At 60.5% G+C, this 115343-nt stretch carries 103 protein-coding genes and 2 tRNA genes (2 of these 105 only partly in view); 70 read left to right on the top strand and 35 right to left on the bottom strand.

Going from position 1 to position 115343, the window contains the following annotated elements; genetic code table 11:
• From JOE65_RS05745 to purU, 4 genes are all read right to left on the bottom strand, one after another.
• Nucleotides 1-682, bottom strand: the 5' portion of a protein-coding gene (locus JOE65_RS05745) for an ABC transporter substrate-binding protein (RefSeq protein WP_205162323.1). The gene continues 611 nt to the left of window position 1, outside the view; only the first 682 of its 1293 coding nucleotides appear in the window; the start codon lies at nucleotides 680-682; the stop codon falls past the left edge of the window.
• A gap of 137 nt (nucleotides 683-819) precedes the next feature.
• On the bottom strand, nucleotides 820-2016 hold the full coding sequence (locus JOE65_RS05750; RefSeq protein ID WP_205162324.1) for an ROK family transcriptional regulator: 1197 nt from the start codon (nucleotides 2014-2016) through the stop codon (nucleotides 820-822).
• Between the two features lie 118 nt (nucleotides 2017-2134).
• Complete coding sequence (locus JOE65_RS05755; protein ID WP_205162325.1) at nucleotides 2135-2653, bottom strand: gamma carbonic anhydrase family protein; 519 nt, start codon at nucleotides 2651-2653, stop codon at nucleotides 2135-2137.
• Between the two features lie 26 nt (nucleotides 2654-2679).
• The gene (gene purU, locus JOE65_RS05760) at nucleotides 2680-3528 is read right to left on the bottom strand and encodes a formyltetrahydrofolate deformylase (RefSeq protein ID WP_205162326.1); all 849 of its coding nucleotides are present in this window, start codon (nucleotides 3526-3528) and stop codon (nucleotides 2680-2682) included.
• 44 nt (nucleotides 3529-3572) lie between these two features.
• Between purU and JOE65_RS05765 the strand changes: the two genes are divergently transcribed.
• From JOE65_RS05765 to JOE65_RS05790, 6 genes are all read left to right on the top strand, one after another.
• A complete protein-coding gene (locus JOE65_RS05765; RefSeq protein WP_205162327.1) occupies nucleotides 3573-4112 on the top strand; it encodes a GNAT family N-acetyltransferase in 540 nt (179 codons plus the stop codon).
• A gap of 95 nt (nucleotides 4113-4207) precedes the next feature.
• On the top strand, nucleotides 4208-5491 hold the full coding sequence (gene glyA / locus JOE65_RS05770) for a serine hydroxymethyltransferase (protein ID WP_338021554.1): 1284 nt from the start codon (nucleotides 4208-4210) through the stop codon (nucleotides 5489-5491).
• 3 nt (nucleotides 5492-5494) lie between these two features.
• Nucleotides 5495-6475, top strand: a complete 981-nt coding sequence (locus tag JOE65_RS05775) for a bifunctional methylenetetrahydrofolate dehydrogenase/methenyltetrahydrofolate cyclohydrolase (RefSeq protein ID WP_338021555.1) — start codon at nucleotides 5495-5497, stop codon at nucleotides 6473-6475.
• A gap of 44 nt (nucleotides 6476-6519) precedes the next feature.
• Nucleotides 6520-7461, top strand: coding sequence for an ATP-binding cassette domain-containing protein (locus JOE65_RS05780; protein WP_205162328.1), 942 nt, complete (start codon nucleotides 6520-6522; stop codon nucleotides 7459-7461).
• The gene (locus tag JOE65_RS05785) at nucleotides 7454-8350 is read left to right on the top strand and encodes an ABC transporter permease (RefSeq protein WP_205162329.1); all 897 of its coding nucleotides are present in this window, start codon (nucleotides 7454-7456) and stop codon (nucleotides 8348-8350) included. Before JOE65_RS05780 ends, JOE65_RS05785 begins: the two co-directional genes overlap by 8 nt.
• A complete protein-coding gene (locus JOE65_RS05790) occupies nucleotides 8347-9177 on the top strand; it encodes an ABC transporter permease (protein WP_205162330.1) in 831 nt (276 codons plus the stop codon). Before JOE65_RS05785 ends, JOE65_RS05790 begins: the two co-directional genes overlap by 4 nt.
• A gap of 8 nt (nucleotides 9178-9185) precedes the next feature.
• Here the strand turns inward: JOE65_RS05790 and JOE65_RS05795 are convergent, their stop codons facing one another.
• Together JOE65_RS05795 and JOE65_RS05800 are read right to left on the bottom strand one after the other, a co-directional pair.
• The gene (locus JOE65_RS05795; RefSeq protein WP_205162331.1) at nucleotides 9186-9881 is read right to left on the bottom strand and encodes a class F sortase; all 696 of its coding nucleotides are present in this window, start codon (nucleotides 9879-9881) and stop codon (nucleotides 9186-9188) included.
• Between the two features lie 15 nt (nucleotides 9882-9896).
• Complete coding sequence (locus JOE65_RS05800; protein ID WP_205162332.1) at nucleotides 9897-10676, bottom strand: hypothetical protein; 780 nt, start codon at nucleotides 10674-10676, stop codon at nucleotides 9897-9899.
• Nucleotides 10677-10798: 122 nt separating this feature from the next.
• Between JOE65_RS05800 and JOE65_RS05805 the strand changes: the two genes are divergently transcribed.
• The 5 genes from JOE65_RS05805 (at nucleotide 10799) to JOE65_RS05825 (ending at nucleotide 14874) form a co-directional block, all read left to right on the top strand.
• Nucleotides 10799-11311 carry a hypothetical protein gene (locus tag JOE65_RS05805; RefSeq protein ID WP_205162333.1) on the top strand — a complete coding sequence of 171 codons (513 nt, stop codon included), beginning with the start codon at nucleotides 10799-10801 and terminating at the stop codon, nucleotides 11309-11311.
• Nucleotides 11312-11321: 10 nt separating this feature from the next.
• Complete coding sequence (locus JOE65_RS05810; RefSeq protein WP_205162334.1) at nucleotides 11322-12173, top strand: exodeoxyribonuclease III; 852 nt, start codon at nucleotides 11322-11324, stop codon at nucleotides 12171-12173.
• Between the two features lie 20 nt (nucleotides 12174-12193).
• Entirely contained in the window at nucleotides 12194-13231 is a 1038-nt protein-coding gene (gene trpS, locus JOE65_RS05815) for a tryptophan--tRNA ligase (RefSeq protein ID WP_205162335.1), read from the top strand.
• A gap of 58 nt (nucleotides 13232-13289) precedes the next feature.
• The gene (locus JOE65_RS05820; protein ID WP_239536628.1) at nucleotides 13290-13805 is read left to right on the top strand and encodes a 2'-5' RNA ligase family protein; all 516 of its coding nucleotides are present in this window, start codon (nucleotides 13290-13292) and stop codon (nucleotides 13803-13805) included.
• Nucleotides 13806-13881: 76 nt separating this feature from the next.
• On the top strand, nucleotides 13882-14874 hold the full coding sequence (locus tag JOE65_RS05825; RefSeq protein WP_205162337.1) for a YihY/virulence factor BrkB family protein: 993 nt from the start codon (nucleotides 13882-13884) through the stop codon (nucleotides 14872-14874).
• A gap of 21 nt (nucleotides 14875-14895) precedes the next feature.
• On the opposite strand, the gene JOE65_RS05830 is transcribed toward JOE65_RS05825, so the two are convergent.
• Genes JOE65_RS05830 through sdhC form a run of 5 tightly spaced genes read right to left on the bottom strand, consistent with a single transcriptional unit; the run spans nucleotide 14896 to nucleotide 19160 of the window.
• Complete coding sequence (locus JOE65_RS05830) at nucleotides 14896-15666, bottom strand: alpha/beta fold hydrolase (protein ID WP_205162338.1); 771 nt, start codon at nucleotides 15664-15666, stop codon at nucleotides 14896-14898.
• 21 nt (nucleotides 15667-15687) lie between these two features.
• Complete coding sequence (locus tag JOE65_RS05835; RefSeq protein ID WP_205162339.1) at nucleotides 15688-16479, bottom strand: succinate dehydrogenase iron-sulfur subunit; 792 nt, start codon at nucleotides 16477-16479, stop codon at nucleotides 15688-15690.
• A complete protein-coding gene (gene sdhA, locus JOE65_RS05840) occupies nucleotides 16479-18257 on the bottom strand; it encodes a succinate dehydrogenase flavoprotein subunit (protein WP_205162340.1) in 1779 nt (592 codons plus the stop codon). The genes JOE65_RS05835 and sdhA overlap by 1 nt, the downstream gene beginning before the upstream one ends.
• 54 nt (nucleotides 18258-18311) lie before the next feature.
• Complete coding sequence (locus tag JOE65_RS05845) at nucleotides 18312-18776, bottom strand: succinate dehydrogenase hydrophobic membrane anchor subunit (protein ID WP_205162341.1); 465 nt, start codon at nucleotides 18774-18776, stop codon at nucleotides 18312-18314.
• Nucleotides 18777-18779: 3 nt separating this feature from the next.
• Nucleotides 18780-19160, bottom strand: coding sequence for a succinate dehydrogenase, cytochrome b556 subunit (gene sdhC / locus JOE65_RS05850; RefSeq protein WP_205162342.1), 381 nt, complete (start codon nucleotides 19158-19160; stop codon nucleotides 18780-18782).
• A 211-nt stretch (nucleotides 19161-19371) separates the two neighbouring features.
• Here sdhC and JOE65_RS05855 point away from each other — a divergent pair, with 211 nt between their 5' ends.
• The 22 genes from JOE65_RS05855 to JOE65_RS05960 all read left to right on the top strand — a co-directional run bounded on the left by JOE65_RS05855 (nucleotide 19372) and on the right by JOE65_RS05960 (nucleotide 43059).
• Entirely contained in the window at nucleotides 19372-20508 is a 1137-nt protein-coding gene (locus JOE65_RS05855; RefSeq protein ID WP_205162343.1) for a mannose-1-phosphate guanylyltransferase, read from the top strand.
• Between the two features lie 45 nt (nucleotides 20509-20553).
• A complete protein-coding gene (locus JOE65_RS05860; RefSeq protein WP_205162344.1) occupies nucleotides 20554-21762 on the top strand; it encodes an amidohydrolase in 1209 nt (402 codons plus the stop codon).
• A 224-nt stretch (nucleotides 21763-21986) separates the two neighbouring features.
• Nucleotides 21987-23090 carry a BMP family lipoprotein gene (locus JOE65_RS05865; protein WP_239536629.1) on the top strand — a complete coding sequence of 368 codons (1104 nt, stop codon included), beginning with the start codon at nucleotides 21987-21989 and terminating at the stop codon, nucleotides 23088-23090.
• Nucleotides 23091-23244: 154 nt separating this feature from the next.
• Nucleotides 23245-24801, top strand: a complete 1557-nt coding sequence (locus tag JOE65_RS05870; protein WP_205162345.1) for an ATP-binding cassette domain-containing protein — start codon at nucleotides 23245-23247, stop codon at nucleotides 24799-24801.
• A complete protein-coding gene (locus tag JOE65_RS05875) occupies nucleotides 24798-26114 on the top strand; it encodes an ABC transporter permease (protein WP_205162346.1) in 1317 nt (438 codons plus the stop codon). Before JOE65_RS05870 ends, JOE65_RS05875 begins: the two co-directional genes overlap by 4 nt.
• Nucleotides 26111-27400, top strand: a complete 1290-nt coding sequence (locus tag JOE65_RS05880; RefSeq protein WP_205162347.1) for an ABC transporter permease — start codon at nucleotides 26111-26113, stop codon at nucleotides 27398-27400. The genes JOE65_RS05875 and JOE65_RS05880 overlap by 4 nt, the downstream gene beginning before the upstream one ends.
• Nucleotides 27401-27411: 11 nt before the next feature.
• On the top strand, nucleotides 27412-27807 hold the full coding sequence (locus tag JOE65_RS05885) for a cytidine deaminase (protein WP_205164042.1): 396 nt from the start codon (nucleotides 27412-27414) through the stop codon (nucleotides 27805-27807).
• A gap of 21 nt (nucleotides 27808-27828) precedes the next feature.
• The gene (locus tag JOE65_RS05890) at nucleotides 27829-29127 is read left to right on the top strand and encodes a thymidine phosphorylase (protein ID WP_205162348.1); all 1299 of its coding nucleotides are present in this window, start codon (nucleotides 27829-27831) and stop codon (nucleotides 29125-29127) included.
• Nucleotides 29128-29346: 219 nt separating this feature from the next.
• On the top strand, nucleotides 29347-30036 hold the full coding sequence (locus JOE65_RS05895; protein WP_205162349.1) for a VTT domain-containing protein: 690 nt from the start codon (nucleotides 29347-29349) through the stop codon (nucleotides 30034-30036).
• 17 nt (nucleotides 30037-30053) lie between these two features.
• On the top strand, nucleotides 30054-31202 hold the full coding sequence (locus JOE65_RS05900) for an adenosine deaminase (RefSeq protein WP_239536907.1): 1149 nt from the start codon (nucleotides 30054-30056) through the stop codon (nucleotides 31200-31202).
• Entirely contained in the window at nucleotides 31174-31830 is a 657-nt protein-coding gene (locus tag JOE65_RS05905; protein ID WP_239536630.1) for a MazG nucleotide pyrophosphohydrolase domain-containing protein, read from the top strand. Before JOE65_RS05900 ends, JOE65_RS05905 begins: the two co-directional genes overlap by 29 nt.
• A 94-nt stretch (nucleotides 31831-31924) precedes the next feature.
• Nucleotides 31925-33205, top strand: a complete 1281-nt coding sequence (gene eno / locus JOE65_RS05910) for a phosphopyruvate hydratase (RefSeq protein WP_205162351.1) — start codon at nucleotides 31925-31927, stop codon at nucleotides 33203-33205.
• A 79-nt stretch (nucleotides 33206-33284) separates the two neighbouring features.
• The gene (locus JOE65_RS05915; protein ID WP_205162352.1) at nucleotides 33285-34085 is read left to right on the top strand and encodes an FtsB family cell division protein; all 801 of its coding nucleotides are present in this window, start codon (nucleotides 33285-33287) and stop codon (nucleotides 34083-34085) included.
• 55 nt (nucleotides 34086-34140) lie between these two features.
• Nucleotides 34141-34794, top strand: coding sequence for a DUF501 domain-containing protein (locus JOE65_RS05920; RefSeq protein WP_205162353.1), 654 nt, complete (start codon nucleotides 34141-34143; stop codon nucleotides 34792-34794).
• Nucleotides 34791-35741, top strand: coding sequence for a Ppx/GppA phosphatase family protein (locus JOE65_RS05925; protein WP_205162354.1), 951 nt, complete (start codon nucleotides 34791-34793; stop codon nucleotides 35739-35741). Before JOE65_RS05920 ends, JOE65_RS05925 begins: the two co-directional genes overlap by 4 nt.
• Nucleotides 35742-35763: 22 nt before the next feature.
• Nucleotides 35764-37116 carry a S8 family peptidase gene (locus tag JOE65_RS05930; protein ID WP_205164044.1) on the top strand — a complete coding sequence of 451 codons (1353 nt, stop codon included), beginning with the start codon at nucleotides 35764-35766 and terminating at the stop codon, nucleotides 37114-37116.
• Nucleotides 37117-37156: 40 nt separating this feature from the next.
• Entirely contained in the window at nucleotides 37157-38602 is a 1446-nt protein-coding gene (locus tag JOE65_RS05935; RefSeq protein ID WP_205162355.1) for an NAD(P)/FAD-dependent oxidoreductase, read from the top strand.
• 93 nt (nucleotides 38603-38695) lie between these two features.
• Nucleotides 38696-38768 (top strand) — tRNA-Leu (locus JOE65_RS05940).
• Between the two features lie 213 nt (nucleotides 38769-38981).
• Nucleotides 38982-39833, top strand: coding sequence for a Bax inhibitor-1/YccA family protein (locus JOE65_RS05945; protein WP_205162356.1), 852 nt, complete (start codon nucleotides 38982-38984; stop codon nucleotides 39831-39833).
• 224 nt (nucleotides 39834-40057) lie between these two features.
• Nucleotides 40058-41200, top strand: a complete 1143-nt coding sequence (locus JOE65_RS05950) for an AI-2E family transporter (protein WP_239536908.1) — start codon at nucleotides 40058-40060, stop codon at nucleotides 41198-41200.
• The gene (gene ilvA, locus JOE65_RS05955) at nucleotides 41197-42444 is read left to right on the top strand and encodes a threonine ammonia-lyase (RefSeq protein ID WP_205162358.1); all 1248 of its coding nucleotides are present in this window, start codon (nucleotides 41197-41199) and stop codon (nucleotides 42442-42444) included. The genes JOE65_RS05950 and ilvA overlap by 4 nt, the downstream gene beginning before the upstream one ends.
• Before the next feature lie 3 nt (nucleotides 42445-42447).
• Nucleotides 42448-43059 (top strand): rhomboid family intramembrane serine protease, encoded by a 612-nt coding sequence (locus tag JOE65_RS05960; RefSeq protein ID WP_205162359.1) that lies wholly within the window; start codon nucleotides 42448-42450, stop codon nucleotides 43057-43059.
• Between the two features lie 7 nt (nucleotides 43060-43066).
• On the opposite strand, the gene greA is transcribed toward JOE65_RS05960, so the two are convergent.
• Both greA and JOE65_RS05970 read right to left on the bottom strand, forming a co-directional pair.
• A complete protein-coding gene (gene greA / locus JOE65_RS05965; protein WP_205162360.1) occupies nucleotides 43067-43558 on the bottom strand; it encodes a transcription elongation factor GreA in 492 nt (163 codons plus the stop codon).
• Between the two features lie 226 nt (nucleotides 43559-43784).
• Complete coding sequence (locus tag JOE65_RS05970) at nucleotides 43785-44273, bottom strand: DUF4307 domain-containing protein (protein ID WP_205162361.1); 489 nt, start codon at nucleotides 44271-44273, stop codon at nucleotides 43785-43787.
• A 49-nt stretch (nucleotides 44274-44322) separates the two neighbouring features.
• On the opposite strand from JOE65_RS05970, the gene mca reads away from it, so the two are divergent.
• Genes mca through JOE65_RS05985 form a run of 3 tightly spaced genes read left to right on the top strand, consistent with a single transcriptional unit; the run spans nucleotide 44323 to nucleotide 47716 of the window.
• Nucleotides 44323-45237, top strand: coding sequence for a mycothiol conjugate amidase Mca (mca, locus tag JOE65_RS05975; RefSeq protein ID WP_205162362.1), 915 nt, complete (start codon nucleotides 44323-44325; stop codon nucleotides 45235-45237).
• Between the two features lie 60 nt (nucleotides 45238-45297).
• Nucleotides 45298-45639, top strand: coding sequence for a hypothetical protein (locus JOE65_RS05980; protein WP_205162363.1), 342 nt, complete (start codon nucleotides 45298-45300; stop codon nucleotides 45637-45639).
• 4 nt (nucleotides 45640-45643) lie between these two features.
• Nucleotides 45644-47716, top strand: coding sequence for a thioredoxin domain-containing protein (locus JOE65_RS05985; RefSeq protein ID WP_205162364.1), 2073 nt, complete (start codon nucleotides 45644-45646; stop codon nucleotides 47714-47716).
• Between the two features lie 4 nt (nucleotides 47717-47720).
• Here the strand turns inward: JOE65_RS05985 and trhA are convergent, their stop codons facing one another.
• Nucleotides 47721-48371, bottom strand: coding sequence for a PAQR family membrane homeostasis protein TrhA (trhA, locus tag JOE65_RS05990; protein WP_205164045.1), 651 nt, complete (start codon nucleotides 48369-48371; stop codon nucleotides 47721-47723).
• A gap of 215 nt (nucleotides 48372-48586) precedes the next feature.
• On the opposite strand from trhA, the gene JOE65_RS05995 reads away from it, so the two are divergent.
• Nucleotides 48587-49348: an isoprenyl transferase gene (locus tag JOE65_RS05995; protein ID WP_205162365.1), complete on the top strand. Its 762-nt coding sequence runs from the start codon at nucleotides 48587-48589 to the stop codon at nucleotides 49346-49348.
• Nucleotides 49349-49523: 175 nt separating this feature from the next.
• Nucleotides 49524-50834 (top strand): PhoH family protein, encoded by a 1311-nt coding sequence (locus JOE65_RS06000; RefSeq protein ID WP_338021556.1) that lies wholly within the window; start codon nucleotides 49524-49526, stop codon nucleotides 50832-50834.
• Between the two features lie 89 nt (nucleotides 50835-50923).
• Here the strand turns inward: JOE65_RS06000 and JOE65_RS06005 are convergent, their stop codons facing one another.
• Nucleotides 50924-51634, bottom strand: a complete 711-nt coding sequence (locus tag JOE65_RS06005) for a GNAT family N-acetyltransferase (protein WP_205162366.1) — start codon at nucleotides 51632-51634, stop codon at nucleotides 50924-50926.
• Nucleotides 51635-51695: 61 nt separating this feature from the next.
• Between JOE65_RS06005 and JOE65_RS06010 the strand changes: the two genes are divergently transcribed.
• Together JOE65_RS06010 and JOE65_RS06015 are read left to right on the top strand one after the other, a co-directional pair.
• On the top strand, nucleotides 51696-52211 hold the full coding sequence (locus JOE65_RS06010) for a prepilin peptidase (protein WP_205162367.1): 516 nt from the start codon (nucleotides 51696-51698) through the stop codon (nucleotides 52209-52211).
• 4 nt (nucleotides 52212-52215) lie between these two features.
• Nucleotides 52216-52716, top strand: a complete 501-nt coding sequence (locus JOE65_RS06015; protein WP_205162368.1) for an NUDIX hydrolase — start codon at nucleotides 52216-52218, stop codon at nucleotides 52714-52716.
• Here the strand turns inward: JOE65_RS06015 and JOE65_RS06020 are convergent.
• The 5 genes from JOE65_RS06020 to JOE65_RS06040 form a co-directional block, all read right to left on the bottom strand.
• Complete coding sequence (locus JOE65_RS06020) at nucleotides 52685-54124, bottom strand: class II fumarate hydratase (protein WP_205162369.1); 1440 nt, start codon at nucleotides 54122-54124, stop codon at nucleotides 52685-52687. The two genes, JOE65_RS06015 and JOE65_RS06020, sit on opposite strands and share 32 nt — an antisense overlap.
• A 57-nt stretch (nucleotides 54125-54181) precedes the next feature.
• Nucleotides 54182-54724, bottom strand: a complete 543-nt coding sequence (locus JOE65_RS06025; RefSeq protein ID WP_205162370.1) for a GNAT family N-acetyltransferase — start codon at nucleotides 54722-54724, stop codon at nucleotides 54182-54184.
• Between the two features lie 129 nt (nucleotides 54725-54853).
• Nucleotides 54854-55315: an SRPBCC family protein gene (locus tag JOE65_RS06030; protein WP_205162371.1), complete on the bottom strand. Its 462-nt coding sequence runs from the start codon at nucleotides 55313-55315 to the stop codon at nucleotides 54854-54856.
• A 25-nt stretch (nucleotides 55316-55340) separates the two neighbouring features.
• A complete protein-coding gene (locus tag JOE65_RS06035) occupies nucleotides 55341-55964 on the bottom strand; it encodes a carbonic anhydrase (protein ID WP_205162372.1) in 624 nt (207 codons plus the stop codon).
• Nucleotides 55965-56006: 42 nt separating this feature from the next.
• Complete coding sequence (locus tag JOE65_RS06040; protein ID WP_338021557.1) at nucleotides 56007-56585, bottom strand: DUF4245 domain-containing protein; 579 nt, start codon at nucleotides 56583-56585, stop codon at nucleotides 56007-56009.
• 128 nt (nucleotides 56586-56713) lie between these two features.
• Here JOE65_RS06040 and glpX point away from each other — a divergent pair, with 128 nt between their 5' ends.
• Nucleotides 56714-57775 (top strand): class II fructose-bisphosphatase, encoded by a 1062-nt coding sequence (gene glpX / locus JOE65_RS06045; RefSeq protein WP_205162374.1) that lies wholly within the window; start codon nucleotides 56714-56716, stop codon nucleotides 57773-57775.
• A 3-nt stretch (nucleotides 57776-57778) separates the two neighbouring features.
• On the opposite strand, the gene JOE65_RS06050 is transcribed toward glpX, so the two are convergent.
• Genes JOE65_RS06050 through JOE65_RS06070 form a run of 5 tightly spaced genes read right to left on the bottom strand, consistent with a single transcriptional unit; the run spans nucleotide 57779 to nucleotide 63341 of the window.
• On the bottom strand, nucleotides 57779-58774 hold the full coding sequence (locus JOE65_RS06050; RefSeq protein WP_338021558.1) for a lipid II:glycine glycyltransferase FemX: 996 nt from the start codon (nucleotides 58772-58774) through the stop codon (nucleotides 57779-57781).
• Nucleotides 58771-60015 (bottom strand): mannose-6-phosphate isomerase, class I, encoded by a 1245-nt coding sequence (manA, locus tag JOE65_RS06055; RefSeq protein ID WP_205162375.1) that lies wholly within the window; start codon nucleotides 60013-60015, stop codon nucleotides 58771-58773. Before manA ends, JOE65_RS06050 begins: the two co-directional genes overlap by 4 nt.
• A gap of 54 nt (nucleotides 60016-60069) precedes the next feature.
• Entirely contained in the window at nucleotides 60070-61602 is a 1533-nt protein-coding gene (locus tag JOE65_RS06060; protein ID WP_205164048.1) for an LCP family protein, read from the bottom strand.
• Nucleotides 61603-61635: 33 nt separating this feature from the next.
• Nucleotides 61636-62136 carry a 5-(carboxyamino)imidazole ribonucleotide mutase gene (gene purE, locus JOE65_RS06065; RefSeq protein WP_205164049.1) on the bottom strand — a complete coding sequence of 167 codons (501 nt, stop codon included), beginning with the start codon at nucleotides 62134-62136 and terminating at the stop codon, nucleotides 61636-61638.
• A gap of 35 nt (nucleotides 62137-62171) precedes the next feature.
• A complete protein-coding gene (locus tag JOE65_RS06070) occupies nucleotides 62172-63341 on the bottom strand; it encodes a 5-(carboxyamino)imidazole ribonucleotide synthase (protein WP_205162376.1) in 1170 nt (389 codons plus the stop codon).
• Between the two features lie 149 nt (nucleotides 63342-63490).
• On the opposite strand from JOE65_RS06070, the gene JOE65_RS06075 reads away from it, so the two are divergent.
• The gene (locus JOE65_RS06075) at nucleotides 63491-64069 is read left to right on the top strand and encodes a GtrA family protein (protein ID WP_239536632.1); all 579 of its coding nucleotides are present in this window, start codon (nucleotides 63491-63493) and stop codon (nucleotides 64067-64069) included.
• On the opposite strand, the gene JOE65_RS06080 is transcribed toward JOE65_RS06075, so the two are convergent.
• A complete protein-coding gene (locus JOE65_RS06080; protein WP_205162377.1) occupies nucleotides 64044-64775 on the bottom strand; it encodes a TIGR03089 family protein in 732 nt (243 codons plus the stop codon). The genes JOE65_RS06075 and JOE65_RS06080 overlap by 26 nt on opposite strands.
• Nucleotides 64776-65038: 263 nt before the next feature.
• Between JOE65_RS06080 and JOE65_RS06085 the strand changes: the two genes are divergently transcribed.
• The 3 genes from JOE65_RS06085 to JOE65_RS06095 are packed head-to-tail and all read left to right on the top strand — an operon-like array spanning nucleotide 65039 to nucleotide 70708.
• Nucleotides 65039-65584: a WhiB family transcriptional regulator gene (locus JOE65_RS06085; RefSeq protein ID WP_205162378.1), complete on the top strand. Its 546-nt coding sequence runs from the start codon at nucleotides 65039-65041 to the stop codon at nucleotides 65582-65584.
• A gap of 5 nt (nucleotides 65585-65589) precedes the next feature.
• Nucleotides 65590-69051, top strand: a complete 3462-nt coding sequence (locus JOE65_RS06090) for a glycosyltransferase family 2 protein (RefSeq protein WP_205164051.1) — start codon at nucleotides 65590-65592, stop codon at nucleotides 69049-69051.
• Nucleotides 69032-70708 (top strand): DUF5719 family protein, encoded by a 1677-nt coding sequence (locus tag JOE65_RS06095; RefSeq protein ID WP_205162379.1) that lies wholly within the window; start codon nucleotides 69032-69034, stop codon nucleotides 70706-70708. Before JOE65_RS06090 ends, JOE65_RS06095 begins: the two co-directional genes overlap by 20 nt.
• Before the next feature lie 18 nt (nucleotides 70709-70726).
• Here the strand turns inward: JOE65_RS06095 and JOE65_RS06100 are convergent, their stop codons facing one another.
• Complete coding sequence (locus JOE65_RS06100) at nucleotides 70727-71245, bottom strand: metallopeptidase family protein (RefSeq protein WP_205162380.1); 519 nt, start codon at nucleotides 71243-71245, stop codon at nucleotides 70727-70729.
• A 49-nt stretch (nucleotides 71246-71294) separates the two neighbouring features.
• Here JOE65_RS06100 and JOE65_RS06105 point away from each other — a divergent pair, with 49 nt between their 5' ends.
• From JOE65_RS06105 to JOE65_RS06120, 4 genes are read left to right on the top strand one after another with little or no spacing between them, the layout of a single operon-like run.
• The gene (locus JOE65_RS06105) at nucleotides 71295-71687 is read left to right on the top strand and encodes a DUF3499 family protein (RefSeq protein ID WP_338021559.1); all 393 of its coding nucleotides are present in this window, start codon (nucleotides 71295-71297) and stop codon (nucleotides 71685-71687) included.
• 43 nt (nucleotides 71688-71730) lie between these two features.
• Entirely contained in the window at nucleotides 71731-71901 is a 171-nt protein-coding gene (locus JOE65_RS06110) for a Trm112 family protein (protein WP_205162382.1), read from the top strand.
• Nucleotides 71902-71912: 11 nt separating this feature from the next.
• Nucleotides 71913-73415, top strand: coding sequence for an adenosylhomocysteinase (gene ahcY / locus JOE65_RS06115; RefSeq protein WP_205162383.1), 1503 nt, complete (start codon nucleotides 71913-71915; stop codon nucleotides 73413-73415).
• Nucleotides 73416-73443: 28 nt separating this feature from the next.
• Nucleotides 73444-74694, top strand: coding sequence for a L,D-transpeptidase (locus JOE65_RS06120; protein WP_205162384.1), 1251 nt, complete (start codon nucleotides 73444-73446; stop codon nucleotides 74692-74694).
• Here the strand turns inward: JOE65_RS06120 and JOE65_RS06125 are convergent.
• Nucleotides 74684-75487, bottom strand: a complete 804-nt coding sequence (locus tag JOE65_RS06125) for an RDD family protein (protein WP_205162385.1) — start codon at nucleotides 75485-75487, stop codon at nucleotides 74684-74686. The genes JOE65_RS06120 and JOE65_RS06125 overlap by 11 nt on opposite strands.
• A gap of 73 nt (nucleotides 75488-75560) precedes the next feature.
• Here JOE65_RS06125 and JOE65_RS06130 point away from each other — a divergent pair, with 73 nt between their 5' ends.
• Nucleotides 75561-76553, top strand: coding sequence for a stage II sporulation protein M (locus JOE65_RS06130; RefSeq protein ID WP_205162386.1), 993 nt, complete (start codon nucleotides 75561-75563; stop codon nucleotides 76551-76553).
• Nucleotides 76554-76675: 122 nt separating this feature from the next.
• Nucleotides 76676-77572: a TIGR01906 family membrane protein gene (locus tag JOE65_RS06135; protein WP_338021560.1), complete on the top strand. Its 897-nt coding sequence runs from the start codon at nucleotides 76676-76678 to the stop codon at nucleotides 77570-77572.
• Here JOE65_RS06135 and JOE65_RS06140 read toward each other — a convergent pair.
• Nucleotides 77569-79140, bottom strand: coding sequence for a dolichyl-phosphate-mannose--protein mannosyltransferase (locus JOE65_RS06140; protein WP_420827518.1), 1572 nt, complete (start codon nucleotides 79138-79140; stop codon nucleotides 77569-77571). The genes JOE65_RS06135 and JOE65_RS06140 overlap by 4 nt on opposite strands.
• A gap of 90 nt (nucleotides 79141-79230) precedes the next feature.
• Here JOE65_RS06140 and rsmI point away from each other — a divergent pair, with 90 nt between their 5' ends.
• Nucleotides 79231-80085 carry a 16S rRNA (cytidine(1402)-2'-O)-methyltransferase gene (rsmI, locus tag JOE65_RS06145; protein WP_205162387.1) on the top strand — a complete coding sequence of 285 codons (855 nt, stop codon included), beginning with the start codon at nucleotides 79231-79233 and terminating at the stop codon, nucleotides 80083-80085.
• A 180-nt stretch (nucleotides 80086-80265) separates the two neighbouring features.
• On the top strand, nucleotides 80266-81747 hold the full coding sequence (locus JOE65_RS06150) for an NAD-dependent succinate-semialdehyde dehydrogenase (RefSeq protein ID WP_205162388.1): 1482 nt from the start codon (nucleotides 80266-80268) through the stop codon (nucleotides 81745-81747).
• 7 nt (nucleotides 81748-81754) lie between these two features.
• Here the strand turns inward: JOE65_RS06150 and JOE65_RS06155 are convergent, their stop codons facing one another.
• Genes JOE65_RS06155 through JOE65_RS06165 form a run of 3 tightly spaced genes read right to left on the bottom strand, consistent with a single transcriptional unit; the run spans nucleotide 81755 to nucleotide 86529 of the window.
• On the bottom strand, nucleotides 81755-84085 hold the full coding sequence (locus tag JOE65_RS06155) for a transglutaminase TgpA family protein (protein WP_205162389.1): 2331 nt from the start codon (nucleotides 84083-84085) through the stop codon (nucleotides 81755-81757).
• Entirely contained in the window at nucleotides 84082-85503 is a 1422-nt protein-coding gene (locus tag JOE65_RS06160; protein WP_205162390.1) for a DUF58 domain-containing protein, read from the bottom strand. The genes JOE65_RS06155 and JOE65_RS06160 overlap by 4 nt, the downstream gene beginning before the upstream one ends.
• Nucleotides 85504-85518: 15 nt before the next feature.
• On the bottom strand, nucleotides 85519-86529 hold the full coding sequence (locus JOE65_RS06165) for an AAA family ATPase (protein WP_205162391.1): 1011 nt from the start codon (nucleotides 86527-86529) through the stop codon (nucleotides 85519-85521).
• A 127-nt stretch (nucleotides 86530-86656) separates the two neighbouring features.
• Here JOE65_RS06165 and JOE65_RS06170 point away from each other — a divergent pair, with 127 nt between their 5' ends.
• From JOE65_RS06170 to JOE65_RS06185, 4 genes are all read left to right on the top strand, one after another.
• Complete coding sequence (locus JOE65_RS06170; protein WP_205162392.1) at nucleotides 86657-87631, top strand: TatD family hydrolase; 975 nt, start codon at nucleotides 86657-86659, stop codon at nucleotides 87629-87631.
• A 244-nt stretch (nucleotides 87632-87875) separates the two neighbouring features.
• Nucleotides 87876-89021: a resuscitation-promoting factor gene (locus JOE65_RS15305; RefSeq protein WP_275587539.1), complete on the top strand. Its 1146-nt coding sequence runs from the start codon at nucleotides 87876-87878 to the stop codon at nucleotides 89019-89021.
• Between the two features lie 31 nt (nucleotides 89022-89052).
• Nucleotides 89053-89940 carry a 16S rRNA (adenine(1518)-N(6)/adenine(1519)-N(6))-dimethyltransferase RsmA gene (rsmA, locus tag JOE65_RS06180; RefSeq protein ID WP_205162393.1) on the top strand — a complete coding sequence of 296 codons (888 nt, stop codon included), beginning with the start codon at nucleotides 89053-89055 and terminating at the stop codon, nucleotides 89938-89940.
• Between the two features lie 62 nt (nucleotides 89941-90002).
• Entirely contained in the window at nucleotides 90003-91826 is a 1824-nt protein-coding gene (locus tag JOE65_RS06185) for an ABC-F family ATP-binding cassette domain-containing protein (RefSeq protein ID WP_205162394.1), read from the top strand.
• Between the two features lie 115 nt (nucleotides 91827-91941).
• On the opposite strand, the gene JOE65_RS06190 is transcribed toward JOE65_RS06185, so the two are convergent.
• Genes JOE65_RS06190 through JOE65_RS06200 form a run of 3 tightly spaced genes read right to left on the bottom strand, consistent with a single transcriptional unit; the run spans nucleotide 91942 to nucleotide 95000 of the window.
• Nucleotides 91942-93456: a tripartite tricarboxylate transporter permease gene (locus JOE65_RS06190; RefSeq protein ID WP_205162395.1), complete on the bottom strand. Its 1515-nt coding sequence runs from the start codon at nucleotides 93454-93456 to the stop codon at nucleotides 91942-91944.
• A gap of 6 nt (nucleotides 93457-93462) precedes the next feature.
• Complete coding sequence (locus JOE65_RS06195) at nucleotides 93463-93975, bottom strand: tripartite tricarboxylate transporter TctB family protein (RefSeq protein ID WP_205162396.1); 513 nt, start codon at nucleotides 93973-93975, stop codon at nucleotides 93463-93465.
• Nucleotides 93972-95000 (bottom strand): Bug family tripartite tricarboxylate transporter substrate binding protein, encoded by a 1029-nt coding sequence (locus JOE65_RS06200; RefSeq protein ID WP_205162397.1) that lies wholly within the window; start codon nucleotides 94998-95000, stop codon nucleotides 93972-93974. The genes JOE65_RS06195 and JOE65_RS06200 overlap by 4 nt, the downstream gene beginning before the upstream one ends.
• A 186-nt stretch (nucleotides 95001-95186) precedes the next feature.
• On the opposite strand from JOE65_RS06200, the gene JOE65_RS06205 reads away from it, so the two are divergent.
• The 13 genes from JOE65_RS06205 to JOE65_RS06265 form a co-directional block, all read left to right on the top strand.
• A complete protein-coding gene (locus JOE65_RS06205) occupies nucleotides 95187-97007 on the top strand; it encodes a sensor histidine kinase (protein WP_205162398.1) in 1821 nt (606 codons plus the stop codon).
• Nucleotides 97004-97672: a response regulator gene (locus JOE65_RS06210; RefSeq protein ID WP_205162399.1), complete on the top strand. Its 669-nt coding sequence runs from the start codon at nucleotides 97004-97006 to the stop codon at nucleotides 97670-97672. Before JOE65_RS06205 ends, JOE65_RS06210 begins: the two co-directional genes overlap by 4 nt.
• Before the next feature lie 292 nt (nucleotides 97673-97964).
• Nucleotides 97965-98036, top strand: a tRNA-Gln gene (locus JOE65_RS06215).
• Nucleotides 98037-98146: 110 nt separating this feature from the next.
• Nucleotides 98147-99664: a bifunctional UDP-N-acetylglucosamine diphosphorylase/glucosamine-1-phosphate N-acetyltransferase GlmU gene (glmU, locus tag JOE65_RS06220; protein WP_420827489.1), complete on the top strand. Its 1518-nt coding sequence runs from the start codon at nucleotides 98147-98149 to the stop codon at nucleotides 99662-99664.
• Nucleotides 99661-100647 (top strand): ribose-phosphate diphosphokinase, encoded by a 987-nt coding sequence (locus JOE65_RS06225; RefSeq protein WP_205162401.1) that lies wholly within the window; start codon nucleotides 99661-99663, stop codon nucleotides 100645-100647. The genes glmU and JOE65_RS06225 overlap by 4 nt, the downstream gene beginning before the upstream one ends.
• Nucleotides 100648-100847: 200 nt before the next feature.
• The gene (locus JOE65_RS06230) at nucleotides 100848-101468 is read left to right on the top strand and encodes a 50S ribosomal protein L25/general stress protein Ctc (protein ID WP_205162402.1); all 621 of its coding nucleotides are present in this window, start codon (nucleotides 100848-100850) and stop codon (nucleotides 101466-101468) included.
• 13 nt (nucleotides 101469-101481) lie between these two features.
• The gene (gene pth / locus JOE65_RS06235) at nucleotides 101482-102066 is read left to right on the top strand and encodes an aminoacyl-tRNA hydrolase (RefSeq protein ID WP_205162403.1); all 585 of its coding nucleotides are present in this window, start codon (nucleotides 101482-101484) and stop codon (nucleotides 102064-102066) included.
• A gap of 297 nt (nucleotides 102067-102363) precedes the next feature.
• Entirely contained in the window at nucleotides 102364-104994 is a 2631-nt protein-coding gene (locus tag JOE65_RS06240) for a helix-turn-helix transcriptional regulator (RefSeq protein WP_275587540.1), read from the top strand.
• Between the two features lie 3 nt (nucleotides 104995-104997).
• On the top strand, nucleotides 104998-107673 hold the full coding sequence (locus JOE65_RS06245; RefSeq protein WP_338021561.1) for a helix-turn-helix transcriptional regulator: 2676 nt from the start codon (nucleotides 104998-105000) through the stop codon (nucleotides 107671-107673).
• Between the two features lie 478 nt (nucleotides 107674-108151).
• Nucleotides 108152-109705 (top strand): sugar transferase, encoded by a 1554-nt coding sequence (locus JOE65_RS06250; protein ID WP_239536634.1) that lies wholly within the window; start codon nucleotides 108152-108154, stop codon nucleotides 109703-109705.
• Nucleotides 109706-109797: 92 nt separating this feature from the next.
• Nucleotides 109798-110403 (top strand): DUF4352 domain-containing protein, encoded by a 606-nt coding sequence (locus JOE65_RS06255; protein WP_205162406.1) that lies wholly within the window; start codon nucleotides 109798-109800, stop codon nucleotides 110401-110403.
• Nucleotides 110400-111674, top strand: a complete 1275-nt coding sequence (locus tag JOE65_RS06260; RefSeq protein ID WP_205162407.1) for a hypothetical protein — start codon at nucleotides 110400-110402, stop codon at nucleotides 111672-111674. The genes JOE65_RS06255 and JOE65_RS06260 overlap by 4 nt, the downstream gene beginning before the upstream one ends.
• Nucleotides 111667-115343, top strand: the 5' portion of a protein-coding gene (locus JOE65_RS06265) for a PKD domain-containing protein (RefSeq protein ID WP_205162408.1). Its footprint extends 1780 nt past the window's final position; only the first 3677 of its 5457 coding nucleotides appear in the window; it begins with the start codon at nucleotides 111667-111669; its stop codon lies beyond the right edge, outside the window. Before JOE65_RS06260 ends, JOE65_RS06265 begins: the two co-directional genes overlap by 8 nt.

Consider the following 115343-nt stretch of genomic DNA (forward strand, 5'->3'; position numbering starts at 1 on the left):
TGTATCCATCGGCTCCAAGCGTGGCAAGCATGATGTTCTCGAATAGCTGGACCTGCGTCCACGATCCGGCGACAGACAGGGGAGTCACGCCAGCGGCCTTGATCTTGTCCATGTCCGCGAACCAGGCGTCGAGGTCTTCGGGCGGGCTCTTTGGATCCAGCCCGGCCGCTTCGAGGACTTCAACGTTTGCCCAGACAACGTTGGCACGGTGGATATTGGATGGAACCGAGTAGATCTTGCCATCAACCGTTAGCCGCTCCATCAGGTCCGCAGGGAACGCGGACGCGAGGTCCTTTTCCTCGTAGAAGCTGCTGAGGTCTTCAAGCTGGTCCGCAACGATGTAATCCTGTAGCTCCGCACCGGCATGTGCCTGGAAAGAATCCGGGGGATTCCCTGCCTGCAGCTGCGCTGCGAGTACGGCCTTCGCCTGACTGCCAGCCCCACCAGCTACGGCAAGGTTATTGAACGTGAGGTCCGGGTACTGCTCATTGAAAATGCTGACGAGGGCGTCGAGGCCCGCTTTTTCGGAACCGTCAGCCCACCAGGTGAACACACCGACTTCTCCCGTTGCTTCGCTGGCGTTGGCCTCATCGGCGGAAGGAGTAGTGCTGTCACCTCCGCAGGCAGTAAGAGCCAGTGCCACTGCTGCGGCACCGGCAAGCATTGATAGGCTGCGTCGCATTTCGCCTCCAGATTTAAGTGATGTGCGGTGGGATCAGCGAACTGAGTCGCGTGATGAGATGAGTTAACCTCGTCACACCCCTGCCGTCAAGTGTTAAACACAACCATGGGTACTTGCCGCCGAGATGTAACACTTTACTAGGTCGTCACTTTTCGTCGCTGTCCCGCACTCTGGATGACAAGGGTGGCCGCTCCGAGGGCCTCGGCTCTATCCCCCAGCGACGTCGGCGCCACTGTAGTGGACTCTCCAACGACGGGGATGGCGTACCGAATCAGCCCGCGGCGCACTGGCGCTACCAGCACTTCACCCAGCGCGCTCAACGGTCCGCCGACGACGATGACTTCTGGGTTGATCAAGTTTGCAAGTGTTCCTAGTGCCCGGCCTACGGCCTGCCCCGTGTCGTCTATGACTCGGAGGGTGGCGGCGTCCCCTTTCAAGGCGAGACGCACGATGTCTTGCGTTGTCAGCACGGCAGGAGAATGTCCGCGGAGGAGATCCAGCATGATTTTTGTTGAAGCCACCGTCTCAAGGCATCCGCGGTTGCCGCATCGGCAGACACTGCCTTGGTCATCGAGGGTGGTGTGGCCTATTTCGCCAGTGACACCGATCTTGCCTCTGAATGGCTGACCGTTGATGACCAGCCCGGACCCGATGCCCGTCCCGATTTTGACGAAAGCGAGGTTTTCGGTTGTTCGGTAATCACCCCAGGTGACCTCAGCCAACGCTCCAAGATTGCAGTCATTGTCTACGTATACGGGCACGCCAAAGAGCGCTTCCATGTCTTCCCTCACCGCCACCCCTACCCATTCAGGATGAATGGTTCCTCCGACGGCGCGTCCAGTTCTGCTGTCGAGTGGGCCGGGTATTCCAACTCCGACGCCGGTCAGATCATCGAGCGTTCGCCCGGCCTGTTCAAGAAGGTCCCGGACCATTGAGTAAGCCGCCGTCATTCCGGTCTCAGCCGAATAGGCTTCGGCGGGAGGGGCTGTGCTTTCCGCGAGCACTTCGTAGGAGAGATTCGCAACGACCACCCGCAGGTGCCGGCGGCCAAAATCGATGCCGACAGCAGCTTCACCGGTGTCTACCAGGTGAACTGCGAATGCACGCCTGCCGGAGCTGGTGATGGGCGTCAACCGGATCAGTCCCGAGGTGGACATACGTTTGATGATGTTGGAAACCGTGGCAGTGGACAAGCCGGTCAATCGGGAGAGCTCGGCCTGCGTCAAAGCCCCGTTTCGTGTCAGGGCTTCGAGGAGACGCTGCTGGTTCTGTGCCCTGAGGGCGGATTGGGATCCGGGGCGTGGTGGAGCGGAGTTGAATGGGGCGACTGGCATAAGGGTAAGAGTGCTACATGAAGTAATTGTCGTCAAGAAGTAAATTCAAGATTGGACTAGCGAGCATTACGTGGCGGGTCCCGCACCATCCGTAGAAAGCGATGTCCACATAGCGTCCCTAGGCCAGGGCTTCGCGGTGTTTCTGCGCCAGTTCGCGGTAGTGCGAGGCATTGTCCCGAATCGATTGGAACTCTTCGTCGGTCAGTTCTCTGCGGACCTTGGCGGGGACGCCAGCCACGAGGGACCGCGGTGGGACCTCGGTGCCTTCAAGCACCACGGCGCCGGCTGCGACCAGCGAACCCGTGCCGATGACCGCCCCATTCATCACGGTGGCGCTCATGCCAATCAAGCAGTCATCAGCGATGGTGCAGCCGTGGACTACCGCAGAGTGCCCAACGCTGACGCGGTTGCCCACTGTGGTCGGGAAGCCGGGGTCTGCGTGGAGCACCACGTTGTCCTGAAGATTGGTGCCCTCGCCTACCGTGATCGCCGCAGTGTCACCGCGGACGGACACACCATAGAAGGCGCTCGAATCGGCCCCCAGTGAGGCGTCCCCAATGATTGATGCCGTCGGCGCAACGAACGCGCCGGGGTGAATGAATGGAGATTTGCCGTCGAAATCGATGATGTAGGCCATGGCTCCACCCTACGTGGCAGCGGTGATCAGTTGAAGACGATGGTTCGTTTTCCATCCAAGAGCACTCGGTGCTCGGCATGCCACTGTACGGCCTGCGCTAAGGCACGGCCCTCCACATCACGGCCCAGGGTGGCCAGCGATTCAGGGGACCGGGCGTGATCGACCCGGATCACCTCTTGTTCGATGATCGGTCCCTCATCGAGATCGGCTGTGACGTAGTGCGCCGTTGCGCCAATCAGTTTGACCCCGCGGGTGTGCGCCTGATGGTAAGGACGCGCGCCCTTGAACGATGGCAGGAATGAGTGGTGGATGTTGATGGCCTGGCCAGACAGGTCTCGGCAGAGATCGTCGGAGAGAACTTGCATGTAGCGCGCCAGTACCACCAGTTCAATGTTGGCCCCGGCAATGATGTTTCTCAACGCGGCCTCGGCTTTGTCTTTCGAATCGGGGGTGACGGGCACGTGATGAAAAGCGATGCCGTAGAAGTCCGCCAGTGGTTCTAGATCCCGATGATTAGAAACGATCGCCGGGATCTCGATGGCAAGGGTGCCCGAGCGTTGTAGGAACAGCAGATCGTTCAGACAGTGCCCCGCCTTGGACGCCATGACCAACGTTCTCATCCGCGCTCCGTCCCGGTTCAGACTCCACTGCATTCCGAACTCCCCAGCTACCGGTGCCAGCCCGGCCTCCAGCACATCAGCAGCCGACGTCGTTGTCATAGCCACTCGCATGAAAAATGTACCCGTATCCGGTGACCCATACTGCTGTGATTCTGTGATGTTGCAGCCGGCTTCGGCCAGCGCGCCGGAGACGGCGTGCACAATGCCGGGTCTGTCGGGGCAGAAGAGGGAGAGAGAGTATGAAAGATCAGTCACGAACCAAGGTTACCCGCGCGTCTATCCACGGGTAGCCTGTGTGCATGGACGTTACCTTCTCCCCGCTGACAGATCAGGACGATGACGAACTGATCAGGTTCCTGACCACGAACGCCTTCCCGTTCCACGTCAGCAGCGCGCCTAGTGAGGAACAGGTGCGCGACAGGATGGCAGCCGGAGAGTTTCGCAGCGACGAGACCCGAACGTACTGGATCTACGGGGACAACCAGCGACTGGGCTTACTGAAGTTGGAAGACCTCAAGGACGACAACCCCGTCTTCGACCTGCGGTTGGCCGAGCGATTCCGCGGTGAAGGCCACGGGGTGCCCGTGCTGAACGCCCTGACCGGCATGGTTTTTAAGGAATTTCCGCACTTTCGGCGGTTCGAGGGCCAGACTCGCGAGGACAACATCGCCATGCGGAAAACGCTCCTGCGCTGCGGGTTTGTCAAGGAAGCGCACTACCGGCAGAGCTGGCCATCCGAGGGCGGCACCTATCTCGCTTCCGTTGCTTACACCATCCTCAAATCTGATTGGGAGGACGGGACAACGACGCCGGTGGTCTGGGAGGACTTCGAGGAGTAGACATTCGCCGAATCAAGTCGGCAGAAAATACGCCGAGATCATCTTCAGCCGGTAGCCTGTGAGTAGAAGTCCGTACCCTCACCCAGGAGTCTAGAGTGACCGCAACAAGCCAGTCTGTGTCCAACGCGCCCCTTTCGGAGATTGATCCGGAAATCGCCGACGTACTCAACAAGGAGCTCGGTAGACAGCGGGACACGCTGGAAATGATCGCATCGGAAAACTTTGCGCCCCGGGCGGTACTCGAGGCTCAGGGGTCGGTCTTGACCAACAAGTACGCTGAAGGGTATCCGGGACGCCGCTACTATGGCGGCTGCGAACACGTCGATGTAGCGGAAAACCTCGCCATCGAGCGCGTGAAAGCGCTCTTCGGCGCCGAATTCGCCAATGTACAGCCGCACTCAGGTGCTCAGGCCAACGCAGCCGCGCTCGCCGCCATGGCCAAGCCCGGCGACAAAATCATGGGACTCTCGCTAGCGCACGGTGGGCACCTGACCCACGGAATGAAGCTGAACTTCTCCGGGAAACTGTATGAGGTCGCTGCCTACGGTGTCGAGGAAGACACCAACCGTATTGATATGGACCGGGTTCGCGAGCAAGCCATCGCAGAAAAGCCCAGGGTCATCATTGCTGGCTGGTCCGCTTACCCGCGCCAGCTCGATTTTGCGGCCTTCCGCTCCATTGCGGACGAGGTGGGAGCCGTGTTCTGGACGGATATGGCACACTTCGCCGGTCTTGTTGCCGCCGGGCTTCATCCCAATCCGGTGCCGCACGCCGACGTCGTCACCTCCACTGTTCACAAGACTCTGGCTGGTCCGCGGTCGGGCCTGATTCTGGCCAAGCAGGAGTGGGCAAAGAAGCTCAACTCAAATGTTTTCCCGGGTCAGCAGGGCGGACCGTTGATGCATGTCATCGCAGCGAAGGCCACAGCGTTCAAGATTGCGGGCTCGGATGAGTTCAAGGAACGTCAGCAGCGGGTACTTGAGGGCGCGTCGATCATAGCGGACCGGCTGACGTCCGCCGACGTCGCCGAGCACGGCGTTTCAGTGCTGACCGGCGGTACGGATGTTCACCTCGTCCTGGTGGACCTGCGCAATTCGGCGCTCGACGGTCAGCAGGCAGAGGATTTGCTGGACTCTGTAGGTATCACGGTCAACCGCAACGCCATACCCAATGACCCCCGCCCACCCATGGTCACGTCCGGGCTGCGCATTGGTACGCCGGCTCTGGCCACGCGTGGATTTGGCGCCACTGAGTTCACCGAAGTCGCAGAGATCATTGCCAGCGCCCTCAAGCCCGGCGCGGACATCGAAGCGCTCCGAGCCAGAGTTGCAAAGCTGACAGCTGAGTTCCCGCTATACCCCGAACACGAGGAGTGGTAAGCCGTGGAGCAGGGCAGCAACATGGTGGGGGCTGCGGAGCCGGCCGATGAGTCTGGGGTTCCGGCGGGCAACGCGGAGCGCACACCCTTGGGCACTAAAAAAGCGGCCCGGGTACTGGATGGAAAGGCAACGGCCCGCGCTATCAAAGCCGAGCTTGCGGAGAGAGTCCACACGCTGAAGTCTGTCCATGGCATCACCCCCGGGCTGGGTACGGTCCTCGTTGGCGATGATCCGGCAAGTCATTCTTATGTGGGCGGCAAGCACCGCGACTGCGTGGAAGTGGGCATCCAGTCCATTCGCCGGGATCTGCCCGCGGACATCACGCAGGCGGAGCTCTTGGATGTGGTGGATGAGCTGAACGCAAATCCGGAGTGCACGGGCTACATCGTGCAGCTGCCACTTCCTGCGCATCTGGATGCCAACGCGATCCTGGAGCGAATGGATCCAGCTAAGGATGCGGACGGACTACATCCCATCAACCTCGGACGGCTTGTGCTCAATGTGAGTGATCCCATGGCGTCGCCGCTACCCTGCACTCCGCAGGGCATTGTTGAGCTGCTGATCCGCCACGAGGTGTATCTCACGGGTAAGAACGTGTTGGTGATCGGCAGGGGAATCACGGTGGGGCGTCCGTTGGGCCTACTGTTGACGCGCCGGCCCATCAACGCGACGGTGACGCTCGCCCACACGGGAACCAGAGATCTGTTGGAGCACCTGAGAACGGCCGACGTCGTCATTGCCGCCGCCGGGTTCCCAGGGATGGTCAAGGCCGAAGATCTCAAACCGGGTGCGGTGGTGCTCGATGTTGGTGTGACGCGGGTTGAGGATCCGGAAACCGGGAAAGTCACCCTGATGGGCGACGTCGAGAAGGCTGCTGCAGAGGTTGCGTCCTGGCTCTCGCCCAACCCCGGTGGAGTGGGGCCGATGACTCGCGCGATGCTGCTCTCCAACGTCGTCGAGGCCGCGGAGCGCTCTGCGTCCTAACTGATTGGTTGGTGACAACCAGTCCGGTCAACTACTGTTAGCGAGTGCCCAACTCGACACCGCCTGAATTCGTCATTTCCGCCCACAATCTCACCAAAAAATATGGTGATTTCGTTGCTGTGGACGGTATCTCTTTCGACGTACCCCCAGGGGAGGCTTTCGGCCTTCTTGGTCCCAACGGAGCGGGTAAGTCCACCACCATGAAGATGATCGGCGGGGTGTCTCAACGGACTGACGGCGACCTCACGATCATGGGGCTCGACCCCGAGCACCATGGACCAGAGGTGCGGGCGCATCTGGGCGTAGTTCCGCAACAGGACAACCTGGACGAGGAACTCAAGGTCCGCGATAATCTCCTGGTGTACGGGCGGTACTTTGGTCTGCCGATGAGTTATCTGCAGCCGAAGGCGGACGAGTTGCTGGAGTTTGCACAGCTCAAGGACAAGGCAAAATCCAGAGTGGATGCCTTGTCCGGTGGAATGAAACGCCGTCTGACCATTGCGCGGTCTTTGATCAACGACCCCAAAATTCTGCTCCTTGATGAGCCAACTACGGGCCTGGATCCGCAGGCTCGCCATATCCTCTGGGACCGGCTCTTCCGCCTGAAGGAAGCAGGGGTCACCCTGATCCTGACCACGCACTACATGGATGAGGCAGAGCAGCTCTGCGATCGCCTCATCGTGGTGGACAAGGGGCGCATTATGGCCGAGGGCTCGCCCGCGGCGCTCATCCGAGAGCACTCCACCAGGGAGGTCCTGGAGCTGCGATTCGGCTCGGACCGCAATACGACGGTCAGCGCGGAACTCGTTGGCATCGGCGATCGATTGGAGACGCTTCCGGATCGTGTGTTGATTTATGCGCACGACGGCGAGTCCGCGCTCGAACAGGTCACCGCGCGGGGGCTTCATCCCATCACGTCGCTCGTGCGGCGCTCCTCACTGGAGGATGTCTTCCTGCGCCTGACCGGGAGGAGCCTCGTTGACTGAGCAACAGAACCGGCCAGGAGCAAGGGTTGTGGAGCGTCACCCGGTGCTTGGTCTTCGTTCGCCGTTGACCCCGGCCGAGACTGCAACGAAAGCTCGGCGGTTCGGGTCCTTTTACTATGCCGAGCACTGGCTGAGGACGCTGCGGGGCTATGGCTGGACCGTCGTGGTGACATCCATTGGTACACCACTGGTGTACTTGTTTGCGATGGGTGTTGGGCTGGCTTCACTCGTGGATGCGAACAGCAACGCTTCGCTCGACGGCGGCAGCTCGGGGCCGGTCTCGTACCTGGTGTTTGTGGCTCCCGCTCTGCTGGCAACGGCGGCAATCATGGTGGCTAGCGAAGAGAATACCTATACGGTGATGGGCGGTTTCAAATGGCATCGCACCTATTACGGCCCCAACGCGTCGCCGTTGGCCAGTGATCAGCTCGTCAACGGCCATGTCATGGGGGTTTCGGTCAGGCTTTTGGCAACCACCGCCATCTACTACGTGTTCCTGCTGCTCTTTGGCGCCGTTCAGCAGGATACCGGCTGGATCATGATCTTCTCCGCTGCCCTTGCTGGATTGTCCTTCGGCATCCCGCTGATGGCCTATTCGGCGTCGGTCATTGAGGACAAGGGTCAGTTCGCGATGGTGCAGCGCTTTATTGTGATGCCGTTGTTCCTGTTTTCCGGGACGTTTTTCCCGCTGGATGCCATGCCGTTGGTGGTCCGTTGGATTGGTTGGATTTCTCCTTTGTGGCACTCAACCGAGCTCGGACGCGTCCTTTCCTACGGTTACAGCGAGCCTGCGGTCCTGACGGCGGTCCACGTGGCCTACCTGGTGCTTCTGTGCTTCGTGGGACTCTATTTCGCCCGTCGTAACTATGAGCGGAGGTTGGGAAAATGACGCAGGTCCTTGCCTCTGACGTGTTGTTTGTACCGTCACGGCGTTTCCTGGGTTCTCTGTATTCCGGGAATATTCGTGCCGTCTTCTCCCGTGGGGTAAAGGCCACGTGGGGCACCAATTGGGCCATCATGATCAGTGGTTTCGTTGAGCCGGTCCTGTACCTGATCGCCATGGGCATCGGTTTGGGTTCCTTGGTGGGGGACATCGAGGGACCCGGTGGCCAGTCGATCGGCTACGCGAGCTATATCGCTCCAGCGCTGCTTGCTGTATCTGCTATGAATGGGGCAGTGTACGACTCGACGTGGAACGTGTTCTTCAAGCTCAACTTTGCCAAGCTCTACGAAGGGATGCTGTACACGTCCCTAGGGCCGCTGGATGTCGCTCTGGGGGAGATACTGCTGGCGCTCCTTCGCGGCGCCATGTACGCCACCGGGTTCACAGCAGTGATGGGAGCTATGGGCTTGATCAGCTCACCGTGGGCGTTATTGATGGTGCCGGCCGCCGTCCTCATAGCCTTTGGCTTTGCATCCTTTGGAATGGCCATCACCAGCTATATGAAGACGTTCCAGCAGATGGACTGGATCAACTTTGTGATGCTGCCAATGTTTCTGTTCTCGGCAACGTTCTATCCGTTGAGTGTTTACCCGGAGCCGATTCAGTGGTTCATTCAGGCACTGCCACTGTGGCACGGCGTCGAGCTGCTGCGACAGCTCAACGTCGGCATGTTCGGTCCTGAAACGCTGCTACACGTTCTGTATTTCCTGGTCATGATCCTCTGTGGACTGGTGCTCACAACCTTCAGGCTGCGGAAACTCTTCCTGAAGTAGCAGCGGAACTACACCTTCAGCTTCGCGTAGACCACGTAGTTGTAGTCCCACAGACCTGTGGACTCCTGGTACCCGTCGCAGGTGATGAGGCGTAACTCCGATCCAGGAGTGTTGCCGTACACCTCGAGCGTGGGGAAGTCGTCCTTCTCATATTGGACGCCCTTGTCGACGACGAAGACCGCAGTGGATCCGTCATCACGCGGGACCTTAATCTCATCGCCTGATTTGAGCTCGCGAAGTTTTGCGAAGACGCCGGGGCCCCCGCCGGTAGCGTTGACGTGGCCGAGCATGACTGCGGGACCGCGTTCTCCGGGGGTTGGTGACTGGGTGTACCAGCTGGCAGGGGACCCCGGCCCTTCGGTGGGTACTTCCAGCGTGCCGTCCGACCGCTGGCCGAGGTGTACGAGTTCGGACTGAACACCGATGGTCGGGATGACGAGCGATGCCGGTTTCGAGGCTTCCATGACCGAAAGCTCGGGTGTCTTTGTGGGTGCCGGCGCTGCCTGCGTGGCGGTGGGGCTAGCGCTGGGGGATGCCGACGTCGCCGTCGGGCTTGGCGTGCTGGTTGAGGATGGGCCGTTGGACGGCGGGGCAGTGGTCGCGGCGTCACCGCAGCCCTGGAGACCCAGGGCTGCGGTGACGACGAGGGCAACCGCCGCGGATGTCCGAAGACCTCCGCGGCGACTGCGATCATGATTCGTCATGAATACGAACCTGGACTACGCGTTGTCGCTGTTACGACGACGGACCACGTAGGTGCCGCCTGCGGCTGCGGCCAGAACGAGACCGCCACCAAGGGCGATGATGCCCAGAGCGTTGGAGTCGCTGGCGCTTTCCATGGCAACACCGGTGTCGGCGCCACCTTCAGGCATGGCGCCCATCTGCGATGCGGTCAGTACACCACATGCAGCCGGTGCCGTAGCTGCCAGGGGCAGCTCCGGAACCAGGCTGGACTTGGCCTCAGCAGCTTCCTTGCTCAGCGTGGCCGGGTCCAGACCGTGAACCACAACAACGCCGGTGCCAGCCTTGAGAGATTCCATGGTTTCTGGGTTCATCTCGAACGTGCGCTCGTAGGTGTAAGCGCCGCCCATCCCAGCCAACTTAAGATCGGTGGCCGTGCTGGTGTCCGTTGCCCCGCTCGTGGAGAGCGTGGTTCCGATCTCACCGTAGGAAGGCTGGCCTTCAGGGGTGTCAATAACACCGTCGCCATTGGTGTCCGCTTCCGGAGTGGGGCAGACACCGTTGCCGGCGATGTGGATGTGCTGAACGTGCGGGTAAGCAGCGTCATTGAACGTTTCCGCGAGACCGGAGACGTTCAATTTGACGGTTGCCTCGTTGCCGTTCAGGTCAACCGTGACCTGGCCCGTTGCACTGCTACCGTTGAGGGCGTTCAATTCGCCCTGGAACGAGCTGTCAGCGGCCATTGCAGGCGAACCTGCCATGGCGATGGCCCCGAGGGCCAGCGTGGGTACTGCAAGGTAGCGAAGTGACTTCTTCATCGTGAGTTCCTCCTCATAAATAACATTCTGCGGTGATCCGGTAGGGACCACTTACATAACTATATTCGGAGTGGTCCTCATCACGGATGGGTGGGATGGGGAATATTTGAGAGAATCTTTTTATGCGATCTCTCGGTATCCCGGAAAACACTGCAAATAAGCCCACCCGCGGCGTCAGCCTGAAAGCCGGAACCATTGGCATGACCATCATGCTGGTGGTCTTCCTCGTAGCTCTGGTCTTTGCTGCCAATGAGAACGACGTTGTCGGTTGGTTGGTCGTGATCGTGTCCCTTGGCTGGCTGCTGGTTTTCAGCTTCGTCGTGTTCAGCCTCCGTTCGGCGGCGAAAAAGGCTTCCGCGAAATTCGATGAGGCGCAGAATTCCTTCAATCGCGCTGCCGGGAGAGGCCCGCTGAACCCGGCGTCGGGGTCCACTGCCATGCGGGACCAGAAGCTGGATCACAGTTTCAAGATCATCCAGGTGCAAGCAAAAGTTGTCCGTGACTATCAGGACAGGGACCAGGCCATGGTAGACAGGGCGCTCGAGACCATAGAGATCACAGCTCACAATGCCCGCGGAATGATGAAGACTCCGAACGATGACGGGCCGGTCCAGGGCACAGTAGTAAACGAGTAAGGTGGATTGTGTGAGCCCGGTATCAGAATCAGTTGTTGCGGAAGCAGCGAACTCCTCAGCTGGCGGGCACCTGCGTGTCGCCAGCGTCAATGTCAACGGCATTCGCGCTGCCTATAAGAGAGGCATGGCCCAGTGGCTTGCCGCCCGAGACATCGAAGTCCTGTGTCTTCAGGAAGTCCGCGCCCCTGACGCCATCGTGCGGGAACTTCTGGGCGACTCCTGGCATATTGTCCACGCCGAAGCGCAGGCCAAGGGCCGCGCCGGCGTCGCCATCGCGTCGCGGATGAAACCGACGGCTACGCGTGAGCACATCGGTGACGACTATTTCCAGACCTCAGGACGGTGGGTTGAGGCCGACTTCCTGGTCAACGGCAAAACATTCACGATTGCAAGCGCCTACGTGCACTCCGGTGAGGTAGATACCCCTAAACAGGCGGACAAGTACAGGTTCCTGGACGTCATGTGCACGCGGCTTCCAGCCCTGCGTGAGGCTAGTGACTACGCCTTGATCGTCGGCGATCTCAATGTTGGGCACACCACGCTGGACATCAAGAACTGGAAGGGCAACGTCAAACGGTCAGGGTTCCTGCCGGACGAACGAGCCTACTTTGACCGTTTTTTCGGTGCGGAAATTGGCTGGGTAGATGTCCAACGAAATCTTGCTGGCGAAGTCGACGGCCCCTACACTTGGTGGTCCTGGCGTGGGCAGGCCTTCGACAACGACACCGGGTGGCGCATCGATTACCACATGGCCACACCGGAACTGGCCGCACTCGCAGGCAATGCCGTCGTTGACCGGGCGGCGTCCTACGACGCCCGTTTCTCCGATCATGCACCGCTGGTAGTGGACTACCGGCTCTAGCACCTGAGGAAGTACTTTCCATGACCATCACAGAATCCCAGCAACCGGCTGACCGCCAGCGCATCCTTTCCGGAGCCAAGCCCACCGCTGACTCGCTACATCTGGGCAATTATATTGGCGCGGTCCGTAACTGGGCAGAGATGCAGAGCAGCTATGACGCAGTGATCTTCATCCCTGATCTGCACGCCGTCACCGTGGACTTTGACCCGACGACGCTCGCCCGACGTACCCGGACCGTCGCTGCCCAATACATCGCGGCCGGCATTGATCCGGAGGAATCGACGTTCTTTGTGCAGTCGCATGTTCCTGAGCATGCACAACTGGCATGGGCGCTGAATTGCATCACCGGCTTTGGAGAAGCGTCCCGGATGACCCAGTTCAAGGACAAATCTGCCAAGCAGGGAACCGACTCCACGACGCTGGGCTTGTTTGCCTATCCCACCCTCATGGCCGCTGACATCCTGTTGTATCAAGCGGACCTGGTACCCGTGGGAGAAGACCAGCGGCAGCACCTGGAATTGACCCGAAACCTTGCTCAACGCTTCAACACGCGGTTTGGCGAAACGTTCACGGTCCCGGAAGCGACCATTCTTCGGGATACCGCCAAAATTTATGACCTGCAGAACCCGACGGCAAAGATGTCCAAGACGGGGGAGTCCGTTAACGGGACAATTCAGCTGCTGGATGACCCAGGAGTCACGGCCAAGAGGATCAAGTCCGCTGTAACGGACGACGACACCGAGATCCGGTTCGACGAACAAAATAAACCGGGCATATCCAACCTGCTCACTATCTACTCGGTGATCAGTGGTAAGACAATCGCTGAACTGGAAGCCGACTATGCTGGCCGCATGTACGGGCACCTCAAAGTGGACCTCGCTGACGTACTGGTGGAATTCGTGACGCCATTGCGGAACCGCACCAATGAGTTGCTTGCAGACCCTGCCGAGTTGGACAGGCTGTTGGCGCAGGGGGCAGCCAAAGCTCGAGGCATAGCTGCCACAACACTGGGGACCGTTTATGACCGGATGGGATTCCTCCCCAGGAAGCAGGCATAGCACAGCCATGTGTGATCGCAACGTTGGATCAGGAACCGGAGGCACAGACTACAGCTCTATGCCTCCGGCGCGGTGCATCGGGATTGTGATTCCCATACCCGATCCATTGGCTGGTCGGCTGGAAGAATGGCGAGCCTCTTTCGGAGACCCGATGGCTGCCGTCGTGCCGCCGCACATCACACTCATCACCACAACGCCCGCGTGGGACTGGACGGCGGTCATGGACCACGTCCGCGAGGCCGCCAGTCACCAGGAGGAATTCAAGGTGACGCTTCGGGGGACCGGCACTTTCCGTCCGATGTCTCCTGTGGTGTATATCAACGTAACCGACGGATTCGATGCCTGTGTGGGTATGCACCAGAGACTTCAGACCGGCCCATTGGCGCGGGAGCTCGATTTTCCCTACCATCCACACGTCACGGTCGCCCACGATGTCAGCGAGGCGAGCATGGACACCGCCCTGCAGCGGCTCGTAGACTTCGAAGAATCGTTTCCAGTGCGGTCAATGGGGCTGTTTGAACATGAGGCAGGCGGGCTCTGGACGCCACGGGAGGAGCTAACGTTTGGACGTTAGGACACCAGTCCCCACTAGGCCTCATCCCATCGACCGGACGCAGTTGAGGGTGCGGGTCGGCGAGACCAAAAGAAATTTGTCCCGAGCCGTTCGGGAAGAAGCGGCGCTCCCGGTGAAGGCAAAGGCACTCTTTGCCTACCTGGTAGCCAAGCTCAGCATCTGGCGGCCCGCACGCACTCTACAGCTATACAGCCGACGTCGTGGTCCGTTGATGGCAGCCGGAGTGTCCTACCGAATGTTCTTTTCAGTCGTGGCACTCCTTGCGGTCGGCTTCTCCATTTTTGGTCTCATAGCGACGGGTAACACGGGACTTCAGTCACTGATCATTTCGGCCGTTGACGAGAGCACCCCGGGCCTCATCGACACCGGCAATGGCGGGCTGGCCAAGCCCGAAGAGCTTTTTGCCTCCAACACCAGGTTTGGCTGGGCGTTGGTCATTTCCACGGCAACCATGCTCATCACATCCCTGCGGTGGATCGCTGGCCTGCGGGACGGAATGCGTGGTGTGTTCGACCTCCCACCCGTCGTCAAGAACCCGTTGATCAAAAAACTGAATGACCTCGGCGCCTTGCTGTTGCTAGGTGTAGCCCTGGTAGTAACGTCGATTGTGGCCGCTGTGACAAATACGGCAGTCAAGTTCGTCACGGATCTTCTCAACTTCACCGGCGCACTCGCCGTCCCCCTGACGTCCCTCGCCGGAATCATGGTGATGTTGCTCCTGGATATGGCAGTCGCCGTCGTACTGTTCCGATTGGTCTCCGGCATCACCATGCCACGGATAGTGATGCTCCAGTCGGCACTGATCGCTGGGCTCGGGAGCACCCTCTTGCGGACATCCAGCTCACTACTACTGCAATCGGTGGATAAGAACCCGTTGCTGGCCACCATTGCCGTCATTCCGGGCCTCTTCGTGTGGTTTTTTCTACTTAGTCAGGTGTACCTACTAGCGACAGCGTGGGGAGCGGTCGGAACGGCAGATCACGAGGCAGTCAGAAATAGGGAACGGCGCGGTGTGCGCAGGCTTTCGCTCCGGCAGCGGGCGCGGATCGGACAACACCAAGATCCGTGATGATGCCCTTGCTGCAGCTATCTACTCGTCGATCTCCAAATACTGTTCCGCCCATGCGGCAATGATAGTTGCGGCCCGTTTTGACTGCGTCTTTCCGGTCAGCAGATGGTCGCTCTTCTCCAATGAGAAAAACGACTTGGGGTGCTTCGCTGTCCGAAATATATTGCCCGCGTTCTCAATTCCAACCACGTTGTCCATAGGGGAGTGAATGACGAGCAGCGGCACCCCGAGAGTGCGAATGCAGTCCTTGATGTCTGTGCGCTCCAAATCGAGAAGCAGTTCATGACGAATTTCAAGGTGACGTCCGCCGAGCTGCACGGTAGCGCGTCCTGTGCTCTCTATCTCTTCCTGGACCGCTTCGAAAAGATGAACAACATGACTGGGCTCGTACGGCGCGCCAATGGTGGCGACGGCATCCACTTCCGGAATGTCTTTGACGGCCGCTAGAACTGCTGCGCCGCCGAGGGAATGGCCAATAGCAATGGAGATGGTTTTGCCGACTGATTGCATGTACGCCGCTGCGCTCCGGACGTCCGCTACCTTGCTGCTGAACGTGCCATCTTCCCAGTTACCCGTGGAGTCGCCCAGACCAGCTGCATCATAGCGCAGCACACCTATGCCTAGACTCGCCAGTTCTCGGCAGACCCTCGCTGCTGCAAGACTATTTTTTCCTAGAGTGAAGCCGTGACAAAAAAGTGCCCAGGCCTCCACCTCTCCCTCCGGCACATCGATAACACCGGAGAGAGTGGTCCCTCCGACACCCGGAAATGTAACTGGCGTTGAGGAAGTCACGGAAAGTTCTGGCCCTGTCAGTTAAACGTTTCGCGCTAGAATTGCCTGCTTCACTTCGGCGATTGCCTTCGTGACCTGAATGCCTCGGGGGCACGCTTCGGTGCAGTTGAACGTGGTGCGGCAACGCCACACTCCCTCTTTGTCATTGAGGATTTCTAGACGCATGTCTCCGGCGTCGTCGCGTGAATCAAAGATGAACCGGTGTGCGTTGATAATGGCGGCTGGACCGAAGTACTGGCCGTCAGTCCAGAACACCGGACACGATGAGGTGCACGCAGCGCAGAGGATGCATTTGGTGGTGTCGTCGAACCGCTCACGCTCTTCAGCGGACTGAAGACGTTCACGGCTTGGATCATGTCCCTTGTTGATGAGGAACGGCATGATTTCGCGGTACGACTGGAAGAAGGGCTCCATGTCCACGATCAGGTCCTTCTCCACGGGGAGTCCCTTGATGGGCTCCACAAGGATTGGCTTGGACGTGTCCAGATCCTTCAGAAGAGTCTTGCAAGCAAGTCTGTTCCGACCGTTGATGCGCATGGCATCGGAGCCACATACTCCATGAGCGCAGGACCGACGGAACGACACTGAGCCGTCCTGTTCCCATTTGGCCTTGTGCAGCGCATCGAGGACGCGGTCCGTGCCGTACATGGTCATTGAAAAATCGTCCCAGTGCGCTTCATCGGAGATCTCCGGGTTGTAACGGCGCACGCGCAAAGTGATGTCAAACGTCGGGATTTCCCCGCCGCCGCCAACTCCGGCCGGTAGCTCCACCTTTGAGGCGGGCTCAGCTGTTTCCGCTGTTTCGGTGCTCATTAGTACTTTCGCTCCATCGGCTTGTATCGGGTGAAGATAACCGGCTTGGTTCCTAGACGGATCCCAAGTGTCTCGGTGGCTGTCGGATCCAGGTACGACATGGAATGGACCATGAAGTTCTCGTCGTCGCGGTCCGGGAAATCCTCACGAAAGTGTCCGCCGCGGGATTCCTGGCGGTGGAGGGCAGCTGCTGTCATGACCTTGGCCATGTCCAGAAGGAATCCGAGCTCCACAGCCTCGAGGAGGTCCAGATTGAATCTCTTACCCTTGTCCTGCACATTGATCCGCGTGTACCGCTCCTCGAGGGAGCCAATGACGGACAGGGCCTCCCCCAGAGATTCTTCGGTGCGGAAAACCTGAACATTGGCGTCCATAATGTCCTGGAGCTCCTTGCGAATCTTGGCAACTCGCTCAGTACCCTCAGAGTTACCCACCGTTGCCAGCAGCTTCTCGGTCAATGCTGTTGGCTCTTCCGGAAGGTCAACGAAATCCGCAGTCAGCGCGTATTCGGCTGCCGCGATACCCGCACGCTTGCCGAAAACGTTGATGTCCAGCAGTGAGTTCGTGCCCAGGCGGTTAGATCCGTGTACGGATACGCAGGCTACTTCACCTGCCGCATACATACCGGGTATCACGGTGTCGTTGTCTTGAAGGACCTCCGCCTTGATATTGGTGGGAATGCCACCCATGGCATAGTGCGCCGTGGGGAAGACCGGCACCGGTTCGGTGTACGGTTCTACGCCCAGATAGGTCCGCGCGAACTCAGTGATGTCCGGAAGCTTCGCATCGATATGCGCTGGTTCAAGGTGCGTCAAATCCAGCAGCACGTAGTCCTTGTCCGGACCACAACCGCGGCCCTCACGAACCTCGTTGGCCATGGCGCGAGCCACGATGTCGCGTGGTGCCAAGTCTTTGATCGTTGGGGCATAACGCTCCATGAAGCGCTCACCCTCTGAGTTACGGAGGATGGCACCCTCACCGCGGGCTGCTTCGGAGAGCAGAATGCCAAGGCCGGCAAGGCCTGTCGGGTGGAACTGGAAGAACTCCATGTCCTCCAGTGGGATTCCCTTGCGGAAGGAGATGCCCATACCGTCGCCGGTGAGAGTGTGCGCGTTGGACGTGGTCTTGTATACCTTGCCCACACCGCCGGTCGCGAAGATGATGGACTTTGCCTGAAACACGTGAAGTTCCCCGGAGGCGAGGTCATAGGAAACCACGCCAGCAACGCGCTTCTGGATGCGGGTCTCGCCGTCAACGACTACTTCTTCATCAACGGTCAGTAAGTCCAGGACGTAGAACTCGTTGTAGAACTCAACGTTGTGCTTGACGCAGTTCTGATAGAGCGTTTGAAGGATCATGTGCCCGGTGCGGTCTGCGGCGTAGCACGAACGGCGAACCGGAGCCTTACCATGGTCTCTTGTATGACCGCCGAAGCGACGCTGATCGATCCGGCCTTCCGGGGTGCGGTTGAAAGGAAGGCCCATCTTCTCCAGGTCCAGGACAGCTTCAATTGCTTCTCTGGCCATCACCTCGGCAGCATCCTGGTCCACCAGGTAGTCGCCGCCTTTAACGGTGTCGAAAGTGTGCCACTCCCAATTGTCTTCTTCCACGTTCGCTAGCGCCGCGCACATGCCGCCCTGTGCGGCGCCGGTGTGGGACCGGGTGGGGTAGAGCTTGGTCAGAACCGCAGTACGCGCGCGCTGGCCAGATTCGATGGCGGCTCGCATACCGGCGCCGCCGGCACCGACAATAACGACGTCGTACTTGTGGACCTGCATGCCTGTTGCTCTTTCTGTCGGAAGCTTGGTTTTACTGATGTACTGCGAAAGGCCTTAAGGAGCCGGGCAGTAGTCCGCAACTGTGGCGACGCCGTCGACAACGGGGCAAGGATCGAAGGTGAAGATCACCAGAGTTCCGAGAACGATGATGACGATCGTCGCGGAGTAGAGCACTCCCTTGAGCCAACGTCGTGTGGTGGTTTTCTCGGCATAGTCATTGATGATGGTCCGGACACCGTTGGTGCCATGGAGCATGGCGAGCCACAACATGGTGAGATCCCAGAATTGCCAGACGGGGTTAGCCCATTTGCCGGCTACAAAGCCAAAATCAATGCCCTTGATCCCGTCGCCCATAATGAGGTTGACGTATAGGTGGACGAAGATGAGGACCACCAGAATGACGCCGGAAAGACGCATGAAGAGCCAAGCCAGCATTTCAAAGTTGCCAGCAGACTTTCCGGAACGCAGGTACTTGGGTGAAACCCGACCGCTGCGCGGAGCTTCAATTTCGGTGCTCATGGTTTAGTGGCTCCCAAAGACAATCGGCAGGTGACGGAACGAGAAGGCGATCATGGTTACTAGCCAGAGGGCCACGACAATCCATAGGAGCTGCCGGTGGTATTTGGTGCCCTTTTTCCAGAAGTCCACGGCGATGACCCTGAGCCCATTGAACGCGTGGAACACGATCGCGGCCACTAGCCCCAGTTCGCCGAGTCCCATGATGACGTTCTTGTAGGAACCGATCACGGCGTTGTAGGCCTCTGGCGATACCCGAACCAGGGACGTATCAAGAACGTGGACCAAAAGGAAGAAGAAGATCGCGACGCCGGTAATGCGGTGCGCTACCCAAGACCACATGCCCTCACGGCCGCGGTAGAGAGTTCTTGCTGGTGTCTTCGACACTGTATTAACCTCCCTGCCTCACCGAACGCTGGCGTGTTGTCCCACGCAAGAGATGACGTCCAGGCAAAAGCATTCCAAACTTGATTCTAACCTAGGCTTCCCTGACTGGTGAGTTCAATGTAGGTATCCCTTTGTTAGCTCTGCCACCTTCCAGAAAATCAGCCCGCGGGATGAGTACCCAGCTCGACGGCGTGGTCTAACGTTGACATCGATGAATACTGACCAGCCCAGCCCAGGTAACCTCGCGGATCTTGACCGTTTTTACGGCGTCATTCCGGCTGGAGGTGTAGGTACGCGTCTGTGGCCGCTCTCAAGAGCGGCGGCTCCCAAGTTCCTCCACGACCTCACGGGGTCCGGGAGCACGTTGATTCGGGCAACCTATGACCGGTTAGCACCTCTGAGCGGTGACAAGATCATGGTGGTTACCGGCACTGTGCACCGAAAGGCTGTTCTCAAACAGCTGCCTGAATTGCAGAAGTCCAACCTCGTCCTCGAGAGTGAACCCAAGGATTCGGCTGCAGCCATTGGGCTTGCAGCGGCCATCCTGCACCGCAGAGACCCGGCCATCATCATGGGTTCCTTTGCCGCAGACCAGGTCATCACGCCCGTTGGAATCTTCCAGGACGCCGTTCGGCAGGCGGTGCATACAGCGGCGCAGGGCTACATAGTGACCATCGGAATTCAGCCAACTCATCCCTCTACCGGTTTTGGTTACATCCATGCTGGTAAGCCTCTAGGCATTGTCGGCGCCCCGGATGCCCACACAGTGGATGAGTTCGTGGAGAAGCCTTCCGCCACTGTCGCTGCTGGGTACCTCGCCGAGGGTGGCTATAGCTGGAACGCGGGAATGTTTGTGGCGCCGGTCGATCTGATGCTGAAGCATCTGCAGGCCAACGAGCCGGAGCTCTTCGCCGGACTCACGGAGATCGCTGAGGCGTGGGATACCCCGCGGAGAGTTGAAGTTGCCAGACGGGTCTGGCCAACGTTGCCCAAGATCGCCATTGACTATGCCGTTGCCGAACCAGCTGCCGCCGCCGGAGACGTGGCTATGATCCCGGGTACCTTCGGCTGGGACGATGTAGGGGACTTCGCCGCCATTGGTCGACTGAATCCAGCATCGGAAGACAGCAAAGTCACTGTCATGGGTGAGGGGGCTCGGGTGTACTCGGAGAACGCCTCGGGAGTCGTGGTCTCAGATACCAAGCGCGTGATCGCGTTAATCGGAATTGACGATGTGGTGGTGGTAGATACCCCTGACGCGCTGCTGGTGACTACTAAGGAACACGCTCAGGAAGTGAAGAAGGCTGTGGAGCATCTTAGGGCAAGCGGAGACACCGACGTCCTGTAGCGACACACTCCCCCATACTGAATGCGTTGTAGCTAGGGTGGAAGAGTGCAGACTTCAACAGCTGAAGAGAATCCACTAGCCACCGTAGGCCCGTTGGTTGCGCCCCTACTTGAGTCTCTTGTTGAGTTCAGACGTGACATTCACGCCAATCCGGAACTTTCCCACAAAGAATTCCGCACAACGGACCGCATCTATGCTGCACTTCTGAAGGCGGGACTGGCACCACGGCGTCTGGAGAAGACCGGAGTCATGGTAGACATCGGGACCGGGCCGATTGCGATTGCGCTGCGCGCTGATATCGATGCGCTGCCGATTCTTGAGGAGACTGGTCTTCCGTATGAGTCCCGCAATGAGGGCATCACGCACGCCTGCGGACATGACATTCACACAACGGTCATGCTTGGTGTGGCCCGCGTGCTGGCGCAGCTCGATGCCGAGGCCCCGTTGTCTGCACGGATTCGCGTTATTTTCCAGCCGGCCGAGGAGACAATGCCCGGCGGGGCCCTCGACGTTATCAGCCAGGGCGTCCTGACCGATGTTCCCCGTATTCTGGCGTTGCACTGTGATCCCCGAATCGACGTGGGAAAAGTCGGTACTCGCATCGGCGCCATCACCTCGGCCTCGGACACCATTCGTATTGAGCTAACGGGCCGAGGAGGTCATACTTCCCGGCCGTACTTGACCGAGGACATGGTTTTCGCACTTGCCCAGATCGCCGTGAACGTCCCTGCGGTGCTGTCCCGACGGGTGGATGTCCGAAGTGGCGTTTCGGTGGTGTGGGGGCAGATCAGTGCCGGTTCGGCACCCAACGCAATTCCGGCGCACGGATTTATGTCCGGCACCATGCGGTGTCTGGACAATGAAGCGTGGTTCGCAGCTGGTGAGTTGCTGGACTCTGTGGTCAAACAGGTCGCCGCTCCTTATGGCGTCGCAGTGGATCTGCAACACACCCGGGGGGTGCCTCCCGTGATCAATTCGGAGACGGAAACGCGCCTGATTGAGGTGGCCGCACGTGCGGAACTGGGTGAGGAGTCTGTGGTCTTGACGCCTCAGTCAATGGGTGGTGAGGACTTCGCCTGGATGACACAGAAAGTACAGGGAGCCATGATGCGCCTCGGCACCAGGACACCCGGCGGTGAAACCTATGATCTGCACCGAGGGGACTATTCCCCGGATGAGCAGGCAATAGGTTGCGGGGTCCGCGTCATGGCCGGAGCCGCAGTGCGGGCTGTCTTTCCTACCGGAGTCGCATAGTTCTCAGATGTGGACAGCTACTCGTTGGTAACGAAAGTTCAACGATGCACCCTTGACGGAGCGGAACGGTGGTATGTATGCGCTGCTTTCCATTACTCTATGTTCATACTGCAGTCCACATCACGCGTGGACATGGCACCACGGGCAAGTCAGTGAAAACAGAACTTGATAGCGGACACTCATTGAAATAGCGGCCTGGGGTTAATTTCGTCATCGGAGGAATCTTGAAGAAATCACCTCGCACTATTAAGCGCGGCACGGGTACGGCTACTGCCCTGTTCGCGGCGTCCGCACTCTTGTTGTCCGCCTGCGGCGCCCCGCCTGCGGAGGACGCTGCGCAGGACAAGAGCGCCAACAGCGACTACACCGGTTGTATCGTCTCGGACTCCGGTGGATTTGACGACCGCTCGTTCAACCAGTCCAGCTATGAGGGCATTCAAAAAGCCAAGGATGACCTCGGTATCAAGGTACTCGAAGCCGAATCATCGGCCGAGACCGACTTTGGCCCGAACGTTAATTCAATGGTGACCAGCGGTTGCGATTTGATCGTGACGGTGGGTTACCTGCTCTCTAGCACCACCAAAGAAGCCGCGACGGCTAACCCTGACACCAACTTCGCCATCGTGGATGACAACCAGATTGACCTTCCGAACGTCAAGCCGATTATTTATGACACGGCCCAGGCCGCGTTCATGGCTGGTTACCTGGCCGCCGGAACCACAGAAACGGGCAAAGTAGCGACCTACGGTGGCATCCAGATCCCTACCGTCACTATTTTCATGGACGGTTTTGCTGAAGGCGTGAATTACTACAATGAGCAGAAGGACGAGGACGTTCAGCTCCTGGGCTGGAACAAGGAAGCCCAGACCGGAACCTTCATCGGGGACTTCGAGAACACCACCAAGGGCAAGACGAACACCAAGAACTTCGCCAACGAGGGCGCCGACATCATTATGCCGGTGGCCGGACCTGTTGGACTTGGAACCCTCGATGCAGTCACCGAGCTGCAGGCGGCCGGGAAGGACATGAAAGTTATCTGGGTAGACTCCGACGGGTACCTGACGGTTCCCAATGGTAAAGAGTTCATCCTGACTTCCGTTATGAAGCTCATGGGCGAGGCCGTTGAGGAAGTTATCAAGACAGACGTCGAGGGTAACTTCAGCAACGAACCCTACGTAGGAACCCTGGATAACGGTGGAGTTGCCCTCGCGCCGTTCCATGATATGGAAGATGCGGTTGCGGACGACATGAAGTCCGAACTCGACAAGATCAAGGCCGACATCATTTCTGGTGAGATCTCGGTAGAGTCCGAGGCCAGCCCCAAGTAACCTTATCGCTGGTGCGCCGCCGTTCCTGTGGGAGATATTCCGCCACAGGAACGGCGGTGCGTTCTGCGTTGTGGCTTGAGCGCCGTCATCTAGCATCACCGTTTGCGAGCCATGCGACAAACGGATTCCAACAAAGAACGGATTGGTTGGAGTTGTGAAACTCGAACTTCAGGGAATTACCAAAAAATTCGGATCCATGGTGGCCAATGACCACATTGACCTTGTGGTTGAACCCGGGACAGTTCACTGCCTTCTGGGGGAAAATGGCGCCGGGAAATCGACCCTCATGAACGTCCTCTACGGACTCTACGAACCGACCGAGGGGTCCATCCTCGTAGATGGCAGACCTGTGACCTTCAAGGGTCCCGGCGATGCCATGGCCGCGGGCATTGGGATGGTCCACCAACACTTCATGTTGATCCCGGTCTTCACAGTGGCGGAGAATGTTGCTCTGGGCGACGAAGCGACCAGGCTGGGCGGCGTTCTGGATCTGAAGGAGACGCGCAAGAAAATCCGCGAAATCTCGGATCAGTATCAGTTCGACGTCGATCCGGATGCGCTGGTGGAAGATCTGCCGGTTGGCGTTCAGCAGCGGGTAGAGATCATCAAGGCGCTGGTCCGCAATGCGAAAGTGCTCATCCTCGATGAACCGACGGCGGTTCTTACGCCCAAGGAATCCGACAAGCTGATGGGCATTATCGGCCAGCTGAAAGCAGGCGGCACCTCGATCGTCTTCATCTCGCACAAGCTGCGTGAGGTCAAAGCCGTTTCGGATGTCATCACTGTTATTCGCCGCGGAAAAGTTGTCGCTACTGCTGAGCCCTCCACATCGACAACGGAACTCGCGTCGATGATGGTTGGCCGAGAGGTCAACCTCAGCCTCAACAAGGCTCCAGCGCAGCCCGGGAAGCCCACCTTCGACGTCAAGCGCCTTACCGTGCTGTCCTCCACGGGCTATAAAATGGTCGACGACGTCTCTTTCACCATTTTCGAGGGTGAGATCCTCGCCGTCGCCGGTGTTCAGGGCAACGGCCAGACTGAGCTGACCGAGGCGATTCTTGGGCTTCAGGACCACGTACGCGGGTCGATCAAGCTCAATGGTATTGAACTTCTAGGAAAATCTGTCCGGGATGTCATCCGTCAGGGCGTGGGTTTCGTCCCTGAAGACCGGCAGGAAGACGGCCTCGTCGGTGCGTTCACCATTGCGGAGAACTTGATCCTGAACTGGTATGACGAGTCCCCCTTCGCGAAGGGACTCACCATGAAACCTGTTGTTGTCCGCGAAAACGCGGAGAAGAAGATCCTGGAGTACGACGTTCGCACGGAGTCGGCATTAGCTGACGCCAGCACCCTCTCGGGCGGAAATCAGCAGAAAGTCGTTCTCGCGCGCGAGCTGTCGCGTCCGCTGAAACTCTTCATCGCGTCACAGCCCACGCGCGGAGTCGACGTCGGATCCATCGAATTCCTGCACAAGCGTATTGTGGCGGAGCGCGATGGCGGCACTCCCGTTCTGATCGTCTCCACCGAACTCGATGAAGTCAGCGAACTCGCAGACCGAATCGCCGTCATGTTCCATGGCCAGCTCATGGGGATTGTGCCAGGTAACACCACCCGCGACGTTCTTGGCCTGATGATGGCGGGGATGACCGGAGATGAGGCTCTGGCACAGACTTCCAGTAGCACCGCAGTAGACCCGGGAGGGCAGCAATGAGCGGCGACAACACACCTCAGGAGCAGGACCTGGAAAAGGAAACTGCAGCAGAGACCGACGGCGGCACGCACGCACGCTCGCCTGCTGCCGCGGGAACCAACCCCAGCGAGTCACAGGGCAAGGCGAGCTCTGTTCTTCAGCAGATCATGGGTGGCAGCGGAATCGTTTCCGTGTTGGCTGTTGTCCTGTCCATGATCTTGGGTGGGCTGCTGATCGCTGTCACCAACGAGCGGGTGACAGCAACGGCGTTGTATTTCTTCACCCGCCCCATGGACATGCTGGCAGCGGCGTGGAACGCGGCGAGCAGCGCCTATGTGGCCCTGTTCAAGGGAGCTATCTTCAACAGCGACGCCGACACGGTCTCTGCGATGTTCCGGCCTTTCACCGAAACCCTGACCGTCGCAACGCCGCTGGTGCTCGCCGGACTTGGTGTGGCTCTGGCGTTTCGCGCCGGACTGTTCAACATCGGCGCCCAGGGCCAGATCGTCTTGGGTGCAACGTTCGCCGGCTGGGTAGGGTTCACCCTGGATCTGCCGGTCGGTGTGCACCTGGTGGTCGCTATCATCGCGGGCTTCGTCGGCGGTGCGCTCTGGGGCGGTATTGCCGGTGTGCTGAAGGCACGAACCGGGGCACACGAGGTCATTGTGACCATCATGCTCAACTACATTGCCATCAACCTGGTGGCCTTCCTGTTGTTTACCCCCGCTTTCCAGAATCCGGGGTCCTCAAACCCCATCAGTCCGCCGATCAAGGAAACGGCGCTCTTCCCGCTGCTACTGGGTAGCGGATTCCGTCTTCACCTGGGCTTCCTCGTGGCACTTGCTGCAACGTACGGGATCTGGTGGCTACTCAATCGGTCGACCATCGGATTTGAGCTCCGCGCGGTCGGAGCGAATCCTCATGCAGCCCGGACCGCTGGAATCAGTGTGGCCAAGGGTTACATCGTCGTCATGCTGATCGCCGGAGGGCTCGCTGGTTTAGCTGGGGTTGCCCAGATATCTGGTACTGAGCGGGTCCTCACGGGAGGAATTGCGGCGAGTTTTGGTTTTGACGCGATCACCGTGGCATTGCTGGGTCGCTCCCACCCCTGGGGTGTGTTCTTTGCAGGGATTCTCTTCGGAGCGTTCCGTGCCGGTGGCGTACAGATGCAGACGCAGACCGGAACCCCCATAGACATCGTTCTGGTGGTGCAGTCACTGATCGTCCTGTTCATCGCAGCGCCTCCGTTGGTCAAAGCGATTTTCCGCATTGACGTGAAGAAAAAGAAGAAGCGCCAGCCGCGCGTGGCGGCAACGGTTGGAGGTGCGGCATGAGTACGGCTACTGCTGAATCACACGCGGAAACCACGACACCTCACGCGGTAGTGAGGAACTGGAAGGCGCCCGTTGGCTTTGGCATCGGTGCACTGGTGTCACTGCTCGTGTTCGCGATCGGAAGCCCGGCCAAGACGGCCATCTTCCGCATTTCGGCCGACGACGATCGTTTCCGACTTCAGGACGTTCATTTACCCGCGACGACGGTGGGATGGGTTGTCACGATCGCCCTGACCGCCCTAGCGGTTTACGCGTTCCTGCAGGTCCGGAAGGGCGTCCATATTTCACGCTGGGCGGCAGCGGCGTACGCTCTTTTCTTTGTCACAGGCTTCCTCACCTGGGTGGTGGGCAGTGCCAACACCCCGAGCATCTCGCTCGGCGGCTTGGTCGCGGGTTCTGTCACGCTCGCCGTGCCGTTGATTTTCGGCTCCATGTCAGGTGTTCTGTGCGAGCGTTCCGGGGTGGTGAACATCGCCATCGAGGGGCAGCTTCTCTCTGGTGCATTCGCTGCCGCCGTTGCCGGTTCAATCTCCGGCAGTGCGTTCGTCGGGCTCATCGCAGCGGCGCTTGCCGGGATGCTGGTGTCGGTGGTGCTCGCGATGTTCAGCATCAAGTATTTCGTGAATCAGATCATCGTTGGCGTGGTTCTCAACGTTCTTGTGTCCGGAGTGACGGGCTTTCTGGCGTCTACATTGCTCAGCCGTGATCCCCAGGTGTGGAACAACCCGCCGCGGTTGCCGGACATCAGCATTCCGCTGCTCTCAGATATCCCCATCATCGGGCCCATCCTGTTCAAACAGAGCATTGTCGGTTACCTGATGTACATCATTGTTATCGTCATCTACCTTGGCCTCTACTACACAAAGTGGGGCCTTCGGCTCCGAGCTGTGGGCGAGCATCCGCAGGCCGCGGACACCGTGGGCATCAACGTGAATCGCTGGAGATTCTGGAACGTGGTTCTTGGCGGCGGAGTTGCGGGTCTGGGAGGCGCTTTTTACACCCTTGTTGCCGTTAGTAGCTTCACACCGGATATGACGGCTGGACAGGGCTATATTGCCCTGGCGGCGCTCATCTTTGGACGGTGGAATCCCATCGGCGCATTCTTCGCCTCACTGCTCTTCGGGTTCGCAACGAACCTGCAATACGTGCTGTCCATCGTGGGGACGTCGGTGCCGAGCCAGTTTCTGGCCATGCTGCCGTACATCGTCACGATTCTGGCCGTCGCCGGGTTGGTCGGGAAGTCCCGCGCTCCGGCAGCAAGCGGCATCCCCTACGTCAAGGAGTAACTGTGTCCAGTATCCCCAACGCGGTGGACTGGGAGGCCCTCACCAAGGCTGCCCGGCAAGCGATGGAACAAGCTTATGTGCCGTACTCAAGATATCCAGTGGGGGCGGCTGCGCTGACCGAGGACGGCCGGGTGGTCTCCGGCTGCAATGTCGAGAATGCATCCTATGGCCTGACGTTGTGTGCAGAGTGTTCGCTGGTCAGTCAGCTGCAAATGACCGGCGGCGGTCGTTTGGTTGCGTTCAGCTGCGTGGACGGAGAGGGCAACGTCCTTATGCCGTGTGGACGGTGCCGGCAGCTCCTGTATGAATTCCGGGCACCGCACATGCAGTTATTGACGGTGAGCGGCGTAAAGACCATGGATGAGGTGCTTCCGGACGCATTTGGTCCGGAGAACCTCTCCCAATAGACAGACAGCCAGGGAGGGCTCATGAGCCAGAGGCGAGCAGAAAATTTCGATGCAGTAGACATCATCAGGACCAAACGGGACAAGGGAACCCTCACCCGCCAGCAGATCGACTGGACCATTGATGCCTACACCCGCGGGATCATCGCGGATGAGCAGATGTCTGCGCTCAACATGGCGATCCTCCTCAACGGGATGGACCACGAGGAAATTTCGGCCTGGACCGCGGCCATGATTGCCAGCGGAGAACGGATGGACTTCTCTGCACTGGGCAAGCCGACATCGGATAAACACTCGACGGGCGGTGTTGGCGACAAGATCACGTTGCCTCTTGCGCCTCTCGTCGCAGTCTTCGGTGTGGCTGTGCCGCAACTATCCGGCAGGGGCCTTGGCCATACGGGCGGGACCCTGGACAAACTCGAGTCCATCCCGGGCTGGCGGGCCAACCTCTCCAACGAGGAGATGATGCGACAGCTCCATGATGTCGGCGCTGTCATCTGCGCGGCGGGAGCGGGTCTGGCCCCAGCGGATAAGAAGCTCTATTCCCTGCGCGATGTTACCGGCACAGTAGAAGCGATTCCCCTCATTGCCTCGTCGATCATGAGTAAGAAAATCGCCGAGGGCACCGGTTCACTGGTTCTGGATGTGAAGGTCGGTTCGGGCGCGTTCATGAAGGACGAGCGCAGAGGGCGGGAGCTGGCCGAAACCATGGTTGCCCTGGGGAAGGACGCCGGCGTCAATACTGTGGCTTTGCTGACCAATATGGAGACGCCCCTGGGCCTCACGGCGGGTAACGCCATCGAGGTCGAGGAATCTGTCGAGGTTCTCGCCGGAGGAGGCCCGGAGGACGTCGTCGAACTCACCGTGCGTCTTGCTGAAGAAATGCTTGCCTGCGCCGGCGTCCATGATGCTGATCCGGCAGCCGCCCTCCGGGACGGCCGAGCCATGGATCTCTGGCGTCGGATGATCGCGGCTCAGAACGGAGATCCTGACGCCGCGCTACCGGTAGCCCGGGAATCAGAGACTGTGTTGGCCCCGGCCGACGGCGTGCTGGTGGGACTTGACGCCATGGCCGTTGGCCTAGCAGCTTGGCGGCTAGGAGCGGGCCGTGCCCGCAAAGAAGACGCAGTCCAGGCAGGGGCCGGGATACGGCTCCACGCGAAGCCCGGCGCCGTGGTTCGGGCCGGAGAGCCGCTGATGACACTGTTGACAGACACCCCGGAAAAATTCGATCGTGCCAGAGAAGCACTGACAGATGCGGTAACGATCGCACCGGAAGGGGCACGAGCGGGGCAGCAGCTCATCATCGACCGGATCTCCTGACCGGTTTCCGCCGGGCCTCTCATCCCTGGGGATGAGAAAAGCGCTATCCCAAGATCAGCTATACGGCTGATGCCCTCGCAGAGCGGCGTCGCCTAGGTTGGATACCGGGGCTGAATCAGGGGAATACCCCATGGTGGCTTTCACCGCAGCACTGGCAGTGTTGAATCAACGCAATGTCGATTCAAGGCAGCCAGCACGGTCATCAGAAGGAGCACCACGGTGGAATCGACGATCGAATTTGTCAACGGTCTGAATGCGTTCATTGTCGGTGCGGCCGAACAGCCTTGGGTCTACGTCCTGGTCTTTGCATGCTGCACCCTGGACGGGTTCTTCCCTCCGGTCCCGTCGGAATCGGTGGTGGTGGGACTCGGCTCGGTGGTGGCTAGCGCTGGATCCCCCAACGTCTGGCTTCTCATTCTGGTAGCGGGCCTTGGTGCTTTCGTCGGAGACAACATCGCGTATCTGATTGGGCGCGCCATTGGTACAACCCGGTTTGCTTGGATGCGCCGCCCCAGAATGCAGCGGTCCTTTGCGTGGGCGCGCTATGAACTCGACAAACGGGCTGCCTCGCTGATCATGATCGCCCGGTTCATTCCCATTGGGCGGGTGGCCGTAAATCTGGCTGCCGGAGCCACGAGGTATTCCCGCCGTCGATTCCTGTTTCTCACCACTATCTCAGCGGTCGCCTGGTCGTCATACTCTGTGGGCATCGGCATGTTCTTTGGGCAGTGGTTTGCCCACAACCACTCGCTCGGCGCTACTCTGGCTATCGCGTGCGCTGTCATCATCGGTTTTACCGTGGACAGGGTCATCGCGGCGGTGCGGGGAGAGCCCGGGCGGGGCACGTATGCCGGGGAAAGTACAGCAGCCCGAACGGATGACCGGGCGGAGCGGGCTCGCGTACAGTAATCCGTGTGACTGAATCTATGACTGACCCTGCAACAGACCTCGACTTCGACATCCTTAGCCTGCCCAAGGTATCCCTGCATGACCACCTTGACGGTGGATTGCGCCCATCAACGATCATTGAACTTGCCGCTGCCGTTGGTCACGCACTGCCGTCAACCGATCCGGTAGCCCTTCGCGCCTGGTTCCTTGAGTCGGCGAGTTCAGGCTCGCTGGAGCGCTACCTTGAGACGTTCGATCACACGATCGCCGTCATGCAAACGGCGGAGGCCCTGACGCGCGTTGCTCACGAATTTGTGGAAGACCTCGTGGACGACGGCGTCGTGTACGGCGAAGTCCGATGGGCTCCCGAGCAGCACCTCACCGTGGGCCTGAGCCTTGACGACGCCGTGACAGCGGTTCAGGAAGGGCTTAACGCCGGCGTGGCGGCAGCAGAGGAACGCGGCCACCTCATCCAGGTTGGCCAGCTGATCACAGCCATGCGGCACGCGGACAGAAGCCAGGAGATTGCCGAGCTTGCCGTCCGGCACCGGGATGCAGGAGCCGTCGGCTTTGATATCGCCGGAGCGGAAGATGGTTTTCCGGCGTCGCGTTTCGCGGAAGCTTTCACGTATTTGGCTGCACACCAGTTCCCCGTCACGGTTCATGCTGGCGAGGCAGCAGGTTTGGAGAGCATCGTCAGTGCCCTGGTTGATGGACGCGCGCTTCGCCTGGGCCATGGTGTTCGGATTGCCGAGGACATCGACGTCGAATTCAACGAAGAAGATCAACAGGACGCTTCCGGAGCTGAAGGAGACGAAGCCGTGGGCTTGGTCTCGCTCGGCAAGGTGGCGTCGTGGGTCCGAGATCGCCAGATCACTCTGGAAGTATGTCCTTCATCAAATCTTCAGACGGGTGCTGCTGAACAGTTCGGCGGGGACCTCGATAGCCACCCCATCGACTTGCTGTACCAGACCGGCTTCAACGTGACAATCAACCCAGACAATCGACTGATGAGCGGCATCACGCTGACCGGAGAGTTTGAACTCCTGGCAGAAACGTTCAGCTACGATCTTGAGGATATCCGCACGTTCACGCTGAATGCAGCGGAGGCAGCGTTTTTGCCGCTGGAAGAACGCGAGGCTCTGATCGATTACATCAATGATGGCTTCGACAACGCCGTGGACTGAGACGAACGCCATCCCGCGGCTGGTTGAGGTCATCGCCCAGCTGCGGGAGCGTTGTCCTTGGGTTGCGGATCAAACACCGGGATCCCTCGTGGGCTACCTCATCGAGGAAAGCTACGAGCTCGTTGAGGCGCTGGAAACCGGGCAGGGTGATCAGGCCGGGCTTGATGAGCTTCGCGGTGAACTCGGCGACGTTCTGTTACAGGTGGTCCTGCACGCCCGCATCCAGCAGGAGCGCGGCAACTTCGATCTCGACGCCGTGGCCCGGACCCTGACCGAGAAGATGATCCGCCGCAACCCGCACGTTTTCACTCCCGACGGCAGCCTGGTCGAGGGCGCAGCGGAAATCGGCGTCGATGATATTGAGAAGACCTGGCAGAACGTGAAGCGTCAGGAGAAACCGGCACGCAGCAGTCCATTGGATGGCATCCCAGCCCACTTGCCAGCGTTGATAATGGCTGCGAAGGTCTCAGCGCGGGTCCACGGACACGGAAGCGTTGACCGTGAGGGGCACGCGAGGGAACATGAGCTCGGTGACATGCTCCTGAACCTCGTCGAAGAGACAACACGAGGAGGACTCGACGCCGAGCGCGCACTCCGGGCTGCCATCCGGCGCCGATACGGAACGTAACGTTCTGCGGCGCCGTTGAAACTCTATTAGTGTTGAACCTGGCACCAGCCCTCTCCAACACCCAGATTCACATCCGCAGAACAGGAGCCCACCCATGGCTATCATCGAAGCTATCCATGCCCGCGAGATCCTAGATTCACGGGGTAACCCGACCATTGAAGTCGAGGTTCTCCTGGATGACGACAGCTTTGGCCGTGCAGCCGTTCCCTCCGGTGCATCCACCGGCGCGTTTGAAGCCAATGAGCGACGCGACGGAGACAAAGAACGCTACTCAGGTAAGGGTGTTCAGCAGGCGGTTGATGCCGTCATCGATCAGATCCAGCCGGCACTGCTCGGCTTCGACGCTGCCGAGCAGCGCGCCATCGATCAGGTCATGATCGACCTCGACGGCACGGACAACAAATCCAGTCTGGGCGCCAATGCCATGCTGGGAGTCTCGCTCGCCGTTGCGCGTGCCGCTTCAGAATCTGCCAAGCTGCCGCTTTACCGCTACTTGGGCGGACCGAACGCGCACGAGTTGCCGGTCCCGCTGATGAACATCCTCAACGGCGGATCCCATGCCGATTCCGACGTCGACATTCAGGAGTTCATGATCGTCCCGCTGGGTGCCTCTTCCTTCTCCGAGGGCCTGCGCTGGGGTGTAGAGGTCTACCACGAGCTGAAGTCCGTTCTCAAAGGCAGGGGCTTATCCACTGGCCTGGGCGATGAAGGTGGTTTTGCCCCTAATCTGCCCTCGAACCGTGAAGCACTCGATCTCATCCTTGAAGCCATCAACAACGCCGGCTACACGCCCGGAACGGACATCGCCCTTGCGCTGGACGTAGCCTCATCAGAGTTCTTCCAGGATGGAAAGTACGCTTTCGAGGGCAAGTCTCTGGACGCAGACGCCATGAGCGCGTACTACCAAGAGCTGGTTCGGGACTACCCGCTCGTATCGATCGAAGACCCGCTGGATGAAGACGACTGGCAGGGCTGGAAGACACTCACCGACGCTATTGGTGATCGTGTCCAGCTGGTCGGCGACGACCTCTTTGTCACCAATCCCAGTCGGTTGGAAAAGGGCATCAACAGCGGCACGGCAAATTCGCTGCTGGTCAAGGTCAACCAGATCGGCACCCTGACCGAAACGCTCGACGCGATCTCCATGGCTCAGCGTGCGGGATACACCACGATCACCTCACACCGCTCCGGCGAGACCGAAGACACCACGATCGCAGACCTCTGCGTTGCAACGAACGCGGGCCAGATCAAGACGGGCGCTCCCGCGCGCTCCGAACGTGTGGCCAAATACAACCAGTTGCTGCGTATCGAGGAAGAGCTTGACGACGCCGCACGTTATGCAGGTCGCAGGGCTTTCCCGCGTTTCACGGCATAACAGGAACACTTACGGTGGGTACCCTCGTTAACAACGGGTACCCACCGTTTTCGTAGTAGACCGCTCAGCAAGGAGGCCCATGGCACAGCGTCGTCCCTCCGTTCCGCGTACCAGAGGTCTACCTGGCGGTGCTGAACGCGGTGGGTCCGGTTCAGTTTCGGCAAAAGAGTCACGCCAGCAACAGCAGACTGGTCATGAATACATCATCAGCGCCGAGAAAGAGGTCACCGAGACTGGCGAACACCAGATCATCCGGGCCAACTTCGGGGCGAAGCTGACGAAACCGGCAAAACAGGCAGCGCCGCCAAAGCCGACAAAACAGGCAGAGCCGCCAAAGCCGACGCCGCCTGCGCCCCCACCCGAAGCTAAAAAACCTCCAGCCAAGAGCAATAAATCCGAGGAACGAGCGCGTGCCAGAACACAGCTCTCCTCCGCCATTCGGAAGGGACGCGAAAAGCCAGGCTCCAGTACCACTGCTGCACAGTCTGCGCCCGAACCAGTTCCGGCAAAAAGGTTCTCTGGAAGACTGCTGGCGCTCGCCGTCGTACTCATCACCATCATTGTCATGCTGGCGCCTTCCGTACGCGTCTATATTCAGCAAAGCTCAGAGATCGCGACGCTGGAAAGTGAAATTGCGGTTCAGAAGGAACGGCAACAAGAGATCGAGAGCCAGGTGGCACGGTGGGAAGACCCATCGTTCATCAAGGCCCAGGCCAGGGAACGCCTGTTCCTGGTCATGCCGGGGGAGAAGCGCTATCTGGTGAAAGGCGTGGATGGTTTCAAGGAGTCGGAGAATGAAGTAGCTGGCGCGGCTCCGGCGGATCTTGCGTGGGTCGATGCGCTCTGGGATTCTGTTCAGCGTTCAGCAACTGCAAAATAGTAATGTCGGGGACCTGTTTCCACGAGACGAACTTGAAAGGTAAGGACCGCACTGCATGAGCGACAACGTTGCAATGGCACCCACGCAGGAGGACCTGGACACCCTGAGCCTGCAGCTGGGCCGTCCTGTCCGCGATGTCGTCGAAATCGGTGCGCGGTGTGTTTGCGGTAACCCACTGGTTGCTACGACCGCGCCGCGTCTATCCAACGGCATTCCTTTTCCCACCACGTTCTATCTCACGCACCCGGTCATCACTGCAGCAGTATCGCGGCTGGAGGCGGCAGGTGTTATGACCGAGATGAGCGAACGTCTCCTGACGGATCCCGGTCTCGCCAGCAGTTATCAGGCGGCGCACGAGAATTATTTAGCGAGCCGCAATGGCGTTGGACACCGAACCGGGGTGGGCGCGGTTCCGGAGATCGATGGCGTGTCTGCCGGGGGGATGCCAACGCGGGTGAAATGCCTGCACGTACTGGTAGGGCACTCTCTGGCGGCCGGCCCCGGTATCAACCCGCTCGGTGATGAAGCGTTGGCGGGCATCGACCAGTGGTGGAACCGCGAGCAGTGTTGGTGCAAGGGCGCTTGGGACACCAACGCCAGCGTCCCCAACCAGGAGTTGAGCCGGCATGCCCGTACACAGGGGCTCAGTCCGGAGGAACTGCAACAGAAAAAAGCGGAGCGTCGCGCGCCCTCGGGGGACCGCACATGAGCAGGGTGGCCGCCATTGACTGCGGCACAAACTCGATCCGACTCCTGATAGCCGACGCCGACCAAGGCGCCCTCACCGACGTGGTGAGACTGATGCGCGTGGTCCGGCTAGGCGAAGGCGTTGATGCCACGGGCAGGTTCAGCGACGCAGCACTCGAACGCACCCTTGCAGCAACACGGGAGTACGCGGAACTGATTGAACAGCACGACGCCGGCCGGATTCGATTCGTTGCAACCTCGGCTACCCGCGACGCCGCCAACCGGGAGGTCTTCTTTGATGGTGTCCGCGAGCTTCTCGGTGTGGAACCGGAGGTCATCAGTGGCGATGAGGAAGCGTCCCTGTCCTTCCAAGGTGCGGCCAGTGTGTTGAGCCTGGATCAAGCTGACAATCTGCTGGTGGTGGACCTCGGTGGCGGCAGCACCGAATTCGTCATGGGTAACGCTGACGGAGTCACAGCCGCGAGGAGTATGAACATGGGCTGCGTCCGGTTCACGGAAAAGTTCCTGTCAACCGATCCGCCCACGGCGTCGGAAATCGCCATGGCTGTCGGGAGTGCGCGCGAGCTGATCCACTCGGCGTCCATTGACGTCCCCCTTTCGCAGGCCACAGCCCTGGTGGGGGTGGCTGGCAGCGTTACCACTATCACGGCACACGCTCTGGGCCTGGAGGAATACAGTTCCGAGGCCATTCACGGGACTGAATTGCCCCAGCAGCTTACTGCGGATGCATGTACTGATCTGCTGACAATGCCGCGATCGGTCCGTGGGGAACTGCCGTATATGCACCCCGGAAGGGTAGACGTTATTGGCGCCGGCGCACTGATCTGGCGGACCATCATCGACGAACTAGCTGAACGCACCAATGGCCGAATCGCCTCGACCATCACCAGCGAACACGACATCCTGGATGGAATCGCTCTGAGCATCGCATCGTCGGAACGGCGCTGATGTGGCTGTGTCCCGCCAGAAAATGACCGCAGCCTCTCGACGCACCCTCAGCGCCGTCGTCGTGCTGGTTCTTTTGGGTACCTGGGCCGCGGCCCCGGCAGGTGCTGCTGATGATATCCGCAGCAAGGAGTACTGGCTCGAGGATTACGGCATCACAGAAGCCTGGAAGACGTCTAAGGGAAAGGGCGTCAAAGTTGCTGTCATCGACAGCGGTGTGGACGGTAGCCACCCGGATCTGAAGGGCGTTGTAGTTGGCGGTACGGACGTTTCCGGGGTTGGTGCCGCAGATGGCCAACAGGGCATTGGCATAACGCCGGAGCACGGCACACTCGTTGCTTCGCTGCTCGCCGGGCGCGGGCATGTTGATAAAGGTCCTTCGGTATCGCCTTCCCCGAGCGCCAAACCAGACCCCATGGACCGCTACGGTCGTGGGCCCGAAGGGATCGTGGGTGTTGCTCCGGAGGCAGAAATACTTGCAGTATCCGCCTTCATCGGGCAGGACAATCCGGGCGGGATCAGCATTGACGAACAGATCCCGAACGCCGTCCGATGGGCCGTGGACCACGGTGCGCAAGTCATCAATATGTCTTTAGGCAGCACTTCCGCTTCCTGGCCCAAGGCGTGGGACGCAGCCTTTCTGTATGCCGAACAGCACGACGTCGTCATCATCACGGCGGCTGGAAACCGTGGGGTGGGCATGGTGCAGGTAGGCGCTCCCGCTACGATCCCCGGTGTCTTGGCCGTTGCTGGACTTGATGTCGAAGGCAGGGCAAGTTGGGACTCATCGTCCCAGGGGATCACCATCGGGGTTGCTGCTCCGGCGGAGAAACTCGTGGGAGCACTGCCCGGAGGGCTCTATGCCAACTGGTCCGGAACCTCAGGCGCCGCACCCCTGGTCGCGGGCGTCGCTGCTCTGATCAGGGCTGAATATCCTGATATGTCTGCGGCGCAGGTCATCAATCGGATCATCACGACCGCCACTGACGCCGGGGTGCCCGGTCTTGACCCGATCTATGGATACGGAGTGCTCGATGCGGCGGCTGCGGTGACGGAGCCAGTCCCCGTGGTGGCAGTGAATCCGCTGGGTACCATCAGTGATTGGATCCGGGTCCATCGCCGTGGAGCCGTACCAACGCCCACCGCGGCGCAGCCTCCATCGAAGGAGGACAAGCCTGCCGAACCGTTGGCGCCCGAGCCAACCGTGCCAGCGGCGGTCGAACCAGCCTCGGAGCATTCCGGATTGCCCGCGCTCATCATGTTGGGTTTCGGCACGCTGATCGTTTTCATCGCGGGTGCGGGTGGATATCACGTCCTCCAGGCGCGCCGTCAAACCGGCGAAACTTCCCTTGACGACGCTGACGATGAGGCCTCGTGAAGATTTTCACAAAGTGAACGGCCGCAGCTAGACTGGGGCCATGGCATCCCATCCTGAATTTATTGATCGTCCGCGCGTTCTTGTTGTCGGCGGCGGCTATGTTGGTCTGTATGTAGCCATGAAACTGCAGAAGAAGGTTCGGGCGCATGGTGGCATCGTGACTGTCGTTGATCCGGTCCCCTACATGACGTACCAGCCCTTTCTGCCTGAAGTAGCGGCCGGAAACATCGAGGCGCGTCACGCTGTTGTATCCCACCGCACCCACCTCGGCGCGAGTGAACTCATCAGTGGCCGAGTCACCTCCATTGACCACGCGCAGCGCAAGGCAGTAGTGGCTCCGGTAGATGGTTCCGCTCCATTCGAGCTTGGTTACCGCGACGTCGTGATTGCCGCTGGTGCGATCACTCGCACGTTCCCCATCAAGGGTTTGGCAGAACAGGGTATCGGCATGAAATCCATTGAAGAAGCCGTTGCCGTGAGGAACAAGGTGCTTGAGCGCATCGAAACCGCATCTCTTCTCCAGGACGGCCCGGAACGTCGGCGGATGCTCACATTTGTCGTCGTCGGCGGTGGATTCGCAGGTATCGAGACCATTGCCGAGATCGAGGATCTGGCACGGGCCACAGTCGCGAAAAACGATCGGTTGACGCACGAAGATCTGCGCTTCGTTCTCGTTGAGGCCATGGGCCGAATCATGCCTGAGGTCACCGAAGAGCAGGCTCTCTGGGTCGTCGATCACCTCCGTTCACGCGGCATTCAGGTGCTGCTCAATACCTCGCTTGCCAACGCCGAGGGCGGGCTGCTGCAACTGATCAACATGCCGGACAAGTCTGCGGCGGATGAATTCGAGGCGGATACTCTGATCTGGACAGCCGGAGTCCAGGCAAACCCGATGGTCCGGTTCACAGATTTCCCCATCGATGACCGCGGACGTGTCCGTGCCAACGCTGAACTGCGGATTACGGGCGACGACGGACCCATTGACGGCGCTTGGGCGGCCGGAGACGTTTCCGCCGTTCCTGATCTGTCCGGAGGCGGCGTGGGCGGATTCTGTGTTCCGAATGCTCAGCACGCGGTGCGTCAGGCCAAGCGCCTCGCCGCAAACCTCTATGCCGAGCGCTATGGCGTGGGCAGGGTGGCTGAGTACAAGCACAAGAACCTCGGCGCGGTAGCTGGGTTCGGAGTGTACAAGGGCGTGGCCAACATCATGGGCCTCAAGCTTCGGGGTGTCCTCGCCTGGGCCGCACACCGCGGCTACCACGGCATGGCTATGCCCACTTTTGAGCGGAAGTTCCGCGTGCTGTCAGGCTGGTTCTCCAGCTTACTTTTCCGTCGCGACACCACGCAGCTCATGGACCTGCAGACGCCACGCCGCCAATTTGAAGAGGCAGCTACTCCCAAACCCAAGCCAGCCGCTCAGGAAGCTCCTGCCACCGCGCAGGATTCTGCTGACAACCGGACGGCCGAGAAGCAGCCCGCGAACTAGTAGGACTCAGTGTTCGGTGGCGGCGGGAGAGATCCGGCCGCCGTCGATCTTTAACGGTGTTTACATCCCGTATTCTGGGAGATGCACTTCGCGGCCCCAGTAGCCCAATGGCAGAGGCAGGAGACTTAAAATCTTCACAGTGTGGGTTCGAGTCCCACCTGGGGCACCGGCCAGTCCCCTTCCTGCGCGAGATCACCCTTTAGCGCTCAAAGTACGGGTTGCTCGGGGTGATCTCGGCGGCAGGGGGTGACCTCGCGATTGGCTGAAAGGCGCGCGTAACGGCGCCAAGGGTGGGAGTGGAATCTTCAGGAGGAGTTGTCCGTTGTCATTGGTAGACTTGTTCACACGCTCCACCCCATAGATGAAGGACACACAGCACATGGCAACTGGCAGTAACCCTGTCTTCAACGGCAAGAACTTCCGTGCCCAGACCCGGGGCGGAAACTACTCTCAGGGCGGTGTGGCTCAGGGTGCACCTGAATCCATGTCGGCACAGCAATTGCAGGACATGTACAACGGGCCGTCAGCAGGCCCAACTGACACTGGCCGCATGACGTTCGACGACGTCATCGTCAAGACGCTGGCATGCCTCGGCATGGTACTCGTCGGTGCGGCCATCCCGGCGTTCATTGTGCCGCAATTTGCAACGGTACTCATGATCGTTGGGGTTGTCGGCGGACTTGTGCTGGGCCTCGTCAATGCTTTCAAGCGCGAGCCCGTGCCTGCACTGATTCTGGCCTACGCCGGTTTGGAAGGCCTCTTCCTTGGTGCACTGACCATGTTCCTTGAGGCACAGTTCCCCAACATTGCTCTGCAGGCGATCATTGGTACCCTCTCCGTTTTTGGTGTCACTCTGCTGCTGTTCCGCAGTGGCAAGGTGCGGGCTACCCCCAAGGCCATGAAATTCTTCATGATCGCCATCATCGGCTACGGGGTCTTCAGTCTCGTCAATATGGGGCTCATGATCTTTGGCGGCGTTAGTGACCCATGGGGCATCCGTGGCATGGATATACCGGGCACCAACATTCCGTTCGGTGTTGTGATCGGCTTATTCGCGATCGGTCTTGCGGCGTTCTCTCTGATCATTGATTTCACGTCGATCTCTGCCGGTGTCAAGAACGGAGCCCCGCGGCGCTACTCCTGGACGGCGGCCTTCGGACTGACGGTCACGCTGGTCTGGCTGTACGTTGAGATTCTGCGGCTCCTAGCCATCATCCGCGGCAACGACTAGTAGCTGATCAGCAGATAGGTGGGCCCCCGACGATGGTCGGGGGCCCACCTATGTTAATTGGCGCGTCGCTGAAAGCACCCGTGCATCGTCCCTCCCCGACCTGGAGGAATTCTCCCAACGGTGGACTCTCTGGACAGGAATCCGTACACCACCGGATGTGGAAAGGTTGAGCCATGAGACGCCCGAACAGTCGTCAAAATTCTCCGCTCGCCTTCCAACGATCCATGGCCAAGGCATCTTCGGAGAACGCGTCGGAGGATGTGCCATATGCGCTTCGTGTTTCCGCCGCGTGGGCATGGCGCCTCGGTCTGATTCTCGTGGTCTCCGGGATCCTCATCTGGTTGCTCAGCAAGGTCTCGCTGATCATCATTCCACTCATGGTCGCTGGGCTACTGGCGGGTCTGCTGTCCCCGGTGACGGAAGCGATGCGCAGAAACCGTGTACCCGGCTCCCTGGCTGTCACCATCACGGTCCTGGGATTTCTCGGCATCATCGTGGGCGGATTATCGCTCGTGGGGCAAGAACTGGTCCGTGGATTCTCCGACCTCAGAGACGAGGCGATTGAGGGCGTCAACAAAGTTGAACGCTGGCTATCTGATGGCCCGCTGCATCTCACCACCGACCAGATCGGCAATTACGCCAAGGACATCGGAGAGGCCGCCCAATCGAACAGCAGCACTATTGTCTCCGGTGCACTCTCTTTTGGAAGTACTGCCGGCCAGTTAGCAGCGGGCTCACTGCTCACCGTGTTTGCGCTGATCTTCTTTCTGCTTGAAGGAAACCGGATCTGGGGTTTCGCCGTCGGACTCATGCCGCGAAAAGCACGAGCAGCCACTGACGGTGCAGGACGCAAAGGCTGGGTGTCCATGGTGCACTACGTTCGCACTCAGATATTTGTGGCGTTCGTCGACGCCGTAGGTATCGGGGCGGGCGCGGCAATCATTGGTGTCCCGCTCGCGCTTCCACTATCCGTGCTGGTCTTTATCGGCTCTTTCATCCCCATCGTCGGTGCCCTCTTCACCGGTTTTCTCGTCGTCGTACTGGCCCTGGTGGCGAACGGCTGGGTCAACGCACTGATCATGCTTGCGATAGTTTTGGTGGTACAGCAGATCGAGGGCCACATCCTTCAGCCACTCGTGATCGGTAAGGCCGTTGCGCTCCACCCACTCGCAGTCGTCCTTGCCGTAGCCGCCGGGTCCCTCCTTGCAGGAATCCCCGGGGCACTCTTCTCGGTACCATTGTTGGCAATCGTCAACACCATGGTCCGGTACATCGCAACCCGCCAGTGGGAATCTGATCCCGCGCTGGGTGCGCCGCCGAGCAGAGCCGAACTCATACAGGACAATCACAACGAGGCCACACCATGACACCATCACCGCAACCGCAGCTGCCAGTAACGCTCAAGGACATCGAGGCTGCTCGGACGCGTCTGGAAGGAGTCATTGCCAATACTCCGATTGAGATTTCACGAGCACTGGCCCGCCAGCTAGGATCTGACGTCTTTTTGAAATGTGAAAACCTGCAACGCGCAGGTTCGTTCAAGCTTCGCGGTGCGTACAACCGGATGTCCCAGCTCTCCGAGGACGAAAAGTCCCGCGGCGTTGTTGCCGCCTCGGCAGGGAATCATGCTCAGGGTGTGGCAGTTGCCGCCAGCCGCCTCGGCATACGTGCACGCATCTACATGCCGCTGGGTGTCGCACTGCCCAAGCTGGCCGCAACCCGGAGCCACGGAGCGGAAGTTCTGTTGCACGGACACACCGTTGATGAAGCACTGGCGGAAGCGCACCGCTACGCCGAAGAATCCGGAGCCGTCGTGGTACACCCCTTTGATCACGCCGATGTCGTGGCAGGGCAGGGAACAATCGGTCTGGAGATTCTTGAACAGGTACCCAATGTTGACACCATCCTCACCGGCGTGGGCGGCGGAGGATTACTGGCTGGAGTTGCCGTTGCTGTCAAAGAACGCGCTCGCCAACTCGGCCGCGAGATCAAAATCATTGGAGTTCAGGCTGAGAACGCTGCGGCTTACCCACCGTCGCTCGCTGCCGACGCCCTGGTCCCGCTGAATCGGGTATCAACCATTGCGGACGGTATCGCCGTTGGCCGGCCAGGACAGATTCCCTTCTCGATCATCAAGGAACTGGTCGACGACGTCGTCACGGTCAGTGAGGACGCGCTTGCCCGAGCCCTTGTCTTCCTACTCGAACGGACCAAGCTCGTCGTAGAACCTGCCGGTGCCGTTGGAGTCGCGGCCATTATGGAAGGCAAGATCAAGAACACCGGCAATACGGCAGTCATCCTCACCGGTGGCAATATAGACCCCATGCTGATGCTCAAAGTCATCCAGCGCGGTCTGGCAGCAGCTGGCCGGTACTTGGTCGTACGCATCCTCCTGGATGATAGACCGGGATCACTGGCAACCATCTCGCAGATCATCGCCGAATCGGACGCCAACGTCACCGGGGTGGATCACAACCGAGTGGGAGGCTCCATCAGCATGGGCGACGTCGCCATCACCATCAACATGGAGACTAAAGGCGACGAACACTGCGAGCTGGTGCTGGGGAACCTGCGCGCAGCGGGGTTCCGCCCTGTCGTGGTTCACGGTTAGCCGATGCTCGCAACACGTGCTCGGAAGGGGCTGGTGACCGTTGCGCTTTTCGCGGCGGTTCTGGTGGCCTGTTTCATCCTCGATCAGCTCAGCAACAGGTACTTTACGCGTCTGCTGTCCGTGGACCCACGTGACATCGATGGGCTGGACGGAATTGTGTTTGCGCCGCTTCTACACGCCGATGCAGCCCATTTGACCAGCAACATCTTCCCCCTGGTGATCTTCGGATTTCTGGCGTTCCTCGACGGTGCCCGGCGGTTTACTCTCGCGGTCGCTATGAGCTGGGGCGCCTCAGGGCTGGGTGCATGGCTGTTCGGATTCGGTCCCACGATCGGGGCTTCCGGCGTCATCTTTGGCCTGTTTACCTACCTGTTGGCCCGCGGCTTCTACAACCGAAACTGGAAGCAGATAGCCCTCGCCGCAGTTCTATTCCTCGTCTATGGGTCAATCCTCTGGGGCGTCCTCCCACTGGGAAACAGCGGAATTTCGTGGCAGGCGCATCTTTTCGGTGCCATGGGAGGGCTCGGCGCCGCCGTCGTACTACGGCAACAGCGCCGCCACACGCAACGAGCAGGTACGACAAAGGGCGAGCCAACCGGCTCGCCCTTTACCTGAGAATAGGTTAGCTCGAGTAGGGCGTGGCGGAAATGATTTCCACCGCGATCTCATGTCCGTTCGGGGCCGTGTACATGCGCTTGTCCCCAGCCTTGGCGCCATGAATGGCTGCTCCGAGAGGGGATTTCTCGCTGTAAACGTCCATGTCTGTGTCCCCGGCTACTTCACGGCTGCCCAACAGGAACGTTTCTTTGTCTCCTGCAATGAGTGCCACTACCTGCATGCCGGGCTCAACGATGCCATCGTCCGCGGGTGCTTCGCCGACGTGAGCGTCCCGTAGGAGCTGTGTGAGCTGCCGGATGCGGGCCTCTGATTTGCCCTGCTCTTCCTTGGCTGCGTGGTAGCCACCGTTTTCTTTGAGGTCTCCCTCGGAGCGGGCCTGCTCAATGCGGGCAACGATCTCAGTACGACCCGGGCCGGACAGTTCATCCAGCTCAGCGTTGAGACGGTTGTAGGACTCCTGAGTGAGCCACGCGGCTGGTGCGCTGTTGGTGGACACGGCATCTCCTTAGATACTTCCGGGCCACAGGGCGTGGCTCAGCAATGACAGTATTCATTTGTTGGATTTCATGTGAATGGTCCAACAAACAAGAACCCCGCCAGCGGGGACCAATTATTTCCTTGATCACCAGAAGGGCGGGGTACAACGTATTTGATTCATTGTAGTCATCATCGCGATATAACCCAATATGGGAATAGTGCTGCGCGTTGAGTGAAGAACGCGCTCAGGTCGGTGTGTCGAGTATCCAGCACGAGTCGATTCCGCCGCTTACGCCGGGCGATTCCAGGCGTAACTGCGTACGGTGCGCCGTCGTCTGTTCATCGGAGGGACCGATGGTGACGGTCTTCCAGCCGACAATGGCATAATTTTCGCTCAGAACAGAGACAGCGCATTCAACCGTTGACTCCGGGGCCTTGGTGATCTGGTAATCCACAACGGCGTGCAGATCATCAGTGCCAATGGAAAAGCCGACATCCTGTGTGCTTACGGGTTTGAGCGCGAACATCGCGGTGAACACGCCCGTCAACACGATGGTGAGGCCAAGGGCTACGATGATGCTGATCTTTTTGGTACGCGAAGACACCCCCGGCTTGGGCGCGCCGTACCGATTCGCTAATCTGGAACTGGAAGTGTCAGCAGCGATTTCCTGCGGAGACGAATTGCCATCGATTGTGGAGGATTCGCCCGGCGTGGGGCTCTGCTCGGTACTCATACCGACATTTTATCGTCTTTGACTCGCATAGCCATTTCAGGAGCCACTCGTGAGCAGTCCGCAGAACCATCCCTTCCCCGCCGCAGGGTTGCGGCTGCTCGCCGTCCATGCGCACCCCGACGACGAGTCGAGTAAGGGAGCCGCGATGATGTCCAGCTATGTGGCGGCCGGCGCCGACGTCATGGTAGCCACCTGTACCGGAGGCGAGCGCGGCGACATCCTGAATTCAGCGATGCTTTCCGAACCGCACGCACACTGGGACCTGCCGGGACTGCGCAGAATCGAGATGGCCGACGCCGCCCGTGAACTAGGAGTGCAGCACCGGTGGCTGGGCTTTACTGATTCCGGCTTGCCGGAAGGGGACCCGCTGCCGGACCTGCCCTGGGGGTGCTTCGCTCTCCAGCCGCTCGAGCGGGCCACCGCACCGCTGGTCCGTCTCATTCGGGAGTTCCGGCCGCATGTGATCATCAGCTATGACGAGAACGGCGGCTACCCGCACCCGGACCACATTATGGCCCACAAGGTGACGGTAGAGGCTTATCATGCAGCAGGCGAGGCAGGGAAATACCCGGGCACTGGCGAGCCGTGGACTCCGTCCAAGCTCTACTACGACCGCGCATTCAACCCTGAGCGGTTCAAGGCGCTGCACTTGGCCCTGGAGGAATCTGGCATCAAATCGCCTTTCGCGGAGCGGATCGCGGCATGGTTGGAAGAAGACGCAGAGGGACACACGCCACCGGCATCGCTGCACCCGACGACAACGCAGATCGAGTGCGGGGACTTCTTTGAAAACCGTGAGCGTGCCCTGCTGGCACATCGCACGCAGATCGAGCCGGGGGGTTTCTTCTTCGCCGCCACGAACGATATGCAGCGCAAGGCATGGCCGTGGGAGGACTATTCGCTCATCGATTCGCGGGTAGAAACGACGGTGCCTGAAACGGACCTCTTTGCGGGCATACGATAGGGGCACGGGTCCAACCGCCCCGCGTCTGAGGCCAGACACCACTCCCGAAAGAGATATACCTTGGGATTCGCCCTTCACCTGCTGCTGACCGCCACTCCTCCCCCCGGAGGAGACCTGCGCGAGGGCTTGAACGCTGACCAGGTCAGCCCTGGTCTGACGGGATTCATCGCGACGTTCGCCGTCGTCGCCGTCACCATTTTGCTGATCCTCGACATGACCAGGCGGATCCGCCGCGTGCGGTATCGCAACGATCAGGAGCCAGTCGGCGGAAGCCCGGTCGGGTACGGGGACGCGGAAACCGGAGGTACCGCCGTACCGGCGGAGAGGAACCAGCTCGACGACGAGGGCGGGGCGCCTCCGCACCGGGACTCCCCGGACCCGGGCCCGGATACGAAGGTTTAGGACCATGGGCGGCAGGCTCAGCAGCGAAGCCTCGGCATACCTGCGTCAGCACGCCCACAATCCGGTGGACTGGTGGCCCTTCGGAGATGCTGCTTTTGAACAAGCACGGCTGCGCGAGGTGCCAGTATTCGTTTCTGTGGGCTATGCGGCCTGCCACTGGTGCCATGTCATGGCGCACGAATCGTTCGAGGACGATGAACTTGCCGGGTACCTGAACGAAAACTTTGTCAGCATCAAGGTGGATCGCGAGGAGCGCCCGGACGTCGACGCTGTTTATATGGCAGCAACCCAGGCGATGACGGGTCAGGGGGGATGGCCGATGTCGGTCTTCACCCTCCCTGATGGCCGCGCGTTCTATGCCGGTACCTATTTTCCGCCAGAGCCCCGGCACGGAAGTGCATCCTTCAGGCAAGTTCTCGAAGCCATTAACGACGCCTGGTCAAACCGCCGTGAGCAGGTTGAGGCCAGTGCTGAAGGACTCGCCGGCAGTCTCGGCGAGGCGCAGCAGCGCAACCGTGCGTTACTCCTGACGCCGCCGGGCACGGATCCATCGTCTCGGCACTGGGCCGACGCCGCGGTGGAAAAACTGCTGAAGCAGGAGGACCGGTACCACGGGGGCTTCGGCAATGCCCCCAAGTTCCCGCCGTCGACCGTTCTGCCCTTCCTTCAGAAGTTTGCCGCAGAACGCCAACCGGAGCCCGCGGAGCTCACAGAAGCGGCTTCCGGACTAGTAGACCGCACCCTTGAATCAATGGCCGTCAGCGGTCTCTACGATCAGGTAGAGGGAGGGTTTTCGCGCTACACGGTTGATGCTGCCTGGGCCATACCGCACTTCGAGAAGATGCTCTACGACAACGTTCAACTGATCCGCAGCTATGCCTGGTGGTCGGCTTCAGCGGACTCACCCGAACATCAGCAATTGGCTGTTGATGTGGTCCGTAGAAGCGCTGACTGGATGATCCGCCGGCTGCGGGTAGCTGACGGCGCGTTTGCCTCTTCATTGGATGCTGACACGCTGATCGATGGACACGCGGTGGAGGGCGGCACTTACACGTGGACGGTCGAACAGCTCTCCGAGATACTGGGAGCCGACGACGGCCGTGCTGCCGCAGAGCTTTTTGATCTCAGCACTGGCCTGATGGAGACGGGTGCATCTACATTGCATCCGGGACGCCTGTGGAACGTGGATGAGAGAGCTCTCTGGGACCGGCTCCGGCCCGCTCTGCAACGTGCACGGGACCGTCGTCCGCAGCCGGCACGTGATGACAAAGTAGTGGCCGGGTGGAATGGTCTGGCCGTTGCGGCACTGGCGGACGCGGGTGTCCTGCTCAAGGATCAGGAACTGCTCTCCGCGGCCAAACGAACCGCCGAATACTTGATCGACGTCCACTGCCACGACGGCAGGTTGACCCGGGTCTCACACGATGGCAAAGCCCAGGGCATCGAGGGAATGCTTGAGGATTATGCTGGCGTCGCGGAGGGGTATTTCGCTCTGTATGCGGCCACGGGCGAAGAGCATTGGTACCGCGAGGGGGAGCAGCTGGTCCACGCAGCCGGTCAAAAATTCATGATCGACGGCGTGTTGCGGGACAGTGCCGTAGTCAGCCCGCAGCTGGCGCGGGCGCAGGCCACGGAATCAGCTGCTGACCCTCTAGACGGACCATCGCCCAGTGGGACGGCTCTCTACGCCGGTGTACTTGCCACCTACGCCGCATATTCGGGTTCAGAGCCGGACCGGCAGAGGGCCGAGGACATTGTTCAGCACGCCATGGTCCTTGGCGACCAGGCTCCACGCGCTGTGGGCTGGGCCATGGGAGTTGCCCACACCCTGTTCTACGGGCCGGGGGAACTCGCCGTCGTCGGGCATGATCGGGACCAGGTAGTGGCAGTTGCCTGCAGCGCCCGCCGGGTAGCCGGTCCAGGGCTGACAACAGCCCTCGACGACGGCAGTGAGGTCGGGGTTCCGCTAGTGGCTGGCCGCTCTGGTCTACCCGGGCTGCAGGCCTACCTCTGCCGCAACATGGTTTGTGGCATGCCGGTCTCCACCGAGGAGGAGCTCGTTCGGCTGCTGCGTTGATGCCCTATTGCGAGTGGTTCAGCACCGCGATCATGATCGCAATGTAGTGCGCTGCGAAAGCTGCCACGGTGAACGCATGGAACAGTTCGTGAAAGCCAAAAGCCGTGGCACTGAAATTTGGTCTTTTCAAGGCGTAGAAAACTGCACCCGCGATGTAGAGGGCGCCGCCAACACAAATCAGTACCGCGGCGGAGGGGCTCGCGGCGAAAAAGTCCGGAATATAGAACAGCGCGCCTAGGCCAAGAACAATGTAAATGGGTACGTACAGCCAGCGGGGTGCGTGCAGCCACAGCAACCTGAAGGCAACACCAGCAATGGCGCCGCTCCAGATGAGCCAGAGCAGGAGGACAGCTTTAGGCCGGTCCAGCAATGCCCAGGCCAGTGGCGTGTAGGACCCTGCTATAACCAGCATGATGTTGGTGTGGTCCAGCCGTTTGAGGATGACTTTGGTTTTGGCGGACCAATTCCCGCGGTGATAAATAGCGCTGATGCCGAATAGCAGCAGTCCAGTGATTGCGTAGATCGCGGAGGTGATTTTGGCAGACGGCGTGGGTGCCAGGACCACGAGGACAATGCCTGCAGCCAACGCTAATGGCGCCGCTACGGCATGGATCCAGCCGCGCCAAGTGGGCTTGCCTTCAAGAACGTCCGCCATTTTCTCGGCAGCGGAGTCGAGGGTGCCAGCCTTGGTGCGCGGAGCATCCCTGCGTTTCATAGCTCGGGGAGTCATGGCCTAATCCTAAGCTACGGTCGCGTAAGTTACTGAACGGTAACAAGCACGAAGAGGTATCGGAACTCGGGATTGCCCAGCCGGAAAGGTACGGTAGGAAACGACAGCATTCCACTCAAATAGGATAGGTGATCCGCGTCATGCAACTGCCCGGGATCATCTACGACTTTTACGAGCGAAAGCTGCTGTGCGCTCTGGACAGGGACGCCATACCTGGTCACGTTGGGGTCATGGTGGACGGAAATCGTCGCTGGGCACGCGCGTTCAATGCCCCCACCCGGCATGGCCACCAGGCTGGCGCCGAGAAAATTCATGAGTTCCTTCTCTGGTGCCAGGAACTTGGAATCAAAGTCGTCACGCTCTATATGCTTTCGACAGACAACATGAGTCGCTCAGCGGAGGAACTCGATGAGCTGATGGGCATCATCGCCCAGACACTGGACAGACTGGACCAGAATGAAAAAGTCAGTGTTCACGCCATGGGCGCACCCGAGCTACTGCCGGACTACCTCGCTGAACGCCTCTGCAGACTCGCCGCAAAATCTGGCGGAACCGAACCACTCCACGTCAATGTCGCCGTCGGCTATGGGGGCCGCCGGGAAATCGTGGACGCTGTCCGCGAACTGCTGAATGACAAGCTCGACGCCGGTGCAGACATTAGAGATGTCGCCAACACTCTCTCCGTAGACGACATATCGCAGTACCTCTACACCCGTGGACAACCGGACCCGGACCTGGTCATCCGTACCTCCGGCGAGCAACGTCTCTCGGGTTTCCTCATGTGGCAGAGTGCGTACAGCGAGTTCTACTTCTGCGAAGCGCTATGGCCGGCTTTCCGCAAGGTTGATTTCCTCCGCGCTCTCAGGGACTTCGCGGGACGGCAGCGGCGCTTCGGTTCCTGACCGGCGTCGTTCATTTCCAGTTCACCCGGACTTCGCGATGCTTTCAGGTAACGACACAGCCAGACCGGGCCCTATATGGCATCCTCAGGCGTAGTCTCAAAGCATCACGTCACAACTACATATAGCCCGGAAAATTCCCTATAACTCGGGGCAGAGTCCCCGGACTGGAGTCACAGTGGCCGTTGCAGAGCAGACCCACACCAGAAGCTACGTCATCGACACTTCGGTGTTGATCTCGGACCCCCGGGCCATCACCCGCTTCGCCGAACATGAGGTGATCCTGCCCGTGGTCGTCATTTCGGAACTCGAGGCCAAACGCAACGACCCGGATCTTGGATACTTCGCCCGCAAGGCACTGAGGCTCCTCGATGAGCTCCGGGTTCTCCACAACGGACTCAGCACACCTATCCCGCTGGGGGACATGGGCGGCACCCTCAAAGTTGAACTGAACCACGTCTCAACAGAAGTGCTGCCAGTGGGCTTCCGGGGCGGCGACAATGACTCCCGCATCCTTGCCGTCGCGAAAAATCTGGCCGACGAAGGCCGCAACGTTACCTTGGTCTCCAAGGACCTCCCCATGCGTATCAAGGCCTCCGCCATGGGCCTGCAGGCCGACGAGTACCGCAACGAGCTCGTCAAGGACTCCGGCTGGACCGGCATCAGCGAACTGGACGTTGCGGACGACGACGTCAACATCCTCTACACCCACGAGCCAGTCTTCATTCCGGCAGCCGCCGAGCTTCCGGTCAATACCGGCCTCGTGATGCTTTCCAGCCGCGGCTCCGCGCTGGGCCGGGTGGGTGCCGATAAACAGGTTCGGCTGGTCAAGGGTGACAGAGACGTGTTCGGGCTGCACGGACGATCCGCGGAGCAACGCCTGGCCATCGACCTACTGATGGACCCCGAGGTTGGGATTGTTTCCCTCGGTGGGCGGGCTGGAACGGGTAAGTCCGCGCTGGCCCTGTGCGCAGGACTTGAAGCAGTGTTGGAGCGCCAAGAACATCGCAAAGTGGTGGTCTTCAGGCCGCTGTACGCGGTCGGCGGTCAGGAACTCGGCTACTTGCCGGGCTCCGAATCCGAGAAAATGAACCCGTGGGCACAAGCCGTCTTCGACACGCTGGGTGCACTCGTGTCGCAAGAGGTCGTGGAGGAAGTCATGGACCGCGGAATGTTGGAAGTCCTTCCCCTTACTCACATCCGGGGGCGATCCCTGCACGATTCCTTTGTCATCGTGGACGAAGCTCAGTCGCTGGAAAAGAACGTCCTACTGACCGTGCTCTCGCGCATCGGGCAGAACTCGAAGGTCGTCCTCACGCACGATATCGCGCAGCGCGATAACCTCCGGGTGGGTCGGCACGACGGCGTCGCCGCCGTCGTCGAAACGCTCAAGGGCCACCCGCTGTTCGGCCATATCACCCTGACACGCTCGGAGCGCTCGCCGATTGCGGCGCTCGTCACGGAGCTCCTGGAGGAAGCGGAGATCTAGCACTCTCTCCCTCCCCACCCCTCCCATCCAATCCGGCCGAGGTCGGGGTTTGTCGTCGAGGTCACCCGTTGTCATGGGTGACCTCGACGCTACGGGGTGACTTCGGCCGAGAGAGCGGGGCTGGGCGTCGGGGTGACGTCGGCCGGGGTGGAAGGCAACTCAAGGAAACTTGCGACGGCGTCGTGCCCCTCAACGCCCAGCGCCCAGTAGGGGCGGCGGAACGTTCCGGGTGTCAGGCGGAGCCGCTGCATGTCCACGGCCTCACCACGGCGTGCCTCTCCGCAGTACACGCCGTTGGGAACGTAACCGACCGACGCGGAGACCCCCAGCGACGCAGCATTCCACGCAGCTGCATCTGACTCGGCGGCCACAGCGTGCAGATGATCAAAGGCGTAGAGTGCGACGGCGGTCCTCATCTCGTTGCCCAGCCCCCGGCCCTGGACCGCCTGCTTCAGCCATGACCCTGTGGAGACCGTGCGCCGGACGGCGAAATTCTTGGCGCTCATGTCTTGACAACCCACGAGCTCGCCCTCAAACCAGATACCCAGCGCGATAGCCCAGTCTCCGGGTCGGGAGAGCAGCCGGGTCCGCCACACGTGTTCAGCCGTGCCGCGTCCCAGCTCATCAGCCGGTACATCGGTCCATGGGAAAGTGAAAGGCATGGTTTCGGGAGGGTGAATACCGGAGAGCGCGGCGTCAACGTAGCGCGGAATGTCCTCGTCCCGCAGCGGGCGCAATTCCAGGCGCGGGGTGGACAATCGCAGCGAAAAGAGTGGCCAGATACTGGTGAGAGAAGTCATGATATCCACAGTTTAGTGCGGCCGGGGCCGGCGCGATGGCACGGTGCAGTACCGTGATTCCATGACCACGCTGCTGGGGGACTACCTGGTCAACCATGTCCCCGCCTTCCTCCTGCTGAGCGCTGCGCTGCTGTACTTCGTGGTGATGGGCGTTCGCCTGAGCATCGTTGATATCCGCGAACACCGGCTCCCGAACAAGATCGTCTTTCCCTCGTATGGGATCGGGGCGGTGCTGCTGGCTGCCGCCGCCGTTGCAGCAGGCGACTGGTTTCGACTCCTGCCAATGGTCGCCGGTGCCGGAATCCTGTGGGTTGCCTACTTCACGCTTCGGGTCATCTATCCCGCGGGTATGGGTTATGGGGACGTAAAATTGGCCGGTGTGCTGGGCCTCTACCTTGGTTACTGCAGCTGGGGCCACCTGTTGTGGGGCAGCTTCGCCGCGTTCCTTCTGGGTGGTCTGTGGGGTGTGGTCATATTGCTCACTCGGCGCGGGGACCGCAAATCCGACATGCCCTTCGGGCCGTTCATGATCGTTGGCGCAGCGGCGGCCATGGTCCTGTTGCCCGCGATAGGCTAGCCCGATGCCTGTACCAGATTTCGTTTCAGTCCTTCGGCAAAAGATCGGCCATGACCTGCTCTGGCTTCCCGGAGTGGGTGCGGTAGTGTTCGACGACGACGGACGGGTGCTGCTCGGTCGTCGGGCCGACGACGGCCGGTGGACCATCATCACCGGGATGGTTGAACAGCATGAAGATCCCGCGCCCGCCGCCGTCCGCGAGGTCGAGGAGGAGTCCGGCGTCGTCGTCGACGTGGAACACCTCATCGACGTCCACGTTTCCGGCCCCATCACCTTCCCCAACGGCGATCAGTGCTCGTTCCTGACCACCGTTTTCCGTTGCCGCTACCTCTCCGGGCAAGCGCGGGTGAATGACGACGAATCAACTGACGTCGGATGGTTCAGCGTTGACGAGCTGCCGGAACTGGACGCGTTGCACAGTGGATTGATCCACCTCGCCAAGAGCGCCACTGGAGTGCCGCGGTTTCAGCGGACTATGCCTGCGGCGGCCGCGTCATTGCCATAACGTCCAGTGCCTTGTCGAGCTGTTCCTCAGTAACCTCGCCCCGCTCCACGAAGCCGAGGTCGACGACTGCCTCACGGACCGTCATCTTGTTGGCCACCGAATGCTTGGCGATCTTGGCAGCAGCCTCATAGCCGATCACCTTGTTCAGCGGGGTGACGATCGAGGGCGAGGCCTCGGCCAGGAACCGGGCCCTCTCTTCGTTGGCGGTGATTCCGTCGACCATCTTGTCCGCCATCACGCGGGATGAGTTGGCGAGCAGACGGACCGATTCCAGCACGTTGCGGGCAATGACCGGGATACCAACGTTCAGTTCAAAGGCACCATTGGTTCCTGCCCAGGCAACGGTGGCGTCATTGCCTACCACCTGTGCACACACCTGAAGCACGGCCTCACAGATCACCGGGTTCACCTTGCCCGGCATGATGGAAGATCCCGGCTGTAAATCAGGGATGGCAATTTCGCCAAGGCCCGTGTTGGGGCCGGAGCCCATCCAGCGGAGGTCGTTGTTGATCTTCGTCATCGACACAGCAATGGTGCGCAGCATGCCCGAAACCTCAACGAGGGCATCCCGGTTTGCCTGTGCCTCAAAGTGGTCGCGTGCCTCCGTGAGCGGAAGTCCGGTATCGGCTGCCAGTAGTTCAATAACACGCTGTGGGAAGCCGGCAGGTGTATTGATTCCGGTGCCGACGGCGGTTCCGCCGAGGGGAACTTCGGCGACGCGGGGGAGGGAGGCTCGGACGCGTTCGATGCCGTAGCGGATCTGTGCTGCGTAGCCACCGAATTCCTGCCCAAGCGTCACCGGCGTCGCATCCATCAGGTGGGTGCGACCGGACTTCACTACGGACTGGAATTCCTCTGCCTTGCGCTCCAGAGAAGCGGCAAGATGCTCAAAGGCAGGGATCAGATCGTTCATCAGGGCGCCGGTGGCGGCGACATGGACGGACGTCGGAAACACGTCATTCGAGGACTGCGACGCATTGACATGGTCGTTCGGGTGAACGCTCTGGTCGCTGCCGGCTGTGGCGAGAGCTTTGGACGCCAGCGTTGAAAGTACCTCGTTGATGTTCATATTCGACGACGTGCCCGAGCCGGTCTGGTAGATGTCGATCGGGAAGTGAGCATCGTACATTCCGGTGGCGACGTCGTCGGCCGCTCCCTCGATGGCACGGGCACGTTCGGCGTCCAGCACGCCGAGTTCAGCGTTGGCGGTAGCGGCAGCCTTCTTGATGCGGGCGAGCGCCTCGATGTGGGTGCGTTCCAGGGTGGTGCCGGAGATCGGGAAGTTCTCCACGGCCCGCTGGGTCTGCGCACTGTAAAGGGCATCGGCAGGAACCCGGACTTCGCCCATGGTGTCGTGCTCGACCCTGAAGTCTGCGGAATTGTTTGTGTCAGCGTCAATGGAAGTCATGGTCCCACTTTATGTCCTCATGCTCCTTCGGCCGAAGTCGGGCGGCGATGCTGGGGGTCAGAACAAGATGCGCTGGTACAGCGTATGGTCCTGCCACGATCCTGCGATTTTGAGGTATTTCGGTGCAAACCCTATTTTTTGAAACCCGGCGTGTTCAAGAACAGCTTGGGACGGAACATTATGACTGAGTGTCGCCGCCTGAATTCGATGCAAACCCAATTCTGTCCGCGCGACGTCGAGCACGGCTTCAACGGCCGCGGAACCGATGCCCCGGCCGATGAAGTCTCTGTCCACCCAGTACCCGACATGGGCGTTGAGGAAAGCTCCGCGAACAATGTCCGACAGAGTGATCGTGCCAACCACCCGCTCAGCCGCTACCAGCACGCAGGGGAAATCGACCCCGGTCGCCAGACGATTCAGCTTCGTTGCGATACTCACAGCTTGCCCGACGTCGGTATAGAAATTATCGGCCCGCACGGGTTCCCACGGGGCGAGATGCTCCCGGTTTCGGTTGTACGCCCCACATAATTCCGTAACGTCCTTCGCCTGCAGTAGTCGCATCTGAACGTCGTCGGGGAGGGCCCTCGTTTCTGTAGTCATCTCGATGACCTTATCGGGACACTCGGCCGAAGTCGGGGTTTACCGCCTAAATTGACCCCGTAACCCCTGACCTCGGCGACAAAGGGTGACCTCGCGCAGAGGGGGCACAGAGAGAGGGCAGGAGACGGATCAGCCGGACTCCGCAAGCCTCTTGATCGCCTGAAGTGTGGCCGGGATCCCGCGGTGGGCGGACACGGTGCGGGCCGCGATCTGCCGTTCAGCATCGGCGCCATACTTCTCGTGAAACATAGAGATGCCTTCCGGCCGGAACTCCCACGACTCCGTGAGTCGCGTGCCACCGTCGATCGGGGTGAACATGTAGCCCCACCGTACGTAAGATTTGCCGACCATCCACGCGAACTCACGTTCGGGATCAGCGGCCACAACCGTGGACACCGTCTCCCAGACCCGACCGTTGTCCTCGTTTTGTCCGGTGAATTGCGCGCCCTCCTGCGGTCCGCCGTCGTGCCATGAACACGACGTACAGGTGGGACTCCACTCGCCGGTCCGCGTGACGTTGGACACCAGGGAGTACAGAGCTTCGGGGGAAGCCGTGACCTCGATGGATTCTGAGTAACTCAACGAATACATGAATCGAGTATGCCAGCTCTTGGCATTAGCCCTGTTGGACCATGCCGATGCCGCTGACCAGTTCGGCCTCTCCGTCCGCGAGACGGTACGTGACGCCGATGACCGCCGTTTCCCCGGCGTCGATCGCTGCCGCGATGATGCGCGAGGTCTCAACGAGACGCGTGGCGGTCTGCTTGACGTGTTCGACGACCATGGAATTCACGTCCGTGACACCGTCGCGCTTTGCCGCCAGGACAGATGGCATGATGCGCTCCACCAGATCCCGACGGAATCCAGCCGGCATGGTGGCACCGTCGAGTACATCGCGTGTTGCTGTCACTGCGCCGCAGCTGTCGTGGCCGAGAATGATGATCAGCGGTATGCCCAAGTCTGCAATGCCGAACTCCAGGGAGCCGAGCACGGCGTCGTCAATGACCTGGCCAGCGGTACGGACCACGAACATGTCTCCGAGTCCCAGGTCAAAAATGATCTCCGCGGCGAGCCGGGAATCCGAGCAGCCAAATAAAAGTGCAAAGGGATGCTGTGTATTCACCAGAGAGGTGCGTCTGGACGCGTCTTGATTTGGATGTGAAGACTCTCCCCGGACAAAACGTTCGTTGCCCTCGCGGAGTCGGTGCCAGGCTTCTGTGGGTGTCAGCGATTCAGTCACGTTTTTCAGCTTAGCGCGCGGGAGAGGAGACGGTGAGCCCGCTTACTGTTTTTGCTGGTTGATGACGGCGGTTGCCAGGGTGTCGAATTCACCGAGGTCTGCGGTACCGCGCAGGATGATGGTGGTGTCTCCCAGATCTGCGATCAAAGAAGCGTCGTCCTCCGGACGGTCACGTAGCTCCCACGTCACGCCAGCAATCTCCCGTTCGCCGGTGACCGGTGCACTCTCCGTTTGGCTAGCGATCCACGTGGGATTCGCTGTGTCGGTCTGGCTCAGTTGGATGAATTCGCCCTTTGGTGTGAGGTATCCGACTTCCCAGCTATCCACGCCGACGCCGGACGCGGAGTTCCAGCGGGCAAAATTGGACGTCCATTCATCCGTAAGTTTGGGCGACGCCGGGGTGAACTCTGCCGCGCTTGCGGCGCTCTGTGCAACCTGCTGAACGTCAACGTTGCGTTCATAGACTTCTGCCTTGGATGCCGGGTTCAAGAAGAAAACACCGAGGAACAGTGCAACGCAGACACCAGTGGAAATGAGCATGCCGGTGACCGTGGCGTTGGCTCTCTTTGCCTGCTTTGGGGTCAGGACGGGCGTGACGGGAGGCTGATCTTCGGTACTCACCTCTCCATGATCCCTCATTCGGCAGCGCATACCCTATCCGCACCAGCCGGTTTCGCTGACGGCAAGTATGATCGGATACAGAGGTTCCGCACTTTCCTGCGTGCGGAATTGCATCTGCCACTTCGACGATGAGGTACCACGTGACCAACTCTGCCAAGTCCACTCCGAACCAGTCGGCTTTCTCCACCCTGTCCAGTTCTCTGGCGCTCGGCGACGACGAACCGGACCGGAACCTCGCCCTGGAGCTGGTGCGGGTCACTGAAGCCGCAGCTATTGCTGGCGGCGCGTGGGTTGGCCTGGGAGACAAGAACTCTGCCGACGGCGCGGCGGTGGACGCCATGAGGTCACTGTTGTCCACGGTCCGATTCAACGGCATTGTGGTGATCGGTGAGGGCGAGAAGGACGAAGCCCCGATGCTGTTCAATGGCGAGCACGTCGGTGACGGTAATGGCGCGGAATGCGACGTCGCTGTGGACCCAATCGACGGGACGCGGCTGACGGCTCTGGGGATCAATAATGCCATTGCTGTGCTTGCCGTGGCCGAGCGGGGAACAATGTTCGATCCCTCCGCCGTGTTTTATATGGAAAAGCTCGTGACGGGCCCAGAAGCTGCGGACATGGTGGACCTTCGCCTCCCGGTCAAGCAGAACCTGCACCTTATTGCCAAGGCCAAGGGCAAGAAGATCAACCAGATCAATGTCATGGTGCTGGATCGAGACCGTCACAAGCCGCTGGTGGAGGAGATCCGAAACGCAGGAGCCCGCACCAAGTTCATCATGGACGGCGATGTTGCCGGCGCTATCGCCGCAGCGCGTGAAGGCACGGACGTGGACGCGCTCATGGGCATCGGGGGCACTCCAGAGGGGATCATTTCCGCCTGCGCCATCAAGGCTCTCGGTGGTGTGATTCAGGGCCGTTTGTGGCCCACAAGTGACGAGGAAAAGCAGAAGGCTCTGGACGCTGGCCACGATCTGGACCGCGTCCTGTCCACCAACGATCTCGTCAGTAGTGACAATTGCTACTTCGCGGCAACGGGCATCACGGACGGTGACCTGGTCAAGGGCGTTCGTTACCGCGGTAATCAGGTGTTGACCCAGTCCATCGTCATGCGTTCAAAGTCCGGAACCATCCGCGTTGTGGACGGCGAGCACCAGGCGCACAAGTGGGAGACCTATGGCAAGCAGATCTGATGCTCAACGCCGCAGCGTGTGAGCCAGCCTGGTAAGGGCCCGGCGCACACGTGGGCTCTGGTTGCTGATCACGCTACGGGCTGACCGGAGCCCTCGGTAGAGCCGGTAGCGGAGCCCAACGACGGGCAGATCCCAGGTGCCGGTGTAGATAACTCCGGTACCTCCAAAGGATTGTTTGAAGCGGGTGAATCCTGCCCACTTGTGGTCCGGTTGGTCCGGGGGCGCTATGCCCCACATATCGGCGGTAGGAACGCCCTTGTTGTGTGCATCCATCAGCAGTTGCACGACGACGGCGACGCTGGCGCTGAGTTTGCGGAAGTTGTCATCGGCTGCGGCGTGTGCGTACACGCGTTCGTCGGGGGTGTCGTAGGTCAGGGCTGCTGCGATGGGGCCGTGATCGGTGAGTTCAGCGATGTATAGTTCCGCGGCGCCGGCGGGCATGAGCACACTGGCTGCCGTGCGAAGGTAGTCGGCTGAGTGACTGGTGAACTCTCGTTCTTCAGCGGTTTTGGTCAGGAAGCCAATGAGGATCTCGATGTCATGCGGATCGTGTGAGGACCGGATGCTGACACCCTTTTTTCCGACGTTTCGGTAGACGTTGCGGTTGCTGCTGCGCATGCCGGCAAGAATCTTAGTGGGCTCGTCCCGAAGATCGATGAGCCAGCTGTGCCTGGGTTGGACATCCAGGGGTGCCGGGCGCAGACCGAGTCCGCGAAGCACCGCGTCAACATCCGTGCCATCGCCGGTGTTGACGGGTTCCACGCGCAGGTAGAAGGCATTGTTCGTCCGTGCGAGGTCCTGCAGGGCAGTGAGGGCCTCCGTCAGGGAACGGGAGTCTTGTGCCACAGGTCCGTAGGGGCAGTAGAGGGATAACCCGAGCGGACTTGTTTCGACGATGGACACGAAGCTCCATCCAGTACCCGAGTCCGTGTGGACGGTTTTGCCGAGTTCTCGCTGAAAAGTTGCCCAGATGTCCGTCTGCAGTATGGGAGTTCTCACGGATGGCCTGCTTCCTGATGTGGGATGGTGACACCGAACGCTAATAAAGTGTCACTTCCTGGCTCGTGATGTGGAGTAAGGGTTACCGGCGCATCGTAAGCGGCTACGAAGGCGCTTTCGCCCTGAGTCAGCGAAAGTTTCTTCTCGGAAGAAGAGAGCGTCAGTGTGCCGGAGACCACGAGGACGAGGACAGGGCCATTTTGTGCCAGCGGCACGTGCGTTAGTCCACCCGGAAACGTGATTTTCTGCAACTGGAACTCCGAACAGGGCGGCTGCAGCAGCTCCTCGCCGGTTGGCGCGCGTGTCACGTGTATTCGCGGTACGTCCAGAGGCGTGAAGTTGACGGTTTTCATGAGTTCGCTGGTGTCTACGTACTTCTTGGTGAGACCTCCCCGAAGGACGTTATCCGAGGACGACATCACTTCAATGCCGAGACCCAACAGGTAGGCGTGGACGTTCCCTGCGGGTAGCCAGATTGCCTCTCCCCGCTGAAGAGTCACCAGATTGAGCAGGAGGGAAAGGACCGAGCCAGCATCGTGGGGATAAGCGTTGGACAGGGATGCGGCGGTAGCCAGTGCTGGGTCAGTTTCGGTGTTGCTGGCCAAGCTCCCCAGTGCAGCGTCGTAGGCACCTCGGCAGTCCTTGTCTGAGTGAAGCATGCGGTCGAATACGGTGTACAGCGAATTCTCATGCGCGTCGGATTGGAGAATGTCTGCCAGCTCTGTCAATTCTGCTGCTGCCCCCTGTTCCTGCACTGAGGCAGCCAGCTGAAGAAGTAACCGCGCAGAATCGGCCAGTGGACGAAAACCGCAGAGCGCGGTGAAATCGGTCAGCGCGTAGAGCATTTCGGGTTTGTGGTTGTTGTCGCGGTAATTGCGGTGCGGGGCATCGGGGGTGACTCCAGCCGCGTTCTCTGCCGCGAAACCGGACGTGGCCTGTTCAAGGGTTGGGTGTACCTGGAGTGACAGGGGTGCGCCGGCTGCCAGCACCTTCATCAAGAAGGGTAGTCGGCCGTACGCGTTCGCTACAGGTGCGCCGAGGAGTGCCTCGGGGCGGGCGGCTATGAGTTCGTCAAGAGCCGTTGGAGTTCCGGCCAGCTCTGCCAGGGACGGCGAATCCGGGTGGGCGCCGATCCAGAGCTCGGCTTCCGGCTTTCCCGAGGGCGAGCGCCCAAAAAGTTCTGCCATGGCGGTCTTGGACCCCCACGCATAGTGTCGGAGCTCGTTGTGCAGCGTGTACACAGGAACCTCTTTCGCATTCGATGATCGGGGTTGCTTCCCGGGGCCGTAGGCGGATCAGCCCGGCGTGCACTCTCCATTGTCCGCCAACAGTGTCTCGAGAGTGGCGGAATCGCCGTTGATGGCCAGCTGCCGCAGATACTCCTCGGTGATGTCCTCATCGGCCGTGGGGAAAGCTACACGTTCGACGACGGCGGTGCGTGTCAATGCTGGGGGTTCGTCTCCCGAGGGAAGGGACTGGGGTTCGGCGGATGCTGCGAGCTTTTCTTGAACACGGCTGTGGATCTCGTCGAAGTCCGGGTAGGTCACGAAGTTGTCCTGAGGTGTTCCGAAGTCTGGTGGACCAATGGTGAGTCGCTGGACTTCGTGCCCCTTGGCCTTAACGGCGAGGTCGACGAAGCTGCCCAACTGTTCGCGGGCAATATCGGTTTCCACGATCTGGGTGCCTGCACTGGCAATGGCCTCGAAGCGGGACAGCACGGTGGCCGGGTCCAGCTGCGCAATCATGGCGGCCTGCACGCACTGTTGCCGTTGGATGCGGCTGTAATCGGTGACGAATTCACGGGACCGTGCGTACCAGAGGGCGTGATACCCGTCCAGCGTTTGCTTCCCTGGGGCGATCCACTCACTGGGCGGATAATGACGAATGGGGCTTGTCCCGGGTATCTCTCCTGAAGTGATCGGAACCCAGCCTTCGGCCGTCACCGTGATGCCGCCCATGGCGTCGACGAGCTTTTCAAAGCCTGCCATATCGACGATCACGTAGGCCTGTACCTCGATTCCGAGAACTCCTGAGGCCGCGTCCATCATGGCTTCGGCCCCGGGATCGGCGGCGTCGGGGTAGAGATCCGCATAGTTTCGGACAACTTCGGGGTAAAGGCTGTTGATGATGCACTCGTCGCCGCAGTTGTAGCCGTCCGGCCAAACGCTGGTCAGAGGCGAATCTGACGGGAACTGCGCGTTCTGAAGGTTTCTGGGAATGCTGATGATGACGGTCTGACCAGTTTTGGCGTCGAGGCTGACCACTGAGATGCTGTCTGGCCGGCGACCCAGACGGTCTTCTCCGGCGTCGCCGCCCATCAGCAGGAAGTTGTAGCGGCCGTCGACGGGGTCGAACGCGGGTCCAGCCTGGAAAATGCTGCCCAGTGTACTGCGGCCGACGTTGAGTACGTACGCCGCGTAGCTGAGGCTTCCGCTGGTGAGCAGCATCAGTACAGCGAGGGTCCCGGCGATGACCGGCCGAAGTTTCCGCTCGAGCAGAATCGGTTGAATGATGCGCGCGGTATTGATGAACATGACGGCCCAGCCGATGGCCAGGAATACGAGAGCTGCAATGATGAGCAACGACCACCAGCGGTGGGTGATGACGTTGACCAGGATGGACCGATTGATCAGTACCAGCAGAACCGCAATGACGACGACGGCCCAAGAGGTGAGCGTTACGCGCAGGGCTTTCCTGCCGAGACGGCGGTTGCCTGCGACGATCTGTGCCGATCCCGGCAGGATGAGCGTCATGAACAGCAAAAGGAAGGCTCGCTTGGGTAGCAGCCTTCTGGAGGCGCCCTCGGGATACCGCACGGGGTCCGTCATGGCGGAGGCACCGATGTGCTCCTGTGATACCACTTACCGGGCTCCGCTGGTGGTACCGGCGGCGCGGCGCAGTGCCTCGCCCTTGTCTATCGCGGTTTGCCTGAGCTCCGCTGCAAAACGCTGGAGTTGTTCCTGAAGGGCCTCGGCCAAAGGGTCTGTTGCCGAAGCGAGGATGCGGATGGCCAGGAGCCCGGCGTTTCGCGCTCCACCGACGGAGACTGTTGCTACGGGTACACCAGCGGGCATCTGAACGATGGAGAGCAGAGAGTCCATTCCGTCCAGGTACTTGAGGGGGACGGGAACTCCGATGACGGGCAGGGGAGTCACTGAGGCCAGCATGCCGGGAAGGTGCGCGGCCCCTCCGGCTCCCGCAATGAGGATGCGGAGTCCGCGCGCCTGCGCATTACGGCCGTAGTCGATCATGTCCTCGGGCATGCGGTGGGCTGATACGACGTCGGCCTCGTACGGTATGCCGAATTCCTGCAAGGCTTTCGCAGCGGCTTCCATCACGGGCCAATCGGAGTCTGAGCCCATGACAATTCCAACGATCGGGGTGTCCTGGCGTGCGGTCACTGCACATCCTTCGTGTTTACGGTGCCGCTGATGATGTCCGCGACCCTGGTTGCGGAAGCCCGCGCGTCATCGAGGGCTTCCGGGGACGCCGCGGTGACATTGACGTGACCTATTTTACGGCCCGGTCGTACAGATTTGCCGTAACCGTGGATCTTTGCGGAGGGATCTGCGGCAAGGGCTCGTGGGTAGGCGCTGAACAGGTCCTGGTTGGAGCCGCCGAGGTAGTTCTTCATGATGGTTCCCGCGCCGTGTTTTTCGGTGGAGCCCAGCGGTAGGTCCAATACAGCCCTCAGGTGCTGTTCAAACTGTCCGGTCACGGCGCCGTCCATGGTCCAGTGCCCGCTGTTGTGCGGGCGCATGGCCAATTCGTTGATGAGGAATCCAGGTCCCTGACCGGGCGTTTCGAAGAGTTCCACCGCCATGACTCCGGTGACGCCGAGTTGTTCTGCGAGCTCGATAGCGGCCTCGGTGGCTGCGGCCGTGGTGCTGGGGTCCAGGTTCTGAGCGGGGGCTATCACTTCATCGCATACGCCGTGGACCTGAATGGAGTGGGCAATTGGCCAGGCGCGGGTTTCTCCGGAGGGGCTGCGGGCGATCAACGCTGACAGTTCTCTACTGAAGGCGACCTTCTGCTCGGCAAGAAGGTTGGTGCCGGTGAACCAGTCGGTGGCGGCCATGGCTGCGGCGGGGTCGTCGAGAATTCTGACGCCCTTACCGTCATACCCGCCGCGGGGTGTTTTCAGGACGACTGGCCAGCCGATACGCTCACCGAAAGCCACCAGTTCCTCAACGGTGCCGACGGCGGACCACTCCGGGTTGGGCAGCCCGAGGCGGTCAACGGCAGCGCGCATCACGAGTTTGTCCTGGGCATGGATCAATGCAGCTGGGCCTGGCTGGACGTTTACGCCCTCGGTTACCAGAGCCTGCAGGTGTTCGGCGGGAACGTGCTCGTGGTCAAAGGTCATGGCGGAAAGGCCCTGCGCGAAGCGTTGCAGCGTTGGCAAGTCCTTGTAGTCGCCAACAACCGTATTGCCGGTTACTTGGGTTGCGGAAATACCGGGAGCTTCGGCCAGGACACGGATGTCAATGCCGAGGGCTGCGGCTGCGGGAACCATCATTCGGGCGAGCTGGCCGCCGCCAACGACACCTATCACGGGGAAAGTCACTTGATAAGGGTACCGAAACGTGAGCGCCGAACCGTTCAGGGGTAGCCGGGGGAGTGACGACGCACGATTCTTGGCATTCTTTCAGCCGTGGCGACTAGAATTCTTAAGAAACCGTCCGACGGCGGCGACAACTCACCGTACGGCGGAGGATGATATTGGGTTCACTAATCGAGCGCATGAGGGGGCTTGCGTCCCTTTTCTGGCGTGAAGTCGCCAAGTTCGGCACGGTCGGCGGCGTCGCTTTTGTCATCGACAACAGTCTGACCTGGATTCTCATGCACTCGATCATGGACGGAAGTCAGACGAAGGCGCGATTTGTCGGCGCATCGGTGGCCACCATTTTTTCGTGGCTCGCGAATCGGTTGTGGACGTTCCGTCACCGCCGCCAATCAAATGTGGGCCGTGAGCTCGGCATGTTTCTTCTCATCAACGGGATCGGCATAGGGATCTCCACCGGCTTCACTGCTATCGCAGAGTACTGGCTGGGGATCACCGAGAATACTCCGCTGTTCTTCGCTGGCGTGATCGGCATTCTTGTGGCCACCGTGGTCCGCTTCTTTGCCTACAGGTTCTGGGTTTTCAATGAGGAACTGGACGCGGAGCCCGCGTGGAGACAGGACCACGTCATTTTTGACCATGGCCACGCTCATCACGAAGCCGGAAACAACGCTGGTGCCGAGCAGAAACGGGCGACGGGTCAGCCTACGTCAGGTCCGGACGGGCACTGATCCGTTCGGTGACGAGCAACCGGTCGGTCACAGCGATGTCTGGACTAACCAGCACCACACAGCCCTGAGCGGACCAGGTTGCTAGGGCTGTTAGCAAGACGGCATCGAGTTGATCTTCGCCAGCTTGTAGGAGGATAACTGAACCTTCGGACGCGTCTGCGGGCAGCAGTTCCTTGAAAGTGATCTTTGCTCCGCGTCCAACCAAAGCGGTGTCGTTGGCTTCGCCTTGTCCCTGAAGGAAGTAGACGTCGCCGTGGGCTCGGACTTCCGCGGCGTAGTCCAGACCAGAGGACGGCAGAGTGCCGGACCAGCGGGTGTCGAGCGCACCGAGCGCTACGGCAACCGGCGTGCCCGCTGCAGACTCTAACCGGGCGGCGTCAGCAGCCACCGTAGCCAGAACGTCACCGGGTTCGACGTCGGCTCCCCCTGATGTTCTGACAGCGCACCCAACCTGCCAGCTCGCGAGCGCCCAGATCAGGGTCTTCCAGTGTGGAGGCAAAGCGAGGTCAATGATGAATCCGGGTTCGGCGTCGAGCTCGTCCACGAGCAGATTCGACGTTTTGGATACCCAGTTGTCGAGGACCTTTCCGGACAGCTCGATTCTTTCTTGGCCTGGACCGTACCAGATGAGTCGTGGCGAGCTTGGATTTAGGGTGCGGAGAAACTCCAGCAGATCGGGAATGGACCTGGGGTGAGCGTTGGTCATGGAAGGGGGTTCCTGTCAGTTCGCTGTGAATCATGTCGATGTGCGGCGCGCCGGGGGTACCGTCAGGATAACGGGCGTGGCGTGTCCGTGCTCGCCGTGATGTTTCGATAAAATTTCTGCCTCCACTTGACTGTAGGCAACTTACACGCGTGTAATTAGGTATTCGATCGCGTCTCGGCAATCGAATATATGAAATCGTTATATACGTCGGCAAGGTACGAGCATCATTCGCCATCAAGACTTTGTGTAACTGGGAGGGCAACATGGGGCAGGCACAGCAGGAGCCAAGCGTCATCGCGGCGCAGGCCGCCGAACGGTACGGATCAAGAGGTGTACCCACTGACTGGTATGTCGACCCAGCGGATCCAGACGCCTCAGACCGGCACCGCGAGTCTGTCATCCGGTCCCTGGAAGACCAGGCCACGTCGTTCCTCGCCGCCCACGAGGCCCTTGAGCCTGACACAGAAGGTACTGTTACGGCCTTCGTCGCACCGCAGCGGACTCCAACCCCGGAAAAGATTCAGGAGTCGGTAAGCCAGCCCGTTTGGATCGGACTGCCAGGGTCAGGTTTCGATGATGACAACGACGGCGAGCTCTCCTGGCAGACCGACGCCCTGTGTGCACAGACTGACCCGGAGGCGTTCTTTCCGGAAAAGGGTGGGTCCACCCGCGACGCGAAGCGCGTATGCGGCGCTTGCAACGTGCGCTCACAGTGCCTTGAGTACGCGCTGGCCAATGACGAGCGTTTCGGAATCTGGGGTGGAATGTCCGAGCGCGAGCGTCGGCGGCTGAGGAAGCAGGCAGTCTAATTCTTCTGCACGACCGGGTTACCGCTGTTGTTGTTGCCCACAACGGTGCCTCATACCTTCCGCAAACACTCAAGGCTCTGAGTCAACAAACCCGGTCCGTGGATTTCTATTTTGGTGTGGACGCAGGGTCCGATGATGCCTCGGCGTCCATGCTTCAGCTTCAGTTACCGGTGGGCAGCCCCGTCCTCGCATCCTCGGGAAAGGCTGGATTCGGATCAGCGGTGGAAACCGCGCTTGCCGAATTGAGGCCAGCCGGAAGTGATAATGATCATCCGGTTCAGGAGTGGATCTGGCTGATCCATGACGACGGAGCCCCCGAGCCCCGCGCGCTTGAGGAACTGCTGCTCGCCGTCGAGCGTGCTCCGTCGGTGACGGTGGCAGGCGCCAAACAAGTCGAGTGGGAATCTCCCCGCAAGTTGGTGGACGTGGGCCTGTCCATCAGTCGGTGGGCGGAGCGACTAACTCTTATTGATACAGACGAACTTGATCAGGGCCAGTACGACGGGCGGAGCGACGTTTTTGCCGTCAACTCCTCCGGTATGCTGGTCCGCCGGGATGTGTGGGAGAAGCTCGACGGCTTCGATCCGGCCTTTCCTGGTTCTGGAGACGACGTCGACTTCTGCTGGCGCAACCGGCTTGCCGGCCACCGCGTGGTGGTGGTGCCCTCTGCCGTCGTCCGCCATCGCGGACACCGCCCCAACCAGGCCGCTGGACCCCGCTCTGCGCGTAAAGCTGAGGTCTTCCTGCGGTTGAAGCACTCACCGCTGTGGATGGTCCCATTCCTCGCTTTGGGAGCGATCCTCGGAGGCACCGGCCGTTTTCTGATCGACGTCCTTGCCAAACGTCCAGGCCACGGATTGGGCCAGCTGGTCGCCAGCATTGCCGCCACGTGCCGTCCCATCCAGCTGTACCGATCACGGCGCAGCGCCGCACGGACCAGACGACTCTCCAGAAAACTGGTGCGCGGACTCACCACGGAACGTCGCGAGGTCTGGGCCCACCGGCGGTCGCTGCTCGAATCTTTGAGCGCGGGCAGCGTGGTGGGAGACGGAACCGGGTCAGACGACGGCGGAACCTACGTTCCATCCGGTGATGCAACTGATGACTTCACGTCCCTGGCAGCACCCTCGCGTGTCTGGGCTGGCGCTGGTGCTGTTGCGGCAGCCGCCATTCTCGCTGCTGTATCGCTCGTGGCGATGTTCAGATTCATCGGCGCCCCCGCACTGGCCGGCGGAGCGCTTCTGCCCCTATCAAAGTCCGCCGCAGCGCTCTGGAACAACGCCACCAGCTGGTGGGTCTCGGTGGGGTCTGGGATCGCCGGCCACGGAGATTCCTTCGACTACGTGCTGTGGCTGTTCGCACTGATGGGCGGCGGCAACGGAAGTACCGCCGTCGTCGTCTTCATTTTCCTGCTCCTGCCCCTTGCCGGTTTATCGGCATGGATAGCGGCGGGGGCGTTCACCCAGCGACGCGCCCTCCGTTTCTGGGCCGCCATGTTCTGGGCCAGTGTTCCGGCACTACAGGTGGCCATGGGAACCGGGCGTCTGGGCGCAATGGTAGCTCATCTGCTGCTGCCACTTGCAGCGCTGGGCATGGTCCGCGCGGTCGGTGGCGCGCGTCCGCGGGCGAGCATGGCAACGCACCGTGCCAATAGCCCTGACGTTGTTCTCAAACCGGGGATCAACGGTGTGCCCAGCTGGACAGCTGCTGCCGCGGCAGGCCTAGTTCTGGCGATCATCACCGCTGGCGCGCCCGTGTTGTTTCTGTTCATGGTGGTGGCCGTCGCCCTCATCATGGTGGCGAGCGGCCGCAAGGGTAGAACGCTGTGGTGGTCGCTCCTGCCGTCGCTGGCCGTCTTTGCGCCCTCGGTGCTGGCGGCGTTCCAAAACCCTCGTGCGCTCCTCGCGGATCCGGGGCGCGCCATTCCCTTTGAAGCTGCCTCGCCATGGCAGCAGCTACTCGGTTACCCGGTTGCCTTCGATCCGTTCAGCGGACTGAGCCTTCCGGGCCCTTTCGCCGACAGCCCGTGGGCGCTTGTGGCCGCTCTGGTGATCGGGGCGCCGGTCCTCTTACTCGCAGCTGCTGGCCTGTTCAGATTCGCCGCCCGCAGCGGCATGGTCCGTGTGCTGTGGGTGTTGGCGGCGTTGGCGGTAGCGCTAAGTGCTGTTACTGGTCAGGTAGCTACGGCGCTGGGCTCGGGTTTCCTTGTCACAGCTTTTCCCGGTTCGGTGGTATCGGTACTCGTTCTGCTGCTCCTCACCGCAGCCTTGATCACGGCCGATGGGTATTCGGCATCAATGCAGGCTCAGGAGGGCTGGCACTACCGTAGGACTCGTTTGACGGCAGTGGTCGTCGGCCTGGTTCTTGCAGCTGGTCCGGTGACGAGTCTTGCCGTGTGGACTATTCCTCAGCTGAGCGGGCCAGATCCGGTAGCGGAGAAAACGACACTCATGGGCACAGCAATGGGGCTCGAATCTCATACAGAGCGCATTCTTCCAGCGACAGCGGCGGATAAGGGCACCAGCGCTCAACATGCAAAGACGCTGCAGCTGCGCGTGAGCGATACCGGGACGTACCGAGCCGTCCTGATGTCCGGCGGCGGAACCACCATGGACCAGCTATCGGGGGTGTACTCGGCGCTACGTATCGACGGACCTCCTGGGTCTGAGACCGTGCGCGAGGCCGACGGTGCGGATCAGGCTCTGCGAGAGGTGGTGGCAGCCATCACTGGCGCCTCGGGCGTTGACCCCAGGCAGACACTTCGTGCACTCGGTATCGGGTTTGTGGTTCTCCAGGAAACAGACACCGCTGCCGAACTTGTTGCCAGTCGAATCGACGCCGTGCCCGGGCTGAATGCCGTGGGCAAGACGTCGAATGGTTGGCTGTGGCGGGTCGCTGGTCCCCTTGAGGAAAACGGCACGGAAACGCTGGCTTGGCAGACCGGCCACGTTCGGATTGTCGACGGCGAAGGTGCCACCCTTGCCCTGGTTGGCTCAGGGCGCGACTGGGTTGACACCACCATCGGAGAAGGGACCGAGGAGCGTCGGCTGGTCCTTGCGGAACGCTTTGATTCCGGTTGGCACGCGACGCTGAACGGCAAAGAATTACCAGCCGAAGCCGCCGACTGGGCACAGTCCTTCGAATTACCAGCTACGGGCGGTGATATCCGGGTCAATTTTGTCACTCCTTGGGAGCCCTGGGTCTACGTGGGACAGATCATTTTGATCGGGCTCACACTGCTGCTGGCGATTCCGGTGCCTGCCCGGAGGCGTCATCCGTCCAGGATCCCGGGCCGAAGCGGGCTCCACGACAAGCGAGCGCACAGGGACGACGACGCAGCGAACTACCTACCGGAGGATGCTCTCGAAGAACCGGGGAGCCGAAGGCGTGAAGCCGCCGCGACGGACCGCGTTCTAGAGGACGAACGCCGAGCAAAGGAGTATGCCGGTGGGCGCGAAGACCGATAAGGCGAAGAAAATCAGGGCGGCAAAGGTTAGTGGTGCTGCAAGACTACGGCGAACCTGGGCAAAGCAGATTGCTGGCGGGCTGACCGGAGTTGTCCTCTTGGGCTCCGTAGCGGTATTTGCCTCCGGATACGGAAGCCCCGCGTGGACTTCAGCTGTGCGGCCGATCACCGTTCCAGAGGCACAAATACCGCCGGGCACCTATCAGGGTGTCTGCCCGGGACCACTGACTCTGGCCGACGATATCTCTGAGGGAACGGATCCAGAATTCAGCCCGGTTTCCGAGACAGCTAAAACGGCCGTGTCAGCAACGGTCCTGTCAGACCTGACAGGCATTCCGCCAGCCAGCTCCATTACCGCCCTTGGTAGCAGCAAGCCGTTGAAAAAAATATCGGGCACGGAACCATCTACAGAAACCGGTACCGAATCACCGCCACCAGCCAGCAACGAGGACGGGCTGACGCAACTAAAAGCCGCCGTCGAACGCGGTGTTGAAACCTCGACGGCCACCGTGGTCACTGCCCAACCGCAGTCGGGCCAGGAGTCCACGGCCAAGGGTGTGATGGGATACACAGCCTCGGATGGGGATCTCCGCGGGCTCGCCGTATCGAACTGCCGTCCGGCGTCGAACGATTTCTGGTTAGTGGGTGCAGGAACAACAGTGGGTGTTTCTTCCATACTCACGCTGCGAAACCCGCAGGAGTCACCGGCAACGGTCAACCTGGAGCTCCATGGTGCCGATGGACCACTGCAGGCGGCGGGAAGCCGGGGCTTGCTCATTGGCCCGGGTGAGAGCAGGTCCGTGAATTTGGCCGGACTGGCCGCGAATCAGCAACGCCTCGCCGTTCATGTACAGAGTACCGGCGGTGCCGTGGCTGGCAGCATTCAGCACAGCGTCCTGCGCGGATTGAATCCCGGCGGTGTCGAGCGGATTCAGGCGGCGGCGCCCTCATCCACGACGCAGGTAGTCACTGGAATCCGGGTTCAGGACCCGAAGGTCACCCAGAAGATCAGTTCCAAGAAGAGCTACGCATCGGTCAAGCCAGAGCTGCAGGTAGTGGTGCCCGGTGCCACGGACGCAGTGCTGGACATCAGAGTCTCCAGCGACCGGGGACCGGTGGAGCTACCCGGTGGCGGTGTGGTGACGGCTCCGGCCGGGGCAACAACCCACATACCTCTGGACTCCCTACCCGAAGGTGTGTTCACCGCCGAAGTCTCCTCGGACGTATCGATAGTTGCCACCGCGCGGGTTACCAACGGAACCAAGACGGAGGAACCGGTCGATACCGCGTGGGTGTCGTCTTCTGCACGGCTGGGAAGCCAGCACCTACTGGTCTTCCCGGCGGGAGTGGATGCGACGCCGACACTGGCGTTTGGCGCGCCAGATGGTAGGGCCGAGATTCGATTGACGGGGATAACTTCGGACGGGAAGCTGCTGGGGGAGAAGGTTATCGGCATTGCCGGTGAAACCACGGTCACAGTCTCGCGTCAGGATATTGCTGGCGATGAGGACATCGCAGCGGTAATGATCAGCGCCTCCGGCGACCCCGTGTACGGGTCGCAGATTCTTCGCTCCGTTAGTGGGCCCGGGTTGAGTATCGTTCCTGTTCCCGAAACCTCGGCCGGCCGTCAAAGCGTGAAGGTCACTTTGGGGTACTAGGCCCGAACGGGCACGAACTCAGGCATGGGACTCGCCGTAGCCTGGATCCACGGCTTCCGGCGGAAGTCCCATGAGCTCGCTGAGCTGTTCAACGATCACGTCGTGAATCAGGTCTGCTCTGGGAACGCGGTCCCGTGCAGCGGTCTCCACCGGGCAGCGGTAGACGGTGATCACCGCTGGACGCCCGGGTTGGGCGGGGGTATTGGAAGCCAGCGGAGCACGCTCCTGCCACGTGGTCAGTTCCTCAAGTCTTTCGGGAATGTCATTGACCACGAACTGTATATCGGAAACTCTCACACCCCAGAGCTGTTCCAAGCGCTGGGCAGACTCCGCTACCCACCCTTCAAAACGCTCACCTCGGGAGCGTGAACCCGGAAGATGCTGTGGAATAAGATCGCCGCGCAGGCTCCTGCCGTGGCGTCGCCGCCTGCGGCCGGTGTTTGCCCGGCGGCCTGCAGTGGGCCGGGAAGAGCCCGTGGTGCCTCCCGTGTCCGAAGACGCCGGAAGCTCAATGCGCAGCCCTCGCTTTTCCTCCATGACCCGACTCTAGCCCGAGCAACCAGCACAGGCAGTAGGATTGATGCTTGTGAGGTCAATGCGGCGGTGTTCAAGGTCAGTGTGCTCGGAGGCAGCGATTGCCACACTGACCTATGTCTATGCCGATTCCACTGCGGTCCTTGGTCCGCTCGCGCTTTACGCTGAACCTCATTGCTATGATCTCTGTCCCGAACATGCGGACCGTCTGACGGTTCCGCGCGGATGGGAAGTGTTGCGGCTCGCCATCTCGGAACAGCCGCAACCTCCCAATCCGGATGACCTCCTTGCGCTGGCCGATGCCGTGCGAGAAGCCGCCGCAGAGCACCGTCCAGATGTCGGTCGCGGCAGCCGGCCACCGGCGGCTCGCGGACATCTCGAGCCCCCGCCTGGAACAGAAAATATGCGACGCGGTCACCTGCGCATTCTGCGCGACCAAACCTAGAAGATAGGATTGGGGAACGTCTTCTGCTGAAAAGAGTCCCATCATGTTGCGAATTTCCGCAGGCCTATTGTCCGTATTGCGTTGCCCGGTCACCGGTTCGGCGCTGACCCAGGACGGCGGCGAGCTCCTTTCCACAGTGCCGGGCCCAATGGGTGCACCCATGCGTTACCGCATTGACAACGGCATTCCCGTACTCCTCCCAACCAGCCGCTGAAGGGCATCTCCATGACATTTGATTACAAAGTTGCCGATCTTTCCCTCGCAGAGGCAGGACGGCACCAGATCCGTCTGGCGGAGCATGAGATGCCGGGCCTGATGGCATTGCGCCGTGAGTACGCCGATTGCCAGCCACTCAAGGGAGCCCGCATTGCGGGTTCGCTCCACATGACCGTCCAGACTGCCGTCCTGATCGAGACTCTCACTTACCTGGGTGCTGAAGTCCGCTGGGCCTCGTGCAATATTTTCTCCACGCAGGATGAAGCTGCGGCCGCGGTTGTGGTTGGCACGGGCAGCGTCGAGGAACCTGCGGGTGTTCCGGTTTTTGCCTGGAAGAACGAATCACTGAAAGAGTATTGGTGGACCGCGGAACAGATCCTCACCTGGCCAGCGGATAACCAGGGGAACGCTATTGGTCCCAACATGATCCTTGACGACGGCGGAGACGCCACCATGTTGCTGCACAACGGCGTGGAATTCGAAGCTGCCGGAAGTGTTCCTCCGAATCCGGAGGAAAACGATCCTGACTATTCCTATGAGTACACGGTGGTGTTGGATACCCTACGACGCACCCTGGCGAACGACCCGCAGAAGTGGACCAGCATCGCCGCGGAAATTCGAGGCGTCACTGAGGAAACCACAACCGGTGTCCATCGCCTCTACAAACTCGCCGAACAGGGCAAGCTCCTTTTTCCGGCCATCAACGTCAACGACTCAGTGACCAAGTCCAAGTTCGACAATAAATACGGTATCCGGCACTCACTCCCGGATGGAATCAACCGTGCCACGGACGTTCTGATCGGTGGCAAGGTCGCAGTGGTGTGCGGTTATGGCGACGTCGGCAAGGGTGCGGCAGAGGCATTGCGTGGCCAGGGAGCCCGGGTTATTATCACCGAAATTGATCCGATCTGTGCGTTGCAGGCGGCCATGGACGGCTACCAAGTTGCCCAGCTTGAATCGGTGTTGACATATGGGGACATTTTCATCACGACGACGGGCAACAAGGACGTCATCATGGCCGAGCAGATGAGCCTCATGAAGCATCAGGCCATCGTTGGAAACATCGGCCACTTCGACAATGAAATCGACATCGCCGGCCTGGGGCGAGTTCCTGGGATCAGCAGAATCGAGATCAAGCCGCAGGTCCACGAGTGGGTATTCCCGGCAGATGACACCGGCAAGGGTGGCCACTCGATCATTCTGCTGTCAGAGGGACGCCTGCTGAACCTTGGCAACGCCACGGGCCATCCATCGTTTGTGATGAGTAACTCATTCGCCAACCAGACCATCGCCCAGATTGAGCTGTTCACCAAACACGATCTCCACCAGGACGACGGCTCACCGGAGTATGCCAAAGAGGTGTACGTTTTGCCGAAGGTCCTGGATGAGAAAGTGGCGCGCCTCCATCTCGGTGCACTCGGCGTCGAGTTGACGGAACTGACCAAGAGTCAGGCCGAATATCTTGACCTTGACGTCGCGGGACCGTACAAAGCAGATCATTACCGGTACTAGACCGAGTCAGCCTGGGGAGGCGCACAGCATGAACACAAAGAACGGTACAGGGAAGCGGCGCTGGAAAATCGGCGCGGCAATCCTTGTTGGTGTCCTCGTGGCCGGTGGTGGAGCGGCGGCCCTGACGGCGCCGTCGTGGGCAGGAGACACCGCCTTTGCGGCGGAGCCTTCGTTGCGGCCGGCCCTCTCCGGGCAGATTGCCAAAGACATCCGCTTCAGTGCGACGCCGGTTAAAGATGCCACCGGTGTCAATCCTGCGGACGCTCCAGTGGTCACCTCTGAGAACGCCAGCATCTCCAGCGTTGAACTGCGCGCAGAGGGCGGTGAGAGCGCAGTGGACGGCCAACTATCGGGGGATAAACGGACGTGGACGGCTATTGAACGGCTGGTCTTCAACACGGCATATACCTTCAACATCACCTTGACGGATTCAACAGGGCACCAGGTTCAGGAACAGCGGAGTTTCCACACAGTCAAGCCCGCCAACGAAGCCGACGGACGTATCTATCCACTTGACGGTGCCGACATGGGCATCGGTCAGCCGATCGAAATCAACTTCAGCGAGCCGGTCATCAATAAGGATGCCGTGGAAAAGGCCGTCAAGGTCACGTCGAGCTCTGGTCAAGACGGAGCGTTCTACTGGATCAGCGACACCAAAGCCCGCTACCGGCCCCAGGAATTCTGGAAGCCGAACAGCAGCATTACCGTGGAGATGAACCTTTTCGGCGTGGACTTCGGCAACTCGATGATCGGCAACGCCGACATCACTTCGACGTTCACAACCCACAACAAACGCGTCGCCATAGTGGATAACACCACCAAAACCATGAAGATCTACCTTGACGGCAAGTATGTGCGTTCCTTCCCCGTCACGCTGGGCACCAAGGAATGGCCGTCTCTCGAGGGCTACCAAGTGGTCATGGAACAGTACGCCCGCACCGAATTCCGCGCAGAGACCATCGGTCTGGACAAAGACGATGACTTCTATTACAAGCCGGTGATGGTGAACAACGCGAGCCGGCTAACCAACGGTGGAGTCTTTGTGCACGAGGCGCTTCCCGCAGCACAGCCGGTACTGGGTAAGACCAACGTCTCTCACGGTTGTATTGGAATGTCACCTGAAGGGGCCCAGTACTTCTACGACACTTTTGGCCCCGGCGACTTGGTCAAAGTGGAGAACACCAACCATGGACCCATGTTCGTGTGGGACGGGTACGGTGGCTGGAACATGAGTTGGGATGAGTGGACCTCTAATTTCATCCAGCCGCTCACTGACTAAACGGCAGCTTGTGCAGACGAGCAGAAGCCGCATTGAGCCGTTCGCGCTGCGCTGAGAGCCGAGAGTAATCGCGTTCGCGTCTCTGTGCCGTAACCGCCTGCAGGAACTCCTCAGGGGTTGTTCCTAACGGCGGTGCCGGCGAGACGTACGTACTCGTTTCATTGGCCAGATCAACCGCGAGAGTGCGCCTGGCTGTCACAGTCATGCGCGGTGCCTGAGAGCTGAACGTTGCCAATCGGCGGCCAAGAGAATCTGGGAGCCGAGCCATGTCCGCAAGGAGCACCCATTGCTGAAGGTGAGGCGGAGCGAGGGCAAGCACCGGTGACTGGCGGATGTAGCGTTCGCGCATCGAGTACGTTCCAGCCAGGACATCTCCCACTCGCTTTGAGCGCTCATTGAAGATGGCCACCACGAATGCCAGCGAACCAGCCAGAATATAGATCTCCAGGACGGCGACCATGCCACGGATGAACGCGTGCCGAAAACGGATGGAACCGCCGTCGTCGCGCACGATCCGCAAACCCATCACGAGCCTGCCCAGGGATTTGCCACGCGTGAGAGTCTCCACAGTCACGGGTAGACCGACCAGGACAAGGAGCAGCGCGACGATGACGACGGTGCGTGTTAGTGCGGCGTCCATGGCCCCTCCGAGAGCGCCGGCGAACGCCAGAAAGACCAGGACCAGGACCACGAGCTGAAGGACAATGTCGATCAGTGCACTCAGAAAGCGTGCACCGAAAGCGGCGGGCCGCAATTCCAGCACTACCGCCTCGCCCGTGATGACCGAACTCATGAGACCTCTCCTCCGTCACGGGTGGCCCCGCACAATAAGAACTCTACAGATGTGCCCGGGATAGGATGAGCCCGTGGATATGGACGCCTTTACTCAGGTCAATCAGCATGATTGGGACAGACTCGATGTACTGGTCAAACAACGCAGGCTGACCGGGGAAGAATCGGATGAAATGCTGGTGCTGTACCAGCGCGTGTCCACTCACCTGTCCGTGATTCGTTCCATTGCGCCGGAAAGCCAGCTCTCGGCCGGGCTCTCACTCCGGCTTTCACGCGCCCGCACCCGCTTCACCGGAGTCCGCTCCAACTTTTTCGAAGATCTCGCAATCTTCTTCGCCTTCTCGCTGCCAGCGGCTTTCTACCGGATTCGCTGGCTGACCGTAATCATCGGGGTGATATTCACTGCCGTCGCGTTCGGATTCGGATATTGGGCCGCCAACACCCCAGCGGTTCTCTCGGCCATGGGCACGGACGCGCAGATGCAGCAGTACGTGGAGGAAGACTTCATCAATTACTATTCGGAGAACCCAGCGGCTTCTTTTGCTGGAGCTGTATGGACCAACAACGCCTGGATCGCACTGCAATGCGTGGCCTTTGGCATCTCGGGACTCTGGGTGCCGTTTGTGTTGTACCAGAACGCGCAGGGCGTTGGCATGGCGGGTGGGATGATGGCAGCGCATGGCGAACTAGGAACGTTTTTCACGTATATCCTTCCGCACGGGTTCATGGAACTGACCGCCATCTTCATTGCTGGGGCGGCTGGTCTGCGAATCTTCTGGACGTGGATTTCACCGGGTCCACGGACGCGGTTGGCGGCCCTCGCACAGGAGGGGAGGTCGTTGATGACTGTTGCCCTCGGGCTGGTTGCCGTGCTGTTCATCTCCGGGCTCGTGGAGGGTTTCATCACTCCGAGCCCTCTTCCGGCGCCGTTGCGGCTGTTGATTGGATTCGCTGTGTTTGCTGCGTACTGGGTGTACACGCTGGTGCTCGGAAAACGAGCATTTCAGGCCGGACACCGCGGAGACCTATCCGCCCGTGATGCCGGCGACGCAGTTATCACCGCTTGACCACCGCTTGACTGTCAGGACCACGCGGGGCGGTGCCCAGAATGATGTCGTGATACCGGTACCCTCAAAGATGTCAGGGATATATAAGCACGGACCGCAGAACATTTTCGAGAGAGGCAGCAGTGGCTGGGCAGGATAAAGAAACCGGCACGGACGAGGCTGCCACCGCTGCGCCTGTCGCAGACCCCGATGCAAAAAACGATCCTGAGACCCAGCACTTCCGCCTGCCGGCCCGGGACGCCCACCGGCGCGCCTCTGAGCGGGACGAAGCAGCCAACGCAAAACCGCTGCTTCCCCGCATACTACAGATCTTCGTAGCCGTGATGTTCCCATTCATCGTGGTTGCCGCGTCGGTCCGGGCGGTCACATCCTCGGTGTTCCTGTGGCTCGAATATCACCGCCCCGGATTTCCCGCCGATTCCTATGGCTTCTCCACCGATGACCGCCTGACGTACGGCTCCTACACCGTTGACTACATCCTGAATTTTGCTTCACCCAGGTACCTGGGCGACCTCGTGGGACCGGATGGACAGCAGCTGTTCCTCGAGAGCGAAGTCGGCCACATGCAGGACGTCAAAATGGTCCTCGCCACAGGTTTCCTGGTGGCATTGGTACTGGCCATTGTCGCCGTCGTCTGCTGTATTTATCTCCTCCGCCGCTACAGCGGAGGAATTCGCCGTGCATTGTTTGCCGGTGCTGTTTCCACCCTGGTGCTCATGACGGCACTGGCGGTGACCGCCGTACTTGGCTGGGAACGATTCTTCACACTCGTGCACCAGGTCTTCTTCTCCGAGGGCACCTGGACGTTCCGGGTGGACGACACGTTGATTCGGCTTTTCCCCGAACAGTTCTGGCTTGACTCGGGCATTGTCATCGGCGCCCTGGTTCTGCTGGTATCGCTGGTGAGCCTCGTGCTGACCTGGCCCACCCGCCGTCGTCGGACACGGTCCCGGACTGCGCAAGAGGCTGCGCGTCGCCGGATGCGCGAAAATCTCGAATCATCCTCAGCCCTACGCTAGATCCAGCTGGGCATCCACATGCGCAACCGCCACATCTCGTAAGGAATGGTTTCTGCCGTCCAGACTGGCAGGAAAAAGGCGCTAACGCCCACTGACAGAGCAACAAAAAGCCCCGTTGCCAGCATGCCGCGGTTCCGTCTATGCACAGATGCGCCCGTTGGCCCCAGAAGAAGCCCCAGACAATATGTGAGGCCGAGAATCAGAAACGGCAGGAAAACGATCGAGTAGAAGAAGAACGTAGTCCGCTCCGGGTAAAGAAACCACGGTAGATACCCTGCTGCCACTCCGGCCAGAATCGCTCCGGCTCGCCAGTCACGCCTGCCAATCCAGTAGAAAAGCAACACCAGCAGGCACAGAGCCGCCGACCACCAGATCAGCGGGTTACCCAGCGACGTGATGGCAACGGAGCAGCTCTCCACCTGACAACCGGCCTCGCCGAGCTTGGGGTCCTCGTAGTAAAACGACGTCGGCCGGCCCAGCAGTAGCCACGACCAGGCACTGGCTTCGTAGGAGTGCTCCGAGCTGAGGCCCTGGTGAAAGGTGTAGGCGCTGCGATGATAATCGGCCAGCGACCGCAGCGAATCAGGAACCCATCCCCAAACGGCTGAGGGGTTGTCCTGGGCCCAGCGACGATTATAGCCGTCGGCGGAGAGAAACCAGCCAGTCCACGTGCTCAGGTAGGTAACGGCCGCTACTGGCACCATGCACACGAACGCAAAGAGGCCGTCCTGCATCACGGCAGCAGCAGCCCAGTGACGGATCCCAGCAATGCGTCTGGCGTTCATGTCCCAGAGCACTGTCATGACCCCGAACGCCGCAAGGTAAAAAAGTCCCGACCATTTGGTGCCTACGGCTAGGCCCAGGCAAACGCCAGCAGCAATACGCCAGGGCCGCCAGAAGATCCATGGACCGTAGAGTAGCTGTCTTGGTGCCGAGCTCGCCAGGTACGATGCAAGGCGCCGCCGCGACTGCTGCCTGTCCATCAGGAGTGCGCAAAAAGCAGCTAACACCCAGAACATGAGGAAAATATCGAGCAGCGAGGTCCGCGATTGGACCAGGTGTTGTCCATCGACGGCGATGAGCAGGGCTGCTACGCCAGCCAGGGCTGCGGACCGGAAAAGTTTCTGCGCCGCAAACGCGATCAGCAGGATGGACAGCGTACCCACCATGGCAGCCGAGAACCGCCAACCGAAGCTGTTGTCCGCACCGAAGAGGAGCATGCCGAAAGCGATCATCCATTTGCCCACGGGTGGGTGGACCACGTATTCCGGTCCCTCACCGAGTACGCCCGGATTGCCGGCGTTGAAGGAATCGTTGGCGTTCTCCGGCCATTCCCGTTCGTAGCCTGAGATCAGGAGGGAGTAGGCGTCCTTGACGTAGTACGTCTCGTCGAAGATCAGCGAATCCGGCTCTCCAAGTCGGATGAAACGTAGTAGGCCGCCGATGATCGCGGCGATGACTGGCAACCCCCACGTGAGCAGCCCACGAGCCATCGGAGGGCCATCGAGGCGAAGGCGGAGCGAGGCCTCGGTGAACGCCGTCGGGATCGTAGTGATCCGCTGGACCAGTGAGACGGATAACCCATCGAGGGAAGGTTCAGTGGTTCTCTGGCTCACCGGGTCAATGCTACCGGCCCGGATGCGAACTAAGCTGGTCGAGTGCAAGAGCAAACAGCTGCCGGTGAAATCACCCTGGCCGGAACGCCCATTGGAAATATTGGAGACGCCTCGGCCAGACTCCGCGAACTGCTGGCTGGCTCGGACGTGATTGCTGCTGAGGATACTCGTCGGCTGCACCGGCTGTTGCAGGGGCTTCAGATTGCCCCTACTGGAAGAATCATCAGCTACCACGAGCACAATGAGGAAGCCCGCACTGCGGAGTTACTTGACCTTGTCCGCTCAGGAAATAACGTGCTCATGGTCACGGACGCGGGGATGCCCTCGGTATCAGATCCCGGGTACCGCCTGGTGGAAGCCGCCGTCGCCCAGGGCTTGCGCGTGACAACTGCCCCAGGCCCATCAGCGGTACTCACCGCGTTGACTCTCTCGGGCCTGCCCACGGATCGCTTCTGCTTTGAAGGTTTTCTACCGAGGAAGCCGGGGGAGCGGAAGGCCAGGTTGGCCGAGCTCTCGCGGGAGCAGCGAACCATGGTGTTCTTTGAGGCACCGCATCGTCTGGAGGTCATGCTCAGGGCGCTCTCCCAAGGATTTGGCGGCAATCGGAAAGCCGCCGTCGCGCGGGAAATGACCAAGCTCTACGAGGAGGTGCTCCGCGGGCCGCTGGAGGAGTTGCTGCGCTGGTCCGAATCCACTGAAGTCCGAGGTGAAATCGTCGTCGTCGTTGCTGGTGCCCCGGACAAGCCGCCGGAGGATCCGGCAGATCACGTAGCCGCAGTGGACACGCTGGTGTCCGGCGGAATTCGGCTCAAGGACGCGGTTTCCTCTGTTGCCGAGGATGCGCGAATCAGTAAGCGCGAACTGTACGCCGCCGTCCTGGCTGCACGCGGCAAGTAATCGCTGGGCGTCGATCGGCATCTTCAACCCTGCATGGCTGGTTGTGCAGGTGCCTAAGAGTGTTGGGGCTGCGACGTGCATGGTTACATGGACAGGGTTTCGAACACCGGGCTATGTTGAAGCAAATCCGGCTTCGCGGCCGGCATCTCTGGACGGCACAAAAACTATTGGAGGATGCTCATGGCCATCACCGCCGAGCTCGAAACAGAAGTTCTGGACAAGGTCCCCACTGGGATCCTCATCGGGGGTACCTGGCGCGACGCATCTGAGGGTGACACCCTTGACGTCGAAGATCCGGCTACTGGCCAAATTCTGAAGACGATCGCCAGTGCAAGCCGCGAAGACGGTGTCGCTGCCCTCGACGCAGCTGTCGCCGCTCAGGAAAATTGGGCCAAAACGCCGGCTCGCGAGCGCGGGGAGATTCTTCGGCGCGCCTTCGAACTGGTCACTGAGCGGGCAGACGAATTTGCACTGCTCATGACTCTTGAAATGGGAAAACCCTTTGCCGAGGCCAAGGGTGAGGTGACGTACGGAGCAGAATTTCTTCGCTGGTTCTCCGAAGAAGCCGTCCGCACCTCGGGCCGCTACAGCACGTCCCCCGATGGCAAGAGTCGTTTGCTGGTCAACAAGAAGCCGGTCGGCCCCTGCCTGCTCATCACGCCCTGGAACTTTCCCCTGGCCATGGCTACGCGCAAAATCGCTCCCGCTATTGCAGCGGGGTGCACCATGGTGCTCAAACCGGCAACCCTGACGCCTTTGACGTCGCTGCTCTTCGCCGCGGTGCTCGAAGAGGCAGGCCTGCCCGCAGGTGTTTTGAACATCATCCAGACCAAGAACGCTGGCAAGGTTACCGGACCGCTGATCAAGGACGACAGGCTGCGCAAATTGTCCTTCACCGGCTCCACCGAGGTGGGCCGCAGCCTCCTTGCAGATGCGTCGGAGAAAGTATTGCGCACATCTATGGAGCTGGGCGGCAATGCCCCTTTCCTTGTCTTTGAGGATGCCGATATCGACGCCGCGGTCCAAGGAGCCATGCTCGCCAAGCTGCGCAACATGGGCGAGGCCTGTACCGCAGCGAACCGTTTCATTGTCCACGAATCAGTGGCCGACGAATTCGCGTCCCGCTTCGCAGAGAAAATGCGGGCACTGCAGACCGCCCGTGGTACTGAGGAGCACTCAACCGTCGGGCCGCTCATTGACCAGAAGTCTCGGGACAAGGTGCACTCGCTGGTCTCTGATGCCCTCGAGGACGGCGCAAAATGCGTTCTCGGGGGCAAGCCGGTGGAGGGCAAGGGGTACTTCTATGAGCCCACGATTCTCACCGACGTACCCGCAGGCTCCAGAATCTTGCAGCAGGAAATATTCGGACCGGTGGCGCCAATCGTCCGCTTTTCCACCGAGGACGAAGCAGTGGCGCTGGCAAACAACACGGAGTACGGGTTGGTGGCCTATGTGTTCACGCGGGATCTGAACCGCGGCCTCCGCATGGGAGAACGTTTGGACACGGGGATGCTGGGTCTCAACGCTGGCGTTGTATCAAACGCTGCGGCGCCGTTTGGCGGAGTCAAGCAGTCCGGGCTGGGCCGTGAAGGCGGTTCCGAGGGTATCGAGGAATATCTCTACACCCAGTACGTCGGGATTGCGGACCCAACCGCTTCCTGAGTGGCTCTCAGGGCCGGCGCCATAAGGACACCGACCACAGGGTTGCCTTGATCCACTCTATCCGTGAGGCCTTGCTGGTCAGGGCCTCACGGACTGTTCGGAGGTCCTGCCACACGGTCGGATGTGTGGAAGTCAAAGCAACACTGTCCTCAACAGGCCCCCGTCCGTAGCGCGCCATTTCGCAGGCCGAGCGCACTCGGTTCAGGGCTGCTGAACTCTCAGTGTTTAGATCCGCCTGGGAAGCTAATCTGGCGGCGAAAGTGCGCGGTGTGTCCGCAACAGTTGCTGGGTACCCGAGGTCAAGGGCCGTATCCTGCAGCTCTTGCCAGGCCGCAACGGCGGTGCCCGAGGCGTAGGCCCTGCGGCGACGCCACTTTCGGACCCCCCCGGGCACCAGAGTCAACAGGATCAAACCTGGTACGACGGCGGCAAACCAGAGAGCGCCGTGGCCACCGGATTTCGATCCTGCCGTAGCAGGCTCTGATTCGGACTCAGGCTCTGCTGATGGGGAAGGATCATTCACCGGACGGTCGCTGCGGGGATCCAGAGCGTCAGCTGGGTCCTCATCAGCGCTCGCCGGGTTTTCCTGGGCGTACTGGGGCACCACGCCGCGTGAGGGGGTCGGTTCAAACGGGATCCACCCAATTCCCTCGAAATACAACTCTGGCCAGGCATGGGCGTCACGTGAGTTGACGGAGTATTCCTTGAGCTCCTGTCCACCAGAGCTCGTCACAGTCTCTCCCGTGCTCGTCCCGGGTACGTAGCCGATGGCAATCCGACTGGGGATGTCCGCGATGCGGGCCATGACCGCCATCGCTCCGGCATAGTGGACGCAGTAGCCGGACCGCTCCTGGAGAAAAGAGGCAATGACGTCCATGCTGTTGCCGTCGTAGCCGCCGTCGACCGGTGCTTCCAGCGAGTAATTGAAATCGGGTCCACGCAGGTAAGCCTGGATGGCGAGCGCCTTCTCGTAGGGATTTTGCTGATCCTGCGTCACCTGCAACGCTGTGTCGCTGACAATGCCAGGGACACCGTTGGGGACTGCGAAGAACCGGTCGTCTACTCTGCCGGGAGCAGAAGGCGGCGCAGACGTGAGCTGCTGACGCGTCACGTTGGGGTCAACGCTCAGCACCTCGTAGTCTTGCCGGAGCGTTGAACTCTCTTCGCCGAGGATGGTGAGGGTCTTCGGGTCCCAGGTCCACTTGCCCTCAAGCCCATTGACGCTCAGGGGCGCATAGGGTGCCAGGAGCCACGGACTGTTGAAACTACCCGTTGTGATGCGTGTCAGGGTGGCGTCCTGAAACTGCAATTGTCGGCGTGCGGATGGGCCACCGATGTTCGCCAGACCGGACTGCCGATCCACGTCCCGCGGTTCTGGTTCCCAGCGGTCACCCCCAAAATTCTCCAATGTCACCGAGCGCAGATACATCGGTTCTTCGGAGTTCGTTGCGTAGGTGATTCTCCCGAATCCCTGCGGGTTGCGAAGGTCCCGGCCCAGGCTGACCACCGGGTTCAGGCCCGTTCCGCTGCCGAGGAGATCCAGGCGGGAACCATGTGGAAAAGATCCGGTGGTGAACCCAGGGATGGCTAAGGGGACAACCGCGGTGGCCGCTATGCAGACCACGGCAATCATCGTCGCGCGCTGGAGAAGAGCCGTGGCACCCATGGTGCGGGGTCCGGTGCGCAGCTGCCCGATAGCGTGCGCTGTTCCTAAGAGAATCAGGAAGCCAGCGCCGGCAGCGAGCAATGAGGAGATACTGATGCTCTCAGGCAGGACGACCGCGGGAATCAGCAGGAGCGCAATGAGCCCCAGCCCGCTGAGCGCTGGCATGCGTAAGGTGACGGCGAGAGCGTCGACGATGATTGTGATCAGTCCCACCAGGGCACTGGTGAGGAGCAGAATCCCGTCTGTTGGGAGCACCGGAGCAACCTGGGACATGATCGTTGTTTCAGCGTGATTGATCAATATCGGCAGGTATTGAAGTGTTTGGCTGGTCGGTATGAAGCCCAGGGCGCTGGCGTTGGGGAAGAACTGTGCGGTGAGGATACACAGCAGCGTGAGCGTCCCCAGAATAGGTGTCAGCAGTGAAGGCAGTCGAAGGCTACGGGCTGCGGACATCGCCAGCAGAACGATGGGGACCGTTGTCAGGACCCCCGGCACCCAAGCGGCATTGTCAATGAGACCGTCGAGACTCAGGGTGGCCAGGACAACTGCGATGCCCACGGCCGCTGACACGAACCAGTGGGCATGGCGGCCGACGACGCCGCCGCCGTCCGAGTGTCGGTCCGGAACCGAACCGTGGTGGTCGCTGGTGGCGTCCCGTGCCGGGGCTCTCATATGGAAGCCGCTGGGGCCGTGGTGCGGCTTGCCCCTGAGCTTACCGAGTCGTCGAAGAAGGCCCAGGCCGCGGCGATGGACGTCTGCGGGGAGATGGCAATGGCATGCCATCCGCTACGGCGCAGAATATTGAGAACCTCGTGTGCACTGCGCGGACGGTCTGTGACGAGCATGGCGAACGAGTGAGAACCGTAGCTCGCGGAGAGGGCCATCCGCTGCGCTTCTTCGATGCTGATTCCGCCCAGCAGGGCCATCAGGGGGCCGCGCATGGACTGGCCAGCCAGCTTGTCCATGAACAGTTCCCCGTAGGCGGCGGAGCCGGACGCCTGGATCGCGCTGCCGCGCTGACTCCTTCTTCTGGAGGTTGTCGAGCTTCTGGAGGTTGTCGAGCCGGACGGTGAAACCAGTTCGAGCGCAGCGAGACCTTCAGCGACATCGTGAAACCCTGCTGGTCCGGTGAACTCCTCCTGGTCCTTGTTGTGCGCCGACGCTGAACTCCGGAGCGCGGGTGAAGCGTGCTGATCCAGAAAGCGAACAGTGTGACCCTGCTCAATGAACTGGTGTACAACCGAGACGGCAGTGGTAACACACCACTCGAAGGATTCAGAGCTCCGCACACTGCCAGCGTTCATTGACATAGGTAGGGGATACCCGTTGGTGTGGCTACTCTCCCGGCGGTCCAGGATGATCGTGGCCTGGGGCGTGGAGACAGATTCTTCCTGACGAACCATGAGTTCACCGTGCCGTGCTGTGGCAGCCCAGTGAACGCGGCGCATGGGATCTCCACTTCGGTACTCGCGGGTCATCACATCGTCGTTACTCGGGTTGGCCTGTCGACGTGTGGTCGCGTTCCCCTCTAGCCCACGCGTGCCAGAAAGCGTGCTGACCGGCAGATCCAGGGGCGACGGAGCCACTATCAGGTGATCGACCGTCCCGACGGTGTGCCTGGCCCGGCCCAGACCGAACGGGTCGGTAAACTCAGCGGAGAGCGGCCCCACCGGAAACATCCCTCTGGATGCTGATCGGATGCGGTATTCGTAGGAGGATGACTGCGGGTTTCTGGCGGTGCCGCCCGAGTAGGCATAGCTCGGAGCCTGGCCAAACGTCGTCGGCAAACCCTCGGTCAGAAGGGACGTTCCAGGTCCGGTTCCCTTTGCTGTGATCCTCAGGTGAACTCGGGCGGTCACTCCCGTAAAAACCGTGGGCGGCGCGAAACGGCGCTCCACGTTCAAGCGCGGCCTCATCAAACGAACTATGGCCACCGACAGCAACGGCAGCACCACCAAGAAGATTCCCAGATGCAGCAGATCTCGACGGCCCAACGACTCAGCAAAAATCAGTGCCAGCACCCCTGCTGCAATGAAGCCCCAGCCTCTGAGGGTAAGCGTTTTCCCCGGAAGTCGGGCCAGTAAATCCACGATGTTCAGCCGCGACTAGCGTCGTGCCAGAGTTTGATGCCGCGAGGTTTCCGGTATAGGGGTTGCCGCCAGAATGGAGCTGATGATTCCAGCGGGGGTTTCACCGCTGCTGAGAGCCTTGCGGTCGAGGATGAGTCGGTGCGCCAGGACGACCTGCGACATTTCCGAGATATCGTCTGGCAGCACAAAGTCCCGGCCCTGCAGGGCTGCAGATGCTTTGGCCGCCCGCAGTAGTTGCAGTAGTGCACGGGGGCTGGCCCCAAGCCTGAGGTGAGAGTGTTCTCTCGTGGCGCGACCAAGAGCAACCGTGTACTCCTTGACGGCCGGAGAGACGTGCAGGCTTTGAACCAGGGTGATCATGGCTGCGATGTCCGTTCCTGACACCACGGGGTTGATTGATTCCAGCGGAGAGGCGCCCTGATGACTTTCCAGCATGTCCATTTCCGACTGCGCGTCAGGGTAACCCATGGAAATGCGTGCCATGAAGCGGTCCCTCTGCGCTTCCGGCAGCGGATACGTACCCTCCATCTCGATGGGATTCTGGGTGGCGATGACCATGAATGGATCGCCCAGCGAATGGGTTTGGCCGTCGACTGTGACCTGGTGTTCTTCCATGCACTCAAGCAGGGCCGATTGAGTTTTGGCCGACGCGCGATTAATCTCATCGCCAATGACGAGGTTGGCAAATACCGGGCCCTGGCGGAATTCGAATCTGTGGCTGTCTTGATTGTAAATGGAGACGCCGGTGACGTCCGAAGGAAGGAGATCGGGCGTGAACTGAATCCTTCTCACACTGCAGTCCACCGTGCGAGCCAGCGTTTTGGCGAGCATCGTCTTGCCGACGCCGGGCACGTCCTCCACGAGCAGGTGTCCCTGTGCCAGTAGTACCGTCAGGGCGGTCTGGGTTGCTTCCGGCTTTCCGTCAATGACGGTATTCATGGCCGCGAGGATACGTTCAGCTGCGTCATGGAACGAGTGCAGCGAAGCGGAGGAGGTGTCGTCGTGGTCGTGCTGGTGTATGCCCATGAATACCTTTGAAGGGCCCGCGTCAACGGGCAGACGGCTGTGTCTAAAGTAACATTATCCATCCCAACCACCGGTGCTGCTGAATAGTTCCATGACTCTCTCGGCGCACAGAGATTAGGGTTGGACCATGTCTTCTGAGCAGAACCAGCACCAGACCGCCGTTCCAGTCGCCTACCGTGCTCTAGAAGCTGGACCTGAAGCGCTGTGGGATGTGGCATCGGCAGGAGGCGGTGGACGGCAACGCAGCGCCTTTGACCAGCAGGGTGCGCGGCGGAAGCTTGAGTATCCACCAGCGCCCGAACCGTTACCCATTGCGGTCATGGATAACCACACGCATCTGGATATGGAAGACGGCAATGTGGCCGTGTCCGTGAAGGATGCCCTCGACGCCGCCGAAGCTGTGGGGATCTGCGGGGCCGTGCAGGTTGGTTGCGATCTTGCGTCCTCGCGTTTCACTGTCGCCGTGCTCAACGACGAACCCCGTCTGTTGGGGGCGGTAGCGCTGCACCCGAATGAGGCTCCGCTGCTTGCCGCACGTGGTGGACTCGAGGACGCGTTGGGTGAAATCGAAAAACTGGCCGCCCACCCCAGGGTCCGCGCGATCGGGGAAACCGGGCTCGACTACTTCCGGACGGCTGCTGAGGGCCTCCAGCGTCAGCAGGACTCGTTTCGCCGCCACATCGACATAGCGCGTCGGCTTGGCCTTGCGCTGCAGATCCATGATCGTGATGCCCACGACGACGTCGTCCGCGTTCTGGGGGAGGAAGCCCTACCGGAAAAGGTGGTTTTCCACTGCTTCTCAGGAGGCCCCGAGCTGGCGAGAATCTGCAACGAAAACGGTTGGTACATGTCCTTCGCGGGCACGTCGACGTTCAGGAATGCTGGAGCGATCCGTGAGGCCCTGACCGTCGCGGATCTGGCACTGATGCTGGTCGAGACTGACGCACCGTTTCTGACACCGCACCCGTTCAGGGGTAAGCCAAACGCAAGCTATATGGTCCCTTATACGGTTCGTGCTATGGCTGAGACGCTGAATGTGGACCTTGCTGAACTCTGCAGTCGGCTGCGTAGCAACACTGAAGCGGTGTACGGGATTTGGTAAAAGTCACGTTTGCCCGATAATCACAACTCCGTTACGGTTAGACGTTATTAGCCGGGGTCGGGGAAGGCTTTCCGGATAATCCACTCGCGTGGTGGTCATTGATGTGGTCGTTCCGTTCGTATGCCCACCTCAACTCTGCCCGCGCAAAGCTCATGGGGCACTTTTGTGCGCTGTGAACCCCCGTGCCCGGATACTTTCGACGTTATGGGTACTCGTGGCGGGTTCAAGAGGTAAGCGCTGGGTCATGATTGCAGCGCAGGGTGCTGTGATGTTTTCGCTCGTCCTGGGACTGGTGGCCTTTGTTGGCAACAACAAATTGGTGACGTTGACCGTGGACGGCAGGACCAGCACTGTGCAGACGTTCGGTGGCACCGTGGGGGACGTCCTCGGTAAGGCAGGCGTCGGCGTCGATGCCGCCGATCACGTGACGCCAGCGCTGTCGGCGGCAGTCCAGGACGGCACGATCATCAGTGTCAACCAGGCAACCGCTGTGACCGTCACCCTTGACGGTGCGGAATCTACGGTCAACACTACGTCGGACACCGTGGGGGACCTCGTGGCAGAACTCGGCGTTGCCCGGCAGTCGCGACTCTCAGCCTCACTGGAGACCAATTTGGTGACGTTGGCGAACCCTCTCTACATTTCAACCCCCAAGACCGTTGCGCTACTCGCTGATGGCAAGAGCCGTGAGGTAACGACGACGGCTGAGACAGTGGCCGATCTTCTGGCCGATGCAGATGTGTCGCTCGGCGACAAGGACCGAATCTCCATTCCGGAATCCTCGCTCGTCGTTGCCGGGATGGCACTGAAAATCACCCGTGTGGAGACGGGTAAGGAAACCACTAAGACCAAAGCTGTTCCCTTCACCACCAAAGAGGTCAAAGACAACTCCCTGGCCGAGGGTAAAACAAAGGTGAAGACCGAAGGCGTTGCCGGTGAAACCGAGGTCGTCTACGCGCTGACAGTGATCGACGGCAAGACAGTCAGCCGGAAAATGCTGAGCGAGACTGTCCTGATCAAAGCTGTGCAGGAGTACATCCTCATCGGCACCGCTGTAGAAGACGAAGAAGTAGTAGCAGCAGTAGAAGAAGAGAAAAAGCCGGAAGAGAAACCGGGTCAGGGGACCGGCGTTGCTGGTCCCAGCGCCGGCAACTGGGCTGCCCTGGCTAAATGTGAATCTGGCGGAAACTGGTCCATCAACTCAGGCAATGGTTACTACGGCGGGCTCCAATTCAGTCTCCCCAGCTGGCGTGGTGCCGGTGGCGGCAAATATGCACCGTATCCACATGAGGCATCACCGGCTGAGCAGATCGCAACGGCTGAAGTCCTACGCTCCAGCGGTGGATGGGGCCACTGGCCCTCCTGTGCTGGACAGCTGGGATTGCTCTAGGTGCTGCCGCTATTGCACCTAGAATGACAAGGTGACTGAACCCTCCCAGCCTGACGGCACCACCCGCACTCAGCCTCTGCTGGGGGCCGGAGACATCCGCAGGCTCGCCGCGCATCTGGATATCCGACCCACGAAAGCTCTGGGTCAGAACTTCGTGATCGATGGCAACACTATTCGTCGTATCGTGTCCGCCGCTGGACTGGATGAGACGGAAACGGTCCTGGAGGTGGGGCCGGGTTTGGGGTCCCTGACGCTTGGCCTGCTTGACGCCGCAGCCCGAGTGGTCGCGGTCGAAATTGATCCGGCCCTTGCTGGTCTACTTTCGGACACGGTAGCCAAGGTGCGTCCCGGAGCTCAGGACCGGCTAACGGTTGTCCTGGCCGATGCTATGCGCGTCACGGAACTGCCATACTCGCCCACGGCGCTGGTAGCGAACCTGCCATACAACGTTGCCGTGCCGGTTGTCCTGAATCTGCTGGAACGCTTTCCCAGCCTCGAGCATGGTCTCGTCATGGTCCAGGACGAGGTAGCGGATCGTCTGGCTGCGCCTCCCGGATCACGGACGTATGGCGTTCCGTCGGTCAAAGCCGCCTGGTATTCGCAGATGCAGAAGGCAGGCGTCATTGGGATGAACGTTTTCTGGCCAGCACCAAAGATCGCGTCCGGGCTGGTGCGTTTTACCCGGCGGGACCCTCCACAGACCACGGCCACCCGGCAAGAGGTGTTTGCGGTTATCGACGCGGCGTTTGCCCAGCGCAGGAAGACGCTGCGGGCAGCTCTGGCCGGGTGGGCCGGCAGCCCCGTAGCGGCAGAACAGGCCATCCGGCATGCGGGCGTGGACCCGAGTGCTCGTGGCGAAGTCCTCGATGTGAAGGCTTTTGCCCGGATTGCAGAAGGCGGTCGTGCGTTATTTGCCTGAATAACGGCCGGACCCCGGTAAGCTGGGGAATCCCAGAATCAACGTGAGGAAGTAGCTACCACTTGGCACATTTGCTCGGTGCTGAAAACGTCAGCGTCTCCTATGCCACCCGAACCATCCTCGACGGCGTGACCATCGGCCTTGAAGAAGGTGAGAGGGTCGGAGTGGTTGGTCGCAACGGGGACGGCAAATCTACGCTGATGCGTCTTCTTGCCAACCACGACACCCCAGATACGGGGAGAGTCACCAAACGCCGCGATGTCAGCGTCGGCTTCCTTGACCAGCAGGACGTCCTCAATGGCGACCTTGGCGTGGGCGAGGCGATCGTGGGGGAGCAAGCCGATCACGAATGGGCGGCCAATCCTCGCATCCGGGAGATCATGGGAGGTCTGGTTGCAGACGTCGACTGGCATTCGCCGGTGGCATCACTGTCCGGTGGCCAACGTCGCCGTGTGGCCCTGGCCAAACTGCTGATCGCCGACAACGACGTCATCATGCTTGATGAACCCACCAACCATCTGGACGTTGAGGGCGTGGCGTGGCTGGCCCAGCACCTGCGGCAACGATGGCGTCCCAGTGTCGGCGGATTACTGTTGGTCACCCACGACCGCTGGTTCCTTGACGAAGTCTGCACCCGCACGTGGGAAGTTCACGATGCGATGATAGACGTATTTGACGGCGGCTACGCTGCGTACGTACTCGCACGTGCCGAACGCGACCGGACGGCTTCTGTGGTCGAGAGCAAACGCCAGCAACTGGTCAAGAAAGAACTGGCGTGGCTACGGCGGGGGGCACCGGCCCGCACGGCAAAACCAAAATTCCGCATCGAGGCGGCCAATGATCTCATCGCTGACGTCCCCGAACCCCGGAACAGCCTGGCTCTGACCCAGATGGCAACCGCGAGGCTCGGCAAAGATGTCCTCGATCTCGAGGACGTTTCCCTGTCCCTTGGTGGCAAGGAATTGTTCAAGAACATCACCCTGCGGCTGGCGCCCGGCGAGCGACTCGGCGTCGTCGGCGTCAACGGCGCGGGCAAGACCACTATGCTTTACCTGCTCAACGGCGACGTCGAACCTGATACAGGGCGACGCAAAAAAGGGAAAACGGTCCAGACCGCGGTTCTGTCGCAGGACGTTGGGGAACTGGCGGATGTCGAGGACCTGCGGGTCATCGAGGTCATCGAGAATGAGAAGCGAGTCTTCAACGTTGGCGGCCGTGAGGTGTCCGCCGGGCAGTTGGTGGAGCAGCTGGGGTTTTCCAATGAACGTCAGTGGACACTGGTCCGGGATCTCTCCGGCGGTGAGAGACGACGCCTGCAACTGCTGCGTCTGCTCGTGGGGGAGCCCAACGTACTGATGTTAGATGAGCCCACCAACGACCTCGACACGGACACCCTCGCAGCAGTGGAGGATGTCCTGGATGGATGGCCTGGCACCCTGGTAGTAGTTTCCCACGACCGTTATCTTCTGGAGCGTGTCACCGACCACCAAATGGCACTGCTGGGCGACGGTAGGCTGCGCGGGCTACCCGGCGGTGTGGACCAGTATCTACAACTGCGCCACGGAATGACATCCGGTGGACCCTCCTCCGGATCGCCAATGGCAGCTGAGAGCGGATCCAACCAGGAGACGACGACGGCGCCACCATCCGAGGGCGGCGGGGACCGGAGACAGGCTCGCAAAGACCTCACTCGGATTGAGCGACAGCTGGGGAAGAACGCTACCCAGATCGAAAAAATTCAGGCGCACATGACCGAGGCAGGATCGGCATCGGACATCGATTTCGAAACGCTCGCCGGACTCAAAGGAAAACTCAGCGCGGCGCAGGGGGAGCGGGAATCCTTGGAAGAGCAGTGGATCGCCGCCGCGGAGGCCGCCGGGAACTAGCTAGCATTTTTCCCGGGATTCTGTGCCGTCCTTGTGTCCGGGGGTGGGCCACAAGGACCAGCCCCACGGCCAGAGCTGGCCGCGGGGCGTATGCCTGTAGGGGGACTGAGTTTAGCTATTCAGCACCGACCTTGTCGGCATCGTTTCGCCGGGGGAGGATCCGTGGCAGTACTGTCGGCAGCACCAGCACGGCAACTGCCACTAGCAGCAGCACAACGGTCAGCGGACGGGTGAGGAAGACAGAGAAGTCGCCCTGACTGATAGAGAGTGCACGCCGCAGTTGGGTTTCCATCATAGGACCCAGGATGGCTCCCAGAATGGCTGGGGCAACGGGGAAGTCGTAGACCCGCATGAAGAAACCAGCGACCCCGATGGCACAGACAATCAGCACTTCGATCAGGCTGCCGGAGATCGAATACACGCCCAGGACCCCGAACACCAAGATGCCGGTGTAGAGCAGTTCCTTGGGTATTTCAAGGATTTTGATCCACACTTTCACCAGCGGCAGGTTGATGAGCAGCAGCATGACGTTACCGATGAACAGTGAGGCAATCAGGGTCCAGACCAGGTCAGGAGAGGTCTCAAAGAGCTGAGGGCCGGGCTGGATATTGTAGATCTGGAAGGCGGACAGGATGATGGCCGCTGTTGCCGACGTCGGAATGCCCAGGGTCAGCAGCGGCACCAGCACGCCAGAAAACGATGCGTTGTTGGCTGCCTCAGGTCCGGCGATGCCTTCGATGGCGCCTTTGCCGAATTCGTCCTTGTGCTTCGAGAGCCGCTTCTCCAGGTTGTAGGACAGGAAGGTCGGCACTTCGGAGCCGCCCGTAGGCATGGAGCCGAAGATGAAGCCGAGAAACCCCCCGCGGATCCACGGTTTCCAGACGCGTTTGCGTTCGGCTTTATTCAGCCAGATCCGACCGGAGAATTCAACCTTCTCCTCCTTCGCGAGCTGAAGCCGGGCCAGGCCGTAGAGGGCCTCGCCGATGGCGAAGAGTCCAATCACCACAATGACGATGTCGATTCCGCCGAGCAGCTCCGGTGCGCCGAAGGTGAAACGCTGCTGCCCGGTCAGGAAGTCCAGCCCGATCAGTCCAACGAACAGCCCCGCAAAGAGACTGACCATTCCCCGGATGATGGAAGTTCCCACCAGCGCAGTCACAGAGACGAAAGCGAGAACCATCAGAGCAAAGTAATCGGTGGCTTGAAACGACTTGGCCAGATTTGCCACCACCGGCGCAAGGAACGTAAGGCCCAGCGTGGAGATGATGCCAGCGAAGAATGATCCCATCACCGCCGTTGCCAGGGCTGGACCGGCACGTCCGGCCTTCGCCATCGGGTACCCGTCTATCGCCGTCGCCACCGATCCTGCCTCACCGGGGGTGTTGAGCAGGATGGATGTGATTGCGCCACCGTAGAGGGAGCCGTAGTAGATTCCAGCGAAGATAATCAGCGCGCCGGTGGGATCGAAACCATAGGTCAGTGGAAGCAGCAGCGACAGCGCGAGAGCCGGTCCGATCCCGGGTAGGACACCGACGAAGGTTCCGAGGGTGACGCCTATGGCGGCGTAGATCAGGTACTGCAGCTCAAAAGCGTTGGCAAAGCCATTCGCGAGGTCAGAGAAGGCATCCATGAGTTCTTAGACCACCATTTCCAATAGTCCGGCCGGTAGGCGCACGCCGAGTAATTCGGTGAAGCCAAAGTAGATGATGACGGAGAACAGCACGGCGACGATGATGTCGCGGATCCACTGACGGCTGCCGGCGATCTTGGCAATGGCCAGAAAGAAGATTGTGGTAGCCAGGATGTAGCCCAGTGGTTCAAGGATGACGGCGTAAATCACCAGGCCGACGATGACGGTCCAGAGGGTACGCCAGTGCGTATCGGCGTGTCCCTCCGCGGCTTGTGACCGCAGCGCGTAGTCGGGTTTCGCCGTTGTCCTGATCAGGAAGGCCAAGCCGAATCCCACCAGGCCTACACCCACAATGATGGGGAAGAACCCTGGCTGCTGAGGCCCGAAGCCGCCCTTGGAAGCAATTTGGAAGGCCGTGAACAGGACCACCGCCGCGCCGAGCACTATGACGACGGCGGCGATCCTGGTTCCGAGCTTCCCATGTGAGAGACGCACGGAGTCGTTATTGCTGTGGGTCACTCGAGGATCCCCAGGTCCGTGAGGGTCTTGGTGATGTCCTTATCCTCTTGTTCGAGATAATCGCCGAACTCATCACCGGTCATGAGGTAGTCCTCCCAGTTGTTGGCTTCCAGAGTCTCCTGCCACTCGTCGGTATCGTGCATCTTTTCAATTATGGACACGACCGCTTCGCGCTGCTCATCGGAGATCTCCGGCGGTGCAACAACGCCGCGCCAGTTGGCAATAGAGACGTCATAGCCGGCCTCGATGATGGTAGGGGCGTCAACGCCCTCGATGGGTTCCTCACTGGAGACGGCCAGCAGGCGCATTTCGCCGGCGGCTATCTGGTCCGAGAATTCGGCAAGCCCGGATACCGCAGCAGTGACATCGCCGGAGAGGACCGCGGGAGTCAACTCGCCGCCGCCGGAGTAGGGAATGTAATTGATCTTGCTCGGTTCAATGCCGGTGGCCTCGGCCAGCTTGGCGACCAGAATCTGGTCTACGCCTCCCACCGATCCGCCGCCCCAGGCGATGCTGCCCGGATCTGACTTGAAGTCCTCCATGAGTTGCTTAAGGGTTTCGTACTTCGAGTCAGCTGGCACCGCAATGGCATCGTACTCGGCCGTCAGGCGGGCGATCGGCGTCGTGTTCTCTAGGCTGACCTGCGAGTCGGTCTGCTCAATGGCGCCAACCAGGATTTTGCCGATGACCATCAGTTGGTGCGGGTCGCCGGCGTTGTCGCCGACAAACTGGGTCAGACCGATAGTGCCAGAACCGCCGGGCACGTTATAAACGTCGCTGCCGGTTTCAATGACGCCGCCCTCGGTCAGGGACCGTGAAATAGAGCGGGCAGTCATGTCGTAGCCGCCGCCGGGATCAGCGGGAGCCATGATTTCGATGGCCTCAGTGGGGTAATTGGCAGCTGCTTCGCCGCTGCTTCCGCCACTGCTTCCGCCACAGCCTGTCAGCACCAGCAGCCCTGCTGCGAATGGTGCACCCAACTGTGCCAACCGGCGCTTCTGGGAGATGTTGCTCGATGTTCTCATGCTGTCCATCCTCATTGATGAAGGTGCGAATTCTTGCCATGGGCAGCCACTGAAGTGACGTGCACTACTGACGCTATAGTGGTCCACATCACAGCAGATGCTTTTGTCGAATTACGGTACATACTGCTTGTTGTTTAACTTCTGCTCATTTTGATCACATCACCCGTACCTCGGGGAGGGGGCACCATGAATCCGGAGACGGCGCATGGTTCCATCCGGACCAGCTCAGCTGCTGCGTCTGCCCCGGAGGGAGACGTCCAACCGCGGCGGAAACTCTGGCGAATCCGCCTTCCGGGACGGAACTTTGCAGCCCAAATCCTGTTGCTACAGCTCGCCGTCGTGGTCCTCGTGGTGGTGGTCACCGCCTCGGTGCACGGGTGGTTGACTTATCAACGTCTTGGCGAGGAAGCCGAGCACCGGGCGCTCTCGGTCGCCCGGACCGTTGCGACCTTCGGAGACGTTCGCGCCGAAGCTGCCCAACTCACTGCCGCCGATATTGCGCAGCTGCCGCGAAGCAGGCTGGCGAACGGACCGCTGGTCCCGCTCGCAAAGGACCTGGGTGCTCGTACCGGCGCGCTGTTCATAGTGATCACCGAGGACGAGGGCATGCGTCTCACCCATCCCAATCCGCAGCGGCTGGGCGAGCGCGTCAGCACTGATCCCACGGCAGCGCTCAATGGACGCGAAGTGACCAATCAGGAGCGGGGAACCCTTGGACTGTCAGCCCGCGCGAAGGTACCCATTTATGCGCCGGGTTCGGACACGGTGGTGGTCGGCGAAGTCAGCGTGGGTTTCGCCATCGAGGACATCCTGGACAACCTGCGCAGCGATATTGTTCCCGTTGCGTTGACTGCCGTCGGCGCCTTGGGATTCGGCGTCCTCGCGTCCTGGCTGCTGGGACGGCGGTTGCGCCGGCTCACACTTGGGCTGGAGCCGGAAGAAATTGCGGCTTTGGCGCAGGATCAAGAAGCGGTGCTGCGCGGTGTGGACGAAGGCGTGATCGGTATTTCCGCGGAAGGCCGGATTACGGTGCTTAACGCAGGGGCCAGGAGCCTGCTCGGGCTGAGGTCTCCCGAGGACCTCGTTGGCTGCCTGCTCGAGGAAGCAGGGCTACCGGGAGTGCTATCGCGGCTGGTGCGGCAGGCTACGCCTGAATCGCCGTCCATTGAACAAGTGATTGATTCCCGGGTGCTGATCCTCAGCGCACGGGCGGTTCAGCGCAGGGGCCACGGCCAGAACCTCGGCACGGTCATCATGCTGCGTGATCGAACTCAGTTGCAGTCCCTCACACGCCAGCTGCAGGCGGTCAGCGCAATGACCACTGCCCTGCGCGCGCAGCGGCATGAATTCGCCAATCGGCTGCACACGGTATCCGGACTGCTGGGCATCGGTGATTACCGCCAGGCTGAAGAGTATGTTGGTGGGATTCTCGCCACCGGCCCGCTGAAGTATCCGGTGGAGCAGGCGGAGCTGCTCGAGGACCCGTACCTGCAGGCTTTCATCGGAGCGAAAAGTGTTGAAGCGGCCGAACGCGGCGTCCACCTGCGGATCGGGCCGGAAACCCTCATGCGTGGAAGGGTCTCGGAGGCGCACGATGTCACTACGGTAATTGGCAACCTTATCGATAACGCCATCCATGCCGCGGTGCACGGCCGTAACACCGAACGCTGGGTAGAAGTGGAGGTGCTGGATGAATTGACGGACGTCGGTGGCACCCTCCACTTGGTGGTGGCGGACTCCGGAGACGGTACGGATGAAGCGACCCGGATTTTTACCGCAGGTTTCTCGACAGCCTCGGTAACGCCGCTCACTACTCACGGGCAGGGGGTGGGCTTGCCGCTGTGCCGACAGATCGCCCGTGACCGTGGCGGAGAAGTATGGCTTGCCGAAAAGGGGCGCACAGGCGGGCCGGGTGCTGTGTTCTGTGCTCGGCTACCAGGTACAGTGCAACGGCGGGAGGTTGCATCGGAGGAGACCAACACTGGACTGGATGGGAGGACCACATGAGCAAGGATCTGCAGGTACTCATTGTCGATGATGACTTTCATGTGGCCAAGCTCCATGCCGCGTACGTGAATTCAGTACCTGGATTCAAGGCGTTGACCCCAGTCGGCACCGCCGATTTGGCGCTACGGGCTGTCGGCACGCAACATCCTGATCTGGTGTTGTTGGACGTGTATCTTCCGGATGCGCTGGGTCTGGACCTTTTGCGGACGTTGGACACGGACGTCCTCATCCTCAGCGCCGCGGCGGAGGCAGTTTCCGTGCGCCAGGCGATACGCCGTGGGGCTATCGGGTATCTGATCAAGCCCTTTGCCGCCGAGCAATTAACGCAGCGGCTGCGAGCCTACGCCCGCTATCACCGTCTGCTGTCAGGAAGTCAGACCGTTGATCAGGACACTATAGAACGCGCCATCCGGACCCTAAATCCGGCCATGGGACCTGGCTTCAGCCGAGGCCGTTCTGCTACAGAGACGGCAGTGCTGGAGGCCCTGCAACCAGGCCAGCAATACTCAACTATTGCTGTGGCCAGGCAGATCGGTGTTTCCCGTGCCACAGCGCAGCGATACCTCTCCGCGCTCGTGGAAGACGGCACTGCTGAGATCCAGCTCAGGTATGGCAACACCGGGCGTCCCGAACACCGCTATGCCCGGGCTGAATATAGGCGCTGAGACGATGAGGAATGCAGACAGCAAATCCGGTCAACGCCAGCGGTTTCCCATGGGTTGCCCGGGGGAGAAGGAAGCCGCAGCAACAGCTACGGAGAGGCATTGCCGGTTTCCGAGTCGTGGCGTCCCATTGGAATCACCCTAGGTCCCTCAGCCCTGTTGTCACGCTTCCGCATGTCAGAAATGTCAGGTCGGCATCCGTGCCTGAATCACCTCATGACGGGGCCAACTCGCACGGAGACCGGCAGACGTGGCAAACTAGGTTACCGTGCGCGGGGCTCGGCTCCGCGGACAGTCCGCCCTGGTGTAATGGCAGCACCCCAGCCTTTGGAGCTGTGGAGTATAGGTTCGAATCCTATGGGCGGAACGCGTTCGGGAACACAGGGGCGGCACCATCGACAGGTAATATTGCCGGTGTCGGGTTTCCCGGCGGACTCCGGAAGTAAACCGGTCCAACTTAGGCAGGAGTGCCCCTTAGTGAGCGATCAGAATCCAGACGCACGCACCGAGCCAACCGGAAGTACCCACGCACCGCCGTGCGTGATCGTCCTGGCAGCCGGTGCAGGTACCCGGATGAAGTCGCGTACCCCCAAGGTTCTGCACGCCATTGGCGGCACCTCCATGGTCGGCCACGCGTTGAATGCGGCGTACGGGCTGGGCCCCCGGGCAGTAGCCGCCGTCGTCCGCCACGAACGGGATCTGGTCGCCGGTCATATCGAGTCCATGGACAAACGCACCATCATCGTGGACCAGGACGCGGTCCCTGGAACGGGTCGGGCAGTGCAGCAGGGGCTGGAATCACTCGACGGTGAGTCGGAAATTTCCGGAACCGTTGTCGTGACCTATGGGGATGTTCCCTTGCTCACCGCGCGCACGTTGAAGGATCTCGTTGACCATCATGAAGCGGGGCGGAACGCGGTCACGGTTCTCACGGCGGTTTTGGCGGACGCTACCGGCTATGGTCGGGTGCTGCGTGGTGAAGACGGCAACGTCGTCGCCATCCGCGAGCACAAGGACGCAACCGAGCAGGAACTCTCAGTCCGGGAAGTGAACTCTGGCATCTATGCCTTTGACGCTGCTGTTCTGCGTTCCTCTCTCCGGGAAGTAACCGCAGAAAACACGCAGGGGGAGATGTACCTGACAGATGTTGTTGAGATCGTACGTGGGCACGGCGGTCGTGTAGCCGCGTTTGTCATCGAGGATCGTTGGCAGGTTGAGGGGGCCAACGACCGCGTTCAACTTTCCGCTCTTGGACGGGAACTCAACCAGCGCGTGACCGAAGGCTGGATGCGTGCCGGCGTCACCATTGTGGATCCTGCCACCACCTGGATTGATGTCTCTGTTGACTTGGCGGAGGATGTGACACTGCTTCCGGGTACGCAGCTTCATGGCGCCACCGTAGTGCAGCCACATGCCGTCATTGGCCCCGACACCACCTTGACTGATGTGGAGGTTGGTCCAGGTGCTCAGGTGGTGCGCACTCAGGGCTCAGGCGCCCGCATCGGCGCAGGAGCGACGGTAGGGCCCTTCACGTATCTGAGACCGGGAACGGACCTCGGGGCGGACGGAAAAATAGGCGCGTTCTACGAAACGAAGAACGTTCGGATTGGTCGAGGCTCCAAACTCTCCCACCTTGGTTATGCTGGCGACGCCGACATCGGCGAATACTCGAACATCGGTTGCGGAAACATCACGGCCAACTACGACGGCGTCAACAAGCACCGCACGGTCATTGGGTCACATGTCAGAACCGGTTCCAATACCGTCTTCACCGCTCCCGTTTCCATTGGCGACGGCGCGTACACCGGTGCTGGAGCCATCATCCGCAGAGACGTCCCCCCTGGAGCGCTGGCACTGAGCATTGCTCCACAGCGCAACGCCGAGGGGTGGACTTTGGCAAAGCGTGCAGGCACGGCGGCTGCTGATGCAGCGGCCGCCGCACCGTCGAACAAGCCAAAACACACCGAATCCACGCAAGAAAGCGACCATTCATGAGCAGCGAAATTACCATCCAGGGCGAAAAGAAGCTGGTCCTCGCGGCGGGACGGGCACACCCCGAGCTCGCAGACGAGATCTCACGGGCACTCGATCTGGATCTGCTCCCCATCTCTGCTTACGATTTCGCCAATGGTGAGATCTACGTTCGCTCGAACGAAAGCGTTCGTGGTACCGATGTTTTCGTCATTCAGGCTCACCCGGCACCTTTGAATAACTGGCTGATGGAACAGCTGATCATGATCGATTCACTGAAGCGGGCTTCCGCCAAACGGATCACTGTGGTTTCACCGTTCTACCCCTACGCCCGCCAAGATAAGAAGGGCCGTGGACGGGAACCGATTTCTGCCCGGCTGATCGCGGATCTTTACAAGACTGCCGGCGCGGATCGCATCATGTCGGTGGACTTACATACCTCGCAGATTCAGGGCTTTTTTGACGGTCCGGTGGATCACTTGATGGCCATCCCGTTGCTGGCCGACTATATCCGTGGCCGGGTAGACGTGGCTAACGTGACCGTCGTTTCACCGGATACTGGTCGTGTCCGAGTCGCGGAGCAGTGGGCGGATCGCCTCGGTGGTGCTCCGTTGGCGTTCGTTCACAAGAGCCGGGACCTCACGGTTCCGAATCAGGCAGTTTCGAAAACCGTGGTCGGTCAGGTGGAGGGCCGTACGTGTGTGCTCATCGACGACATGATCGATACCGGTGGGACTATCTCCGGAGCTGTGCAGGTACTAAAGAACGCCGGCGCCAAGGACGTCATCATTGCCGCCACCCACGCCGTGTTCTCTGATCCAGCGGCACGCCGCCTGGCCGAGTCGGGAGCACGAGAGATCGTGGTGACCAACACGCTGCCCATCCCTACCGAGAAGCGGTTTCCACAGCTTACGGTGCTGTCCATCGCTCCGTTGATTGCTCGCGCCATCCGCGAAGTGTTCGACGACGGTTCGGTGACCAGCCTGTTCGACGGCAACGCGTCCTGAGGTCGCTGGAGGTCAGCGCCTGCTGGTAGAGTGGTTGGCGATGCCTAGGCGAGGGAGGCTCGGGAAACCGACCCACTCCGTTATCGACGGTGGCAAATGCATGGTTTCTTCACGGGCTCCTGCGCCATTGTTCCGGCAACAATTACCGAGACGGCAGTCAGGGACGGCCGTCACATGGATCAAGGAAACCAGGAGTCAACATGGCTGAGCAGAAGCTCGTCGGCGAACTACGCACAGAATTCGGCAAGGGCCCAGCCCGGCAGGCACGCCGCGCAGAGAAAATCCCCGCAGTGATCTACGGCCACGGAGCAGAAGCTCTGCACGTGTTGCTGCCCGGCAAAGTAACAACGCTGGCGGTTCGTAAGTCAAACGCGCTGCTGTCGATCAGCATTGATGGTGAAGAGCACCTTGCCTTGGTCAAGGACGCTCAGCGGAACCCCGTGAGCCAGATTGTGGAGCACATTGACCTGCTTACCGTTCGCCGCGGAGAAAAGGTTCAGGTTGAGGTTTCTGTCCATATTGAAGGCGAAGTAAAGCCTGGGGCAGTTATGAACCTTGAAGTTTCCACGGTTCTCGTGGAGGCAGAAGCCACCCACCTTCCGAACCAGCTGACCGTCACGGTCACTGGCCACGACGTCGGAGACCACGTATACGCCTCGGACGTCATCCTTCCGGCCAACGTGGAGATGCTCACGGACCCCGAGACACTGGTTGTCAACGTCTCATCACCGGTTGTCGAGGACCTCGGCGGAACTGAATCGGCTACCGGAGAGGCAGAGGGTGCTGAAGGTGGGGCTGCTCAGCCTGCTGCGGCAGAGTAGGCAGTCGCCACCGATGGCAGAGAATGCCTGGCTTGTAGCCGGGCTCGGTAACCCCGGGCCCGGCTACAGCCGTAACCGGCACAATGTCGGTCACATGGTGGTGGACGAACTTGCGCGTCGGGTTGGCGGGAAATTCAAGGTGCACAAGGCTCGCGCTGAGGTTGTCGAGGGCAGGTTGGGTATTGGTGGGCCCCGTCTGGTCCTGGCCAAGCCCTCTACCTTCATGAACGTCTCGGGTGGCCCGGTTTCCGCCCTTGCTCGGCTCTTCGGAATACCGCTGGAACGCATTATCGTTATTCACGACGAAATCGACATTCCGTTCAATACGATCAAGCTCAAACGTGGCGGTGGCGAAGGTGGTCACAACGGCCTGCGGGACATCAGCAAGGCCGTGGGCAGCCGGGACTATCTGAGGGTTCGCGTGGGAGTTGGGCGTCCCCCCGGACGCATGGAAACCTCCGATTATGTGCTGAAGGATTTCGGCACCGTGGAGAAGAAGGACCTTCCGATGCTGCTCTCCGATGCCGCAGACGCAGCCGAACTGTTGGTCACGGCAACGTTGGAGGAGACGCAGCAACGGTTCCATTCCATAGGATAGAATCTATCTCAGCCATAGTGGCCCCAAAGACCGGGGTCGACGTTGGGCGGCCTCTGAGACTGGGCCACCCCCATCCCAACGTCGACCTCTTTTTTTGTGCGCTCTGACGGTTCGTCGAAATAGCTAAGAGGACGTTTCAAGAGGTAACGATTAGATAACAAACCCACTATATGTTAGCGCCGCGACGTACCCTCTGGATAGCAAGTCGTCTATGGGGGGACGAATTTTTAGCTTCTTCTGTACATCCACCTGATCCGTCCGATCAGACGTGCGGCGAGGCTACTACTGGGGCGGGTAATGGTGCTTGGCGTGTGGCCTCTGGGAGGCCGAGACAACTTGGTACGACAGATGCGTAATAGTCTGGAACCCTCCGATGGTCACGGGGTCCTTCTGACTGGCACCGCGGGTATCGGAAAATCCGCACTCGCCCGTCGAGTCCTCCAGGATCTGCAGGACACCGCCCACGTCGTCCATATTCGAGCGTCGGCGTCACTACACCAAACGCCACTCGGCGCACTCAACTTGTTGCGGTCACATCTGGACCCGCGCTTGGCGGAGAACCCACTCCTGGTGGTCTCGGCACTTGAGGGCCTCCTCGCATCGACAACTGAAAAACCAGTCATCCTGCTCGTGGACAATGCCGAGGAGCTCGACGCAATGTCGGCGTCTGTTCTTGCACAACTTGCCTGTGTTCCGTTCGTGAAGCTGGTGGTCGTTTGTCAGTCATTGTCGCGGGCACCACAAGAGTTCTGTGGACTGTGGCAGGACGGTCAGCTGACACGCATCGAGGTTCCACCGCTGACGTTTGATGAAATGCGGCAATTACTCTCGATCGTTCTCGATGCCCGGATTGCTGCCTCAGCGGCACACTTCCTCTGGTCCAGTAGCAACGGGCATCCCCAATACGTCCAGGCCATGACGCAAGAACTGATCGAGTGCGGCCAACTGGGCCCAAATGCCGAGGGTATTTGGGTTATGAATGGGGCTCACCCTGACTTCGGTCATCGCCTCGCCTCGGCGGTTGCAAGCAGGCTGCGCGGCTATGACCCGGAATCCCGGACTGTCATGGAACTTTTGGCACTGACGGGTGGGCTTCCGTTGGACTGTCTGCCGGAGAACACAGGTCAAAAAGCCTTGGACGTGCTGCAGGAAGACGGTCTGATTTCATTCGATCGCTCTGAACCTGCGGCTGCCCGGCTGACTGACCGGGAAGTGGCCAGAGCGGTGCGTGAAGCAGTCCCGTTGGGCCGGAAACACTCTATGTTGAGGTCCATGCTGAGCCATGTGTGTTCCCTCACCACTGATGACCTCCTGTGGCAGGTGGAATACGTCGGCTGGCGATTGGAATGCGGCATGGCTGTACCGGACGAACGCCTGGTTGCGGCCGCTGCTGAAAGCAACAACCGCAGGGACCCTGTAAACGCGCTCTGGTTTCTGCAGAGAGTACCGACGCACCGACGTCATGCCGCCGTCGTGCTGGAAGAAGCGCATGCCCACGTTTTGTTGGGTGATTCAGCGGCAGCAATCCACATTCTCGACGATGCCGCTGATTGTGAGGCGTCGTTGTCGGAATGGGTGCACCTGGAACTGCTCCGCGGTACCCTTCTCCAGCGTCACCAGCAGAGACACGTGGAGACGCAGGGGATCCTCCGGTCCGTGCAGGAGCGTCTGGCAGGAACGCGAGGCGGACCGGTCACCGATGATCTGCGGGCGTGCTTCGCCGCGGTCGACATCGAACATGCTGGCTTTGAAGGACGGCTGCAGGACATGGAACGAGCCGCCGCAGAGCTGACGCTTCCCGCCAACGGACTGGACGCGAGTTGGCGCCTTCGTGCCGCGGCCTGGCAAGCGGAAGTAGCGGTGCTCATGGGCCAGCAGGAAGTGGGTCTAGCCAAGCTGAACGTCGTCATCGAACGGATGTTGGACGCCCGCGTGGACCAATCAGAATGGGAGAACGCGCAGGCAGTCGTGGTCAACACTCTGGTTCTCGCGGGGCGTTGGCAGGAAGCAGCACAAGATGTGCGGCAGTGGAGGACGCGACACGAACTCCCGCACTCCTACAGCGGTATTGAAACAGACCTCGCTGAAGGTGTGCTGCATGTTTTAGCGGGTCGCGGTGGGGAAGCACTGGAACGGCTTGAGTCCGTCACCAGCCAGCTGACAACTCCAGACTCCTCGTTCTTTCGAGCACGGATCGAAGCGGCGACCGCCTATGCACATGCACTCCAGGGGAACCTGTCCATGGCCACTACACACTTGAGGCGTGCTGAAAACACTCAGGGAAATCCGGCATGGGTGGAAAAGCAACTGTTCAATTATCTCTATTGGATGGCCGTGGCAGCGGTGGAAGACACTGACCGAGCCTCGCATCAATTGCTCAACTTCGCTGATGAAAATGCGGACAAGGCAGCGGGAGCGTTTGAGCTCATGTTCCTCTTGGCCGCGGTCATGCTCGGACGGAGAGAAGAGGCCACCCGTCTTGCTGAAACCGCGCAACGGCAGCAAGGGGCGTTCGCTCGAGTGGCGCACACCTACGCGATGGCACTGCTCAACCGCAGTCCTCGGCAGCTCACCGAGGCGGCCGAACGCGCCCTCGACATGGATTTCGCTCCGCTGGCCCTTTCGGCAACGCAAACGGCGCGCGAATGGGCAGAGCCGGGAGATGGACGGGACATTGCAAAGCGCACTGACAGAGCGTTCATGCGAGCCGAAGCAATCATTAACAACGTCAATACCACTATCGATCCCCTCGGAGTCCTCACGGCAGGTGAGAGACGAATTGCCGATCTCGCCGCCAACGGAACGCCCAGTAAGGAGATCGCGTCGATTCTGAATCTGTCCAGCCGCACGGTGGACGGGTACCTCAACCGCACCTACTCCAAGCTCAACCTTTCCGGGCGGACCGAACTTCGTTCAGTCCTGGGATAGCGGGTGCACACAACCGACCCTCCCGCTACCCAGTATCCTGGCCGGGAGAACGTGATCTCGGAAGTATTGCGTTCGATGACGGACAGCACCACTCACGGGGTGCTGGTTGTCGGTGAGACCGGACTGGGAAAAACGTCTATCGGACGGCGGGTAGTTGAGGAACTGAGCACGTCCGTTCGAGTACTCCGCATTGCCGGCAATTCAACACTGAGCAACATTCCCTTTGCCGTACTCGGTCCGTTGCTACGCGATCTGCCGCTGGATCGCGAGGCAACACCGCTGGTTGTCCAACGCACCATTCTGGCATTTCTCGGTATCTCGGCCGGAGATATCCATACAAAGCCCCGTGCCCTCTTCGTCGTTGATGATGCCCACGCCATGGATGATTCATCCGGTGAGTTGTTGGTGCAGCTCGCCGCTTCCGGGGCAGTCAAGCTCCTCATCCTCAGCAGACCTGCACCCGCCCCGCCGCAGGGCTTCTTATCGCTGTGGCACGATGGGATGCTCTCACGGCACGATCTCGTCTGCTTGAATATCGACGAGATCCAGGAATTGTGTGTAGAAGTACTCGGTGGTGAAGTGACCGCGGCTATCACCACGATGATGGGCGAGGCTTCAGGTGGCAATCCCATGTTCCTGCGACATCTTCTGGATCAGGGCAGACGCTTGGGGCACATCATCAAACGCAACGGGGTCTGGTTGCTGGTGGGGGAACCGCCGTCGCCTGGGACGGACCTGACGGATCTGGTGCGCAGTCACCTGCGCCAGCGCAGTCCTGCTGAGCTGGAAGCGCTGGAACTGATTGCTCTTGCCGGGCCAGTGGCGCAGAGCGTGCTGTTCTCGATCGCGGACAGCGATGCTCTCGATACACTGCACGCAGATGGTCTTATCCGCTACGGGCACGATCCCGAAGCGCTCGTGGATATTGGGCATCCACTGTATGCAGAGGTGCTGCGGACCCGCATTCCCGCGTCGCGAAGCCGGCAGCTGAGGGAGCGTTTTCTCGAGCTCGTAGGACCCCGTACCAATTCCATGGATCAGTTGTTCAGGCAGGTTGACTGGGGGCTCGACTGTGGTGCACGCGTTGAGGATGACCAACTTCTCAAGGCAGCAGTCATGGCCAACAGGCTTTATCACCCAGCGTTCACCCTGCGGGCCGTGGCCGCCATCCGTAGCGAACGGTATCGCGAGGCCGCACTCGTCCAGCAGGTTCGTGCGCTCATCATGCAAAATAACCTGGGGTTCGCGCGGGACGTTGCTGATGAACTGCTGGCGACCACACAGCGTGTGCGCATTGCCAAAGCTGCCGTTGTGATTGGTGCTGACATCCGGCTACGTGCCGGTGATTCCGCGGAGTCAGTCTGCGTACTTGCCGATGAGTGGGAGCGGGCCCTGATCAGGATTCGTGAAACTGCCGTGCAGGCGGATATGCCCATTGTCGACAGGGGATTGAGTATAGGAGTCAGAGCACTGCGGGCCTACGGATTCAATCTGGAGGGGCGCTTTCGCGAGACAGCCGGGGCTCTTGAGGACATGGTGCGTGATCCGGCGTGCAGTGATGAACTGCGCGTTGTGGTCCTGGCTCTGCTGTGTGAAGCGTGGGCGTCAACGGGAAAGGCCGTCCAAGGGGTGGACGCGGGTCGTGAAGCGCTCCAGCTGATCGCATCGCACAGGGGCCGGTTTCTGGACTATTCCGATTTCGTGGTGGTACGTCATGGGATGGCGTTGCTCATGGCGGGTGAGTGGCAGGAGCTGACAGCCGCAGTGGGGGAACACGTGCGGTCCACGCAGCGTGGTGTGATTTATCTGGGTGGGACAGCTGACCTTCTCAAGGGCTTGATCCATCTGCGTCAGGGTCGTTCGGGAACTGCATTGCGTTATTTGCGACTCGCCGTGGAGGCATTGGGACAGTCCGACGTCGCTCAATTACTTCCGCTGGCCACCGGACTGGCGCAATATGCGGCCTTTTTTGGAGGTGACGAGGCGGCAGCGCAGGGTTATCAACGTAAGCTGGAGGCACTGGCCGGGCAGGGATCACACCGGAACAGTCTGATTGTTGCCGCTTGTAGCGCGGCTACAGGATCCCTCGAACACGGCGTGGCAGCCGGCATAGTTGCTCTGCACGGCGTTGCTGAGGCAGCACGAGAGCTCAATATTGCCTCCGTTGAAGCGATCGCGCTAGAAATGGCTTTCCACCTGGGCGACAGTAAGGGCTTGAAGAGGCTAGCGGCTGTCAGCGGAACCGCGGAGGGCCGGGAGGCAACCGTCATCAACAACGTAGCGCTGGCATTCCTGTCCGAGGATCCCTCCCGACTCGCCGCGGTCTCCCGGCAATCCGATGACGAGGGTTACGTACTCCTCGCAGCTGAGTGTCTCGTGGAGGCTGCCATCATTTTGGAGGGACGAGGTGAGTCCAGGGCGGCCAAGGCCTTAAAGCCGGGAATCCGAGAGCTGGTGGCTCGCGTGGACGGAACACAGGTTCCGCGGCTCATCGTTCATGACACAACAACGGTCCTAACAGCCCGTGAACACGATATCGCACAGCTGGCCCGCAACGGCTACTCGAACCGTGACATCGCTGAGCGTCTCAACGTCTCAGTTCGCACCGTTGAGGGGCATCTGTACCGAATTTTCGCGAAGCTCGGAGTTGCCCGCCGAGAAGACCTCAGCGTTGGATAACGCCCGTTCTGAGTAGTCCCAAGCACCCTGCAGGCACCGGCATACCCAATGCGAGTAGTCGGTAGGTGTTCGTAGCCGCCCGTAGCGTGGATACCTCGAGAAAGACGGGTAGCCGGTACTCGAGATTCTGCCCCCGATCCTTTCTAGGCTTTATCCAGGAAGCACATCCACACCGCTTCCACTGGGTAAAAAATAATTGGGGTCTCGACATGCTTAATCATTTCTTTCTTTGCCACAACGCGCTATTTGTTCCGTCCACGGACGGCAGAGCGCACCGGACGCACACCACTGCAGCGGACCTTTCACGGTCCTCCTGTCGGGTGCGTCCTCTACAGACGGAGCCGGCGGCGTTAGAGCCTTCCGAGACCAAGGCTTGTCCCCAGCCGTCGTCGGCTCCTTATTCATCAACTGGGGCTCTCCAGGGCAACGCAGTTGCGTTGCCCTGGAGAGAATGTACTCGCGGGGCACGGTGCCAACAATGACGGAATATCGGGAATTCTTTGTTCCACACACAGGGTGGAGCCTCCAGCCAAAGACCACGCCAAAACCGGCCTGGCCCGGCGATGTGGACGAACACAAAAATTTACCGTCCATCACCCCGGCAAGCACGAAAACCGTCACCGGTGTTCCCTGGCGGATGCGCTACCAGGCGTCTCTGCGCATCACGGACTTCGTGATCATCGCCGCCGCCGCAATCCTCAGCGCGAACCTGCTCGGACGTGGCGTCGAAAGCACGGAGGTGGCTTTCGCACCCTCGTTTGCAGCATTGGCAGGACTCGTCTGGATTGGCATGATGTCCGGTTTCCGAACCCGTGATGCGCGTATTTTCGGCGTCGGAGCTCTGGAGTACAAACGAATTGTTCACGCCAGTGCCGCCACCTTCGGGGCCTTCGCCGTCGTCGTCGTGCTGACCGGCGTCCAGGACTACCGAGGCCTCTTTCTCGTCACTTTTCCCACCGGCACTCTGGCGTTGGTCGGCAGCCGGTGGATCTGGCGGAACTGGCTGACCAAACAACGCGAGTATGGGCACTTCCTGTCCCGCGTAGTGGTGGTCGGGCGGCTTCAGGACGTCGAATACGTGAGCTCCCGTATCGCTAAAACCGCAGGAGCCGCCTATGACGTGGTGGGCGCAGTTGTTGAGGGCCCTTGCCCTGGGGACCGGCTCGGCGGTGCGGTGCACGGCATTCCACTGACCAGGGGCCTACGCAACGTTGAGCACACCGTCGCGGAGTCGGGAGCCGACGCCGTCATCGTGGCGGGACAGCTCCGCAAGGGAGGCAACTGGGTACGGGAACTCGGCTGGAACCTCGAACGCTCCGGGACCGAACTCGTCGTGGCATCTTCGCTGACCAATGTCGCAGGGCCTCGGATTCAGATGCGGCCCGTGGAGGGACTGCCGCTGATGCACGTGGAACTACCTCAGTTCACCGGTGGACGACACGTCGTCAAGCGTTGCATTGACATCAGCGCGGCCCTGCTGGCGCTCATTGTCCTGATGCCTTTGCTGCTGACCCTGGGCCTGCTCGTCGTCCGCGACAGCACCGGCCCTGCACTGTTCCGCCAGGAGCGAGTGGGAAGGCAAGGTGGAACCTTCCGAATGCTGAAGTTCCGCTCCATGGTCACCACAGCCGAAGCAGATCTTGAAAAGCTGCGCAAGGAAAATCAGGGCAATGGTGTTCTGTTCAAGCTGCGCGAAGATCCCCGAGTGACCCGTGTAGGCACGTGGATGCGCAAATACTCGCTCGATGAACTACCTCAGCTCTGGAACGTCGTCAGGGGAGAGATGTCGCTCGTGGGCCCGCGCCCTCCGCTGCCCAGCGAAGTGAACTCCTACGCCGGACATACCCACCGCCGGCTCTACATCAAACCCGGGCTGACCGGCCTGTGGCAGATTAACGGGCGCTCCGATCTGGACTGGGAAGAGAGCGTGCGGTTGGACCTCTACTACGTGGAGAACTGGTCCGTCACCGGAGACCTCATGATCATGTGGCGCACCTTCAAAGTGATGCTCAAGCCGGAAGGGGCTTACTGATGCGTAGCTGGGGAAACAGTCTAGGAAAGGCAGCCGCGGTGCTATTAACCGCTGCACTCTTGAGCTCGTGCTCAGCCGGTACCGATCCGTCCGTGAAAGGTTCAGCGTCGCCCGGCACGACAGCCAATGATCAGGCAGCAAGTCAGATCAAAGGGCAGAACAGCAACAAAGTAAAAGACCCCAAGCCGACGCCGGAGCCGGGCGATCCGACAGGACCCAAAGGGGGGCCGGCTTTTGAGGCGAAAGAATCCGCCCCGGCACCCGTGGAGCGCGGTAAGTCAGCGGCCAAAAATCGAGTCAAGGCAGCCGAGGCGAACTTTCGGAAGCCAGTAAAGTTCACCGATGGCGTGAGCGTCAGCACCGGCGGGTTTCTGCACGGAACCATCGAGGGAGAGGGCGCTGGCATTGTCCAAGGAGCTCCCTACGTAGTCATCGACGTAACCGTGCGAAATAGCTCGAAGAAGCCGTTCGACGTCTCAACTGTGGTTCCAACCATGGTCTATGGGGACGCCAGTATTGCCGCGGCACCCCTGTACTCGGGAGTCGAAGTACAGGATCTGTCCGGGACCGTCGCCGCTGGCCAGGAGCAGAAAGCCCGCTACGCATTCCAGGTTCCGGCCGATGCAGCAAAGGGCACGCTCTACCTCGATCTCAACGGGACTCACCAGCCCGCGGTATTCACCGGGGACCTACCGTGAAATCAACGCTGCCTTTCAGCTTTCGGGGAGCCGCAGGTGCCCTCGGCGCACAGTCCAGTCAAGCGGCCGGCAGCTTCGTTATGCTCACCATCGCTGCCCGGACACTAGACCTAGAAGGACTCGGCCGACTCGCGGTCCTCTACGGGGTGCTAGTACTCTGTGCAGCGCTAGCCAGCGGTTTCGTCGGAGATTCCCTGACCGTCCTGGATCGGGCGTCACGCCCGCTGCGTGCAGGGCTGGAACTCTGGCTCCTCATCCTGGGCGGCGGATCCGCCGTCGTCGTGCCCTTCATCTGCCTCATCACGGGCTTCACATCGCCGGTGGAATCGCTGCTCCTTTCAGTGCTGATCGCAACCTTTGTCGGTGCAGAGATCATGCGCAGAGTGCTGATGGCGAACCTTCTCTTCCCCCGCATCGTCGTCTCCGACACCGTGTCGCTGGTCATCGGCGTTGTCGTCATCGTCCTCTGGGCCGGATCTGGGCAACTCAGTCTGGCCGCCTTCCTCCTCGGATTCGGGTTGGGGCGCCTGGGAGCGACCGTCTGCTCGATCCTGCTCATCCCTGCATCTGAACGGTTCCTCGTCCCGCTGCGGGAGGCCGACTGGCGCGCCGTTGCCGCATACGGCAGCTGGCGTGCGGCGCAGGCAACTCTTCGACCGGCACTGATGACCGGCATCCGCCTCAGTCTGGTCTTCATCGTGGCCCTTGCCGCAGCAGGTCAACTGGAAATCGCCAGGATCTACGCAGCGCCCGCCATGCTGTGCGTAGGCGGAATGTCCTCCTATCTGTTCGCCTCGTTCGCACGAGCCAAGACGTCTTCCATGCGCCGTATGCTCGCTCAAGCCGACCGCGGAGTGGTGATCCTGCTGCTCGCGACAATGGCGATCACCGCTGTAGCGCTGGCCGCACTTCCAGTGACCGGAGAGCTGCTCACAGGCAGTGACCCGGACTTCATGGCGGTCCTCGGGTGGCTCGCCTATGCGACTTCCGCCGCTGCCGTCACACCCTATGGCGCCCTGGCCGCAGTCCGTGCCAGTCCGCGGCGGGTTTTCACGATCCGGCTACTGGACACCACAGTGTCTCTGGGCGCCGTCGTCGTGGTCCTACAGCTAACCGGCGCCTTCGAGTTGGCACCGCTTGTAGCAGCTATCGGTTCAGTCGCCGGTGGCATCGCTCTCCGCTTCTTCCTGTTGGCGCCACTCGCACGCGTCGACGAGGACAACACTTTCACCACATCACTGCACGGAAGGCAGTTGGGCACCCATGTATAAGAATCCGGCACCCGGTTTCACCCGCACTCGACGCGGCACTCTGCTCAAACGTGCACTGGCAGTGCTCGCATCCTTCTCCCTCGTCGCAACGTTCGCGACGGCGATGCCGGCCATGGCCGCTGGCGAACCAGAAGCCGCCGCGCCATTGCCAGCCACCGTTAGCGCCGACCTCCTGCGGACGCCGCAGATCAACGGCGTCGTCTGGAGCGTTGCGGTCAACGGCAACACCGCTTACGCAGTGGGAGCCTTCACCCGGGCCAGGCCATCTGGTGTAGCTGTCGGCGGAGCAGGGGAAGTTGTCCGGAACAACGCCATGGCTTTCGACATCCCCAGCGGCACGATCCTTCCCTGGAACCCCAACTTCAATGCGCAGGCCCGAACCGTGGACATCAGCCCGGACAAGACCCAACTGTTCGTCGGTGGCGACTTCACGGCAGCCAGCGGTCAAGCTCGTAGCAAGATCGCAGCCTTCAGCATGGCCAACGGCGCGCTGAACCCGAACTTTCAGACCAGCGTCGGTGGCACAGTCCTGGCCATCTCCATCACCGCGGACACCGTCTACATCGGCGGCTCCTTCGGCAGCGTAGGGGCGGAGTCCCGCTCCAACCTTGCCGCCTTGAAACGCTCCAATGCCGAGAGGCTGCCGTGGGCTCCTACCACGGACGATATTGTCCACGGAGTGCTGGCCACGGCGGATAACAGCCGAGTGGTAGTCGGTGGCCGGTTCCAGAATCTCAACGGTGCGCGCAAGATCGGGATCGGTGCCGTGGATGGCTCAAGCGGCGCAACGATTGCGTGGGCCAGCACACCTATCCCCGCCACGCAGGGGACCAACACCTCCTGGGTCACGAACATGATTCTCCGCGACGGTGTTGTTTACGCCTCCGCAAACGGCATGGGCGGACACTGGTTTGACGGACGCTTCGCCGCTAAATTCGATACCGGCGACCTCGTCTGGCTGGATAATTGCTATGGAGCCAGCACTGACATCACGGTCATGGGCAAGGTCATGTACAGCGTTTCCCACGCCCACGACTGCACCTCAGTGGGGGGATTCCCCGAGGAAAATCCGCAGGTATGGAAGCGCGCGCTCGCTGAGACCATCTATCCCACCGGAACGGATCAGGCGCCGCCGTCGAATAATAGCTCGTATTCGGGCCAGCCGGTGCCCACACTGCTGCATTGGTATCCCAGCATCAATACCGGTTTCTACACCGGGCAATATCAGGGTGGTTGGGCCATGGACAACAACGGCACGTACCTTGTCACAGCCGGTGAATTCACCAGGGTCAACGGTGCAAATCAACAGGGCTTGGCTGTTTTCGCTAACCGCGACACGGCACCGAACAAAGTCCGGCCCGAGTACACCCCTGACCTCAAGCCATCAGTACTTTCGCTCTCCAGCGGTACGGCCCGCGTTGCATGGCCTACCACCTGGGATTACGACGATGAGACGCTCACCTACGACGTTCTCAGGGACAACAGTCTGACGCCCGTGGGTTCGGTAGAGCAGGCATCCATTTGGTGGAAGGGCAAGAGCCTCGGGATCGTGGACAAGGACCTTCCTGTTGGTTCAACGCACACCTACCGGATCAGGGTTAGCGACCCCTCGGGTAACCAGTACATTGGTCCCCGCTCAGAGCCTCTGACAATTAGCGATGCCCAAACGGGGCCTTATGCCACCATGATCAAGACCGATGGCGCCACCTCCTACTACCGCCTTGATGAACCAACCGGGCCAGTGGTCTACGATCATGCAGGCTTCTCGGATGCGGATGCTGGCAACGGCGTGAGCCGTGGGGCAGGCGGTGCTGTTGAAGGCAATGCCGCTTCGGTTCTCAGCGGATCGTCGTCGGCCAGTATCACCGGACGCACCTCGCAGCCAGCACCGGACACGTTCACAGCAGAGGCCTGGTTCAAGACCGGCACCAATTTTGGTGGTCGCATCATCGGGTACGGGAATTCGCGCACCGGCTCCTCCGGCAGCTATGACCGGCATGTATATATGGATAATTCGGGCCGGATCTGGTTTGGAGTGTGGACCGGACAGGCCTCGACTCTGAACACAGCCAAGACGTACAACGACAATGAGTGGCACCTGGTGACTGCGTCAATGGGTGCTGAGGGAATGGTACTTTCCATTGACGGCGTGCGGGTGGGCCAGCGTGCGGATACCACCAAGGGTCAGGCCTACGACGGCTACTGGCGGATCGGACACGACAACCTGAACGGTTGGCCAAGCCGTCCTTTGTCTACTGGCATTGCAGCAGACATCGATGAAGTTGCCATCTACCCGACCGTGCTGGACCGGAGTACCGTCGCTGCGCACTACAACGCCAGCGGTAGGACAGCGGACATTCCGGCTCCTCCCACTGATGAGTATGGCAAGGCCGTCTACGCCGATGATCCGTCCATCTACTGGAAGCTCGACGACGCTGCCTCCAGTACGGGCGCCGCGGACACCAGCCTGTCCAATAACGACGCCCGGACAGAGGGCACCGTGACCAAGGCCGTGGCAGGAGCTATTCCAGGCTCCGGCGGTACGGCCTTCGGTTTCAACGGTTCCGACGCCATGGCTGCAGCCACTCAATCGGTGACGAATCCGAGCGTCTACTCAGTAGAAGCCTGGTTCAAAACCACCACGGACCGTGGCGGCAAGATCATCGGTTTCGGTAATTCAAACTCCGGCCTCTCTTCCAATTACGACCGACACGTCTACATGCAGGATGACGGGAAGCTGGTGTTCGGAACGTACACGGGAACCACTCACACGATCACCACTGACGGCGCGTTCAACGATGGCACCTGGCACCATGTGGTGGCCTCACAATCCGGGACCGGTATGAAGCTGTATGTCGACAGCGTCCTTAAAGGCACCGATCCGGAGACCGGCGCTGAACCGTACACCGGTTACTGGCGGATCGGCGGAGACCGCACCTGGGGTTCGGCGAGTTCCTGGTTCAACGGCGCCATCGATGAGGCTGCTGTCTACACCCACGAACTCAGCCATGAACGGGTGAAAGCGCACTACGCCTTTGGTGGTTTGGTCAACCAGAATCCGACGGCCGCGTTCGAGTCAGCGGTGGACGGTCAGAACGTGGTCTTCAATGGCGAATCATCAACGGACCCAGATGGTTCCATCGCCAATTGGGAGTGGGACTTCGGTGACGGCACAACCGGCACAGGAGACAACATCCAGCACCAGTACGACGGCGTCAAAACGTACACCGTGAAACTCACGGTCACCGATAATGCAGGAGCCAAAACCACGCTCTCGCAGGACGTGACAACTGAGTTGGCCAACCAGTTCCCGACGGCTTCGTTCACACAACAGAGCACTGGACTGGCCGCGTCGTTTGACGCAACGGGTTCCGCAGACGCGGACGGCACCATTGCCGCCTACAGCTGGGACTTCGGTGACGGAGCTACAGAGACTGGGGCGACGTCGTCGCACACCTACGCAGCCGATGGCACTTACTCGGTAACTCTGCAGGTCAGTGACGACGACGGCGATTCGACGTCGTTGACGCAGGACATCACCGTGACCAATGGGGCGCCGACGGCGTCTCTGACAGCAGAGATCTCAGCGCTGGACGTGACGTTTGACGGCGGGGGATCGACGGACTCGGATGGCACCATAGCCGCCTGGGCCTGGGACTTCGGTGACGG

Source organism: Arthrobacter roseus (genome assembly GCF_016907875.1).
Lineage (GTDB): Bacteria > Actinomycetota > Actinomycetes > Actinomycetales > Micrococcaceae > Arthrobacter_J > Arthrobacter_J roseus.

Bases quoted from the DNA above. Each gene is read 5' to 3' on its own strand.
- JOE65_RS05750 (WP_205162324.1), bottom strand. From the start codon at position 2,016: ATGCCAGTCGCCCCATTCAACTCCGCTCCACCACGCCCCGGATCCCAA.
- JOE65_RS05755 (WP_205162325.1), bottom strand. From the start codon at position 2,653: ATGGCCTACATCATCGATTTCGACGGCAAATCTCCATTCATTCACCCC.
- JOE65_RS05765 (WP_205162327.1), top strand. From the start codon at position 3,573: ATGGACGTTACCTTCTCCCCGCTGACAGATCAGGACGATGACGAACTG.
- JOE65_RS05790 (WP_205162330.1), top strand. From the start codon at position 8,347: ATGACGCAGGTCCTTGCCTCTGACGTGTTGTTTGTACCGTCACGGCGT.
- JOE65_RS05795 (WP_205162331.1), bottom strand. From the start codon at position 9,881: ATGACGAATCATGATCGCAGTCGCCGCGGAGGTCTTCGGACATCCGCG.
- JOE65_RS05800 (WP_205162332.1), bottom strand. From the start codon at position 10,676: ATGAAGAAGTCACTTCGCTACCTTGCAGTACCCACGCTGGCCCTCGGG.
- JOE65_RS05805 (WP_205162333.1), top strand. From the start codon at position 10,799: ATGCGATCTCTCGGTATCCCGGAAAACACTGCAAATAAGCCCACCCGC.
- trpS (WP_205162335.1), top strand. From the start codon at position 12,194: ATGACCATCACAGAATCCCAGCAACCGGCTGACCGCCAGCGCATCCTT.
- JOE65_RS05820 (WP_239536628.1), top strand. From the start codon at position 13,290: ATGCCTCCGGCGCGGTGCATCGGGATTGTGATTCCCATACCCGATCCA.
- JOE65_RS05835 (WP_205162339.1), bottom strand. From the start codon at position 16,479: ATGAGCACCGAAACAGCGGAAACAGCTGAGCCCGCCTCAAAGGTGGAG.
- sdhA (WP_205162340.1), bottom strand. From the start codon at position 18,257: ATGCAGGTCCACAAGTACGACGTCGTTATTGTCGGTGCCGGCGGCGCC.
- JOE65_RS05845 (WP_205162341.1), bottom strand. From the start codon at position 18,776: ATGAGCACCGAAATTGAAGCTCCGCGCAGCGGTCGGGTTTCACCCAAG.
- JOE65_RS05855 (WP_205162343.1), top strand. From the start codon at position 19,372: ATGAATACTGACCAGCCCAGCCCAGGTAACCTCGCGGATCTTGACCGT.
- JOE65_RS05875 (WP_205162346.1), top strand. From the start codon at position 24,798: ATGAGCGGCGACAACACACCTCAGGAGCAGGACCTGGAAAAGGAAACT.
- JOE65_RS05880 (WP_205162347.1), top strand. From the start codon at position 26,111: ATGAGTACGGCTACTGCTGAATCACACGCGGAAACCACGACACCTCAC.
- JOE65_RS05890 (WP_205162348.1), top strand. From the start codon at position 27,829: ATGAGCCAGAGGCGAGCAGAAAATTTCGATGCAGTAGACATCATCAGG.
- JOE65_RS05900 (WP_239536907.1), top strand. From the start codon at position 30,054: ATGACTGACCCTGCAACAGACCTCGACTTCGACATCCTTAGCCTGCCC.
- JOE65_RS05905 (WP_239536630.1), top strand. From the start codon at position 31,174: ATGATGGCTTCGACAACGCCGTGGACTGAGACGAACGCCATCCCGCGG.
- eno (WP_205162351.1), top strand. From the start codon at position 31,925: ATGGCTATCATCGAAGCTATCCATGCCCGCGAGATCCTAGATTCACGG.
- JOE65_RS05915 (WP_205162352.1), top strand. From the start codon at position 33,285: ATGGCACAGCGTCGTCCCTCCGTTCCGCGTACCAGAGGTCTACCTGGC.
- JOE65_RS05920 (WP_205162353.1), top strand. From the start codon at position 34,141: ATGAGCGACAACGTTGCAATGGCACCCACGCAGGAGGACCTGGACACC.
- JOE65_RS05925 (WP_205162354.1), top strand. From the start codon at position 34,791: ATGAGCAGGGTGGCCGCCATTGACTGCGGCACAAACTCGATCCGACTC.
- JOE65_RS05930 (WP_205164044.1), top strand. From the start codon at position 35,764: ATGACCGCAGCCTCTCGACGCACCCTCAGCGCCGTCGTCGTGCTGGTT.
- JOE65_RS05935 (WP_205162355.1), top strand. From the start codon at position 37,157: ATGGCATCCCATCCTGAATTTATTGATCGTCCGCGCGTTCTTGTTGTC.
- JOE65_RS05945 (WP_205162356.1), top strand. From the start codon at position 38,982: ATGGCAACTGGCAGTAACCCTGTCTTCAACGGCAAGAACTTCCGTGCC.
- JOE65_RS05950 (WP_239536908.1), top strand. From the start codon at position 40,058: ATGGCCAAGGCATCTTCGGAGAACGCGTCGGAGGATGTGCCATATGCG.
- ilvA (WP_205162358.1), top strand. From the start codon at position 41,197: ATGACACCATCACCGCAACCGCAGCTGCCAGTAACGCTCAAGGACATC.
- JOE65_RS05960 (WP_205162359.1), top strand. From the start codon at position 42,448: ATGCTCGCAACACGTGCTCGGAAGGGGCTGGTGACCGTTGCGCTTTTC.
- JOE65_RS05970 (WP_205162361.1), bottom strand. From the start codon at position 44,273: ATGAGTACCGAGCAGAGCCCCACGCCGGGCGAATCCTCCACAATCGAT.
- JOE65_RS05985 (WP_205162364.1), top strand. From the start codon at position 45,644: ATGGGCGGCAGGCTCAGCAGCGAAGCCTCGGCATACCTGCGTCAGCAC.
- trhA (WP_205164045.1), bottom strand. From the start codon at position 48,371: ATGGCGGACGTTCTTGAAGGCAAGCCCACTTGGCGCGGCTGGATCCAT.
- JOE65_RS05995 (WP_205162365.1), top strand. From the start codon at position 48,587: ATGCAACTGCCCGGGATCATCTACGACTTTTACGAGCGAAAGCTGCTG.
- JOE65_RS06005 (WP_205162366.1), bottom strand. From the start codon at position 51,634: ATGACTTCTCTCACCAGTATCTGGCCACTCTTTTCGCTGCGATTGTCC.
- JOE65_RS06010 (WP_205162367.1), top strand. From the start codon at position 51,696: ATGACCACGCTGCTGGGGGACTACCTGGTCAACCATGTCCCCGCCTTC.
- JOE65_RS06015 (WP_205162368.1), top strand. From the start codon at position 52,216: ATGCCTGTACCAGATTTCGTTTCAGTCCTTCGGCAAAAGATCGGCCAT.
- JOE65_RS06020 (WP_205162369.1), bottom strand. From the start codon at position 54,124: ATGACTTCCATTGACGCTGACACAAACAATTCCGCAGACTTCAGGGTC.
- JOE65_RS06025 (WP_205162370.1), bottom strand. From the start codon at position 54,724: ATGACTACAGAAACGAGGGCCCTCCCCGACGACGTTCAGATGCGACTA.
- JOE65_RS06030 (WP_205162371.1), bottom strand. From the start codon at position 55,315: ATGTATTCGTTGAGTTACTCAGAATCCATCGAGGTCACGGCTTCCCCC.
- glpX (WP_205162374.1), top strand. From the start codon at position 56,714: ATGAGGTACCACGTGACCAACTCTGCCAAGTCCACTCCGAACCAGTCG.
- JOE65_RS06060 (WP_205164048.1), bottom strand. From the start codon at position 61,602: ATGACGGACCCCGTGCGGTATCCCGAGGGCGCCTCCAGAAGGCTGCTA.
- purE (WP_205164049.1), bottom strand. From the start codon at position 62,136: ATGGGCTCAGACTCCGATTGGCCCGTGATGGAAGCCGCTGCGAAAGCC.
- JOE65_RS06075 (WP_239536632.1), top strand. From the start codon at position 63,491: ATGATATTGGGTTCACTAATCGAGCGCATGAGGGGGCTTGCGTCCCTT.
- JOE65_RS06080 (WP_205162377.1), bottom strand. From the start codon at position 64,775: ATGACCAACGCTCACCCCAGGTCCATTCCCGATCTGCTGGAGTTTCTC.
- JOE65_RS06085 (WP_205162378.1), top strand. From the start codon at position 65,039: ATGGGGCAGGCACAGCAGGAGCCAAGCGTCATCGCGGCGCAGGCCGCC.
- JOE65_RS06100 (WP_205162380.1), bottom strand. From the start codon at position 71,245: ATGGAGGAAAAGCGAGGGCTGCGCATTGAGCTTCCGGCGTCTTCGGAC.
- JOE65_RS06110 (WP_205162382.1), top strand. From the start codon at position 71,731: ATGTTGCGAATTTCCGCAGGCCTATTGTCCGTATTGCGTTGCCCGGTC.
- ahcY (WP_205162383.1), top strand. From the start codon at position 71,913: ATGACATTTGATTACAAAGTTGCCGATCTTTCCCTCGCAGAGGCAGGA.
- JOE65_RS06120 (WP_205162384.1), top strand. From the start codon at position 73,444: ATGAACACAAAGAACGGTACAGGGAAGCGGCGCTGGAAAATCGGCGCG.
- JOE65_RS06125 (WP_205162385.1), bottom strand. From the start codon at position 75,487: ATGAGTTCGGTCATCACGGGCGAGGCGGTAGTGCTGGAATTGCGGCCC.
- JOE65_RS06150 (WP_205162388.1), top strand. From the start codon at position 80,266: ATGGCCATCACCGCCGAGCTCGAAACAGAAGTTCTGGACAAGGTCCCC.
- JOE65_RS06155 (WP_205162389.1), bottom strand. From the start codon at position 84,085: ATGAGAGCCCCGGCACGGGACGCCACCAGCGACCACCACGGTTCGGTT.
- JOE65_RS06165 (WP_205162391.1), bottom strand. From the start codon at position 86,529: ATGGGCATACACCAGCACGACCACGACGACACCTCCTCCGCTTCGCTG.
- JOE65_RS06170 (WP_205162392.1), top strand. From the start codon at position 86,657: ATGTCTTCTGAGCAGAACCAGCACCAGACCGCCGTTCCAGTCGCCTAC.
- JOE65_RS15305 (WP_275587539.1), top strand. From the start codon at position 87,876: ATGATTGCAGCGCAGGGTGCTGTGATGTTTTCGCTCGTCCTGGGACTG.
- JOE65_RS06190 (WP_205162395.1), bottom strand. From the start codon at position 93,456: ATGGATGCCTTCTCTGACCTCGCGAATGGCTTTGCCAACGCTTTTGAG.
- JOE65_RS06200 (WP_205162397.1), bottom strand. From the start codon at position 95,000: ATGAGAACATCGAGCAACATCTCCCAGAAGCGCCGGTTGGCACAGTTG.
- JOE65_RS06205 (WP_205162398.1), top strand. From the start codon at position 95,187: ATGAATCCGGAGACGGCGCATGGTTCCATCCGGACCAGCTCAGCTGCT.
- JOE65_RS06210 (WP_205162399.1), top strand. From the start codon at position 97,004: ATGAGCAAGGATCTGCAGGTACTCATTGTCGATGATGACTTTCATGTG.
- JOE65_RS06225 (WP_205162401.1), top strand. From the start codon at position 99,661: ATGAGCAGCGAAATTACCATCCAGGGCGAAAAGAAGCTGGTCCTCGCG.
- JOE65_RS06230 (WP_205162402.1), top strand. From the start codon at position 100,848: ATGGCTGAGCAGAAGCTCGTCGGCGAACTACGCACAGAATTCGGCAAG.
- pth (WP_205162403.1), top strand. From the start codon at position 101,482: ATGGCAGAGAATGCCTGGCTTGTAGCCGGGCTCGGTAACCCCGGGCCC.
- JOE65_RS06240 (WP_275587540.1), top strand. From the start codon at position 102,364: ATGGTGCTTGGCGTGTGGCCTCTGGGAGGCCGAGACAACTTGGTACGA.
- JOE65_RS06250 (WP_239536634.1), top strand. From the start codon at position 108,152: ATGACGGAATATCGGGAATTCTTTGTTCCACACACAGGGTGGAGCCTC.